Source organism: Acidimicrobiales bacterium, from assembly GCA_035546775.1.
Classification (GTDB): Bacteria; Actinomycetota; Acidimicrobiia; order Acidimicrobiales; family JACCXE01; genus JACCXE01.
Genome location: DASZWD010000040.1, coordinates 1 through 113156, shown reverse-complemented (window position 1 = coordinate 113156; position 113156 = coordinate 1). Strand labels below are relative to the sequence as shown.

Genomic DNA, 113156 nt, shown 5'->3' with positions numbered 1-113156 from the left:
AACTTGTTCTTGGCGTTGCTCCCTAGGAAGCTGATCGCCGCGATGCACACCACGCCGATAAGCGAGACGAGCAGCACGTACTCCACGAGCGAGGCGCCTCGCTCCGTGCGGCCGAAACGGGCACGCACGAAGCTGGCGACCCACGTGTTGAAGTAGCTGATCAGTTCCACGTTCTTTGTGGTCCTGAGTTAGCCGAGGCTCGAGCCAACGCTCGAGAACTTGCTCTTGGCGTTGCTGCCGAGGAACGAGATGGCTGCGATGCAGACAACCGCGATCAGCGAGACAAGCAGGACGTATTCCACCAACGACGCACCGCGCTCGGTCTTACCGAAGCGGGCACGCACGAAGCTGGCAATCCACGTGTTGAAGTAGTTGATGAGTTCCATTTGAAGGGGTCGCTCCTTATTCGATCGGCCGCTCGATTGGGTGCGGCTGTTGACCTATCGGAGTTGCCCCATTGGGATTCCATGGCCCGATCGCGTCATCTGCGGCAGACCGGGACTAGTCAGTTCGGCGGGTGAGCACCACGAAGCCCCCTCGCCGAACGGCCGTATCCCATCGGCCGGTCGACGTAAGCCGCTGCACGAACACCGAGTCACTTCGCCAAAGAACGGTGTCGATGTCCCAACGGTCGATTGCCCGCAGGCCACGATCGGTGCCGTCGACCATGCCGAGTTCGTCGCGCACCAGCGACAGCGGAAAGAGGTCGACGCGGTCGTCGACGAACACGTCTCCCCTCGCACCGTGGCGCAGTTCGATGTAGTTGCCGACGGTGTCCTCCTCCGCCACGCGGTGCGGGGCCGCGAACCGGTGATGCCGCTCGAGCCAGCGGACCTGGGCGACGGGATACGTCGAGGCGTCGACGAGCGGGCGCTGGAGCGACCCGAGGGCAAATATGAGACCCACGAGCACGACGAACACCGTCGCTAGGCGCACGAACGACGGCGATAGTGGCGCGCGCTCGGCGTCGGACTCCCCCACGTCGAGCGCGCGGCCGAGCACCGGGGCCACGACGTAGCCCAGCGGCGCCAGATTGCGCGACGCGGTCAGCGACAGGCCGATGAACGCCGCCACCGGCAACGCGTCGCGCCACGTCAACCGCCCGCGTCCACCGATGATCGCCAGCGACGCGACGATGCCGACGAGCGCCAGCACCCCGGCGCCGGTGTGGAAGTCGGGACTCCGCCACTCGATCACGTGCGAAAACGCCTCGCGCTTGGTGATCGCCGTCAGCGGGAACACCAGCAGACGCGGCCCGAGCGGGTTGACGGCGCTGAGCGCGAGCGCGCCGGCGAACGTCACGGCGTAGCGCAGCGGCGCCGGCCGGCGGTCGATCCAGGCGCCGATTACGACCAGGCCAAGCCAGGCCGCACCCAACGGGAACGAACCGTGGCTGTTGACCCAGATCCACGCGGTCGGCACGAGCCACCACGGCGACCAGCGCCGCTCGACGACGAGAATGGTGAAGCCGAACGCCAGCAGCCCGACCAACAGCGGCCGCCCCGTCCACTGCCCCACCGTGATGAGGACCGCCGGAGCGACGGCCGCCGCAGTGCGCAGTGGGCGAGGCGTGCGCGCCAGCACCGCCAGCAACGCCCCGCACGCAGCCATCGTCACGCCGCTGAGCAGCGTGACGGCGTGCTGGCCGCCGAGCCGGTACGCCCAGCCGACGCCCGCCTCCGCCAGCCAGCTCTGCACCACCCACGCCTTGCCGTGCGCCGTGAACGTGTACGGGTCGACCCGCGGGATGGCCGGCAGCAGGCCGTGCTTGGTCATGGCGATGCCAGTCGCCAGATGCGTGAAACCCGAGTTGTCGCTCAGCTGGTTCAGCCCGACGCGCAGGCCGAGCAGCGCAAAGATCGCGACGACAAGAGCGTCAGCCGAGATCGAGAAGCGGGCGCGCCCCCGCTCGCTCATTTGAAGTTGTGCGCGACGTTCAGGATTGCGGGACCGATAATGACGATGAAGATAGACGGGAAAATGCAGAAGACCATGGGAATCAGCATTTTCACCGGGGCCTTCTGCGCCTGCTCCTGCGCCTTCTGACGACGGGCGGTGCGCACCTCGTCAGCCTGGTTGCGCAGCATGCGACCGATCGACACGCCGAACTTGTCCGCCTGGAGCACCGCGAGAACGAATCGGCGAAGGTCCTCCTCGTCCACGCGCTCGGACAGCTCACGCAGAGCGTCGGCACGCGTGGCACCGGCGCGCACCTCGCCGAGCATGAGCGAGAACTCGTCACTCAGCGGGCCGGGAACGGCGTCGATGGTGCGCTCGAGCGCCTGCTCGAAGCCGAGGCCGGCCTCGATGGAGATGACGAGGAGGTCGAGCACGTCGGGCAGCTGCCGGCCGATCGCCTTCTGGCGCTTGGCCGCAGCCTGACTGACCCGGGTGGCGGGCAGGACGCCGAGCACGACGCCGAGCAAGACGGCGATCGCCAGGCCCTTGGGGTTGAACCCGAGGAACTTGAACGCCAGCAACGTCGTGACCGGGATGGCGCACAGGCCGAGGGTGCGCATGGCGAGGTAGCGGTCGAGGTCGTCGTCGGAGCCGCGTCCAGCGGCGCGCAACTGCTTGGCCGCCTTCTCACGGAATCCGACGGGCGTGATCTTGCGGCCGGCCTCCGTGAGACCGCTGAGAATCGGTACGAGAAGGCGGTTCGTCCGGCTTTCGGCCAGGGTGATCTGGCGCTCGTCGACGATTTCCTCTCCGCCGACGGCTCGCAGCAGCGCATCTTCCCGCGCCTGATGCTCCGACAGGGCCGTGAGCACCTGCCAGGCAAGAACGCCGGCAACGCCGGCGAACATGAGAGAAATGACGAATGCGGTCATCAGACGTCCACCTTGATCATCTTCTGCATCCAGAACCACCCGGCGACCATGAGCGACGCACCGATGCCGAGCATGATCTTGCCGACGGTTTCGCCGAACAACGGGTCGAGGTAGCCGGGCGATAGCACCCTCATGGCGAGCATGAGGGCCGGCGGCATGATGACGAGGATGATCGCCGACATGCGGCCTTCAGCCGTCAGCGCCTTCACCTCGCGGCGCAGCCGGGTGCGGGCCTGCATGGTGTCGGCCACCGTGTCCAGCAGCTCCGCGAGGTTGCCGCCGACGTTGCGCTGGATCGAAATCGCCATGACGACCCACGAGAAGTCCTCGCTGTCCATCCGCACCGCCATCTCGTCGAGGGCGTCGTCGAGCGAGCGGCCGAGACGGGCTTCGGCAAGCACCCGGCGCAACTCGGCGCCCATCGGATCCTCCATCTCCCGGGCGACAGCCTCGCACCCCTGCAACAGGGCGTAACCGGCGCGCAGCGAGCTCGCCAACAGCTGAAGCATTGCCGGCATCTGCTTGAGGAACTTGCGCTTGCGGTTCCACCCCAGAAGGGTCACGACGGCGATCGGGACGCCGATGCCAGCGGCGAAAGCGAGCAGCGCGGAAAAGAACCCACCGAGCACGAATGCGAGCACGCTGAGGAGACAGGCGAAGGCGAGGGTGAAGAAGGACGCTTCCGCGGCGCGGATCGGGAGCCGAGCGGCGTCGAGCTTCTTCTCGACCCACTCGAGGATCCCGCGGCCCTCCATCGCGGCGGTGGCCGCGTCGATGGCGTTGCGGGCGAACGCAGAGGTTGCGAGGTTGACGCCCGACTCCTCGTCCGCGGACTTCTCGGGGCGCGCGTCGGACTCGTAGGCCCGGAGGCGGGAACCAAGCGCACCATTGCTCTTGCCGTAGAGGGCAATGCCGATGACGGCCATGGCCCCAAAGGCCGCGGCGAATAGGATGGCCAGCGGCCGGCCCGTTGTCTGGGCGAAGTGCTTGAACCCGCTCGGTGCCTTCACGATCTGCGGCGCCGTGTTGTCGGCTTGGCTGACCGCACCAGGGTTGCCCCGAGCGGTCGTGGCGGCGTCGCGCACCGACACGTCGAGATTCAGCGGGGCGTTGTCGGTCGCCTTCCAGGACAGTTCGAACTGCTCGTCGAGGCTGCGGCGAACGGCGGCGAACAGGTCGGAGACCCCGGCGCTCGTCGTCGTGACCATTGACTGGCCGCCGGTGGCGTGCGCCAGCGACTCGAGGCCCGCCGTGTCGAGCCCCGCCGTGCCGAAGGCGATGGTGTGGACGACGGCGTGAGCACCGAGGGCCGCGCTGGCGGCGTCGGCTTCGGTGGCAGTGGAGGCCGAGTCGGCGCCGTCGGACAGAACCACGATGTTCGGTTGGACATCTGGCTCCGCACTGAACAGGCCTGACGCGAGGCGCACCGCGTCCCACAGAGCGGTCCCGCCGGACGGCTGGAGGCCGTCGACCGCGGCAGCCGCGCCGTTGTCAGCGGAGAATGGATGTACGACCAGCGGCTGGTCGGAGAAGGCCACGACGGCGATCTTCTCGGTCGGACCGCGTCCGGCAACGAACGTGTCCGCCGCCGCCTTGGCGGCCTCGATGCGGCCCTGCTGGCGCATGGATCCGGACGTGTCGATCACGAGGACGACGCCGATCGGCGTCTGCGTCTCCGACAGCGGGCGTACGCGCACGCCGTTGACGATGGCGCCGTTGTTGCGCACGGTGAAGTCGGTGAGCGCCGGCTTCTCGGTGCCGGCGTATTGGACAGTCATCCGGACGTTGGGCCAGCCCGTTGTGTCGAGCTGACGCACGGCAAGGCTGGAAGTATTGGCGGCCCGCGCGGGCGCGGCACTGAACAGGACCAGGAGCCCGAGGCCCAGTCCAAGTACGGCCCGCGCGGACCGCCGCGCCGCCGTCACCGACGCCTCAGCGTGGTGCGCGTGCGGGCGGCTTCGGAATGTGCTGCCCCGTGCGCACCGTCTCCGAGGAAGACGGACGTCGGGACCTTGATGCCGTAGTGGGCCAACTTCTCCATGAACTTCGGCCGGTTGCCCGTCGACTGGAGCGTGCCGAGGAAGCGGCCGCTCTCGTCGACGCCGGCGTTGTAGTCGAAGAGGAACACGTCTTGGAGCGTGATGAGGTCTCCCTCCATGCCCTGCACTTCCGTGATGTGGGTGACGCGACGTGAACCGTCGCGCAGGCGGGTGGCGTGCACGATGAGGTCGAGGGCCGACGCCATCTGCTCGCGGATCGCCTTGATCGGCAGGTCGAAGCCGGCCATCATCACCATCGTCTCGATGCGGCTGAGGGTGTCTCGGGGCGAGTTGGAGTGGACCGTCGTCAACGATCCGTCGTGACCAGTGTTCATCGCCTGGAGCATGTCGAGGGCTTCGCCCGACCGGCACTCACCGACGACGATGCGGTCGGGGCGCATACGCAGTGAGTTCTTGACGAGATCCCGGATCGTGACCTCACCGCGGCCTTCGATGTTCTGCGGGCGGGCTTCCATCGACAGGACGTGGTCCTGATGCATCTGGAGTTCTTTGGCGTCTTCGATCGTCACCACGCGCTCGTTGCCGGGAATGAAGCCCGACAACACGTTCAACAGCGTCGTCTTACCGGTACCGGTACCGCCGGAAACGACGATGTTGAGCTTGCCCTTCACACACGCTTCGAGGAGCGGAACGACTTCGGGGCACAGTGTGCCGAAGTTGATGAGATCCTCGACCTGGAACGGGTCCTTGGCGAACTTACGAATGGTGAGGAACGGCCCCTCGATCGCCAGCGGGTGGATGACGGCGTTGACGCGGGAGCCGTCGGGGAGACGGGCGTCGACCATGGGGGTCGACTCGTCGACGCGACGGCCAACCTGCACCACGATCTTGTCGATCACGCGCCGAACGTGGCCTTCGTCGCTGAAGCCGGACGCGACTCGCGTGAGTTTGCCGTGCTGTTCGATGTACACCTGGTCGGGGCCGTTGACCATGACTTCAGTCACCGTCTCGTCCTCGAGGAACTTGGTGATGGGGCCGTAGCCGATGATGTCGTCGGCGACCTCGGTGATGAGAGAGGCGCGATCGGCAGCGGAAATGGCCGCCTTCTCGGCGTCGATGGCTGTCGACAGCGAGTCGAGCACCCGCTTGCGCAGATCGGCGGCTTCGACGTCGCGGTCCGACAACACGGGACCGAGCTCTTCGATGAGCTGGCGGTGGATGCGCTGACGCAGATTCTCCAGCGCGGGGTCACGCGCTTTGTCACCCGGGTTGGTGACGACTTGAAGACGTTGGGCGAGGGACATGGTGGGCTCCTATCTGTCCTTAACGCGAGGAAGGCACGGGTGTTGAGAGATCTTCGAACTGCGCCGCCAAGGCGGCGATCGCCTTGGCGGCCTTCGACTTGGGGTCGCGCACAAGCGGACGGCCGGCGTGGGCCGCTTCGGGGACGGCATCGTCCTCGGGGATCACGTGGGCTTTGAGGCCGAGCACGCGCTCGACGTCGGCTACGGGAATCAACGGCTTGGGCTGCACCCGGTTGAGGACGAGGTACGTGTGCGCTTGGCCGACACCGAGCCGGTGCAACGTGTCGAGGGCGACTTTGGCGTTCTTGACGGTGGTGACGTCGGGCGCGGCGACGACGACGACGTCGTCGGCCTGGTCGAGGATCGACAGCGTCACTTCGTCAAACGCCGAGGACGTGTCGACCACGACGAGCGGGGCGATCTGGCGGCACAACTCGAGCGTGCGGATGACGTCGGCCGAAGTGATCACTTCGGCGCGGGCGGGATCCGCGGGCGCCAGCAGCGTCCGCAGTCCGCTCACGCTCTCGGTCGTGAGCAGGCCCTTGAGACGCGGTTGGTCGATGTCAGCGCCGGTGGCGTCGGCCAGGCTGTGGCTCGGGTCGAGCCCGAGGGTGATCGCCACGTCGCCAAAGGGCAGGTCGGCATCGACGAGGATCGGCGTCGACGCCCCGCCGTGGGAGGCCGCAATCGCGAAGTTCACCGCGATGGTGGTCGTACCAGCGCCGCCCTTGGGCGAGAACACGGCCACGACACGGCCGCGGTGGCTCCCCTCGCCCATGGCCACGTGCTCGACGCGCTCCATGCCGGACCGGACGAGGTCGGCGAGTTCCGGGTCCTTGCACGACGCCGGCAGCACGTCGCTGACGCCGGCGCGCATGGCCTGGCGCAGGATCGTCGTCGACATCGACTCGACCACGAGCAGAACCGTGACGAGACCGGACACCTCGGCGGTACGCAGTGTGTCGATGCGCTCGAGCGTTTCAGCACTGGCACTGTCGGGACCGACGACCACAACCGTGGGCTGCTTGGCGGTCTTGATGGCGTCGTCGACATGGCCGACTCGCTTGACATCCAACTGGGGAAACAGCCGGGCAACGCGTTCGACGACGAGGGGCTCCTCCTCGACAACCACAACTTGGGTCGCGTTCGAGTCCAGCGTTCCCGCTGCACCCGAACGTTCACGTCGTCCGAACATGGTTACGGTCCGTACGGCGTCTGCGTTGTGTTGAACAGGTTGCCGGTGTTGACCGCCGGGATGTCGCCGGACTTGTAGTCAGGCGGTACGAGAGTGAGGTAAAGGCCGCCGGCCTGCTCCGCAGCAAAGGCGATGCGCTGGGCGGCTTCTTGAGGCACGGCGAAGGTGATCAGGTTGCCACCGGCCGCTGGGGCGGTGACGGCCGTGGTGTCACCGGCCTGCGGCGCAGCCGTGGTGCCGATGTAGAGGATGGACACGTTCTGGAAGAGCGTGTGCTCGGCGCCGTCGACGTTGACCATGATGTTCACCTTGTCGCCGGGGACGAGCAGTCCTGCGACTTCGTGGACCTGGTCCATGCTCACGGTCACGGCCACCTGGCCGCTCGGGACGCGCTGAGCGGCGGTCACCTGGGCCACGCGCGGGTCGACGAACATGCCGTCGACGAGCACCTGGTTGGCCGACAGGTTGGTCAGGGCGACCTTGCCGCGCAGGGCATTGATGTCCGTCAGTGCGGTGCCGGGACGGTACTCCTGCGGGATGGTGTCGGCCTTCACGCTCTCGGCGTGAATGGCGTCGTCGCCGGAATACCCCTTCGGGATGTCCTTCGCGACCTTGTAGACCTTGACCAGCGTGGCGCCCTTGTACGCCCGGGCGTCAGACCCGGACAAGAAGGCGTTCGCGCCGACCGCGGTGAGGACCGCAGCGACAACAGCAGCAATAACAATGACAGTTCGACTCGGGCGCATTAGTAGGCTCCTTCCAAAGTCACCATCGGCACGAAGCGCACAGCGTTGAGGATTCGGGCAAAAGAACCCTCAACAATGTCCAACACAACGGCGGCGGCGGCGGGGGTATTACGCATTGACGAGGTGCACCGGGTCACCGGTGATGGTCGCGGTCCAGACGGTGCGGTCGTTCGGCGAGCTGCCGCGCGTGACGCCGTTGAACTCGTAGAGAACCTTCCACCAGCAGTCAGTCGTGCAGGTGTAGGTCGTGGGAACGGCGATCGTGATGTCGAGCCACTTGCCGTTGTAGGTGTTGGTGCCGCTCGACGTACGCGTCAGGATGCGGCACGGGCTGGCGGCAACCGGCGTGGCGCCGCGGATTCCGTAACTGCATCCCACGGTGGCGCCACCGGGCTTGAGGATGTTCACGTAGTACGTGCCCGAGGCGCCGTCGCCTGGGTCGTAGAGGCTCACCGACAGCGTCTTGCCGGCGTACTGCGGGTCGATCCGGGCGAGATAGAACGTCGCCGTCAGGTTGCCCGACTGGCCCTGCAGGTTGTTGAACAGCGACAGGTCGCCGTAGCCGTAGAGGGCGGGCTGCGTCGTACCCGTGAGCGTCGCCTTGAGCGAGAACTGGTTCCAGCCGTTTCCGCTGTCGCTGATGCCGGGAATCGACCGGCTCTTCACCTGCAAGTGGTAGATCCCTGCGACCGGCACGTTGACCGTGCACAGCGTGGCGAACTTGTTCTCATAGGTGGATTCGCTCGCCCCGTCGGCGATGATCCAGCGCCCGGCACCCGACGTGCACTTGCCGTTCAGGCTGTAACCCGAGTCCGTGTAGGTCGACGAGTCGAGCGGCGTGCCCGACGGCTTGAACAGTTCGAACTCCGTGTTGACGCTGCCGTTGTCGGCGTCTTCGACGTTGGCGTAGTTGGCGCGGGCGTAGTTGCCGGCGTCCCATACCTGGACCGTGAGGTTCTGTCCGACTCCGGCAGCGGGCACGTCGATCGAATACAGGTAGCCCGTGTCGCGATCTTCGTTGTTCGTCTGCGAGCAGTTCGATCCTGAGGATCCGTTGGTGCACTTGGTGGAGTACGGGTCGCCGTTGCTCTTGTCCGTGTAGGGCCCTGATATCGACGCCCAGAGATTCTTCGAGTCCGAGTTGCTCTGGTTCCCGAGCGTGTTGTCGGGGCTGCCGAGCGGCACCGGGAGCACGTATTCGGCCACCGAAGTGCGGGTGATCGACTCGTTGTTGATCGCCAGCTTCGAGAAGTACTGGTCGACCTTCGAGTCGGTGATGCTGACCCGCAACTGATGGCTGTTGCCCGGCACGGCGCTCACCGTCACTGTGATGTTGCCGCCGGTGGTGAACCCATTGCGGGTGGCGGCGGTCGTGGCGGCCGCGGTCGCCGAGGTGAAGTCGGGCATCCAGACGACGCCGGCCAGCGCAGCCGCATCGGCCGCACGCTGGATCTTCGCCGCGCGCGCGTACCAGCCGCCAACGTCGACGGCGAAGCCGCAGAAGATCAGCAATACCACCATGGACAGCGCCAACAGCGGGATGACGAACCCCCGTTCACTACGACGGGACGCGGCCAATCTCATGTCAAGGGCTCCAGACGCATTACTGCGGAGTCGGTCATCTTGAACGAACTACCGAACAGGCTCGTGAGGTTGTGATGGGTGACACGGATCCACACGCCGAGGTAGTCGGGGCCGACGGCTTGCAGGTTCTGGCGCACGGTCGGGCACCACGACAGGTCGAGGTCTCCGACGCCGCAGCCAAACTGCGAGGACACGATCGAAGTGAGCTGGGCCCCCGTGTACGCGTTGCACGTTGCGACCACGCTGTGGACCGAGGGCGACACGCACGTCGATGGCACCGACCCGTCGGCGGTCGTCGACTTGTAGATGACGACGGCGTCGACGTTGCCAAGACCCACGTCGTTGATCGCCGACTTGACCGCCTGCAAGATGTTGTAGTCGGCCTGGCTGTTCGTGGTCAGGTTGCTCCCGACCCGGACGCCGGCGCGCGTGGCGGTCTGCAGCGTCAGGCGGTCTTGCCACGCCAGACCGAACTCGACGATGCCGAACAGCAGCGTGATCAGGAGAACCAGCGAAAGCGCGAACTCGACGAGCACCGCGCCTCGCTCCGAGCGCCGGGGGGCTGTCATGCGAGCCTCGTCGGTTCCATGCGCACCACCGAGTCGGACTTGAAGTCGTAGCCCGAACCGAACAGTCCGGTGATGTTGTCGTGGCGGATCTGGACGTAGACGCCGAGGTAGTCGGGAGGCCCGTTGGCCCCGCCCAGGGCCGTTTTCCGGGTCGACGGGCACCACGCGATGTCGCGGTCGCCGGTGGTGCAGCCGAAGTTGGTCTCGGCGAGCGAGAAGTCGGCACCGGTATAGCGATTGCAGACGCCTGTCTGGCTGGCGGTAAGACACGCCGCCGGAACCGATGCGCTGTAACTCGACGCCTTATAGATAATGACGTACTTGACGCTGGCGGCCTTCGAGGCCTGCGAGGCCTTCTTTACGGCCTGGAGGATGTCGTAGTCGGCGTCGCCGTTGGTGCCCTCGCTGGCGCCGGCGCGGGCACCGACGAGGCTGGCGTTCTTGGCGGTAAGGCGATCGAGGAAGCCGTAGCCGTACTCGATGACGCCGAACAGCAGCAAGATGAACAACGGCGTGATAATCGCCGCTTCCACGAGCGCGGCGCCGCGGGCCCCGCGAGCGCGTCTCGTCCGATTCATACCGGTATCTATCGGCCCCCCGTACGCCGCACGTGAGTGAATCAGAAAGGAATCGGGACTTTCGGCGCTCCGCCGACTACGCCGGTCGGCGTAGTCGCTAGTTCGCGCGGGAACGTCCAAATAACGCGAACTGGGCGCGTCAGGTCTCGTCGTGCGAGACCTGACGCGCCCAGTTGCGCGTAAGGAGAGTTACTCGGAGGCTTCGGGTGCGGTCGACTCGCCTGCGGGCGGCGTCGTCGCCGCCAGGTCGGCCCACGCCGCCTGCGCCTCGGTCTCCGGCTCGAAGTTCGAATAGTCGGTGCCGATGTAGTTGCCGGCGTCGTCGTAGGCGTGCTCGCCGAAGTGCTCGCGGTACTCAGCCGCCACCTCGCCGCCTTCGGCCGCCTGCTTGATCGACAGGCTGATGCGGCGGCGCTGGAGGTCGATGTCGATGATCTTGACCCACAGCTCGTCGCCGGGCGTGACGACCTGATCGGGCAGGTCGACGTGGTGAATCGCCATCTCGGAGATGTGCACCAGGCCTTCGATGCCCTCGCCCACCTGGACGAAGCCGCCGAACGGGACGAGCTTCGTGACGCGGCCGTAGACGAGCTCGCCGACCTTGTGCGCCGACGCGAACTCCTGCCACGGATCCTGCTGCGTGGCCTTGAGCGAGAGGCTGATGCGCTCGCGGTCGAGGTCGACCTCGAGGACCTGCACGGTGATCTCGTCGCCCACCTGCACGACCGAGCCGGGATGGTCGACGTGCTTCCAGGACAGCTCGGACACGTGCACGAGGCCGTCCATGCCGCCGAGGTCGACGAAGGCGCCGAAGTTCACGACGCTCGACACCACACCGGTGCGGATCTCGCCCGGCTTGAGATTGAACAGGAACTCCTCGCGCTGTTCCTTCTGCGTCTCCTCGAGCCACGCCCGGCGCGACAGCACGACGTTGTTGCGGTTCTTGTCCAGCTCGATGATCTTGGCCTGGAGCGTCTTGCCGACGTAGGGCTGGAGGTCGCGCACGCGGCGCAACTCGACGAGGCTCGCCGGCAGGAAGCCACGCAGGCCGATGTCGAGGATGAGACCACCCTTGACGACCTCGATGACCGGACCTTCGACGACGCCGTCGGCTTCCTTGACCTTCTCGATGTCGCCCCACGCGCGCTCGTACTGGGCGCGCTTCTTGGACAGGACGAGGCGACCTTCCTTGTCTTCCTTTTGCAGCACGAGCGCCTCGACTTGCTGGCCGAGGCTCACGATCTCCGACGGGTTGACGTCGTGACGGATGGACAGCTCGCGGCTGGGGATCACACCCTCAGACTTGAAGCCGATGTCGAGGAGGACTTCGTCCTTGTCGACCTTGACGACGGTGCCGGTGACCAGGTCGCCGTCTTCGAATTCGACGATCGTGGCGTCCATTGCCGCCAGGAGGTCCTGGCCGCCGAGATCGTTCTCGACGATCTGTTTGGGGACGTAATCGTCGGTGAGGGTGGTATCAGACATAGGTAGGTAGCGGTGGCTTTCAGGACAGGCCGCGGGATCTCCAAATGCGGCCCCGAAAGCGTACTAGACGCCCGAAAGCCGGGCTACCTGTGTCCCGGACTAGGCGTAGAAGCGGCCGTCGGGGCGCTTGCCGCGGGCGGCGGTCATGGCAGCACCGGCGAGCACGAGCAGCACGCCGAGGGTGAGCTCGACGGTGGTCGCCAGCGAGTTCGGACCGGTGCGCACGATGCTGCTGCTCACCGCGGGGCCGACCGTCGGCTTGGTCGTCGTGCTCGTCGCCGCGGTGGTCGACGTGGTCGCCAGCGTGGTGCTGGTGGTGGTCGTCGTGGTGATCGTGCCGTCGTCGAAGGCGTACTCGACGTTGGGCTGGGAGTAGTTGTAGAAGGCGAGCCGGCCGGTCTGGAAGGCGCTTCCGGGTACGACGTCGAAGATCGTCGTGTCGGGGTTGCCGCCGGTGCCAAGGAGCACGATCTTGATCTGGCTCGCCGTGTAGGTCACCCGGAACGTGTAGGTGATGCCGAAGGCGTAGCCCTTGCCGGTGCCGTAGTCGGTGCCGAGCACGGCGCACGCACCGGCGACGGTCTGGTGGGTCCAGAAGCAGTTGATGTGGTCGGGCGTGTTGTTGTTGCTCATGTCGTGCTGGCTCTGCACGCGCATGAGGCTGAAGCCCTCGTGGCCGTCGGTCGTAGCGGCGCCGCCCTCCATCTCCTGCGCCTTCTTCCAGTCGAAGAGGTAGAAGTCGGTGGCGCACGACGTGGTGGTCTGGCAGCTCGCGTCGTTGATCGGCGCGGCGTAGCCGAGGGCGAAGCCGACGTAGTCGTCGTCGGCTTCGGTGTTGGGCGTGATGCTGACGTTGAACGTCCCGCCCACGTTCGCCGGGCTGACGAACATCGACGGCGACCCGTTGCTGTGCGGGAAGTCCGACGCCGGCGCGTTGACGTAGACGCTGTTGCCGGCCGGCTTCACCTGCCAGGCCGCCGCGCCACCTTGCAGGGTCCAACCGGCCAGCGGGTTGTTGACCGCCGTGGCCGCCGGTCCGAAGGCGGCGAGCCCCAACAGGGCGATGCCCGCCAGTACACAGATCACCGCTGCTCGCGAGCGCATCTTCCCCGCCATGGGGACAAAGGGTACTGCTAGGTGGGTTTTGTTGCGACGACCAGCCACTCCGGATGCGTGATATCCGGCGGGTTGGCGGCGTAGCCGCCGGGCGTCACCGCCCACAGATCGCGCACGTGCAGGCCGGCGGCGGCGCACAGGAGACGCAGCTCGCGGGGCGTGAACACGCTGGTGTGGAGTTCGGCGGCCAGCGGTTTGCCGGCGGCGTCGCGGACTTCGGTGATCTCGGTGTTGACGCCGCGGGCAGCGTCGAACGTGTCGCTTGTCTCGAGGTGCTGGAGCAGGAAGTACGCCGAAAACGCGCTGAAGGCGACGGCGCCGCCGCCCTTCGCCCCGCGAGCCATGCCGGCGAGCACCGCGCCGTCGTCGTCGCCCACGAGTCCGAAGCCGCCCTGGCACAGCGAGATGACGGCGTCGAACTGGGCGTCGAAGCCCAGGGCACGGGCGTCACCGCGCACGAAGGTGGCGCCGGGGGGCGCGTGCTCGTTGGCGAGGTCGACGAAGCGCTGCGAGATGTCGACGCCGACGACTTCGATCCCGCGGCGCGCCAGCGCGTGCGCGTGGCGCCCCGGCCCACAACCGACGTCGAGCACACGCGCCCCCGGCGCGAGGCCGAGTTGCTCGACGATGAAGTCGACCTCGTTGTCGGTGCCCTTGGTGAACGAGTAGCGCAGGTACGCCTCACTCATGTGCTCGGCCAGCGGCTCGAACCAGTGGTCACTCATGCGTGCAGCCAGTCGAGGGTGATCCCGAGGTGGTCGCGCACGTTGCGCGCCGCCACCGCTTCGAGGGCGCGGGGCCATTCGAGTTCGTACCGCTCGAAGAGGGCGCGGGCGCGCGTGATCGTTGCTTCAGCCAGCGCCAGCTCGTAGCGCAGCATGGCGTCGTAGTTGGCGGCGACGGGTGGGAGCGACGCGAACACGGTGCGCTGCTCGTCGGTCAGGTAGCGCTCGGGATGCCGAGCGTCGGTGGGGACGACCCCGGTCTCGGCCAGCAGCACGGTCATCAACAAGCCGAGCGTGTGGCCGAGTCCGGTCATGCCCCACACGAAGTCGCCGCGCTTGAGCAGGCGAATCCCCGGTCCCGCGAGCCCGCGCAGTCGCTCCTGCACCGCGTACGCGAGGGCGGGGCCGTAGCTGTCGAATCGGCGCCCGGACATGAACCCGACGGTGAAGCCCGGTGGCGGCGTCCAATCCGGCGCCGATTCGGCCCACACCGATAGGTCGAACGTCAGCCCGTCGTCGGTAACCGTGTTGATGATGAAGGGCGCAATCGTCCGGTCGGCCAGCACCGTGGGGGTGATCTTCGCCAGCCACTGCTCCCACTCGTCGAGAACCGCGCCGACATCTTCGTCACGCACGATCACTTTCAGATCAAGGTCGCTCCACGCGTCCGCGGTGCCGTCAGCAATCGACCCGCTCAGCTCGACACGAACAACCCGTGGATCCGCACCAAACACCTGAGTGGCGCGCGCGTAAAGGGACTCGTAACGAGCGTCGACCTTCGACCAGTCGGTCACTTCGCGTCGGCCCACGTCGCACCCCAGCCGACGTTGACCTCGAGCGGCACGTCGAGCTGGGCGGCGCCGCGCATCGCGTCGAGCGTCGCCGCCTCGGCCGCCTGTTCTTCGGCTTTGGGCACCTCGAGGATGATCTCGTCGTGCACCTGCAACACGATGCGCGACGCCAACCCGTCGGCTTCGAGCCGCTGGTCGAGCGCGACGAGCGCGACCTTGAAGATGTCGGCCGCCAACCCCTGGATGCCGGCGTTCATCGCCTGGCGCTCCCCCGCCTGCCGGATGCGGAAGTTGGGCGACGACAACTCGGGTATCGGACGGCGCCGGCCGAACAGCGTCTCGGTGTAGCCGCGGTCGCGCGCTTCCTTCACCGAGTTGTCCATGTACGCCTTCACCGCCGGGAATGCCTTGAAGTAGGCGTTGAGGATGACGGTCGCTTCCTCAACCGGGATGGCGAGGCGTTGCGCCAATCCGTAGGACTCCATGCCGTAGGCGAGGCCGTACGAAACCATCTTGGCCTTCGACCGTTGCGCCACCGTCACGTCTTTGGGGTCGACGCCGTAGATGCGCGCCGCGGTGGTGGCGTGAATGTCGTCACCGTTCTTGAACGCCGTCGTCAGGCCCGGGTCGCCCGACAGGTGGGCGATCACCCGCAACTCGATCTGGTTGTAGTCGGCGACGAGCAGGCGGCAGCCCTTGGGGGCGACGAAGGCGCGGCGGAACTGGCGGCCCTCGTCGCTGCGCACCGGGATGTTGTGCAGGTTCGGCGACTCGCTCGAGAGGCGGCCGGTGCGCGCGACGGTCTGGTTGAACGACGCGTGGATGCGCCCGTCCTCCGCGATCTCGGCCGCGAGGGTTTCGCCGTAGGTGTTGCGCAGCTTCTCGACCTCACGCCAGCGCAGCAGCTTCGGAATGATCGGGTGCTGGTCGACGAGTTTCTCGAGCGACTGGGCGTCGGTGGAGAAACCCGTCTTGGTGCGCTTCGAGGGCACGAGGCCGAGCTTGTCGAAGAGCACTTCGCGCAGCTGCGGCGTGGAGTTGACCTTGAACGGGCCACCGGCGAGTTCGTGGATCTCGGCTTCGAGTTCGCCGACTTCCTTCGTCAACGACACCGACAAGTCGTGCAGCCACTCGCGGTCCACGGCGATGCCGGCGACTTCCATCCGCGCCAGCACCCGCACCAGCGGTCGCTCGATCTCGTCGTACAGCTTGGAGAGGCCACGCGCTTCGAGCGCGACTGACAACGGCTCGATGAGTCGAGCGAGCGCGACGGCGCGCTTGCCCTGCACGTCGCTCTCGGTCGGCGTGGAGTCGTCGAGCAGCAGTTGGCCCTGCTGTGACGCCGCCGCCGCCGCGTCGAGGGTGAGGCCGAGATAGCGCACCGCCAGCTCGTTGAGGTCGTAGGCCGACTGCGCCGGGTCGATCAGGTACGCGGCGATCTCGACGTCGAGAGCGAGGCCGCGCAGGTCGACGCCCAGCGGCATGAGCGAGCGCAGCAGCGTCTTGGCGTCGGCCGCGGTGACGGTGCCCGCAGCGCCGTTCATGAGCTCGTTGAGTGCGGCCACCACCGCGGCGTCGGCGAGCAGTTCGCCGGGTACCCACGTGGCGGCGTCGCTGGCGTCGGGCGCGGCGAGGGCGAGGCCCCGCAGCGGGCTGCGACCGGCGCGGCCCTCCCACGCCCCGACGACGGCGACGCCGTTGGTGAAGGCCCGCACCTCGTCGGCGCCGGTGGCGGTGGTGACGGTGACGGTGAACGAACTCGTGACCGTCGGCGCCGCCGGTGCGCCCGCGGCCGCCGCGCCACCGCGGCCGTCGGCACCAAAGGCTTCGATCAGCCGCTCGATCGGGCCGCGGAACTCGAGGAAGGCGAACAGGTCGCGCACCTCCTGCTCGTCCCAGCCGCCCCACTGCACGGCGTCGGGGTCGAGCGCGGGCAGCTCGACGTCGCGGATGAGCGGGATCACCTCGGCGTTGGCCCGCACCGAGTCCTCGTGCGCCGCCAGGTTCTCGCGCAGCTTCGGTGTGAGCTTGTCGAGGTTGGCGAAGATGCCGTCGAGCCCGCCGTACTCGTTGATGAGCTTGGCCGCGGTCTTCTCGCCGACGCCCGGCACGCCCGGCAGGTTGTCCGACGGGTCACCGCGCAACGCGGCGTACTGCGGGTACAGCTCGGGCGTCACGCCGGTGCGCTCCTTGATGCCCGCCTCGTCGTAGAGCGCGTAGTCCGACACGCCGCGCTTGTTGTAGAGCACGCGGATGTAGGGATCCTCGACGAGCTGGTACGAGTCGCGGTCGCCGGTGACGATGATCACCTCGTCGCCGCGATCGCGCGCTTGGGTGGCCAGGGTGGCGATCACGTCGTCGGCTTCGAACCCCGCGATCTCGACGATCGGCACGCGCAGGCTTTCGAGCACCTGGCGTACCAGACCCATCTGTTGCTTGAGGATGTCGGGGGCCGCCTCGCGGCCGGCCTTGTAGTCCTGCACCATGCCGTGACGGAACGTCGGCTCGGGCCGATCGAAGGCGACGATCACGCCGTCGGGGCGCTGCTCCTTGACCACATAGGTGAGCATCTGGGTGAAGCCGAGCACCGCGTTGGTAACCTGCCCCGCCGCGGTCGCCAGGTCGGTCGGCAGCGCGAAGAACGCCCTGTACGCGAGCGAATTGCCGTCGACCAACATGAGGCGCGCCATCGGTCCCAAATTACGCTGCGAGTGTCATGCTCGTAGACGCCACCGACCATCTCCTCGCCGCTGAGCTCGCCACCGGCGCCGGCCGCATCCTCCTCGACCTGCGGCAACGCCTCGCCGAGGGCGACTCCCCCGCCGAGGTGAAGGACGCGGGCGACGCCGCGTCGCACCTGTGGCTGACGGGTCAACTGGCGCAGCGCCGCCCCAACGACGCCGTGCTGTCCGAGGAGGCGGCCGCCGATCCCGACCGGGTCAACGCCGAGCGGCTGTGGATCATCGACCCGCTCGATGGCACCCGCGAGTTCGGCGAAGCCGGTCGCACCGACTGGGCGGTGCACGTGGCGCTCGTCGTCGGCGGCGAGGCGGTCGCCGGGGCCGTGGCGCTGCCCGGCATGGATTTGACGCTGCACACCGCCGAGCCGCCCGTCGTACCCGACAACGGCGGGCGCGCCCCGATCGTCGTCGTGAGCCGGACACGTCCGCCCGCCGCCGCCCAGGCGGTGGCCGATGCCCTCGGCGGTGAGTTGCTGGCCATGGGTTCCGCCGGTGCCAAGGCGATGGCCGTCGTGCGCGGCGAGGCCGACGTGTACGTGCACACCGGCGGGCAGTACGAGTGGGACTCGGCCGCGCCCGTCGCCGTCGCGCTGGCGGCGGGCCTGCACTGTTCGCGCGTCGACGGCTCGCCCCTGCAATACGGACGCGAGTCGACCTGGCTGCCCGACCTGCTCATCGTGCGCCCCGAGTTGGCGGAAGCCACGCTCAAGGCCGTCGCCGCCTACGGGTAGCCTGGCTGCGTGTCCGACGGCTTTCACCCGCCGATCGAGGAGTACCTCGAAGCGATCTGCGAACTCGAGGAAGAAGGCATTCCGGTCATCCAGGCGCGCCTGGCCGAACGCCTCGAGCACACCGCGGCGTCGGTGTCGGAGATGATCCATCGCCTGCGCGACGAGGGCTTCATCACCATCAGCGGCCGCAGCATCGCGTTGACGGCGTCGGGCCGCGAGCGCGCCGAGAGCGTCGTGCGCAAGCACCGGCTCGCCGAACGACTGCTCACCGACATCATCGGCCTGCCGTGGTCGCGCAGCCACCTCGAAGCGTGCCGCTGGGAACACGTCATCTCCGACGAAGTCGAAGAACGCCTCGTCGTGCTGCTCGGCGATCCCACCACGTGCCCGCACGGCAACCCGATCCCCGGCACCAAGCCGAACGGGGCCGCCCAGCGGCCGCTGTCGACGTGCGACGTCGGCACCACGGCGCGTTTGACGCGAGTGACCGAGCGCATCGAGATCGACAGCGAGGCACTCGCCTACCTCGACGCCGCCAACCTGCGGCCCGGTGCGGATGCCACCATCACGGCGCGGGCGCCCGACGGGACGCTCACCATCGAAGTCGAAGGCGCGCCGGTGTCGTTGGGCGCGGCGCTGACGTCGCAGATCTACGTCTCTGCCGACTGACCCCCGCCTGGCGCCCTACGTGGGCATGTACGCCAGCGACGCGCGCACCGACGGCCTGTGCATCGTCGAGGGGCGGCTGAGCATCGAGGTGTTGCTCGACTCGCCCTACGAGCCCGTGTCGTTGCTCGTGGCGGAACGACTGGCGCAGGACCCGCTCGTGGCCGTCTTCCCCGGAGACGTGATCGTCGCGTCGCAAGCGGTCATCGACGACACCGTCGGCTTCAACATGCATCGCGGCATGGCCGCGTGCGCCCGCCGGGGCGAGCCGCGCACGATCGACGACGTCACCCGCGAGGCGCGCACGCTGCTGGTCGTCGAGTGCGTCAACGATCCGGAGAACCTCGGCGCGCTGTTCCGCAACGCGGCGGCGTTCGGCGTCGACGGCGTCATCCTCGACCCGACGACGTGCGACGCGTTGAGCCGCCGCGTCATCCGCGTCTCGATGGGCCACGCGCTGCGCGTGCCCTTCGCCCGCGGACCGATCCCGCCGCTCGACGGCTTCACCACGGTCGCCCTCACGCCCGACGCCGATGTCGACGTCGCCGACGTGCGCGCCTCCCGCGTCGCGCTGTTCGTCGGCAACGAAGGCAACGGGTTGTCCGACGCGTTGCTGCACGCCGCCGACGTGCGCGCTGCCATACCGATGGCCAAGGGCGTCGACTCGCTCAACGTCGCGACGGCGGCGGCCGTCGCCCTGGCGCTACTCCGCCGGCGGGACTAGCGCGCCGTCGAGGATGTCCTGGGCGACGTCGCGCTTCTTGCGCCGCGTCTGCATGGCCGTCTTCTGGATGAAGTTCCAGGCGTCCATCTCGCGCAGGCCGAAGTCGTCCATCAGCTTGCCCTTGGCGCGGTCGGTGATCTTGCGCGTCTCGAGCTGCTCTTCGAGGCTCGACACTTCGTCTTCGATGGCGCGCATCTCGCGGTGACGACCGAGCGCCACTTCGATGGCCGGAATGAGTTCGCTGCGCTGGAAGGGCTTGACGACGTAGGCCAGCGCGCCGGCGTCGCGCGCCTCCTCGATCAGGTTGCGCTGGCTGTAGGCCGTGAGCACGAGCACCGCCGCGAGACGCTCGCCGGTGATCTCGCGCGCGGCCGATAGACCGTCGAGCCCCGGCATACGCACGTCGAGGATGGCGAGGTCGGGCTTGAGCTCCCGGACAAGCTGAACGGCTTCGTCGCCGCGCCCCGTTTCGCCCACGACTTCGTACCCCTCTTCTTCGAGGGTTTCCTTGAGATCGAGGCGGATGATGGCTTCGTCTTCGGCGACAACCACGCGAATGGGCAACCGGGCTCCTTGATTCGTTAGAGCCGCGAGAGCAGCTCGTCTTGAGATCGTTGCAAATCGGCGATGTGCTTTGCGAGTTCGTTCCGGCTGCGGTCCATCGCGTCGACGTGTTTCTGGGCCTCGCGGTACTCCTTTTCGGCCCCCGGCGTCTCGGCCACGAGGGCGCGAATGCGGAGGTCGTCGGCGGTTTCGGCGAAGTGGGCGCGCTGTTCCTCGATGACGGTGAGCTCCTCGCGCGCCTTGCGCAAGCGCCTGGTGACGTCGGAAAGACGACGCTCGACGAGTGACCGCGACATGGCCGGACAAGTCTACGGTGGCCCGATGCGGTGGTTTCTCCTCGTAACAGTCGCGGCGCTGGGCGTGCTGGCGCTGCCGGCGTGCCACCGCGGCGCGTCCACCTGCGACACCGCCGTGGCCGAACCGATCGACCCGCTGTCGTCGCAGCACCTCCTGCCCGGCGCGCCCGAGCCGGTGTACAACACCAACCCGCCGACCTCGGGCGCGCATCGTCCGAGCCCGCTGCCGGACGCGGTCCTCACCACGCCGCTCGACAAGCCGGTGCAGGTCGCCGCGCTCGAAGGCGGCCAGGTGCTCATCCAGTACGGCGCCATCTCGTCGTCGCAGCGCGCGTCGCTGCGGTCGCTGGCACGCCAGTACGACCACGTGACGGTGGCGCCCGGACGTGACCTGCCGTCGAAGGTGGTCGCCACTGCGTGGCTCTACATGCAACGCTGCGACGGCGTCGACACCCACGCGCTGCAAGACTTCGTCATCCTGCACGGCGCCAAGCACAAGAACGACTGACGGCCCGGCTTTTCCGGCTCAACCGAGAGCGCCTGTCGGAGTAACGTCGCAACGCACTCAGCCCGAGTGACGGAACTAGGCAGACGTCAATGGCTCAAACCCATTGGTCCGTAAGGGCGTGCGGGTTCGATCCCCGCCTCGGGCACCAGATTTTGCCTCTAGGCAGACGAACACACGTTCGATAGGGTCGGAAACATGACCAAGTCGTTCGAAACGGTGCAGGAAGCATTTCGCCTCCATGACGAGGGTCTCAACGTTTCGCAGATCTCTGGCGTATTGGGCGTCAGCCGGATGGCGATCCGCAGCTGGTTTGTGCAACCTCTCGACGCCTTCGCGACGCGCGCAGCGCATGCGCCCCACGACGCCGACCAGTGTCAACTCGTGCGCGGAGCGCCGCCAGCGGAATATGTGTACCTCCTCGGGCAATACCTTGGAGACGGCTACATCCACCCCATCGGACCCCGCGGGGTCTTCAAGCTTCGGATCGCCACCGCGGACGCGTATCCCGGCATTAGGCAGCGGTGCGTCGAATCGATCCAATCGGTGCTGCCAGGCAAGAAGGTTGGTTTCGTTCAATCGATCGGGTGTGGCGAGGTCATCGTTCATTCGAAGCATCTTCCGTGCCTGTTCCCGCAATACGGACCGGGCAGAAAACATGAACGGGTGATCGAACTAACGAGCTGGCAACGAGAATTGGTCGAGGCGCACCCACGTGAATTTGTCGCTGCCCTGATCCACAGCGATGGCTGCCGAGCGATCAACAACGTCGTCGTTCGAGGGAAGCGCTACTCATATCCGCGCTACTTCTTCAACAACGTGTCGACCGACATCCTCATGCTGTGTGCCTGGGGTTTCGACCTGCTCGGGGTCGAGTGGCGGCAGAACAACTGGAACTGCCTGTCGGTGGCCAAGCGTGATTCAGTCGCCATGCTCGACACGTTCATCGGTCCGAAGTCCTAGGCGTCGCCGAGCGGCGTATTGTGCGCGGCGTGGCCAAGGACAAGAACAAGGACGCTGAGCCGAAGCAGAAGTCGAAGCTCCGCACGCTGTTCAAGTGGGTGCGGCGCATCTCGATGGTCGCGGCCATCGCCGGCGCCGTGCGCAAAGTGATGACGGATCAGAACGAGGCGAACAAACCGCCGGCGGTATGAAGCGACTGATTCTGGCGGCGACGCTGTTCGCCGCGGCGGGGCTGTTCACGTTCGCCGCGCCCGCGCGGGCGGCGAACGCCGACGTGCACGCGGCCGGCAAGACGTTCAACGACGGCGGCGGCTGCTCGACGAGTCCGGGTGAGGACACGAGCATCCACGCCGGTGACTCCGTCACGTGGCACAACTGCGACACGGTGAACCACACCGTCACGTCCGACGACGGCACGAGCTTCGACGAGGTGCTCGACGCCAACGGCTCCGACCTCATCATCACCTTCAACACACCGGGCGTGTACCCGTACCACTGCAAGATCCACGGCCCGCAGATGAAGGGCACGATCACCGTGACGGCGGGTCCCGCCACGACCACGACAGCGTCGACCACGACCACGACCGTTCCGGCGACGACGACCACCAAGCAGCCGACGACGACCACCACGACCGTCGCCACCACGACCACCACCGACAACCTCGGCGGCTTTTTCGACGGGTCGACGACGTCTTCGGAACCGACGACAACCGTCTTCACCACGGAGACGACGCGGGCGCTCGGTCAGGGCGGCGACAGCGGCACCAGTGCCGGGCTGGTGGCGGCGCTCATCGTCGGCCTCGGCGCGGTCGGCACCGCAGTCGCGCTCATCATCCGCCGCATCCGTGGCGGCGTCCCGCCGAGCTAGCCGACCAGGGCCGCCGAATACTCAACTCGTTGGGTTTTGCTGCCGATAGGGATGCGTGGAGTCCGCGCCGGTAGACGAACTTCGAACGGTCGCGCCCCTCCGCCGCGCCCGCTGGTGGACAGGAATGGCTGCAGGCACGCTCGTGCTGGCTGGGCTCGTCGCCGTAACGATCGTCGGTGCGGCGAACCCCGCCACCCACGTCGCCAGCCGCCACCCAAAGCACCGGACGCCGGCGGCTCTCGACACGCCCTCGACCGACGCCCCGGACTCGGGCGGTCCCGTCACGACGGACCTACCCACCACGACGACGGGGGTCGAGCACACGACGACCACCGCGCGGGTGACGACGACCGACTCCGTCGACGACCCGTCGCAGACCGACCTACTGGACGACGGGCCACCGATCACGCCCGACCCGAAGATCGTCCAGTACGCGCTGGCCCGCAAGAACAGCTACCCGCAGCACATCGTGGCCGGGCCCGACGGCGCGCTCTGGTTCACCGAATCGAACACGAACGCAATCGGGCGCATCACCACGACGGGTGACATCAAGGAATTCCAACTCACCGCGCCGTTCCAGACTCCCGTCGACATCGTCGTGGGGCCGGACAACGCGCTGTGGTTCACCGACGCCAACGGCACATCGGTCGGCCGCATCACTACCGACGGCCACGTGACGGCGTATCCCACCGGATGGGAGAGCTATTCGCCGATGGTGGTCGGACCCGATGGCGCGCTGTGGTTCAGCACCAGTGCGTCAGTGGCAAATCCGAGTACCGCCTCGCACGTCATCCGGCTCACTCCGGCAGGCAACGTCACCGCGTTCGCGGTCGGTGACTACGCGATCCACGATCTTGTCGTCGGCGCCGACGGCAACATCTGGGGCACCGAAACGACGGGCGGGCTCTGGCGCATTACGCCCGCGGGCGTAGCCACACGCTTCCTCGCCGACCGCGGTTTCACCGTCTCGTCCGGGATCGCCAAGGGCCCTGACGGTCGCCTGTGGTTTGGCTACGGCGTGCCCGGCGGGAGCCAGGAACTCGGCTACCTCACACCTACCGGTGACTTCGGCCACGTCGCCCTGCCGGCGAACGTCGGCGTCTGGCAGATGGTGTTCAGCCCGAACGGTGACCTGTGGTTCACCACCGAGGACACCAAGATCGTCCGCATGACGCCGGCCGGCGACTTCACCACCTACGACGTCGAGCGGCCGTGCGGCATCACCATCGGTCCCGACGGCAACATCTGGTTCACGAACGACCTCGGATACTCGATCGGGCGAATCGGCATCGCCGACGCCTAGGAACCGAGCGCCTTCAGCAGGTTCGCCGGCGTGTCCTTCGGCGAGACCTTGTACCAGGCCTCCGCGATCTTGCCCTTCTCGTCGACCAGGAAGGCCGACCGCAGGATGCCCATGTACTTGCGGCCATACATCGACTTCTCGGTCCACACGTCGTAGGCCTCGGCGACGGCGTGGTCCTCGTCGGCGAGCAGCGGGAACCCGAGGCCGTACTTCTCGTCGAACTTGAGCTGCTTGGCCGGCTTGTCGGGTGAAATGCCGACCACGGCGGTGTCGCCGATCTTCGGCAGGATGTCGCGCATGCCGCACGACTGCTGCGTGCAACCGGGTGTGTCGGCCTTCGGATAGAAGTACACGAGCACCTTGCGGCCCTTGAATTGCGAGAGCTTCACCGTGTTGCCGTGCTGGTCGGTCAACGAAATGGCGGGCGCTTTGTCACCGGGCTTCAGAGGCATGCTCCGAACGTAGTCGCAGTACTTTGTCGCTCGTCCCCGGGCGCGGCGGATACAAGGAGGTCCAGTGTTCAGGAAGTCACACCGTGCACTCGCGGTTGCGATCGGTGCCGGTCTCATGCTGGGCACGCCCGCAGCGATCCTCCTTGGTACGCCGGACGCCGCCGAAGCCGCGTCGATTTTTCCCGGCTTCCCCGACATTCCCGGCGCGCCGATGCTCGTCGGCAACGGCGCCAACGGCACCGCCGACCACCCCAACGGCGGCAACGGCGGCCTCCTGTTCGGCAACGGCGGCAACGGCTATAGCCCCACCGGCGACGGCGAGAACGGTGGCAATGGCGGCAGCGCCGGGCTCTTCGGCAACGGCGGGAACGGCGGAAACGGATCGGATGGGACGACAGGCGTCGGCGGCAACGGCGGCTACGGCGGCAACGGCGGGCTCCTCGTCGGCAACGGCGGAGCGGGCGGCCACGGCGGAAACGGCGCTCCCGGGCACACCGGCGTCAACGCGACGACCGGCAACACCGCCGGCACGGGAGTGGACGGCAACGGCATCAATGGCGTCGGCCTCCAGAACGGCGGTCCTGGCGCCAGCGGGACGGGAATCGGCGGCGACGGCGGCAACGGTGGCCCATCCGGCGGGAACGGCGGTCCGGGCGGCGCCGGCGCCGGCTCGGCCGAGGTGAGCGGAGCCCATGGCGGCAACGGTGGCAACGCGTTGTTCGGCGGCGGCAACGGGGGCAACGGCGGCAACGGCGGGAGCTACTCGGGCGAGCCCGGAGCCGGGAGCGGTGGCAACGGCGGTCAAGGCGGCAACGGCGCGGCGGGGGCGACCGGCGGTGCCGGGTTCGCGGGAGGCAATGGCGGCCGTGGCGGCTCGGCCCGGCTCGGCACAGGCGGTGCGGGCGGGGCCGGCGGCAACGGCGGCAACGCCGGCAACGGCGCAGCGGGTGGCAACGGCGGCGCGGGAGGCCTCGGCGGTATCGACAGCACGCAGGCGGGCAACCACGGCGCCGGCGGCAACGGCGGCAACGCCGGCAACGGCGGCGCGGGAGGCAAGGGCGGCGCCGGAGGCAACGGCGGCGCGCCCGGCGTTGGTCTCCTCGGGTCTGGGCTCGCGGGCGCCGCCGGTCACGGCGGTGCCGGTGGTGCCGGTGGCGCACCGGGCATTGCCGGCCCGGGCGGTGTCGGCCCCATCAGCGGCTCGAGTGGCGCTCCGGGAACCGTTGGCGGCACAGGCGCACCGGGCGCCAACGGCCAGCCGGGCTAGCACCAGACCAAGTCGCGCCGGGCGCCCTCGAAGTCGGGGTGCGCGACCCTGAACCCGCCTCGACCAGACGGTGCGGCACGCCGCGGCGGCCGATCAACGCCAGCGCCGGATCCCCGTGCGCGCCCTCAGCGGGACCCGTGTCGCTTGTCGCTATGAGCGCGGCACTTTTCGCCTGGCCCGCCGGGTAGCACCGCGGTATCCGGAGTGATTGGCCTACGACGGCGGCGCGAAGAACTCCAACGCGATGTTGTCAGGATCGCGGAACGACAGGCCCGACCCGTAGGGCGCGTCGACGATGCCGCCGTTGGCAATGCCGAGTTCACCGAGCTTTGCTTCCCACGCCTCGAGCTCGCCGCGATTGGCACAACCGAAGGCGACGTGGTCGAGGCCGGGGCGCAACTCGTCGAAGGCTTCCGAACTCGACGGCGACTGGTGCTGATGGATGCCGAACAGCGTGCCACCGAGGAGCCACACGACGTGATGGAACGGCCCGGTGTCCTCGTCGAGCACCGGCGGGGCGCCGAAGAGCGCCTGATACCACGGACGACTCTTGCTCAAGTCGTTCACGGTGACCGCAACGTGGGCAACTGCCGGGAACTCAGCCATGGCAACTCCTTGGTTGGTCGTGTGCTGCATGCCTAGCGCAGCCGGACGGCGGTCGCTAGCGAACGGGCACCGAACAGAACTGCGGCGCGTCGATGGCGCTCACGGGCCGGAAGCCCGAACACAGCAGGTCGATGCGGGTAATGCGGCCGCCGGACTCGTCGACGTAGGCCGTCTGCTCGATCTCGTGCACGCCAGGCTCCGCCATGACCGGGTGCGCGCTGAAGCGGAAGCGCCACGTCACCCGGTTGCGCCCGGCGGTGGTGCCGGCGCCGCGGCCGAGCACTTCGAAGCCCGGGCCGGTCGCGAACCACTTCGTGAACCAGCCGAGAATGTCGTCGGGGCCCGCCGCCTCGATGGTGCGCGACGGGAGCAGGCCCCGCATCTCGACGTGGTCGGCGAGCAGGGCGCGCACGGCGTCGAAGTCACGGTCACACAGGGCGTCACGGAAGGCGATGGCCGACGAACTCATAGAACCGAACGTACGGATCGGCGCCGCCGGCGACATGAGGCATTCACCCCAGGGACGGACCGATTTCCCGCAAGTACCTACGACGCGTAGCTTTTCTCCATGCAGGCAACCGACCTGGAGCGGGGGGCGTTCTCGGACTCGGGACCTTGGGTGGTCCCGGACGAGGCCATGGCGTGGCAACACGGCATCGGCGAACTACGGGCGAGAACCGCCGCACAAGTGCCCGACCTCGTGCGCCGGCGCAAGGTGCCGCCCGTGGCCCGGGCGCTCGTCACCGGCTGGCACCTCGGCGGCGCACTGCTCGGCTGGAAGCTGATCGACCAGCGCCGCACGCCCGACACGGCCCGCGCCGGGCTGTCGCGGCGGCTGCGGGTGTCGTTCTCGAAGCTCGGCCCGACCTACATCAAGCTCGGCCAGATCCTCTCGTCGGGCGAGGGGATCTTCCCCGAGGAGTTGGTGAAGGAGTTCATCCTCCTGCGTGACCGCGTGCCCGCTGAGGGTTTCGACACCGTGCGCCGCGTCGTGGAAGCCGAACTCGGCAAGCCGCTCGAAGCGGTGTTCGTCGACTTCTCGCGCGAGCCGCTGGCCGCGGCGTCGATCGCGCAGGTGCACACCGCGCGGTTGAAGACGGGCGAAGACGTCGTGGTCAAAGTCCAGCGCCCCACGGTGAGCGACCTGGTGCGCAAGGACCTCGCCGCGATGTCGTGGATCTCGCCCGTGCTCATCGGCCGCATCCCGATCGCGGCGCTGGCCAATCCCCCGGCGCTGGTCGACCTGTTCGCCGAAACCATCGCCGAGGAACTCGACTTCCGCCTCGAAGCCCAGAACATGCTCGACGTGGCGCGCGTGCTCGCGGCCACCGGGCAGCGCTCGATGGTCGTGCCCCGGCCCCACCCCGTGCTCGTCACCAAGCGCATGCTGGTGATGGAGCGCCTCGACGGCTTCAGCTTCGACGACGTCGAGGGCATGAAGGCGGCGGGCGTCGACACCGAAGCCGTCGTGCGCGCCGGCATGGTCAGCTTCCTCGAAGGCGCCATGCTCTACGGCGTCTTCCACGGCGACCTCCACGGCGGCAACCTGCTCGTGCAGCGCGACGGGCGCGTCGCCCTGCTCGACTACGGCATCACCGGCCGCCTCGACGAGAAGCGGCGCCTGGCGTTCCTGCGCATGATCGTCGGCGCCACCATGAACGACCTCAACGGCCAGCTGAGCGCGCTCATCGATCTCGGCGCGCTGCCCGAAGGCACCGACATCCCCGAGCTGATCAAGGACCTCGGCCTCGACCGCCCGCCGATCGACCCGCTGGCGATGACGCCTGACCAGCTGCTCGAAGAGATGCGCGACGTCGTGAAGAAGCTGCTCGGCTACGGCGCCCGGTTCCCGAAGGAACTGATGCTGTTCATCAAGGACATGCTGTTCCTCGACGGCGCGTTGGCGACGCTCGCACCCGACGTCGACATCTTCGGCGAGATCACCCATGTCGCCGAGCACATGGCGACGCGCCACGGCGAAGAGATCGCCCGCCAGATCGGCATGGAGCCCGGAGCGGCCTTCGAGATCGACCTCGAAGGCGTCAAGGCGAGCTTCGGCGTGGGCGAAGGCGTGCAGTCGATCACCCACCGCGAACTGCAGGAGCGTCGTCAGCTGATGCAGAAGCGCATGCAGGCGCACCAGCAAGAGCAGAAGCGCAAGAAGAAGTGACGCCGCACTGCGACTTATGCGAGGCCGCTCGCATGACGCAGTGGCACTACGAAGACGACGTGTGCTGGATCGCCGACTGCGAAGTCTGCGACGTACCCATGGTCGTGTGGCGCCAGCACGGCACCGAACCACCCGAGGACCACGTCGAGCACATGTTGCGCGAACTCACGCGCGTGGCCAACGGCCTCTACGAGGAATGGTCGATCGACCGCAACATGCGCCAGATCCCCGACCACTTCCACGCGCACGCCCGCGACAAGGACTGGTACTTCAGGCGTTTTCGGTTGCGTTGACCGGGTCCCACGCCGCCAGGTCGGTCAGGCGCGGGTCATTCGAGAACACCTCGGGGATGGGCATCTTCACGCCGATGCGCTTCTGGAGCTTCTCGACTTCGAGCTGCTGATTCCACAGCACGAGCGTGACCACGAGACCGCTCTCGCCGGCGCGGGCGGTGCGGCCCGAGCGGTGGAGGTAGGTCTTGTGGTCTTCGGGCGGGTCGTAGTGGATGACGACGTCGATGCCGTCGACGTGGATGCCGCGCGCGGCGACGTCGGTGGCGACGAGCACCGGCAGCTTGCCTTCGGAGAACTCCGACAGGGCGCGCTCGCGCGCGTTCTGGCGCAGGTCGCCGTGCAGCGGCGACGCCTTGACGCCGACCTGCTTGAGGTCGGCCACGAGGCGGTCGGCGCCGCGCTTGGTGCGGGTGAAGATGAGCGTGCGGTAGGCGTTCTTGCTGATCGTGGCGGCGACGCGGGCCTTGTCCATCTCGTGCACGAACAAGAAGCGGTGCGTCATCTCGTCGACGGTGACGGTCTTGCTCTCCACGGTGTGCACCACCGGGTCCTTCATGTACGCCTTCATGAGGTGGTCGACGTCGTTGTCGAGCGTCGCCGAGAACAGGAACGTCTGGTGGTCGTGCGTCATGCGACGCAGGAACCACTCGACCTGGGGCAGGAAGCCCATGTCGGCCATGCGGTCGGCCTCGTCGAGCACGATCGTCCCCACGTCGGTCACGTGGATCTCGCCGCGGTTGCCGAGGTCGATGAGCCGACCGGGCGTGGCGATGACGACGTCGACGGTCTTGCGGAAGGCGCGGATGTCGGCGTCGAGGTCGGTGCCGCCGTACACCGCGCGCAGCGTGAGGCCGACCGACTCCGCCAGCGGCGTAAGCACGTCGGCCACCTGCACCGCGAGCTCGCGCGTCGGCACGAGCACAAGGGCGCGGGGGTAACCGGGTCGCGATCCGGGGGCGGTGCGCTGCAACAGCGGCAGACCGAAGGCCAGCGTCTTGCCCGAACCGGTCTTGGCCTGACCGCACACGTCGCGGCCGGCGAGGGCATCGGCGATGGTCAACCCCTGGATGGCAAAGGGCTTGATCACGCCCGACTGCGACAGCGCGTCGACCAGTGCCTCGTCCACGCCGAGGCTGGCGAACGTCACGTCACTCATTTGAACTCCTCATCAAGCGCCGCCCGCATGGCGGCAACCGCGTCAGCCACGGCGTCTGGTCCCCGGCCGTCGAGCAACATCCTCATCAGCGCCGAGGCGACCACCGCGCCGTCGGAATGCTTTGACGCTTCGACGGCGTGCTCAGGAGTCGAAACACCGAAACCGATGAGCACCGGGGTGTCGGTCACCGCTTTGAGACGCGCTCCGAGCTGCGCGGCCGACGCCGCCAGCGTACCGCGCTCGCCCGTCGTCCCCATAAGCGACACCGCGTAGACGAAACCCCGCGACCGCGCCGCGATCTGCACGAGGCGATCGTCGGGCGTGATCGGCGCCGCCAGCAGCGTGGTGGCGACGCCGTGTCGCGCGGCGGTGGCCTCCCACTCGACGGACTCTTCGAGCGGCAGGTCCGGCAGGATCGCACCGGTGATGCCGGCCTCGACGAGCGACGACGCGAAGCGTTCGTGGCCGGCGTGGAAGCACAGGTTGTAATAGGTCATGGCGATCAGCGGGACGCCGACGTCGACGCCGCGCAGCGAGTCGAGGATCTTCGGTGGCGTCGCTCCTCCGTCGAGCGCCGCCTGCGACGCCTCCTGGATCGTGGGGCCGTCCATCACCGGGTCGGAGAACGGGATGCCGATCTCGATGGCGTCGGCGCCGGCCGCGGCCATGGCGAGCACGCACTCGACCCAATCCGGACCGCCCAGGCCGCCCGTCATGTAGGGCACGAGCAGTTTCTGCCCGGCGTCGCGCTTGGCCCGCAGGGTCGCTTCCACGTTCACGGCGCCAGAATCCCCATCACGGTTTCGGCGTCCTTGTCGCCGCGGCCCGACAGCGTGATCAACACCGTCGTGTTGGGCGCCAGTTCGCCGCGGCGGGCCGCCCCGATCACCCACGCCACCGCGTGCGCCGACTCGAGCGCCGGAATGATCCCTTCAGTGCGCGCCAGCAGCTGGAGCGCGGCGAGGACCTCGTCGTCGTTGGCGGCGACGTAGGTAGCACGCCCGATCGAGGCCAGGAACGCGTGCTCGGGACCGACGCCGGGATAGTCGAGCCCGGCGCTGATCGAATGCGCTTCGGCGATCTGGCCGTACTCGTCCTGGAGCAGCATCGACTCGCTGCCGTGCACGACGCCCGGCACGCCGCGACCGATCGCCGCGCCACCCGCCGGCTCCACGCCCACGAGGCGCGCCTCGGTGTCGACGAAGCCCGCGAACGTCCCCGCGGCGTTCGAGCCACCACCGACGCAGGCGACGACGACGTCAGGATCGGCGTCGAGGATGGCGTGGGCCTGCGGGCGCGCTTCGTCGCCGACAATGCGCTGGAACTCGCGCACCATCCACGGGTACGGATGCGGGCCCATGACCGAGCCGAGGCAGTAGTGACTCGACTCGACGTTGGCCACCCAGTCGCGCATTGCTTCGTTGATGGCGTCTTTGAGCGTGCGGCTGCCCGAACCAACCGGTCGCACCTCAGCGCCGAGCAGTTGCATGCGGAACACGTTGAGCGCCTGGCGCTCGACGTCGACCTCGCCCATGTACACGACGCACTCGAGGCCGAACAGCGCGGCGGCGGTCGCGCTGGCCACGCCGTGCTGGCCGGCGCCCGTCTCGGCGACCATGCGCGTCTTGCCCATGCGCCGCGTCAGCAGCGCCTGGCCGACGACGTTGTTGATCTTGTGGCTGCCGGTGTGCGCCAGGTCCTCGCGCTTGAGCAGCACGCGCACGCCGAGTTCGGCCGACAGCCGCTTGCATTCGGTGACGGGCGTCGGGCGCCCGCCGTAGTCGCGCAGCAGCGTGCGGTACTCGTCGACGAAGACCGGATCGGCCCACGCCTCGCGGAACGCCGCTTCGAGTTCGAGGCAGGCCGGCATCAGCGACTCGGGGACGTAGCGCCCGCCGAACTGGCCGAAGCGGCCGCCGCTGGTCGGCTCGCGCATCAGGTTGGGGGTGGGCTCACTCATCGGCATCCTCGTGCGCCCAGTCGTAGAGCGAGTCACCATCGCCGGGCGCGAAACGATCGAAGGCGCGGCGGGCGTTGGCCACGAACGAGCGGACCTTGCGCGGGTCCTTGCGGCCGGGCGACGCCTCGACGCCGCCGGAAACGTCGACACCCCACGGCCTCGTGGCTTCGATGGCCGCGGCGACGTTGTCGGCATCGAGGCCACCGGCCACGATCAGCCGGCTCTTGTCGGGCACGCCTTCGGCGAGGCGCCAGTCGAAGACCTGACCCGATCCCGGAGACGGGGCGTCGAGCAGGATCGCCGACGCGCGGTAGCCCGCGGCGTCGGCCACGCCGCGGTTGCCGGCGACGAAGGCCTTGATCACGAACGGGATGCGCTCGCCCACCCACCACGTGTCCTCACGCGATTCGTGACCGTGCAGCTGCGCGCCGCGCAGCCCGGCGCGGTGCACGGTCTCGACGACCTTCTCCGGCGTCTCGTCGCGGAACACGCCGACGCTCAACACGTCGTTGGGCAGCCGCTTCACGATGTCGGCGGCGGTGGTCACCGTCACCTGCCTTTTCGACGGCGCGAACACGAAGCCGATGGCGTCGGCGCCCATGGCGACGGCCAGCAGCGCGTCGTCTTCGTTGGTGATGCCGCAGATCTTCACGAACACCGAAGGCTCCGCACCGTCTCGGCCGGGTCACCGGCGGTCACCACGGTCTGGCCGACGAGCACGGCGTCGTAGCCGGCGTCACGCAGCCGCCGGGCGTCGTTGGCGTCGCGCACACCGGACTCGGCGACGCGCACCACGTCGGACGGGATGGACGCCGCCATGCGCACGGCGCGCTCGTGGTCGACCTCGAAGGTCTTGAGGTCGCGCTGGTTGACGCCCACGATGCGGGCGTCGGCGGCGAGCGCCCGCGCCAATTCGTCGTCGTCGTGCACTTCGACGAGCACGTCGAGCCCGAGGCCGACGGCGTCGGCGTGCAGGCCGCCGAGTTCGGCGTCGTCGAGGGCAGCGACGATCAGCAGCACCGCGTCGGCGCCCATGGCGCGGGCGGCGCGCACGTCGGCGGCACACACGGTGAAGTCCTTGCGCAACACCGGCACGTCGACGGCGGCGCGCGCCACCTGGAGGTCGTCGCTGCTGCCGCCGAAATAGTCGGCGTCGGTGAGCACGGACAGCGCGGCCGCGCCGCCGTCGGCGTACGCCTTGGCCATCAGCGCGGGGTCGAGTGCGGGATTGAGGTCGCCCATCGACGGGGAGCGCCGCTTGATCTCCGCGATCACGGCCAGATCGTCGCGCCGCAACGCCGCCGCGAACCCGCGCGGCGCGGGCGCCGCCGCGAGCGCCGCGTCGCTCACGACCGGCTCGGGGTAGCCCCGGTGCGCGGCCACGATGGAGTCGAGATACGTGGCCATCGGAGAAATCGTAGAGGCCGCTATTGGCTCGAACCGACTTCTGAGGTCGAGGTCGTCGTGTTCTGCTCCGGTTCGGCGCAGTTGTTCACCGTGAGCGGCACCGTCTGGTTGCCGACGGTGACCGCCAGCGTTTGGCGTCCGGCGACGCGGCAGCGCAGCGACCATTGCGCCTCGCCGTTGAAGTCGGTCACCGTTGGGTTGGTCGACAGGATGCGCCAGCCACCGCTGGCCAGCAGTTGCACCTCGACGTTGGTCTGCGGCGTGGCCCGCACGACGCCCTGCGCGTCGACTTCTTTCACCGTGACGAGGGCGACCAGGTTGGCCGGCTGGCCGACCACCGGCGGGTCGGGAGCGATCGACGCGTCGACGTTGAGACCGCCGACGGTACGGACGCGCAGGTCGACGACCTTCGACTCCGTGGCGCCGACGAACATGGCCGTCCACGTCGTCTGCGCCAGGTCGGGCGTGCGCCACGCCCGGGCGCGGTAGTGGCCGCCCAGGATCTGGGGCACGCTCCACGTGCCGTCGTCCGCGGTCAGCACGGTGGTGCTCGCCTGGGCGCCGTTCGCAATGCGGTCGACCTCGACGGTGGCGCCGGCGACGGGGCCCTCGTCGCCCGTGACCGTGCCCGACACCGTCGCCTGCCCGGGCCCGAGCGCGATGGTCGTAGGCGCCGCGTGCCCGGTGACGCCCTTGAGCGGCACGTTGGAGTAGTCGAACTCGGTCGTCGTGGTCGGCGCCGGTGTGAAGTCGGGCACCTTCGGCAGCGCGCCCGGACCGCTCGAGCACGCCGCGGCCAGCAGTCCGAGACCTATGACGGCCAGCGCCTTACGCACCGACCACCTCAAGGCGCACACGCTCGCCGCCGACGACCGCGTCGCCGATGGTCGTGCCGCGTTTGACGTAGCCGAGCGCCGATCCGCCGGCGGAACTGGTGACCGTCCCGGCGTTGACGCCGTCGACTTCGATCGGCGTCCCCGCCGGGACGTCGGCGGGGACACGCACGAGCCGGCGCGGCGGTTCGGCGACGCGACTGTCCATGCGCGCCACCAACTCCTGGCCGGTGTAGCAGCCCTTGGTGAACGACACGGCGCGATCGGTCCAACCCGTCTCGGCCGGCACCGCACGCTCGTCGAACTCGGGCGCCCCGGGCCGACCGTCCGCAATACGCGCCGCGTCGTCGCTGCTGCCGGGCTCGAGCGTGATCGTCGCCTTGGTACGCAGCAGGAACTTGCGCAGCCGCGCCTCGACGGCCGCACCGAGGCCGGCGTCGACTTCAAGCGCGAACGCATCGCCGTCGCGGCGCAGGTGCGCCAAGGCGACGATGTGGCCCGTCGGCTCGAGGACGAAGGTCCACTCGGCCCCGCCGTCGACGTCTTGGCTCAGTTGGCCCTGCAGGAAGGTGGCGGCGTCGGGTCCCTCGACGCGCACGACGTCACCCACGACGCGGTTCCATCTTCCGCTGCGCCGTCATGCGCCGCGCCGCCGGCACGGCCGCCAGCAGCGCCGCAGCTTTGTTGGCGCATTCGAGGTCTTCGGACGCGGCGTCGCTGTCGACCACGATGCCGGCGCCTGCCTGTACGTACGCGGTGCCGTTGGGGTCGACGAACATGGTGCGGATGGCGATAGCGGTGTCGAGCTGTCCCGTGAAGTCGATATACCCGACGACGCCGGCGTAGGGACCGCGCCGCGTCGACTCGAGTTCGTCGATGATCTGCATGGCGCGCACCTTGGGCGCGCCCGACACGGTGCCCGCCGGCAGCGTCGCCCGCAGCACGTCGATTGGACCGAGACCGGCGCGCAGGTCGGCCGACACCTGCGACGTCAGGTGCATCACGTGGCTGTAGCGCTCGAGCGTGAGCAGTTCGTCGACGCGCTCGGTGCCGAACACGCCGACGCGCCCGACGTCGTTGCGCGCCAGGTCGACCAGCATGATGTGCTCGGCGCGCTCCTTCGGGTCCTCCTGCAACTCCGCCGCCATGCGCCGCTCGTCGGCTTCGGTGCGGCCGCGCCGACGGGTGCCGGCGATCGGCCGGCTGATAACGCGCCCGTCGAGGAGCTGCACCATCGGTTCGGGCGAACTGCCGACCACGGTCACCTCGGGATGGCGGATGAAGTACATGTACGGCGACGGGTTGACCTGGCGCAGCGAGCGGTACATGTCGAAGGGGTCGGCGTCGAGTTGCAGGTCGAAGCGCTGCGACAACACCACCTGGAAGATGTCGCCGGCGAGGATGTACTCGCGGGCGACGGCCACCATGTCGGCGAAGCGCTCCTTGCTCACCGTGCGCGTGACCTCGGGCAGCGTCTCGGTTTCGAGCGGCGGGTCGAAGACGGGCTCGTCGAGCGCCTTGGCGCCGTCGGCCAGCATGCGCTCGACCTTGGCCACGGCTTCGTCGTACAGCGCGTCGAGATCGGCCCCGGGCGTGACGAAGGCGTTGGCCAGCAGCACGACGCGCTGGCGCCAGTGGTCGAACGCGGCGACCGAACCGATGATCGACATGACGGCGTCGGGCAGATGACGGTCGTCGGCCGGGGCGTCGGGCAGGCGCTCGACCTCGCGCACGACCTCGTAGCCGAGGTAGCCGACGACGCCGCCGTGCAGCGGCGGCAGGTCGTCGAGCTGCGGCGACTCGTACTTGGCCACGATGGCCTCGATGGCGGCGAGGATGCCGCGGTCGAGCGGGACGCCGTCGGGAAGCTCACCGCTGACCTCGATCGTCCCGTTGCGCGCCACCAGCGTGGCGCGCGCGTCGCGGCCGAGGAAGCTCCAGCGCCCCCAGCGCTCGCGGTCGACCGACTCGAACAGGAACCCGGCGTCGTCGCCCACGAGGCGGGCGAACCCGGCGACCGGCGTGATCTGGTCGGCGAGCACCTCTCGCCAAACGGGGACGACGGAGTGACGCGCCGCCAGCGCGTGGAACTCGTCCCTAGTCGGTTGCACTGTCTTCGTCAGAGCTCGCAAAGTTGCGGAAGAAGCACGAGTAGTTGCCGGTGTGGCACGCGCCGTTACCTTCCTGCTCGACGCTGAACAGCAGCGTGTCGCCGTCGCAGTCGTAGCTCGCGGCGCGGACGTACTGGCGGTCGCCCGACGTCTCGCCCTTGCACCAGTACTCCTGCCGGCTGCGGCTCCAGAACCACGTGCGGCCGGTCTCGAGCGTCTTGCGCAGCGACGCGTCGTTCATCCACGCCAGCATCAGCACCTGGCCCGTCCCGTGCTCCTGCACGATCGCCGGCACGAGGCCGTCGGCGTTGAAGGTGACATTGGCCAGGTCGGCCTCGGTGAAGGGGATCGGCGTCGCCTCGGGCATCGGGGAATCTTTCTATAGGTAAAGGCCGGTCGCACCGTCATAACGGTCGGCGGCGACGGCGTGGATGTCGCGCTCGCGCAGCAGGAGGTAGTCCTCGCCCTGCACTTCGACTTCGTAGCGGTCCTCGGGACTGAACAGCACCTGGTCGCCCGCCTTGATGGTGCGCACGTGCGGGCCCACGGCGACGACCTCGGCCCAGACCAACCGCTTCGACACCTGCGCGGTCGCGGGGATCAGGATGCCGGCGCGGCTGCGCCGCTCCCCCTCGGCCACCGGGATCTGCACGAGCACGCGATCAGCGAGCATCGTGATCGCTTGCTTGTCTGCCACAGCGAAATCTTACGAGGGTCGGACGACAACCCCTGCTTCGGCCATCGCCCGCTTGGCCTCGCGCACGGTGATTTCGCCGAAGTGGAAGATGCTGGCGGCCAACACGGCGTCGGCGCCGCCCTCGAGGGCGCCCTCGACGAGGTGGCCGACGTTGCCCACGCCGCCGCTGGCCACGACGGGGATGTCGACGGCGTCGACCACGGCGCGGGTGAGGGAGAGGTCAAAGCCGTCGCGGGTGCCGTCGCGATCCATGCTCGTGAGCAGGATCTCACCGGCGCCGTTCTTGGCGACCTGCTCGGCCCAGGCGATGGCGTCGATATCGGTGGGCGTGCGCCCGCCGTGGGTGAAAACTTCGAAGCCGCCGGCGCGCGCCCGGGCGTCGATGGCCACGACGACGCACTGCGCCCCGAACTCCTCGGCGATTTCGGTGACGAGTTCGGGACGGTTGACCGCCGCGGTGTTGACGCCGACCTTGTCGGCGCCGGCGCGCAGCAGCTTGCGGGCGTCGTCGACCGAACGCACACCGCCGCCGACGGTGAGGGGGATGAACACCTGCTCGGCGGTGCGGGCCACGACGTCGACCATCGTGGCGCGGTCATCCGACGATGCCGTGATGTCGAGAAACGTGACCTCATCGGCGCCTTCGGCGTCGTAGCGCGCCGCCAACTCGACCGGGTCACCGGCGTCGCGCAGACCCACGAAGTTCACGCCCTTGACGACGCGGCCGGCGTCGACGTCGAGGCACGGGATGACGCGCACTACCCGCACGCCGCCACCGCCTCGGCCACGCTGAAGTTGTTCTCGTACACGGCGCGCCCGGTGATGACGCCGGCGACGCCGCGCCCGTTGACGTCGAGGGTGCGCAGGGCGCGGATGTCGTCGAGCGTCGCCACACCTCCCGACGCGATCACCGGGACGCGGGTGAGCAGCAGCACCCGCTCGAGGCCGGCGAGGTCAGGGCCGGTGAGCTTGCCGTCGGTCGCGATGTTGGTGACGACGAACGCGGCCACGTCGACATCGGCGTAGTCGGCGATCACGTCGTCAACGGTGCGGTCGCTCTCCTCCTGCCAGCCGCGCACGGCGATGCGCCCCTCGCGGTGGTCGAGGCCGATGGCGACGCGCCCGGGATAGGCGCGCACCAGTGCCTTGGCGGCGTCGGGGTCGCTGATGGCGAGCGAGCCGAGGACGATGCGCTTCACGCCCGCCTTGAGTGACGTGTCGTCGGTCTGGCCGCCGCCAGCCTGCACCGGGACGTCGACGGCCGCCGCGATGGCCTTGATCGTGTCCGCGTTGACCGGCCCGTCGCCCTTGGCGGCGTCGAGGTCGACGACGTGGATCCACGGCGCGCCCTGCGACGCGAAGTGCTTGGCCAGCGCGACCGGCTCGCCGGGATAGTGCGTCTCCTGGTCGAAGTCGCCTTCGGTCAGGCGCACCACGCGACCGCCGCGCAAGTCGATAGCGGGATACAGGTCCACTACAGCGACTCCGCGAACGCCCGCAGCAGCGCCAAGCCGGCGGTGCTCGACTTCTCGGGGTGGAACTGGGCGGCCCACACGGCTCCGTGCTCGACGGCGGCGACCACCTCACCCCCGTAGTCGCACACACCCACGACGGCGTCGCTCATGGGCGCGGCGAACGAGTGCACGAAGTACACCCACGGATCCGGACCGAGCGCGTCCATGAGCGCCGAGCTGGTGTTGCGGCCCGCGGGAGCCACGACCTTGTTCCACTGCATCTGCGGATGCTTCACGCCGGCGGGCAAGCGCGACAGCGTGCCGGGAAGCACGCCGAGGCCGCCGACTTCGGGCGACTCCTCCGACGCGTCGTAGAGCAACTGCAGGCCCACGCAGACGGCGAACAGCGGCGTGCCGTTGTCGACCGCGTCGAGGGCGACACGATCGAGCCCGCTGGCCCGCAGCGCGTGCATGCACGCGCCGAACGCGCCGACGCCTGGCAGCACGACTCCCGCCGCTCCGGCGGCCGCATCGGGCGTCGTCACCAACTCGGCGTTGGCGCCCACGTGACGCAGCGCGTTGTTGACCGAGCCGAGGTTGCCGATGCCGTAGTCGAGCACCGCGATGCGCGGCGTCACAGCGTGCCCTTGGTCGACGGCACCCCCGTGCCCTCGACGCGCCACGCGTCGCGCAGGGCGCGGGCGACGGCCTTGAAGCTGGCCTCGATGATGTGGTGGGTGTTCTTGCCGCTGCGGGTGCGGATGTGCAGCGTCACCATCGCGGCCATGGCGAAGGCGCGCCAGAACTCTTCGGCGAGTTGCGGGTCGAAGCCGGGGTTGCCGATGAGGTTGCGGTCCTCGAAGGCGAAGTCGACTTCGTAGACGAGGAACGGCCGGCCCGACAGGTCGAGGGCGACTTCGATCAGCGCTTCGTCGAGGGGCACGAGATTCGACGCGAACCGGCGCACACCCGCCTTGTCACCCAGCGCTTCCTTCACCGCTTCGCCGAGCGCGATGCCGACGTCTTCGACGGTGTGGTGGGCGTCGATCTCGAGGTCGCCGACGCACTCGATGGCCAGGTTCATGCCGCTGTGCTTGCCGAGCTGGCTCAGCATGTGGTCGAAGAACGGCAGGCCGGTGGTGACGTTCGTCTCGCCGGTGCCGTCGATGTCGACGGACAGCGCGATCTTGGTCTCTTTGGTTTCGCGTGTGCGCGTAGCGACACGACTCATGGGATCAACGCCTTTCCGAGCGCATCGAGGAAGCGACCGTTTTCCTGCGGGGTGCCGACTGTGACGCGCAGGCAGCCGGCGAGACCGGGCCACGTCGAGCAGTCGCGCACGAGCACGGATTCGTCGACGAGGCGCTCCCACACGTCGCCGCCGTCGACGGCGCGCGGACGGAAGAGGATGAAGTTCGCCTCCGACGGCCACACGTCAACCTCCAGCTGCGCCAACCCGTCGAGGATGCGGCCGCGCTCTTCGACGATCGAGGCCACGCGCGCCTGCATCTCGCCGTGGAACCGGAACGCCAGCACGCCGGCGGCCTGCTTGATCATGTCGAGGTGGTACGGCAGCACGACGGCGTCGAGGGCGGCAACGACGTTCGCCGGCGCGATGGCGTAGCCGAGGCGCAGCCCGGCCATCGCCCACGTCTTGGAGAAGGTGCGGACGACGACGACCTGGCCGTCGTCGTGCACGCGGTCGACGGCGGACCAGGACGAGAACTGACCGTAGGCCTCGTCGACCACCACGAGCCCGTGCGAGGCCTTGACCGCCGCGTCGAGCACCTCGGGTGACTCGACCAGGCCCGTCGGGTTGTTGGGCGAGCACAGGAACGTGATCGTGGGATCGGCGTCGCGCACGGCGGCGCCGACGGCGTCGGGGCTCAGGGTGTAGTCGTCATTGCGCGCCGCTTCGGTAACAGGCGTGCCGGTGATGTGGGCGATGTGGCTGTGCAGCGCGTACGTCGGCTCGAACACGAGCACGCTGCGGTCGCGACCGCCGAAGGCGAGCAGCAGGCACTGCAACACCTCGTTGGAACCGTTGGCGGCGAACACGTTCTCGCGCGGCACGCCGTGGAACTCGGCGATGGCGGCGCGCAGCTCCGCCGCGGCGCGGTCGGGATAGCGATGGAACGGCGCGTCGAGCACGAACTGCGCCAGCGCTTCGGCGAAGGCGCGGGGCGGCGCCTCGGGCGACTCGTTGGTGTTGAGCCGCACCTCCACGTCGACCTGCTTCGAGTGGTAGCCCTGCATCCGGCTCAGCTCCGCGCGGACCTGCGCCGTCTTCTTGGGCAACGTCATCGGTTGCTCCGCATGCGTACAGACAGCGCGTGGGCGGCGAGGCCCTCGGCTTCGGCCAGCGCGGCCACGTGCGGTGCCACCCGGTTCAGGGCCGCCTCGTCGAGCGCCACGACGTGGATGGCGCGGATGAAGTCGTCGACGCGCAGCGCCGAGGCAAAGCGCGCCGATCCGTACGTGGGCAGCACGTGGCTCGGCCCGGCGATGTAGTCGCCGACCGACGCCGGCGCGAAGGCCCCACAGAACACCGCGCCGGCGTGCTTGACCATCGGCAGCAGCGACTCGGGGTCGGCCGACATCAGCTGCAAGTGCTCGGGCGCCACCGCGTTGGCCACTTCGATCGCCGCCTCCGGTCCGTCGACCAGCGCCAGGTAGCAGTTGGTGGCGAGGTTGGCCTCGATCACCTCGCGGCGCGGGGCGTCGGCCACCAGCCCCGCCATGGCCGACTGAATGGCGGCGGCGGCGTCCTCCGACCACGTGATGAGCCACGCCAACCCGTCGGGGCCGTGCTCGATCTGCACGATCAAGTCGATGGCGGCGAGATCGGGCGGCGTCGTCTCGTCGGCCACCACGACGACCTCGGACGGACCGGGGAACGACGACGGCACCCCGACGAGGCCACTGGAGGCCACCTGCCGCTTGGCTTCGCTGACGTAGATGTTGCCCGGGCCGACGATCACGTCGACGGGCCGGATCGACTCGGTGCCGTAGGCCAGCGCCCCGATCGCCTGCGCGCCGCCGACGGCGTAGACCTCGTCGACGTTCGCCAGCGCGGCCGCGGCGAGGATGCCTTCGGCCACCTTGCCGTCGGGGCCCGGTGCGGTGCACAGCACGACCTCGCCCACGCCGGCGACGCGCGCCGGCAGCGCCGTCATCAACACCGTCGAGATGAGCGGGGCGAGCGCGCTCGGCACGTACACGCCGACGCGCTCGACGGGACGGAACAGCTCGCGCAGCACGATGCCGTCGGACTCGTGGCGCGTGTCTTCGCGCAACTGGCTGCGGTGGTAGCTCACGATGTTCGCCCGCGCCGCCTCGAGCGCCTCGCGCAGCAGCGGCACGATCGACGCCAGCGCCGCTTGAAGCTCGCTGTCGGGGACACGCAGCTCCTCGAGCTCGACGTGGTCGAACTCCTTGGTGAAGCGGCGTACGGCGGCGTCGCCTTCGTCGCGCACGGCTGCGAGGATCGACGCCACCGTCTCCGACGGCGGCTCGGTGGCCGCCCGGGGTCGAGGCAGTCGGGTGCGCAACCCGTCGAGGGACGCGCCGCGCAGGTCGATACGAGACAACATGAGAGCCAACAGTCTACGGGCGGACCGGGCCGATCCACGAAGGCAATAGATTCGCCCGGTGGCCGACGCCGAACTCTCCTCGATCACCTCCACGCTCGCCGACTTGGCCCGACGCATCGAGTCGCTCGCCGCGGCCCACGAGAAGGACGGGCGCTCCGACGTGGCCGTCGACCTCTACGAAGTCGAACGCTCGCTCAACGCCGGCGTGCGCCGCCTGACGAAGTTGGTAAACAGCCGTCAGTGATCGGAGGACGCAACGGGCGGCGGCGGGGATGGGGTCCCCGCCGCACCGTGAGCGGAGCCCTCGGGCGGAGCGAACCGAAGGGACAGCCGTCAGGGTTTCGAGCGGAACGCTCGAAAGGCTGACGGGCAAAAATCGTTCAGCGGGCAGATCTCGCACCGCGGGCGGTTGGCGATGCAGATGGCGCGGCCGTGCAGGATCATCCGCAGCGAGAAGTCACCCCAGTCCCCCGGCGGCAGCATGGCGCCGAGCGCGTGCTCGACCTTGACCGGGTCGGTCTCCTCCGTCAGCCCGAGCAGGCGCGAGATGCGCCCGACGTGGGTGTCGACGGGGAGTCCCGGCAACCGGAACGCCACCGAGCGCACGACGTTGGCCGTCTTGCGGCCCACGCCCGGCAGCGCTGTCAGCTCTTCGTGGGTCGTCGGCACCTCGCCGTTGTGGCGCTCGACGAGTGCCGCCGCCATACCGGCGAGGCTCTTCGCCTTGTTGCGGAAGAGCCCCAGGTTCTGCACCAGCGGTTCGATGTCGGCGGGCGACGCCGCCGCCATCGACTCGGCGTCGGGGTAGACGGCGAACAACCCGGGCGTGACCTTGTTCACCATCTCGTCGGTGGACTGCGCGGAAAGGATCGTGGCCACGAGCAACTGAAACGGGTTGTCGTGCACGAGTGCGCACAGGGCGTCGGGATACGCCTCCTTGAGGCGCTCGTTGGTGAGGCGGGCGCGCCCCTTGGGCGTGCGCGGCTTGGCCACTAGACGGTGGCGCCGACGGCGTGACCGATGCCAAAGGCGATCGCCGCGCTGATCGACGCCAGGATGAGTTGGCGCGCCGCGACCTTCGCGGGCGAGCGCCCGGTGAAGCGCCCGAGCACCCAGCCGACGGCCACCGCCGCACCGGCGGCCAGCACCATCGAGGCGACCACGCGCGCCGTGGTGGCGCCGGTGCCGAAGAGCCACGGCAGCAGCGGCACGATCGCACCGAGCGTGAAGGACACGAACGAGGCGACGGCGGCGCGCACCGGCGAGCCGAGCTTGTCAGGGTCGACGCCCAGTTCCTCGCGGGCGTGCACGGCGAGGGCCTGGTCGGTGTCGGCCATCAGCGCCGTTGCGACTTCTTCGGCGGTCTCGGCCTTGACGCCTCGCGACTCGTAGAGCCGCACCAGCTCCGCCTTCTCCTTGCCGGTGTTGTGCACGATCTCGTGGCGCTCGAGGCGCAGCTCGCGCTGGGCGAGTTCGACCTGGGCGCTCACCGACAGGTACTCCCCCACCGCCATCGAGCACGCCCCGGCGATGAGGCCGGCGAGGCCGGCGAGGCGCACCACCGAAACATGCCCGGCACCCCCGGCGACGCCGAGGATCAGCGAGGCGTTCGAGACGAGTCCGTCGCTCACGCCGAAGACCGCGGCCCGCGCCGAGCCGCCGGTGATGTCGCGGTGGTGGTGTTCGGGCGTCATCGCCATGCCCTGAACTCTGCCAGAGTCGTAGCTGTCCAAATGACACGACACGACCTTTCCCTCGACGACCTGGCCTCCTTGCCCGCGCTGGCGAGCGAGCCGGCCTACCGCGCCCGCCAGGTGTGGGACGGCCTCTACAGCCAGCTGGCCGACGTCGGCGAACTCACGACGCTGCCCAAGTCGCTGCGCGCCGCGCTGGTCGACGAACCGGCGCTGCGACCCGCGCTGCGCGAGACGATGCGCCAGGAGGCCGACAAGGCCACGACGGTCAAGTGGCTGTTCGGCCTCGACGACGGCAACGCCGTCGAAACCGTCCTCATGCACTATCCGGGACGCTCGACGGTGTGCGTGTCGTCACAGGCCGGCTGCGCCATGGCGTGCGGCTTCTGCGCGACGGGCCAGGGCGGCTTTCGCCGCCATCTCACCACGGGCGAGATCGTCGAGCAGGTGGTGCGCGCCGCTCGCGAGGCGAAGGCGACGCAGCGGCGCCTGTCCAATGTCGTGTTCATGGGGATGGGCGAGCCGCTGGCCAACTACGACGCCACGTGGCGGGCCGTCGACCGCATCCACGGCGACCTCGGTCTCTCGGCGCGCCACATCACGATCTCGACCGTCGGCGTCGTGCCCGGCATCCACCGCCTGGCGCGCGAGGAGCTACCGGTCGGCCTGGCGGTGTCGCTGCACGCGGCCAACGACACGCTGCGCAACGAACTCGTGCCGATCAACCGTCGCTACCCGCTGGCGTCGTTGCTCGCCGCCTGCCGCGCCTACATCGGCAACCGCAACCGCCGCCTCAGTTTCGAGTGGGCGTGCATCGCCGGGGTGAACGACCGGCCGTCCGACGTCGACGAGCTCGCCGAGATCGCGGTGCCCCTCGGCGCCCACGTCAACCTCATCCCGCTCAACCCGACACCGGGCTACCTGGTCATGGGCTCGACGCGCGCCGCGGTGCGCGGGTTCGCCGATGCGTTGGTCGAACGCGGCGTGAATGCGACGGTGCGCCACACGCGTGGACAGTCGATCGACGCCGCATGCGGCCAGCTGGCCAGCCGCGCCTGAGATACTGACGCCCGTGCAAACACGCCGGTGGGTCAACCAGAGCCAGCCCCAGACGCTCGTCATCGCCACGTTCCTGCTCTACGCCGGGGCGGTGTTCATCCTGCTCGGCCAGAACACCGGCGTCGGCGCCGCCTTGCAGTCACAGCAAGCCGAGAACCTCGGCCGCTTGTTCGTCGCGGTGGGCGGCGCCGTCGGCGCCTACTTCATCGCGCAGGAGAAGAAACTCGGGTGGTTTCTCGGCATCGCCGTCGCCGCGCTGCCAATCGTGGCGAAGCTCGCCTTTTGCGTGCGCTACCACCAAAGCCCGCTCAGCCTCGACCTCGTGGAGTGGATCTTCGAGATCGCCCTCCTCGCGCTGATCGTGCATCCCCAGTCGCGCAACTACGTGCGCCTCTGGTTCAAGTAAGGCGCAGGCCTCCCTCAGTAGGCGCGGGCTCGCATGGTGGCGAGGGCGTCGCCCAAGGCCGGCCCGAGGGTGTCGCGGTAGGTCCCGGAGTGGCACTCGTCGCCGGCATCCGATGCGCCCGTCAGGCGCGTCGCCAGCCACGTCGGCCGACCGGCGCGTTTAGCGACGGAGCGCAGCGGCTGGGTCCGCACGGCATCAAGGCGCACCTGGGTCCCGTTGCCGCGCAGCTTCACCACTCGCCAGCCCGCCGAGCCCCGCTGTCCGGACTCCAACAGATGACCGGTACCCGTCGGGACCAGCGAACGGGCTGCGTCGGTCGCCGTCGCCACGTCGAGCGAGACCACGTCGAGGCGTGCGTCCACCGTGTACGTGCAACCGCGCGTGCCCTCACGGAAGCGCAGATGGGTCGCCGTGGCCGCGGTGACGTCCCAGCGCGCCGGGAACTCCAGGGTGACCGACGCCGTAACCGGCCGGGCGAGGCCGTCGACGTGGACCGACGCGTGGAGGTGGTGCGGGCGCGTCCCGGCGACCGACGGCGAGGCCGACCCGCCGCAGCCGGCGAGCAGACCGGCAGCGACGACGAGTGCCGTCGCCCACGTCCGACGCCGCGCCGTCGACACGACCTAGCGGAACTGCTTGGCGATCCCGGCGAACAACTCGATCGTCTCGGTTGACGGATAGTCGCTCGTCCACGGGAAGAAGCCGGTGCAGCCGAGGTCGACGTACTGCTTGACCTTCTCGGCCACTTCGTCGGGCGTGCCGACGAGTGCACCGGCGCGCCACTCGTCGAAGGGCTGACCCCACAGGGACTTGGAACCGAGGGCGCGCAGCTCGTCTTCGGACTCGCGGATCATCACTTCACCCGAGATCGTCTTTTCGATCTCGTCGTAATCGCGCCCGACGTCCTTGCAGTGGTTCTTGAGGATCTCGCACTTGGCGGCGAACTGTTCGGGCGTGCCGCCGAAGTTCGACCGGTCGGCGAGACGGGCCACGACGCGCAATGTCAGCTGCTCGCCGCCGCCACCGATCAGGATGCGCGGCCGCGGCGACTGCAGCGGCTTCGGGTCACAGTGCGCCCGTTCCAGCTTGTAGTACTTGCCGTCGTAGGACGTTTCTTGCTCCGTCCACATCGACCGCACGATCTCGACGCACTCCTTGAGCATCCCGATGCGGTCCTTCGGCGCTTTGAACTCGAAGCCGTAGCCCTTGTACTCGTTCTCGTACCAGCCGGCCCCGATGCCCCAGTCAAGGCGGCCCCCGCTGATCACGTCGACGGTGCTCGTGATCTTCGCCAGCACCGACGGCTCGCGGTAGCTATTGCACCCGACCATCTGGCCGAGCCGAATCTTCGACGTGCGCTGACTGATCGCCGCCATCGTCGTCCAGCACTCGAACACGGCCTCGTGCGCCGGCCGCGGCACGTTGTGGAAGTGGTCGTAGACCCAGAGCGAGTCGAAGCCGAGTTCTTCGGCCTTGACCGCGATCTCGACGGCCTTGTTCCACTTGGCCTCGGCGCCCTCGAGCTCGGCGAGTTCCATCTTCCAGCCCTGCGGCATGAACACGCCAAACGTGATGGGAAAGGTCATGCGGCTGATCCTGCCATGGCAGAACGTGAGCGGGCGACGGGTTACGCCGGCGGGTAGCGGCGGATCTCGTGGGCGACGGACGTCACGATCGAGCCGTCGCTGAGGGCGACAATGGCGCTGCGGCATTTCACGTCGGGCAGGGCGGCGCGCCGCTTGAGACTTCCGCCGGCGTCGACGTGGACGCGGAACACGTCGCCCTGACCGCCGCGGCATACGAGGAGGTCGTCGCCGAGGACCACCAGACCGCTGGGCTTCGAGCCGCGGAACAACTCGGCACCGCGCCGCCGGCGCGCCGCGGCGCCGTCGCGTCCGTGGGCCACGAGGGCGCGGCCGTGGAGCGGCGGTTGGTCGGCCACGAAGAGTCGGTTGTGCGCGTCGATGTCGAAGGCGAACGGGCTCACCCACCCGTCGCTCACGACCGTCGATCCCCCGCCGCCGCCGACCTCGATCAGCTGGCTATGGAACGAGATGACGAGGTGGCCACCGTCGTCGAAGGCGATGTGACCGTCGTGATGCAGTGAGTTCGTGAGCGGCCCGGTCCAGACGACGCCGCGCTCGAGCGTGGCGACCACGAGGTGCCGGTCGGGTTGCACGTAGGCCACGAACAGCGCGTGGCCCCGCACCGCCAAACCGACCAAACCGTTCGTTCCGGCTGAGCGCACGACGACGTGGCCGATGCGCTCGGGCTCGCCGGGATGCACGGCGTCGACGCGGTAGATGTCGCCGGTGTCGACGACGCCGTAGTACAGCGTGGTGCCGTCGACGGCCATCGCCTCGACGCCGGACGCCACCGCGACCCGCTGTGGCGCCGCGAACGCGAGTGGGTGGTCATTGGTGCCGCGGCTGCACCCGGTGGCGACCAGGAGGAACACGACGGCGAGGCACCGAGTCCGCAAACCACCGAACTTACTCGCCGGTAATTGACACGAAGTTGGGACTTTCGACCCTATTGCCAACGGCTTGCCAAAACCGATTGAGAACTCGCATGCCCTTCTCGGACCTTGCTCCGGTTCGTGCGCCGCAGGCGGCGTCGGCGCTGCGCCGTTACGCCTGGCGCTGGTACCTCCTGTTCGCCGCGGTCGTAAGCGTCTGCTATTTCGCCGTCCCGCGTGATCCTGCCAAGCTCATTTTCTGGCCGCTCATCGGCTGGTCGGCGGTGGCGGCGATCGCGCTGGGGATACGGCTGCACAAGCCGGCGTCGCGGGCCGCGTGGTATTTCCTTCTCGCCGGTACAGCGTTGTTCATCCTCGGCGACAACATGTACACGTTCCGGGCACAGATCCAGCAGAAGTCGATGGACATGTTCCCGTCCTACGTCGACGTCGTGTATCTCCTCATGTACCCGACGATGATCGTCGGCCTCGCGCTGATGATCCGGTCGCGCACCAAGCGCGAGCGTACGGCGGTCATCGACGCCGCCATCATCACCAGTGCCATCGGGCTGCTGGCGTGGGTGATCTTGATCTCGCCCTATCTGTCCGGCGACATGACCGTACTGGCCCGCCTCACCTCGATCGCCTACCCGTCGGCGGACGTCGCGCTGCTCGCCGTCGGTGTGCGCCTCGCAGTCGGTGGCGGCACGCGCTCCAAGGCGTTCTGGCTGCTCACGGGGTCGACCGTGTTCCTCCTCGCCGCCGACTCGCTGTACGGCTACATGAACCTGATCGGCGCGTGGCACGAGCACAACCCGGTCGACGCGTTGTGGATCGCGTTCTACGTCGGATGGGGCGCCGCCGCGCTGCATCCGTCGATGACCGAACTCACCCAGCCGGCCAAGGCGCGCTCCTCGCTGAGCGTTCGCCGACTCGTCATCGTCGCCGGCGCCGCGCTGATCCCTCCGATCGTGCTGCTCGTGGAGCAGACCATGGGCCACGTCGACGACGCCGTCGCCATCGGCGTCGTCGGCATCGTGCTCTACACCCTCGTGTTCTGGCGTATCGCGGCGCTCGCCCGCACGATGGCCGAAACCGAAGGCGAGTCCCGGTTCCGCTCGCTGGTTCAGAACTCCTCGGACGCCATCGTTCTGCTCGACGACGCCGGCCGCGTCGTCTACGAGACGCCGTCGACCGAGCGCGTCCTCGGCACCAGCCTGATGGCGGCCGAGAACTGCTCCTTCGGCGACTATCTTCACCCCGCCGACCGCCAGAAGCTGCGCTCGTTGCTGGCGAGTCCCGATCAGTCGACCGCCGTCGAGTGGCGCATGCGCAACTCCGTCGGCTGGCGCTACATCGACGTCGTGGCCGCCGACCTGCGCGACGAGACCAGCGTCAACGGCGTGTCGCTCACGATTCGTGACAGCACCGAGCGCAAGCGTCTGGCGGCGGAGCGCGAAGCGGCCGTGCGCCGCGCCAACGAGGCGTCGCACCAGAAGTCGGTGTTCTTGGCCAACATGAGCCACGAGATCCGCACGCCACTCAACGGCCTTATGGGCATGCTCGGTCTCGTCCGCGCTACCGAGTTGTCCTGTGAGCAGCGCGACTACGTCGACACGATGGCTGACTCGGCCGAGGCGCTGGCCGCCCTGGTCAACGACGTGCTCGACTTCTCCCGCATCGAAGCGGGCCGCCTCGAACTCGAAGCGCAGCCTTTCTCGTTGCGGGCCGCGGTCGACGCCGGCCTCAGCGGCAGCCTGTCGGCCGCCCGGCAAAAGGGCGTGGCGCTGCGCACCGTGATCGAAAACGACGTCACCGACACCGTGGTGGGTGACCGGCTCCGCTTGCGGCAAGTGCTGTCGAACCTGGCGTCCAACGCGGTGAAGTTCACCGACGAGGGCGAGATCGTCGTTACCGTCCGCAACATCGGCACGCTGGTGCAGTTCAACGTCGTGGACACGGGCATCGGCCTAACCGAGGCCAACCGCGAGAAGCTGTTCGAGCAATACGTGCAGGCCGATACCAGCACCACACGGCGCCACGGCGGCAGTGGCCTGGGCCTGTCGATCTGCCGGCAACTCGTGCAACTCATGGGCGGCGAGATCGGCGTCGAGAGCGAGTTGGGCCAGGGCAGCCGTTTCTGGTTCACCGTCGCCTTCGACGCGCCGATCGCACCGATCGAGACGCTCCCCCAGGAGATCGCCGACGCGACGCGTCACGTGCTCGTGGTCAGCGCACTAGCCGCCGCCCGCACGCAGTGCGTTGACGCCCTGGTGGCCCACGGGATCGAAACGGCGACGGCGGCCGACGCTCACACCGCTTTGGCCGAACTCGAAGCCGCAGCTGAAGGGGCCCGGTACGACTCCGTCGTCGTCGGCGTGCTCCTGGGCGGCATGTCGCGGCGCGACTTCGTGCGCGCCGTCCGACTGCACCCCGTGCTCGGTTCGACCCGGATCATCGGTCTCTTCGACGGCGAGCACGACGAGGACAACCTCGTCGACGCTTGGGTCAGCAAGCCGGTGAACGCGAACGAGTTGCTGCGTGCCTTCGCTCCGTCGCTACCGGCGGATCCGACGACGATCGAACCGGAACCGGAGACGACTCCGAGCGGCGGGCACTTGCTCGTCGTCGAGGACAACCGCGTGAACCAGAAGGTTGCCGTCGCGATCCTGACGAAGCTGGGTTACACCGTCGACGTCGCGTCCGACGGCATCGAAGCCCTGGAGATGCTCGACCGGCAACGATTCGACGTTGTGCTCATGGATTGCCAGATGCCGCGTATGGACGGCTACGAGGCTACGACGGAGTTCCGTCTCCACGAGCGCGAGCCGCGCACGCCGATCGTCGCCATGACGGCGTCGGCGACGTCGTCTGACCGCGAGCGGTGCCTCGAAGTCGGCATGGACGACTACCTCACGAAGCCGATCGACCCCGCCGCCCTCGGCGCGCTGTTGTCGTCGCTGATGGCGCGAACCGAGCGGCGCGTCGAAGCTGTGAGCTAAATGAGCACCGGCGTCAATCCGCGGCTCGACGACGTCGCCGTGGCGCGGGACTGCGCCGATTACCTCGAGCGCCACCGCCACGCGATCGTGCAAGTACTCACGGAATGTGAGAGCTACGAGACCGCGGTCAACGAGGTGTGCAACTCGATCGACACGCTGCGCAATCTGCACCGCGAGTTGGCGCACTTGCGCAAGGCGGATCTCGACTCCGTCGCCGTATTCCTGCCCATCAACCTGCCCCTGTACTCGCTCATCCTCTTTGCCGCCGTGCCGTCGCTGATGGCGGGGCGCGTCGATGTTCGTCTGCCGGCGTCGACTCCGGGTTGGCTGCGGCAGGTTGCGGTCGCCGCCCACCTCGAGGATTTCTTCCCGCGCGTGCACCTCCATGAGGCAACGCGCCGGCAATTCATCGACGTCGTCGCTAGCCGCGCCCAAGCCGTGATCTTCACCGGCCGCTACGAGTCGGCTGAGCAGGTCCGGAACCAGTGCTCCAGCAGCGTGTTCCTCTTCGAAGGCAGTGGCGTCAATCCCGTCGTCATCGGCGCGCAGGCCCGCCTAACACCCGAGGTCATCGACAACGTGGTGACCGCCCGCGTGTTCAACAGTGGGCAGGATTGCGCGGCCCCCGACGTGTTCCTGGTCCACATGAGCAAGCTCGACGAGTTCGTCGCGTCGGTGGCCGACCGCATCGGGTCGCTGCGGGCGGGGTCCTACGACGACCCGCGGGTCCGCATCGGCTCGATCCTGAATCGCCGACCGCTCAAAGACCTGGCGGCGCGGCTCGCTTCGCTGGCCGCCGACACGATCGTTGGCGGCACGGTGGACGTCAAGTCGGGTTTCGTGGACCCGACGGTCATCGTGCGTCCCCTCTCCGAGCACGACTTCGTCACCGAGTTCTTCGCCCCGATCTTCTACGTGCTGGTCTACGAGAGCGACGAGGAACTGGCGGCGTTCTTCTCCGGGCGCGACTACCGCGACAACGCGATGTACGTCTCGCTCTACGGCCAGGCTCCCGTGGCCGGGCTATTCGAATCCTCGACGGTGCTGTTCGAGCAGACCGTGCTCCAGGTCGAGCAAGGCAACACGCCCTTTGGCGGCAACGGAGCGAAGGCGAACTACGTCGCCTGCGGCAACGACGTCGAGGTCGGGCCGATGCTGATCTCCGAGGCGCTGAGCCGCGTTCCGTACCTTCAACGGCACCGGGTGGTGCCGATCGGCGAGCGCAGTCACCACCGCGCGGCCCACGCCGTGCGCGAGCACCCGCTGGGTCCTCGCTCCGTCATCGCGCCGTGATGCGCGATTCACTGCTGGTCGCGACGTTTGCAGGTCTCGGCGGCATGTTGGGCTGGGGCGTGGCCGACTTCTTTGCCAAGAAGACCGTCGACGCCGTTGGTGAGATCGCGACGCTGTTCTGGGCCCAGATCGTGGGCCTCGTACCACTGCTCGGCCTGCTGGCAGTTGTGCGTGAGGTTCCGACAGTCCATTGCGTCGACGCGCTGTGGCTGGTGCTGTTCGGCATCGTGAACTCCGTGTCGTACCTGTGGCTTTACGCCGGGTTTCGCCAAGGAACGCTCAGCGTGTTGAGTCCGATCTTCTCGTCGCATGCGGTGCTGGTGGTGCTGCTTAGCGCTGTCGTGTTCGGCGAGCACGTGTCCAAGGGACAGTGCGTGGCCATCGCCGTCGTCATCTGTGGCGTCGTCGCCATCAGCACCACTTTCGGCGACGTATCGACGATGTTGGTCGGCCGGCGCGTCGGTGCGATGCCGGGTTTGCGGCTCGTCGCCGCGTCAGCAGTGGCGGACGCGTTCTGGTTCGTTCTCTTCGACCGGTTCCTCGGTCCGCGCGACTGGTTGTTCTTCCTCGTTCTTATCCGTGTCACCGCCGCGTTCACCGTCGGCGTCTACGCCATCGTCACGGGAGAGGCTCTGACCGTTCCGAGCCTCCGTGTCGCCCCCTACATCGGGCTGATCGGCGTGTGCGACGCGGCAGCATTCGCCGCCGTCAGCTACGGGTTCAGCGCCACCACCCATACCGCCATCATCGTGGTTCTCAGCAGCGCGTTCTCCGTGCCGACGCTGGTTCTCGCGCGCGTTTTCCTGCGCGAGCGCATGGCGACGCACCAGAAGATCGCGGCCAGCATGATCATCTGCGGCATCGCACTGGTCTCGATTCGCTAAGGCGCGGTGGTCGTCGTATCGCCGCCGCCACCGTGGCTTATCAGCGGCGGTTGCGTCGTCGTGGTGGTGTCCGTCGTGTCGGTCGTCGGTTCCTCGACCGTCGTCGCCGTCGTGTCTTCGGTGTTGTCGCTGCCCGTCGGTGCGTTGGTGAGGCGAGCGTCGTCGCGCAGGTCGCCCCACACCGCCGCCGCCGCCTCCGTCGGGTACACGACCGACTGGCCACCCGACGCCGTGCCTGTCTTGCCCGGCATCACGACGTTCTGGAGCCACGACGGGTCGATGCGGCGCACGAGCGCGGCGAGGCTCTCCATCTCCGACATCGACGCGTCGAACTCGGCGTGCTCGGCCAGCACCGACAGCCACCTTCGCAGGCCGGCGTCGTCGGTTGTCTCCGCCCTTAGCTTCGCCAGCGTCGCCAGCATGAGGAGGCCTTGGTTCTCGGAGCGGGTGAAGTCGCCGTACGCGACGTCGTGACGGTCGCGGCAGAACGCCAGCGCCTGTTCGCCGTTGAAGTGGTGGTAGCCCGCGGCAAAGTGCGCGCCGGAGTAGTTGTCGTTCATGTTGCGGGGCACGTTCACGTCCACGCCGCCCAACTCGTCGACCATCTGCGAGAAGCCCTCGAACCCGGTGAGCACGTAGTACTCCACGGGGAGGCCGGTGAAGTTGCGGATCGTCTCCATCATCAGCGACGGACCACCGAGCTCCATCGCTTCGTTGATCTTGTGCTGCCCGTGACCGGGAATGTCGACGTAGGTGTCGCGCGGGATCCCCACGATCGTTCCCGAGTGCGTCGCCGGGTCGACGGCGACCACGTGCAGCGAGTCGGTGCGCGTGTGGCGCAAGTCCTGGCCCGGCCGGGCATCGGAGCCGACGATCAGCATGAACCGCAGCCCGTCTTTGATCGGGATGGTGCTGTGGAACGCCAGCGCCCGGCCATAGGCCGATCCGTTGGCGCCGAGCAGGTCACTGCCGCCCTTGGGCGCGGGGATCGGAGCGCGGCCGATGTCGGGCGCAGGCACGGTGACCGTCGGCGACGTCGTCGTCGACCCCTCGTACTTGCCCACGACCAGCGCCCGGTGATGCGGCGTCGCCTTCACGATCCCGAAGCCGACGAGCACGACGGCGATCGCGGCGACGACTGCCACGCGCAGCCGCTGCGGCCCCACCCCCCGCCGAAAGTGACTGCTCATCTGAGGTCAATCTAGTTTGGGGGCATGGGTCGAAGCGCGCCTCCTCTGCCCGAGGGCGAGGAAAAGGTTCACGCCGTCGGCGCCATGTTCGACGCCATCGCCCCGCGCTACGACCTCGTGAACCGTGTCATGACGTTCCGCATGGACGTCCGGTGGCGCCGGCGCACGCTCGACTCGTTGCAACTCGGCGGCGGCGCCCGCGTGCTCGACATCGCGGCAGGGACCGGTGACCTTTGCCGCGAAATGGAACATCGGGGCATGGCCCCGATCGCGCTCGACCTGTCGGCGGGCATGCTGGCCAACGCCCGTACTGCTGCGCCGCTCGTGCAATCCGACGCGCGTTTCCTGCCCATCGCCACCGCGGCGATGGACGGTGTCACCTGCGGCTTGGCGTTGCGCAACCTCGTCGACCTCGACGCCTGCTTCGCCGAGATGGCGCGGGTACTGCGCCCCGGTGGTTCACTGGCGCTGCTCGAAGTGTCCACACCGACCAACCCGGTCTTGGCGTTCGGCCACCGCGTGTACTTCGGCCGAGTCGTGCCAATGATCGGCGGCTTGTTTTCCGACCCCGCCGCGTATCGCTACCTGCCGCGCTCGGTCGCCTACCTTCCGCCGACGCCCGAACTGCTGGCGATGATCGAGCGCGCCGGCTTCACGTCCGTCGAACGTCAGCAGCTGAGCACCGGCATCGCGCAGCTCATCACCGCGAGGCGCGCCTAGTGGACCTGACCAAACTGCTGGCCGGCATCCGCGACGACGACATCGTCATGCTCGGCGGGCGCGACGGCGGCTTCGTGGCCCGCGGCGTGCGCGCCCGCATCGATCTGCCCGCCGGCGCTTCCGACGGTGAACTCGGCGAGCGCGTCGGCAACGAGCTCGCCGCTCTGGGCGACGGCGCGATCGCGGTGGGTGCGCTGCCGTTCAACCGGGTGTTGGCGGCGTCGCTGGTGGTGCCCGAAGAAGTGTGGTTCGTCCGCGACGGCGTCGGCCCGTCACCCGACACCGCCGACCAACCGCTGGCCCCCGACGCCTTCAGCCTCACCCCGTCGCTGTCGCACGCCGACTGGTGCGATCTCGTCGACGATGCGCTCGCCGCCATCGACGCCGGCGACTTCGAGAAGGTCGTCGTCGCACGCGCCGTGGAGGTGGCGGCCAATCGCCCGATCGTCGTGGCCGACGTCGTGCGCCGCCTGCACGATCTCTACCCATCGTGCACGACGTACTCGGTCGACGGATTCGTCGGTGCCAGCCCGGAGTTGTTGATCAGCCGCGTCGGCGACCAGATCGTCTCGCATCCCCTCGCCGGCACCACGGCCCGCGTCGGCGATCCCGATGCCGACAACGAGGCGGCGGCCGCCCTCCTCGCGTCGGACAAGGACCGCGCCGAGCACCGGCTTACCGTCGACGGCGTCGCCGACGCCCTGCGGCCTTACTGTGCGTCGCTCGACGTGCCCGCGGGCCCCTCGGTCGTCGCGCTGCGCAACGTCACGCACCTCGGCACGAAGATCACCGGCACGCTGGGCGCCACCGCGCCGGCGTCCGTGCTCGACCTCGTCGCCTCCTTGCACCCCACCGCCGCCGTCGGTGGCCAGCCCAGCGCCGCCGCCCTCGCCTGGCTCGCCCGCCACGAGCGGCTCGACCGCGGCCGCTACGCCGGGCCGGTCGGCTGGGTCGACGCCCGCGGCAACGGCGAGTGGTGGGTCGGCATCCGTTGCGCCGAGATCGATGACACGCGCGCCGTGCTGCGCGCCGGCTGCGGCGTCGTCGCCGGGTCGGACAGCCAGTCCGAGTTGGTGGAGAGCCAACTCAAGCTGCAAGCACTGCTGGCCGCACTCGTGCGTCCTTAGGACGCGATCGCTTCGGCCACCGCCGCGTGCACGGCGCGGTGCGTCGCCATGGCCGTGCCCGCGAGCACGCGGTGCACGGCGACGCGGGTGCCGGGCACCGACGCCGCCACCGCATCGAGGTCGAGGCCGTGCGGGGTGGTGAACAGCGCCCGGAACGTGTCGGCGTCGAGTTCCTGCGCTTGCGGCAGAAAGTCGAAGATGGCGCCGCCGCTGTTGTCGATCACGACGTAGTCGAGGTTGGTCAACCCGACGGCGGCGCGTAACCCACCGACGTCGTGCAAGAACGCGAGGTCGCCCAGCACGGCGGTCACGGGATGCGGGGCGGAAGCCCACGCCACGCCCGCCGCCGTCGACACCAGCCCGTCGATGCCGTTGGCGCCGCGGTTGGACAGCACGCGGGCGCCGTCGCGCGCCGCGCCGAACCACTCGAGGTCGCGAATCGGCATCGACGACGCGACGAACAGCGTCTCGTCGTCGGCGGCCGACTTCAGCAGGCCGCGCAGCACCGACGACGCGCTCGGCAGGTGCGCCGGCAGCGCAAGGGTGGCGTCGATGGCGCGCTGCGCCGCGGCCTCGGCCGTCGTCCAATCCGCCACCCAACCAGCGTCGGGGGCGTCTTCGGCAACGAGCGCCACCGGGCCGCGCACGAACGTCGACGCCAGTCGCGATGGATCGGGCCACGTGCCGTACGGGTCGACCACGATGTGGTCGGCGCCGGTTCCGGCCAGCCACTCGTTGACGATCCGACTGGCCCAGGGTTCACCCACGTGCACGACGACGTCGGGCTTGTGCGCCTCGGCGAACGGGGCGCGCAGGAGGGCGTCGGCCGCCGCGATCGTCAACGGGTGCGGCACCCGCGCCCCCGAGCGTGGGTCGGCGAGGATCGGCCAGCCGAGTTGCTGCAGCGCACCGGGCGCTGGCGCGCCGGCGCCGGCGACGACGAGGCCGCGCCGTCCGGCGATGCCCAGGGGCGTCAACCCGGTTGGGCTGGTGTCGACGCGGTGCCACGGCGCGCCGCCGTCACGCCCCGCCGGCGACGCGTCCGGCCGGTCGGGCAACAACGGTTCGCGGAAGGGCAGGTTCAGGTGTACGGGTCCGGGGCCCGACGGGTGATGGCGGGTGTCGAGCAGCGCCCGCGACGCCAGCGACCGCCACACCTTGGCCGATGCGAGGTCGGGAACGCCCGGCGACGCGCTGAAGCGCGTCAAGCCTTCGAACAGGCGCGTCTGGTCGATGGTCTGCGGCGCCCGCACCTCCAGCGCTTCCCACGGCCGGTCGGCGGTGACCAGCAGCAGCGGCACGCGAGCGTGGTGCGCTTCGACAGCCGCGGGAACGAGTTCGGCGGCGGCGGTACCGCTCGTGGTGAGCACGACGGCGGCGCGCCCGCTCGCCAAGCCGACCCCCAACGCCACGAACGCCGCCGATCGCTCGTCGAGCACGACGCGCACGTCGAGTTGCGGGCGCGCCGCCAGCGTGAGGGCCAGCGGCGTCGAGCGACTTCCCGGAGCGATGATCGCGTGCGTCAGCCCGCCGCGGATCCATTCGTCGACGATCGTGGAGCAGAACTCGGCCTGTACCGTCATACGCGATGGCCCGACTCATTCTCGTCCACGGCTTCACCCAGACCGCCGAGTCGTGGGACGCGATCGAATACCGCCTCACCGCTCTGGGCCACGACGTCGTCGCGCTCGACGCGCCGGGCCACGGCGCCCATCACGACACGCACCTCAACCTGTGGAAGGGGGCGGACCTGCTGGCGGCCGAAGGGGGTCGCGGCACCTGGGTCGGTTACTCGATGGGCGGGCGTCTGGCGCTGCACGTAGCACTCGCCCATCCCGACAACGTCGAGCGTCTCGTGCTCATCGGCGCCACGCCCGGCCTCGAATCTGCCAGCGAGCGCATCGAGCGCCAGGCGTCGGACGAACTGCTCGCCGAGGAGCTCGAGCGTGACGGGATCGACGCGTTCTTGTCGCGCTGGCTGAGCCAGCCGCTGTTCGCCACCTTGCCGGAAGACAGCGCCGGTCTCGACGCCCGGCGCCACAACACCGTCAGCGGCCTCGCCGCCGCGCTGCGCCTGATGGGCACCGGCGCGCAGGACCCGCTGTGGGACCGCCTGCCCGACATCACGTGCCCGGTGATGCTGGTGACTGGCGCCCTGGACGAGAAGTTCACCGCCATCGCGCAGCGCATGGAGACGCTGCTGCCCGACGCGCACATCGCGTCGCTCAACGGTTGTGGTCACGCCGCGCATCTCGAAGCACCGGATGCGTTCGTCGGTGCGCTCGACGCGTTCGTCAACGAACCAATAGCCCGAGACTGAGCGCCGCACCGCCCACCATCTGCAAGAGCGACGTCTGCTGGAGCACGGCGATCAACTCACGGCCGACGGCGCCGCCCTGGACCTTCGAGATCGGCCGCGGCATGAACACCAGCAGGACGAACACCCAGAGGGACAGGGTGCAGGCACACACGAATCCCACACCCAAGCACGCGACGTAGAGGGCGCGCGCGTTCCGATCGCCGAGGCGGACTGCAAGCGTCTTCTTGCCTGACGCCTCGTCGCCGACGCGGTCGCGGATGTTGTTGACCAGCAGCAGCGCGACGGCCCACATCCCCACGGCAACGCCGGCGACCGCGCTCGTCCCCGTCACCCGCTCCAGCTGCACGTAGGTGGTGCCCGCGGTAGCGACGAGCCCGAAGAATACGAACACGAAGACTTCACCCAACCCGGCGTAGCCGTACGGACGCGGCCCGCCGGTGTAGAACCAGCCGGCGAGGATGGCAGCGGCACCGACAAGGGCGAGCCACCACCCGGCGGCGGCGCACAACGCCAGCCCGACGACGCCGGCGACGGCGAACGACGCGATCGCGGCGCGCTTGACGGCTGCGGGCGACGCCAGCTTTTGGCCGACCAGGCGCACGGGGCCGACACGCACGTCGTCGGTGCCGCGAATTCCGTCGGCGTAGTCGTTGACGTAGTTGGTCCCGACCTGCACGGCGACGGCGACCACCAGCGCGGCGGCGGCGCGCCACCAGATGATCGGACTGTCGGCGGCGTGCGCCGCGGCGGTACCCACGACGACGGGCACCACGGCGGCGGGCAACGTGCGAGGTCGCGCCCCGGCGATCCACTTCTTCATGCCGGCGTTTACGGTAATCGTCGTGCCGCAGTTGCTTGGGATTGATGCCGTGGGCGCAGAGTTCGTCGACGCCATGCGACGCGCCTGGGACGCGGGCCACGTCGTGCTCCCGATCGATCCCCGCTTGCCGGCAGCGGCGCGCGCCGCGCTGCCACGCGCCGGCGACCTCACGGACGGCGACGCGCTCGTCGTGGCGACCTCGGGCACGTCGGGCGAACCGAAGGGCGTCGTCCTCACCCACGACGCGATCGCCGCCTCGGCGCGTGCGTCGAACGCCGCCCTGGCCGTCGACGAGCGCGACAAGTGGTTCGCTTGCTTGCCGCTCGCCCACATTGGCGGGTTGTCGGTCGTGCTGCGTGCCCTGCACGCCGGCACGCCCTTCAGCTTCACCGACGACGGCACGGCGACGCTCGTGTCGGTGGTGCCGACGATGCTGCGGCGCATGGACACGGCGCGGTACCGCCGCGTCCTGCTCGGCGGCGCTGCCGCACCCGACGGCCTGGCGCCCAATGTCGTGCGCACCTACGGCATGACCGAAACGGGCAGCGGGGTCGCCTACGACGGGCGCCCCCTCGACACCGTCGAACTACGCGTCGACGGCACCGGGCAGATCTACGTGCGCGGGCCGATGCTGCTGCGTTGCTACCTCGACGGCACCGACCCCAAGGACGCCGACGGCTGGTTGCCCACCGGCGACGCCGGTTCGCTCACCGACGGCGTGTTGCGCGTCGAGGGCCGCATCGGCGACGTCATCAACACCGGCGGCGAGAAGGTGTGGCCGATCGCCGTCGAGCGTGCGCTCGCAGGGATGGGCGACATCGCCGTCGCCGGCCGGCCCGACCCCGAATGGGGCCAGCGCGTCGTCGCCTACGTCGTGCGGAGCGCGCAGGTGCCGACGCTCGACCAACTGCGCGACAAGGTCAAGGAAACCTTGCCCGCCTACTGCGCGCCCAAGGAGATCGTGCTGGTCGACGCCCTGCCGCGCACAGCGTCAGGCAAGGTGCAACGCGACCGGCTCTAGCCCCCGCCCATCATCATCGAACCGCCGTCGACGATGAGCGACTGACCCGTGATCCAGCCGGCGGCGTCGGACGCCAAGAACACCGCGGCACCGGCGATGTCGGCTGGCTGGCCGATGCGCTTGAGCGGCAACCGCCGCGCCATCTGCTCGCCGGCGGCGTCGACGAGCGCTTTGGCCATGTCGGTGTTCACCAGGCCGGGGCAGATCGCGTTGACGCGCGTGTTCGGTCCCAGCTCGAGGGCCAGGTTGCGGGTGAGGTGGATGACGGCGGCCTTGGTCACGTTGTACCAACCGATCACGGCGTTGGCGCCGAAGCCGCCGACCGACGCGATGTTGATGACCGACGAGCCCGGGTCCTTGCCGAGGCCGGCCTCGACGGCCAGCTGCGTCCAGCGCAACACGCCCCACTGGTTGACCTGCACCGTCTTGTCGGCGCGGGCGCGGTCGATGCCGAGAATCGATCCCATGTAGGGATTGGTGGCCGCGTTGTTGACGAGGATGTCGATGCCACCGAGACGCTCGACGGTCGCGGCGATGCACGCCGCCGCTTCCTCTTCGTTACCGGCGTTGGCGGCGAACCATTCGCAACCGTTGCCGATTTCCTTCGCCGCGACCTCGAGGTCGTCGGCCTTGCGCGACGAGATCATCACCCGTGCCCCAGAGTCAGCCATCGCCTGCGCGATCGCGCGGCCGATGCCGCGCGATCCGCCGGTGACGACCGCCACTTTCCCGTCCAGTCGTAGATCCATGCGCCGCAACCTAACGTCTGGGTCGCGATGGAGCCGATCTTCCACATCACCGACCAGGCGCAGTGGTACGCCGCTGCCGCGATGGGTGTCTACACCGGTTCGACGCGGGGCAAGTCGCTCGACGAGGTCGGCTTCATCCACTGCTCGTTCGCCCATCAGGTCCAGCCGACGGGCGTCCTGGTGTATAGCGACGTCAGCGAGCCGCTCGTCGTCGTCACCATCGACCCGGCGCTGGTCAGCGCCGAGATCAAGGTCGAGAACGACTTCCCGCACATCTACGGTCCGTTGCATCTCGACGCCGTGATCGAGGTACAGCCCTTCCATGCCTAATCGCCTCGCCACCCAGGCCAGCCCGTATCTGCGCCAGCACGCCGACAATCCCGTCGACTGGTGGCCGTGGGGTGAAGAGGCCTTCGCCGAGGCGCGGGCGACGGGCAAGCCGGTGCTGCTGTCGATCGGCTACGCCGCCTGCCACTGGTGCCACGTGATGGCGCACGAAAGCTTCGAGGACGCCGCCACCGCCGCGGTGATGAACGAGCGGTTCGTCAACATCAAGGTCGACCGCGAGGAGCGGCCCGACGTCGACGCCATCTACATGGACGCCACCCAGGCGATGACCGGCCGCGGCGGCTGGCCGATGACGGTGTTCGTCGAGCCCGACGCGCAACGGCCGTTCTTCGCTGGTACGTACTTCCCGCCCGAGCGCCGCCATGGCATGCCGAGCTTCAGCGACGTCATGGACGCGGTGCACGACGCCTGGGTCAACCGCAAGGACGAGGTGCTCGAACAGGCCGACCAGGTAACCGACGCCGTACGCGAGCGCTCGAGCGGCGGCTTCAGCCTCCTGCCGCCAGCGCAGCGCCGCGCGTTCGACCCGCTCGAAGGCACCGTGCAACTGCTGCTCGCCAACCACGACGACCGCCTCGGCGGCTTCGGCGGCGCGCCGAAGTTCCCACAACCCTCGATGGTCGACGCGCTGTTCCTCACCGCCCGCGCCGGCAACGACGCGGCGCGCCGCGCCGCCACCCGCACGCTCGACGCCATGGCGGCCGGCGGCATCCACGATCACCTCGGCGGTGGGTTCGCCCGCTACTCCGTCGACCCGCAGTGGCTCGTCCCCCACTTCGAGAAGATGCTCTACGACCAGGCCGGTTTCGTGCGGGTGTACACGCACGGCGCGCAGCTCACCGGTAACCGCTGGTATCACCAGGTCGTCACGCGCACGATCGAGTACGTGCTGCGCGACCTGCGCCTGCCCGGAGGCGGTCTGGCGTCGGCCGAAGACGCCGACAGCGAAGGCCACGAAGGCCTCTTCTACACGTGGTCGCCCGAGGAGATCCGCGGCGCGCTGCACGACTCCGCGCTCGCGGACGAGTTCATGGCGTTCTACGGCGTCGTACCCGCCGGCAACTTCGAAGGCCGCAGCATCTTGTTCCGCCCAGTCGACGCCGACCCCACGGTGCCGCCGAACGTGGCGCGCGCCGCGCGGATCCTGCTCGACGGGCGCGCCACGCGCGTGCGTCCCTTGCGCGACGACAAGGTCATCACCGAGACCAACGCCATGTTCGTCGCCGCGCTGGCCGAAGCGGGCAGCGCGTTCGGCCGCGACGACTGGCTGGCGGCGGCCGTCGAGACCGCCGAATTCCTGCTGGCACACCTGCGCGCCGGCGACCGCTGGATGCGGGCCTGGCAGCAGGAAAGCGGCGCCCAGCACCTCGCGGTGGCCGGTGACTACGCCTGGCTGGTCGACGCGTTCACGCGTCTCGGCGAGGCAACCGGGACCGCCCGCTGGACGAACGAAGCGCGCACCGCCGCCGACGCCCTCCTCGATTTGTTCTGGGACGACGGCGGCGGCGGGATCTTCACCGTCGGGCGCGACGCACCGGCGCTCGTGGCGAATCCGAAGGAGACCTTCGACGGCGCCACGCCGTCGACCAACGCCGTCGGCGCGCTGGGTCTCGCCCGTCTCGGCGCCCTCACCGGCGTCGACCGCTACACCGACCGCGCCCGCGAGATCGTCGCCGGTCTCCCCATCGGCGACCACCCCGCGGCGTTCAGTCACGCGGTGTACGTCGCCCATCTCCTGGCGCGCGGCATCACCGAAGTCGTGATCCCCGGCCGCAACAACGCCCTCGTCGCCGCCTACCGCGGCGAGTGGCGGCCGCTGTCGGTGCTGGCATGGGGCGAGCCCTACGACTCGCCCCTGTGGGAAGGCCGCACCGAAGGCAACGCCTACGTCTGCCGCGACTACGTCTGCGAGTTGCCGGTCCAGGACGTGGAAGCGCTCCTGAAGTCGCTCGCCTGACACCGAACGTCTGTACGATTTTTCTCTGTTCGGCGTCACACCCTTCGGGTAGAATTACGTCGATGTCATTGGTCGCCGAGCTTGCCGAGGCTGTCGCGGAACACGACCGGTTCACGGCGCGGCTGACGATGGCGGTCGGCGCGTTCGACGCGTCGCGGGAGTGGGACGCTCCCGGATATGTGTCGGCGGCGGAGTGGCTCCGCGAGCAGGGATACACCCGAGCCGACGCTGCCTGGATGGTGAGCGCGGCCAAGAAGCTGCGGTGCTGGCCGTTGGTCGCGGCAGCGTGGCTCGACGGTCGCCTGAGCGGCGGGCAGATCAAGATCATCTGCGCGCAGGCGATCGACCGCCACGTCGGCTTGTTCGCCGAGCACGAGGCTGATCTGTTGGCGCACCTGACCTCGCTCGACACGCTCGGCACGCTCACCGCCATGCGCGTATGGCGCCAACGCGCCGACGCGCTCAACCCGGGGCCAAAGCCTGACGACCGCGAAAACATCGCCCATATGTCGGCGACGCTCGAAGATCGCGGCCACCTCACCGCCACGCTCGATGCCGAGGGCTACGGCCTCGCCGTTGCCGCGCTAGAAGTCGCCGACTCACACGACTTCGACATCCCCGCGGCCGAACGCCGCGGCGCCGCCCTCGTCGCCATCTTCCGCTGGTTCTGTGACCACCAGAACATCACCAACCCCGCGAACCGCCACCGCCCTCATCTCAACGTGATGATCGACGCTGCCAGTCTCGGCACCGACCACCTCGAAGGCTTCGACATCACCACCGGTCTGCGGTTCGATACCGAAACGCTCCAACGGTTGCTGTGCGACTGCGACCTGCACCGCCTGATGGCGGCCGGCTCCGAGATTCTCGACTACGGCCGCGCCGTACGCACACCACCCCCGGGCCTGTGGAACGCCCTCGTCGCCCGCGACCAGCACTGCCGACACCCCGGCTGTGATCGGCCGCCGTCATGGTGCGACGCCCACCACGTCGAGTGGTGGGAACGCGACCACGGGCCAACGTCGATCGGCAACCTCGTGTTGAAGTGCAGCCTTCATCACCCTGTTGCCCATCGCGTCGGCTGGTCCGAACGATTACACCCCGACGGCACCTACGAGCTCACCGACCCGAACGGCCGAACCCGCGTCACTCGGCCACCGGGCACTGCCGCGCCTCCACAAGATGCCACCGCCGAACGCGAGAACGAATTCGTCCGACACCTCCAAGCCGTGCGCGCCCGCGCCATCGGCGCGCTGCTTGACGCCGCCTGACGTCGCCTGACGCGCCGGGTATCCACCCTCGACGTTGTCCACAGGGCGAACATTGAGGCGTGGCGCTTGCCCAGAATTCGCAGCATCCGGCGTTTCGCAAGCCGGTCGCGCCGCTTGGCGCGCACGTGCGTCTGCTGTTGCTCGCGCCCGGTGACGGCGAAGCCGCGTGCGTCGACCTCGACACGGGCGGGTTGGTGTGGGCCACGTGGGATCCCGAGTCGAGCAACGTGGTGCCGATACGCCTGCGCCAGATGGACGTGCTCTCTGCGCGTACCGTCGCCAACCCGGCCGAGCCGGACCCGTCGCGCCCCGAGACCATCGAGCTCGATCACCCGCCGGTCGCCATCGGTCGCCTGCGCGGCCGCCGCGCCCAGAAGCTGCTGACGCCGCTGCATCATCCGGAGAAGAACGAACTCCTCGGATTCGCCGGCGAGGCCGTCCCCTACTGGACCCTCCAAGGCGACCGCCCCTCGATGACGATCGTCAACCCGCACGGCGACATCGTGCTTTCGGCCACCGCCGAAGGCTTGATCGTCAAATTCCGCTTCCGCGGCCACGTCCACGAACTGCCCTGCACCGACCCCGTCGCCATCGAGGCGATCAACAAGCGCAACGGCCATCCGCTGCGAGCGCGCCGGCGCCTCCTCATCGCGCTCAGCGCACCCTTCTTCGGGCACTGCTACAAGACAGTGCCGGCCCTCCTGCCGGGTTAGGCGCCTTCAGGCCGCGAACGCTTCGGCGAACCGGTCCGTCGCCAGCGCTTCGACCGTGGCTTCGTAGGCCAGCTCGGCGATGCGCTCGAGCCCGTCGGGACGCATGAGGTTGAGGCCGTGGTGACGCACCTCCGACGCGGACGGGCGGAACAGCAGCACCTCGATGTTGCGTCGACGGGCCAGCGCCATCTCGGCGTGCAGCTGGCGCGCCGGGATGTTGCGCACGAGTTGGCCGAGCGGCCCCGGCGGCAACGCGGTGTCAAAGGCGAGGGGCACGACGCCGATGATGCGGTCGACGTCGGCCTGCACTGCGAGGTCGAGATTGCTGGTGGAGTGCGCGCCGCCGTCGATGAGGCTGCGCCGACCGACCTGCACCGGCCGGTACACCCCGGGAATCGCGGCGCTGGCGAGCACGGCGCGGGGCAACTCGACCTTGGGGGCGCCGGGCCGGCCGAGTACGACGCGCCGGCCCGTCACGATGTCGACGGTGGTGAGCCACAAAGCCTGGTCGGGCCACGCGCTCGGCAGTTCCTCGGCGAAGCGCCGCTCGCCCTCCTCGAGGGTGAACATGCCGCCGGGGAAGACGGAGCGCAGCACCGCCGGCGGCCGGAGGGGAAAAGGCGACACGGCCCGCGCCAGCACGTAGGCCGAGCCGATCAGGTTCCGGACGACGTCGATCGGGTTGCCCCACGTCGGCGCGAACAAGTCGGGCCGGCGATCACCGGTGCCGCCGAAGGACTCGTGCGTCGGGTGCTCGCCGCGGGCGAGCAGCCACATGTCCTTGGTCGACATGCCGCTGCGCAGATACGCGGCCACCACCGACCCAGCCGACGTACCGACGATGACCTCGGCGTCGTCGGGCGAAAACCCCGTCTCGACTTCGAGGGCGCGCAGCACCCCGGCGTGATAGGCGAGGCCGACGGTACCCCCGCCCCCGAGGACTAGTGCAGTTTTCAGCGGGACGCGCTTACTTGGGCAGCTTGGCGCCGGCGAGGTCTTCTGCCATCGCCCAGCCGAAGGCGATCAGGTAATCGCCGTTGTCACGCTTGAGCGGCGTGAAGTACGCCGCCACGTCCGCCTTGATCGCCTCGGGCTTGAGCGACTCGTGATCGAGCACGCCCGGTGTGTCGCCGTCGCCGGTGACGATGAACGAGCGGTCGTCGATCCGGCCCTCGGCGCCGAAGCGCTTGGCCAGACGGCGGCTCCACGCCCGCTCCTCACCGGTGGTGCGGTGCTCGGGCTGCGGGCACACGTCGGCCAGACCCTTGAAGGCGTTGAAGGCGCCGGCGTCGATCATCTTGGTGCCGACCACGACGTCTTCGTCGGGGAAGGCCATGACGGCGCGCTGGTACATGTTGGCCATCAGCGCCTTGAGCACCGATTCACGCTTCGAGGTGCGCTTGACCGACCCGAGGCCGATCAGCAGGCACGGCGTGCCGCCGATGCGCTCGAGCGTGCAGAAGGCGAAGCCGTGCAGCTTGCCGTTCTCACGGGCCTGTGACACCAGGACCCAGTCCTCCCGGTACTTGGAAAGGACGCCAATCTCGTATCCCGCAGGCCCCCCAGCGCACATATCGGCCAGTTCGGCCAACTCCGCATCGCTCAGGGCGGTGCAGTCCTTGGTTACGACATCGATCGCCATGGACCTCGATCTCTCCTCGGCGGCAGTTTCCGGCGGCCCGTACTTGACCGCCCGGTCAGTTTAGATGCTGGGAGACCGAAGGTTCACACGCAACGGTCAGATAACTGCGTTCGATCCGAGCAAAACGCGCAGTTCCGCCACCAGTCGGGTGCTCGGATCGCACCGGAATTCCGACGGCAGGCGCAGCTTTTTGGTCCCAAAGTGCAGGTAGACGTCGGCGTCGCCCGGATACTCGAGCAGGATGCGCTTCAACTCGGCCAGGGTGGTGTCGCTCACGCCCTCCGATACGCGCAGTTCGAGGCGGGACGCGGCATCGAAGACGATCTCGGGCCGGCGGATCTCGAGGCAGGTGAGTTTCGGCTCGTCTTCCCGCTTGTCGACGCGGGCCTTCACGCACACGATGGCGTCGTCGGTGAGCAGGCTCCCCCACTCCTGCATCACCTTGGGGAAGACCATCACCTCCATGGCGCCGTCGAGGTCTTCGAGGACGAAGGTGGCCATCAGGTCCCCCTTCTTGGTCCACTTGCGGGCCAGCGTGGTGACGACGCCGCCCACAACGCGCACCGCCCCGTCGTCGAGCTCGCGCGCTTCGGACACCGACGCGTCCGTGAGGCGCCGCAGCGCCGCCTCGGCACCCTTGAGCGGATGGTCCGAAACGTAGAGGCCGAGCATTTCCTTCTCGAAGCCCAGCCGCGTCATCTTGTCGAACTCGACCTCGGGGATCGGCACGCGCGTGTCGTCCCACGACGGCTCGCCGGTGTCGTCGAGCTGATCGAACAGGCTCATCACGCCCACGTCGCGCTCGCGTCGGCGTGACAGCACGAGGTCGACGATCGACTCTGCCGCCAGGCACAGCCCCTGGCGCGGGTAGCCCAGCGAGTCGAACGCCCCGGCCTTGATGAGCGAGTCGACCGACCGCTTGTTCAACACGATCGGGTCGACGCGCTGGCAGAAGTCGTAAAAGTCGAGGAACGGTCCGTTGGCCTCGCGCTCGGCCACGATCATCGACACCAGGTTGGTACCGACGTTGCGGATCGCCGCGAGACCGAACGGGATCGTGCGACCTTTGGCCCCGAAGCCGGCGACCGACTGGTTGACGTCGGGCACCAGCACTTCGATGCCGAGGTTGCGGCACTCCGAGAGGTACTTGGCGGTGGCGTCCTTGTCGTCGCGCACGCTGGTCAGCAACGCGGCGAAGTACTCGACGGGATGGTGCGCCTTGAGCCACGCCGTCTGCCACGACACGAGTCCATACGCGTACGTGTGCGACTTGTTGAACGCGTAGTCGGCGAAGGGCTCGATGATGTCGAACAACTGCGTGCCGAGCGCCGCGCCGTAGCCCGTCTTCTCGCACCCTTCGACGAACTTCTCGCGCTCGGCCGCCATGATCGAGCGCACCTTCTTGCCCGCGGCCTTGCGCAGGTTGTCCGCTTCGGCGAGCGAATAGCCGGCGAAGCGCTGCGCCACGCGCATCATCGACTCTTGGTAGATCATGAGCCCGTAGGTGTCGCCGAGCACTTCTTCGAGTTCAGGATGGATGTGTTCGATCGGCTTGCGACCGTTCTTGCGGTCGGCGTAGTCGTAGTGCATGTTGGCCGCCATCGGCCCGGGCCGGTACAACGCCAGCAACGCGGAGACGTCGTCGAAGCTCGTCGGCGCCAAGGCTCGCACGAGCGAGCGCATCGGCCCGCCTTCCAACTGGAACACGCCGATCGTCTCTCCGGTGCGCAGGAGTGCGAGCGTGTCGGGATCGTCGAGGGGGATGGCGTCGACGTCCGGGCGGTCTCCGGTGTTGGCCTCGATGAGGTCGAGCGCCTGCTCGATCACCGTGAGGTTGCGCAGGCCGAGAAAGTCCATCTTCAGCAGACCGAGCTTCTCGATCGCGGGACCTTCGAACTGGGTGACGATGGGTGCGTCCTCGAGCTCGACGCCCGCTTCCGGCTTGCGCTGCACCGGGCAGTACTCCATCAGCGGCTCGCGTGAGATCACGACCGCCGACGCGTGGATGCCCGACTGGCGACGGAGGCCTTCGAGCCCCTTGGCGACGTCGATCACCTTGCGGGCGTCGGGGTCGGTCTCGTACATGACGCGCAGGTCGCCCGCCATCTGGAAGCCGCCCTCGTGGCCTTCGGTGAGTTCGAGGCAGGCGCCGAGGGGCGTGTCGCGCCCCATGATGAGCGGCGGCATCGCCTTGGCGATCTTGTCGCCGACCACGTAGGGATAGCCGAGCACGCGCGCCGCGTCGCGCACCGCGGCGCGCGCTTTGATCGTCGAGAACGTCACGATCTGCGCCAGGTGATCACGGCCGTACTTGTCGGCGACGTAGCGGATCATCTCGCCTCGATACCGTTCGTCGAAGTCCATGTCGATGTCCGGCATCTGCTTGCGGCCGGGGTTCAAGAAGCGCTCGAACAGCAGGTCGAAGCGGATCGGGTCGAGGTTGGTGATCCCGAGGCAGTAGGCGACGCAGCAACCGGCGGCGCTGCCGCGGCCGGGACCGACGCGGATGCGGCGTTCCTTGGCGTGGCGGATGAGGTCGCCGACGATGAGGAAGTACGTCGAGAACCCCATGTTGCCGATGACCTGCAGCTCGTAGTCGAGCCGCTCGGTCACTTCTTGCGACAGCACCTCGCCGTAGCGCTGACGCGCCCCCTCGTAGGCGACGTGGCGCAGGTACTCGGCGTCGTCGGCGAAGCCATCGGGCAGCGGGAACTTGGGCAGCTCGGCGCGGTCGAAGTCGATGGTGACGTTGGCGCGCTCGGCGATCCACAGCGAGTTGTCGCACGCCTCGGGTAGCTCGCGGAACAGGTAGCGCATCTCGGCCGCCGTCTTGAAGTAATGCTGGTCGGAGCCGAAGCGGAACCGGCTTGGATCGTCGACGGTCGAGTTGGTCTGCACGCACAGCAGGGCGTCGTGCGCCGCCGCGTCGCTGTGGTCGGTGTAGTGGCTGTCGTTGGTCGCCAGCAGCGGCGCCTGGATCTCCTTGGCGATCTCGAGCAGCAGCGGGTTGGTACGGCGCTGCTCCTCCATGCCGTGGTCCTGCAACTCGATGAAGAAGTTGTCGCGGCCGAAGATGTCCTGGAGGCGCCCGGCGAGCTTCGTGGCCTTGCGCTGGTCGCCTTGCAACAACGCCTGGAGGACGACGCCGCCGAGGCAGCCGCTGGTCGCGATCACGCCGTCGTGGTGCTTCTCGAGCAGTTCCCAGTCGAGGCGGGGTTGGTAGTAGTAGCCCTCGAGGAACGCGAGGGAGCTGAGTTTGAGCAGGTTGGCGTAGCCCGCGTTGTTCTCGGCCAGCAGGGTCAGGTGGTAGTAGAGCTTCTGGCCGCCCTCGGCGTCGCCGCCGGTGTCGTCCACGCGACCACGCCGCGGCGGGCGCTCGAACCGGCTCTCGCCCGCCATGTACGCCTCGAACCCGATGATCGGGTTGACGCCGTGCTTCCGGCACGTCTCGTAGAAGTCGATGGTGCCGTACATGTTGCCGTGGTCGGTCATCCCGATCGCCGGCATGCCGTCAGCGACCGCGGCGCGCACGACGTCGGCCACCCGCGCCGCGCCGTCGAGCATCGAGTACTCGGTGTGCAGATGCAGGTGGGTGAACGAAGAACCCACGAACCAACTCCTCGTCCACAGGGGCCTGTGGACAAATTACGCGCTTGTAGTTACGCGACCGTATCGCACGTGCCCGACCCGATGAGACCGGTCGCGCCGTCCCTGTCGACGGAGCAGTACATCCACCCCGACGCGGCGCGGATGGCCGCGGTGCAGCGGATCTTCGACCACTACCTCGTCGTGGAGGACATCTACCCCTCGCTCGCCCGCCGGTTTGCCGCCCACGGGGTGACACGCTTCGCGGAGATCGGCGGCGGTCGGGGGCCGATCGCGGCGCTGCTGGCCGGCGCCTCCACCGTCGTGGTGGACGCGGACGAGACGATGACGACGGAGTGCACGACCCCAGCGGTCCGCGGTGACCTCCGGGCGCGGCCGCTCGCCGACACCTCGGTCGACGGCGTCGCCGCGGTCAACTGCTTCTACTTCCTCGACGACCCGGGCGCCGGCATCCAGGAGGCGCACCGGATCCTCGAGCCCGGCGGGCTGTTCGTGGCGTCGTCACCGAGCCGCTGGAACGACGCCGAACTCGCAGGCATCGACCCGAACTGGGGCACGCCGACTACCTGCACGCGTTCAACGTTGCGGACTGGGCGGCAACGGCCGAAGGCATCGAGGCGCCGATGACGATCACCAAGCGCGGCGCCCAAGTGTGGGCCTACAAGTAGTCAGCCGTCGGTGAGCAGGCTTCGGCGGTTCGACCAGGCCCAGCGCAACAAACCGACGGAGAACACGAGGGTGATCACGTTGATGCCGAACTCGATTGCGCCACCCCCGTTCTTCCACCAGATGCCGTGCTCGACGTCGTAGAGCACGTCCATGCAGAACAAGTACACGCCGGCGCCGCCACCGGTCAGCAGCCAGAACAAGCTGCGCGACGACCGCCGCTGCAGCGACCGGATGGCGCCGAGCAACGCCACCGTGAGCCACGCGTCGGCGAGCGGGAACGCGTTCTCGAACGCGTTGTACGCCTTGGTGGTGTCGCTGGCCACAACCGAGCGCGCGCCAAACCACAGCGCCCAGTACGCGACCATGATGACGACCGCGGCGGTCATGGTGGCGATCACCCGGCGGCGCCCCCGCTCGTCGATCATGCGACGGCTACAGGTACGTGCCGGGGCGCTCGGCGCCGTCGGGGCCGCGTGCCAGCTGCGGCCGGCGCATGTTCTCGAGCTCGTTGCGCGCCGCCATCTGCTGGGCGAACAGCGTCGCCTGGATGCCGTGGAACAAGCCCTCGAGCCAGCCGACGAGCTGTGCCTGGGCGACGCGCAACTCGGCGTCGGACGGCGCTTCGCTGTCGAAGGGCAGCGCCAGGCTGGCCAGTTCGCCTTGGAGGTCCGACGACATGCCCTGAGCCAGTTCGTGTACGGAGGTCTCGTAGATCTCGCGCAACCGGACGCGCGCCTTCTCGTCGAGCGGCGCGGCGCGCGCTTCGTCGAGCAGCTGCTTGAGCATCGAGCCGATGCGCATGAGCTTGGCGGGTTGGCTGACCGTTTCGGTCTCGGCCACCTCCTCCGAAGGCGGCTCGACGACCTCGAGGCGGGGTGGGCCCGCAGTGGGGTCTTCGGGGTTCGACATGGGCAAGCCAACGTAGTACCCGGGCCGGGGCCGTACGATGAGTGCGTGAAGGTTTCGACGCGGGGCGACTACGCCAGCCGAGCTTTGTTGAGCCTCGCGTTGCACGACGACGCCGGCCCTACCTCGGTGCGCGACATCGCGGAGCGCACCGGCTTGCCCCAGCCCTATCTCGAGCAAATCCTCCTCGCGCTCAAGGGCGCCGGACTCGTGCGCTCGAAGCGGGGGGTCGGCGGGGGCTACGTGTTGGCCCGGCCGGCGGCGGAGATCACGCTCGGCCAGATCGTGTCGGCGGTCGACGGGCCGATCACCGCCGGCGACTTCGGCGAGCCGCACCAGAACGGCGCCTGCGATCACGAGGGCCAGTGCGTGCTGCTCGGGGTGTGGGCCGACGTCGGCCGCACGATGCGCACCTACCTCGACAGCTACACCCTCGAGCAAATGGTCGACGCCGCCCGCGGCAAAGCCGTCGCGCCCGCTCCTAGCTGAGCCGTGCCAGCACGGCGGCGAGATCCGCCGGCAGCGCGGAGTCGAAGGCGAGTTCCTCGCCCGTGATCGGATGGGCGAACGCCAACCGCTCGGCGTGGAGGAACGGTCGCGCACACGGGATCGCCGGACGCGCCCGGCCGTAGCGGGTGTCACCGACCACCGGATGCTTGATCGAGGCGAGGTGCACCCGAATCTGGTGCGTGCGTCCCGTCTCGAGATGACACTCGAGCAGCGTCACCGGCGCTGGCGACGTGAATCGGGCCCGAACGTAGAAACGGGTGCGTGCCTCACGGCCGTCGGCCACGATCGCCATCTTCGTGCGCTCACGTTCGGAGCGGCCGATCGGCGCGTCGATCAGGCCCTCGTCGCCCTCGATCACACCCCACGCCAACGCGCAGTACTGCCGCGCCACCTCGCGCGCCCCGAGCATCTCGACGAGTTCCTGGCGCGCCCGCTCGGTGCGGGCCACGACCATGAGTCCCGACGTGCCGGCGTCGAGGCGGTGCACGATGCCGGGCCGCTCAGGCTCGCCCACCAACGCGATTTCCGGGTAGCGGGCCACGAGGCCGTGCACCAGCGTGCCGCGGTCGCGACCGGCGCCGGGGTGCACGACGAGGCCCGCCGGCTTGTCGATGACGACGATGTCGTCGTCTTCGTAGACGACGCTGAACGCGACGTCAGGTTCGGGAACGATGCCGACGTCGGCCAGCGCCGCCACCTCCGCGGTGATCACATCACCCCCGGCCACACGCGTGCTGCCTTTGGTGACGACGCGCCCGTTGAGGGTCACAGCGCCCGACGTGACCATGTCGGTGGCGACGGTGCGGGTGACGTCGGCTTCGAGGGCGACGATGCGGTCGAGGCGCTCGCCGGCGAGGGCGTCAGGAACGGTGACGTTCATTGCCGCCCTCGAAGAAGCTCAACAGCAACAGCAACGCCACGCCGCAGAACAGCGACGCGTCAGCCCAGTTGAACACGGGCCACCACCGAGCGATCTCGACGAAGTCGATCACCCGACCGCCGTTGGCGCGGAACAACCGGTCGACGAGGTTCCCGGCGGCACCGCCGATAACGAGCCCGAACGCGATCGCCTGCGCCACCCGATGGCGCGTCCAGATCGCATACGCGGTCAGTACCGAAATGGTGAGCGACGCCAGCACGGTGAACACCACGCTGCGCCCCGCACCGACGCTGAACGCCGCGCCCGAGTTGTACGTCAGCACGAGCCGCGCACCGAGCACCAGGCGCACCGGCCCGTCGGCCAGCGAATGCTCGGCGATCGACTTGGTGATCTGATCGACGACCACCGAGCCGACGGCCACCCCGAGAACAATCGCCGCCGAGACACGCCGCCGCAGCGGCACGCCAGCCCGCGGCACCGACGACGTATCCGCCGGCGGCGTCAGCGACGTGACAGTCCGCCGGTCTTGCACGCAACGCACTGGCGCGCGTACGGCAACGCTTCGAGGCGGGCCTTCACGATGTTCTGGCCGCACGACTCGCACGTGCCGTACGTGCCCCGTTCGAGCTTGCGCAGCGCGTCGTCGATTTCCTCGGTGATGCTGATCGCCTGCGACGCCAGCGCCAAGTCACGCTCACGGTCGATGGCGAGCGTGCCGCCTTCGCCCGACTCGTCGTCGAACTGCACGTCGCCCGGCTCGGCCTCGCGCATCAGCTCGTCGGCCTCGTCACGCAGCAGGCGCGCCTGCTCGAGGTATTCGGCCTTTTCGGCGAGCAGCAGTTCCTTCTGCTTTTCCTGCCACTTGTCGAGCACGACCTTCTTGGGCCGCTTGGCGGGCGCCGGAGCGGCCGCCTTGGCCGGCGCCGGAGCGGCCGCTTTCGCCGGAGAGGGCGCCTTTGCCGGCGCGGCCTTCTTCGCGGGCGCAGCCTTCTTGGCGACGGGCGCCGGGGCCTTCTTGGCCGGCGCCTTCGCCGGCGCCTTGGTTGCGGTGGCCTTGGCCGGCGCCTTTTTGGTGGCGGTGGTGCTCTTGGCCGCCGCCGACTTCGCCGGCGCCTTCGCCGCCGCCTTCTTTGCTACAGCCATTGCCTGAATCCTTCCCAACCCCTGCCCTAGGGGGCGGCGGAGAATAACAGACTCGGCCCGCCGTCCTATTCCCCGGGGCCGCCTACGTCCCCAAGAGCGGTTTCGCCAGTTCGGGGGCAAGCGTGCGCGAATACGCCGCCGTGATGTGGATGCCGTCCCAGTAGACGGGTGTGCTTCCGATGACCGCCGGGCACGTCGCGTGGTAGCAGAACCAGTCCTCAGGGTCGACGTATGTGACACCGGGTCCGACGGCAGCGGTTTGCTCGGCGCGCCGTACGGCCAGCCAGTCGTCGGACAGCACACCGTTGCAGTCCTGCGGTTTGCTCACCCGCGTGACGCACTCCTGGAGGTTTCCGGAGCGGGGCGGCGCACCGATCACCACGACGCGACGACCGGGAGCGGTCACTTCCTGGAGCGTGTGCACCAGCGCGTCGTGCCACCGGCTGAAGTTCTGTGCGCTGCCCTGCGGGCCCGCGCCGAGGATCTGGTTCGCCTCTTCGTGGTTGCTTGCCATGATCACGAGTTCAGGGTTGATGCGCTGCACCTCGTGCAGGGCCCAGGCGTGGTGCGCAGTGCAGTCCTTGTTCTCCCACTTATGGGTGTCGGAGACCTGCATCGGCGTGTCGACCATGGCGCACGACTTCAACGTCAGCATCTGAATGCGCCAGTCGGTCTCCTTGAGCGCGCCGCGAATGCCCGGCATGTAACTGGCGGCGATGCTGTCGCCGAGCAACACTGCGACGTGCGGCGCCGCCGGGCTGCCGTACGAGCACCGCGCCTCGTTCGCCGCGTTGGTACTGAGGCAGTTGTCGTGGATCATCTCGGGCGCGCCCGCCTTCGGCAACGCGTCGAGCGACGGCGTCAGCGGCCCCCACGACGTCGCCAGCAGCGACGACTTGATCAACGCCTGCAACGGATCGGCCTCGGTCGCAAGCGTGGTCGACGGCGCGGCCGCGTCGAGCGCGGGATCGACGGCGGCGGCCGGAGTCGTCGCCGCAACGTTCGTGGACCCACCGGTGTTCACGAGCGCCCAGGCGAACCAGATTGCGAGCGCGACGGCAGCTGCGGCGAAGCGCAACGCGACCCGCTCGTTGTCTGCGATGAGTTCGCCGAGTCCCCGCCGGCGGGGCCGGACCCATCCCTGCGGCTTCTTCGACAGCCACAGCGAGTGGCGGATCGGCTCTTCGAGCAGCGTGTTGCTCGCGGCCGACAACGCCAACGCGCCCACGAGCGCGATCAACTCGGCTTTGTGCGTGGAGTGCGGGTAGTACGCCGTCGCGAAGATGATCGCCGGCCAGTGCCACAGATATAGCGAGTACGAAATCTTGCCGAGGTAAAGCGACGGCGCGCTGCCCAACGCGAAGCGCTCACCCACTCCGCCGCGCGGATCGGCGGCGAGCAGCACAACGGCCGTGGCGACGACCGGCGCGGCGGCGGCCCATCCGGGGAACGGCGTCGCATCGCTGATGGCCAGCGCCGCGATCGCGATGCCGGCGAGTCCGACCCATGCGCCCGCGGCGCGCACGCGCGGCGTAATGCGCAGCGCGGCGGGCTGGATGATCGACGCAAGCGCACCGATGCCCAACTCCCACGCGCGGGTGAACGCAGAGAAGTAGCTGCCGGCGGGGTCGAGCTTGGTCAGGTGCACGCTGGCGGCGAACGACAGCGCGACGAGTACGAAGCTGACGCCGGCGATGACAGCGGTCGAACGTCGAAGACGTGCGCGTCGGGCGACGGCGAAGGTGACGAAGAGCACCCACGGCCACACGAGATAGAACTGCTCCTCGACCGCCAGCGACCAGTACTGCTGTACGGCCGACTGGGCGCGGTGCGCCGCGAAGTAGTTCGTACCGATCGACGCGAAGTGCACGTTGGCGAGAAAGCCGAATGCCCACCAAGCGTCGACAGTGGTCTGGTGCGCCCGCAGCGACGTGAAGATGACGTGGGCACCGACGACGGTGGCGACCAGCACCAAGACCGCCATCGGCAGGATGCGCCGGGCGCGGCGGGCGTAGAAGTCCCGGATGGAGACGCGGCCAGAACGGTCGAGTTCTCGACTCAGCAGCCCGGTGATCAGATAACCGGAAATGACGAAGAAAACGTCGACGCCGATGAAGCCGCCGCGCGGAAAGCCGAACACGTGGGCACCAAGCACGAGCAGCACCGCCACGGCCCGCAGGCCTTGCACGTCAGCGCGCAGCGGCGCGCGCTCGGAGCGCTGGACGCGCGCGTCCGACAGCAAAACCGGCTGCTCAGATCGTTCGTAACCCCGCACTGCCCCGATGGGAGACAGGGTAGCGGCCTAGCGGCGTTTTCCGCCGCGCCCGGCGTCCTCCATGGCGAGTTCGAGCAGCCGCTCGACGTCGGCTTCGGCGACGCCGTCGATCTGCACCCGCTTGGCCCGGCTGGACTGTCCACTGAGCAGCGTGACCTGCGCCAGCTTCACGTCGAAGGTCGACGCGATGAGCGCGACCACCGCGTCGTTGGCGCGCCCGCCTTCGGGCGGCGCCGCCACGCGCACCTTCACCGCGTCGCCGTGGCGGCCCACGATCGCCGTGCGTCCGGCGCCCGGCTGCACGTGCAGCCGCAGGACGGCGACGCCCGATTCGTCGTTCTCTCCGGCGGTGTAGTCGAACAGGTCGCGAAACATAAGGACGCAACCCTAGGTCCCCATAACATGACGAACTCATGTTTTCGCCGCTGCCCAACGTGCCCGACCACAACGGGCTCGAGCTCGACGTGCTCGAGCTGTGGGCGCGCGCCGACACGTTCAACCGCTTGCGCCGCCAGAACCAGGACGGCCCCAAGTTCCGGTTCATCGACGGTCCCGTCACGGCGAACAAGACGCTGGCGGTGCACACCGCCTGGGGCCGCACGCTCAAGGACGTGTTCCAGAGGTACAAGGCGCTGCGCGGTTTTCACCAGCGATACCAGAACGGCTTCGACTGCCAGGGCCTGTGGATCGAGGTCGGCGTCGAGAAGGAACTCGGCCTCAACTCCAAGCGTGAAATCGAGGAGTACGGCCTCGAGGACTTCGCCCGGAAGTGCCGCGACGTCGTCGTGTGGTCGAGTAACGAGCTGACCAAGGGCTCGATCCGGCTCGGCCAGTGGATGGACTGGGGCAACGACTACTTCACGTTCTCCGACACCAACATCGAATACATCTGGCGCTTTCTCAAGATCGTGCACGAGCGCGACTGGCTCTACCGCGGTCACCGGGCGACGGAGTGGTGCCCGCGCTGCGGCACGTCGATCAGCGCACACGAACTCGCCGGCAGCTACGTCGACCGCACCGACCCGGCGCTGAGCGTGCGCTTCCCGCTCATCGAACGGCCGGGCGAGGCCGTCGTCATCTGGACGACCACGCCCTGGACGCTGCCGGCCAACGTGGCCGCGGCGGTCAACCCGAACGCCGACTACGGGCGCCTGCCCAACGGCGACTGGATCGCGGTGGCCCGCAGGGGCAGCAACGACGAGTTCGTCGAAGTGTTGAAGGGCGAGAACCTCGTCGGGCTCACGTATCACGGTCCCTTCGACGACATGGAGGGCAGCGCGGCGGGCAAGCACCGCGTGGTGGCGTGGGACGAAGTGGCGCTCGACGAGGGCACCGGCATCGTGCACATCGCGCCGGGCTGCGGTAGCGAGGACTTCGAGCTGGCCAAGGACGAAGACCTGCCGGTGATCACGCCCGTCGACGAAGCCGGCCGCTTCTATGCGCAGTTCGGTTGGCTCGCCGGTCGGCAGGCGCACGACGCCGCCGAGGACATCATCGCCGACCTGCGCGCCCGCGACATCCTCGTTGCCGCCGGCACCATCGAGCACCGTTACCCCGAGTGCTGGCGCTGCCACACACCTCTGATCTTCCGCATCTCCGACGACTGGTTCATCGCCCTCGACGAGCTGCGCCAGCCGCTGCGCGACGCCAACGCCAAGGTCGAGTGGACGCCCGACTACATGGGCCGCCGCATGGACGACTGGCTCGTCAACATGGCCGACTGGAACATCTCGCGGCGGCGCTACTACGGGCTGCCGCTGCCGTTCTATCCGTGCAGTTGCGGCGAACTCACCGTCGTCGGTTCGAAGGCAGAGTTGGCCCAACTCGCCACTACATCCCTCGACGGGCTCGAAGAACTCCGTCGCCCGTGGATCGACCGCGTGCCGATCGCGTGCCCGGCCTGCGGCCAGGAAGTGCAGCGCATTACCGAAGTCGGCGACGTGTGGCTCGACGCCGGCATCGTGCCGTTCTCGACGCTCGGCTGGATGAACGACGAGTACATCGAAGGCGGTTACGCCACGGGAGCCGCCGCCGGACTCACGCACGCCGACCTGCCGGACCACGAGTACTGGCAGGAATGGTTCCCGGCCGACTGGGTGTCGGAGATGCGCGAGCAGATCCGGCTGTGGTTCTACAGCCAGCTGTGCATGTCGGTGGTACTGACGGGCGAGGCGCCGTACCGCAAGGTGCTCGGCTACGAGAAAATGCTCGACGAGACCGGGCGCGAGATGCACGGCTCGTGGGGCAACATGATCGAAGCGCCCGACGCCTTCGAACGCATGGGCGCCGACGTCATGCGGTGGCAGTTCTCGATGCAGCCACCGAACCAGAACCTGCTGTTCGGGTTCGGCCCGGCGCACGAGATCCAGCGCAAGCTGCTGACGCTGTGGAACAGCGTCACGTTCTTCGTGCAGTACGCCAACATCGCCGGCTTCACGCCCACCGGATCGTTTGACGCGCCCACGACCAACCTCGAAGCGCTCGACGACTGGCTGATCGCCCGCACGCAGCAGCTCGTCGCCGAAGCCACCGACGGCTACGAAACGTACCTGTCGCCCAACGTGCTGCGCGCCTTCGAGGAGTTCGTCGAGGACCTGTCGAACTGGTACGTGCGCCGGTCGCGTAAGCGCTTCTGGAACGGCGACGACGCCGCGCTGTCGACGCTGTGGTTCGCGCTCGTCACCGCCCTGCGCGTGATCTCGCCGATCATGCCGTTCCTGGCCGAGCATCTGTGGCAGAACCTCGTCACCGGCGCCGTGCCTGACGCCGCTGATTCGGTATTCCTGGCCGGCTGGCCCGAGGTGGCGGTGCCCGACCAGGAGTTGCTCGACGAGGTGGCGGAGATGCGCGCCGTGGTCGAACTCGGCCGCGTGGCGCGATCGCAATCGGGCATCCGCAACCGCCAGCCGCTGCCGCGGTTGATCGTCGAGGGTGCGCGGCGCGCACAGCGCCACGCCGAGGAGATCGCGGCGGAGCTGCGCGTGAAGGAAGTGGTGTTCGGCCCGATCGAAGCGACCGAGTTGCGCGTTCGTCCGAACCTGCCGGTGCTCGGGCCGCGCCTGGGCAAGCAGCTGGGCGCGATCCGTGCCGCGTTGCAGAACGGCGAGTTCGAGGCGCTCGACGACGGCGCCTTCCGCGTCGCCGGCCACGACCTGTCAGCCGACGAGGTCCTCGTGGAGAAGACGCAGGCCGAGGGTTGGGTCATCGCCTCGAACGAAGGCGTGTCCGTCGGCCTCGACACCGCGATCGACGACCAACTCGCGCGCGAGGGCCGCGTCAACGACCTGGTGCACCACGTCAACGTGCAGCGCAAGGACGTGCTCAAGCTCGAGATCACGGACCGCATCACGCTCGAACTCGCGGCGAGCGACGCCGACTTGCTGGACTACGCCGAGCGGATCGCGGCCGAGACCCTGGCCGTGTCGGTATCCGTGGGCAGCGGCGACCTCGCGATCGCCAAGGTCACCGAGTAACTATTCGGCGGCCTTCTTGGTGGCCGCGGCCTTTTTGGCCGGAGCCTTCTTGGCCGGAGCCTTCTTGACGGCCGCGGCGGCCTTCTTGGCGGGCGCCGCCTTCTTCGCCGGAGCGGCCTTCTTGGCCGCCGGCGCCTTGGCCGGCGCCGCCTTCTTGGCGGGGGCCTTCTTGGCCGCCGGGGCCTTCTTGGCCGCCGGGGCCTTCTTCGCAGCCGGAGCCTTCTTGACCGGTGTCTTGGCGGCGGCCGGGGCGGGCGTGGGCGCCAGCAGTTCGTTGATCTTGTCGAGGATGGCGCCGCGATTGGCGCCGGCCTGCTCGTGGTCGCGCACGCGCTCGAGTTCGTCAGCGTAGAGCTGGGGCAGCAACGGCAGGATCTCGTTCGCCCGCAGGTCGTCGTAGTCCTCGATCGGGAACGGCTCCTCCTCTTCGACGGGCGGAAGACCGACGGCGATCTCCTCGACGACCGGCGACGCGATCGTCGGCTCCTCCTCGACCGGAAGCTGCTCGGCGAGCGCCGGGTTCTCACGCGCCGCGATCTCGCTGTCGATGCGGCGCAGCACGCTGGCGCGGGCCTTGCCCGCCTCTTCGCGCGCCCGCACCTGCCGCAGCTCGGTGGCCGAGAGGGCGCCGAGCATCGGGACGACTTCGGTGACGAGCAGCTCGTCGTAGTTGGCGATCGGGAAGCCCTCGTCGGCCGTCGCCAGCGGTTCGTCGAGCGGCGACGGACCCGCCGCCGCGGTGACCCGGGAAGCCCCCGCACTCCGGCCCGCGATGATCAGGATGACGGCAGCGGCGACGCTGCAACCAATCGACACGTAGATCAGCCCGACTGCGTCCTTGGCGAAGCCAAGCAGCAGTGTCACCGCGCTGACGATGACGAGTCCGATTGTTACCAAGAGCACCACGTGAGCATCCTCCGGGGGGTAGGCGCGGTCGGCGATGACTCTAGCCGTCCCTCACCGAAAGGCCAGGGTTAGGCGGATGCGTCAGCCAGCGAATTCGTCGTCGTCGCGGGGTCCCAGCGGCGACTGGTCGAGCATGGCGGCGCGCAGCTCGGCGAAGAACGGATCGTCATCCGCGTCGGCCGCCTCGAAGCTCGGCGGGGCGTTCACCCCCTGCTGGGCCCGGCTGAGAACGGCGGCATCACCGCTGGTCGTCGGCTCGGGCGCCGCCGCCGGGCCCGGGGCCGGGGCCGGGCGGGACGCACCTACAACCGGCTGGCCCTTGGGGGGCGTGTGCTTCGGATTGGGCAGCGGCGCCGCGACCGGCGCCGGCGTTGCCGCCTTCGGACGGGCCACGGCAGGCATCGGCGGCTCGGGTGCCGGCTCCGCCTTGGCCTGGGGCTGCGGTGCGGGGACCGGCCTCTCGCGCGGCGGCGTGTTCGTGCCCGCGGCACGCGCGGCGGCGAGCTTCTCCTGCGGCGGCGTGGGCAAGCTCACCGGTTTCGGCGTCGGCGCGTCGCCCGAGTCGCGCACGTTGTCGATGCGGTCAGCCACGTCGACCAGCGCGCGCTTGATGCGCGAACGCTCGCCGTCGAGCCATGAGGTCAACTGCTGAACCTCGCCGAAGAGTTGATCCCGCGCTGCCTGGAGCCGCTCGAGATCGGCGCGCAGTTCCTGCTGCGCCTGCTCGGCGAGCTGCGCCGAAGAGTCCTCGGCGCCCGCGATCATGCGCCGCGCCTTCTGCTCGGCGGCGCGCACGAGGCGTTCGGCTTCGGCCTTCGCTTCGTGGATGGCGAGATCGGCCGTGCGCTGCGCCAGCGCCAGCGTCCTGACCGCCTCGTCGGCTTTGGGCGCGACCTCCACGGGCGCGGCGGCGCGGGCGCGCTCGGTGGCGTCGCGCAAACGCGCCAGGAGCACTTCGAGGCCGCGTGCCACCGACTCGAGGAACTCATCGACGTCGTCTGGGTGGTAGCCGCGGAGCTTGTCCCGGAAGGTTGCGGATCGGAGGGTTTCCGGAGTCAAGTCCATGTGTTCGTTACCTAACTGCGTTGGCCAATAGTTCCAACCCGATGATGACGATCATCGGCGACAAGTCGAAGCCGCCCATCGGGGGAAGCGCCCGCCGCACCGGGCCGAGTACCGGCTCGGTCACGTTGTACAGCACGCTGTACACCGTCTCCATCGGGCTACCCCGGGAGATCGGAAACCAGCTGAGGATGATGCGAATGAAAACGACAATCGCGTAGAGATCGATGAGCCTCGCGAGCTGGGCCACCTACGCGTAGAGCCCGCGCTCGGCGAGACGAGCCTTTTCGTCCTCGGGCATCTCGATGTCCGCTGGCCGGAGCAAGTACACCTTGTTCGCCGTCTTCTCCATCTTGCCGAGCAATCCGGCTTGGAGCCCCGAAGCGAAGTCGACCATACGCCGCGTGAGGTCGTCGGGGACCGCCTGCAGGTTGACTAGCACGAAGTCGCCCTCGCGGGCGTGCGTCGCGATCTCTTCGGCGTCCTTGAACTCCTGCACCACCACGACGTGCACCTTGGGCGCCGCCTTGGGTGGAGCGACGGGGCGTACGACGGGACGCGGCATCACACCTTGCGGCAGCGGCGTCACCGTTTCGTCGCGTTGCAGCGTTCGCACCGCGCCCGCGCTGGGATCAGGGTCGGCCGTGCGGCCCACGCGCACCGGTCCGCTGGGGATCGGTTCGTCGTATGGCTCGAAGTCGTCGTAGTCGTCATCGGCAAGGCCAAGAAACGACATCGCCTTTTGAAAACGGCCCATTGTTCCTCCTCGAACGCTTCAGTCTACGTCGTCGCGCCTGTTGATTCGGGGCATTGGACGCGCGCCAAACAGCGCGGTTCCGACCCGAACCATCGTCGATCCGCAGGCAACGGCGACGTCGATGTCATCGGACATGCCGAGCGAGCGGACGGGCAAGCCCAACTCGTCTGCACAATGCACGACCGCGGTGAACCCGGGTCGTGCGGCGTCCGGTCCGCCGTGCGGACCGACCGCCATGAGCCCGCGCACGACCAAGCCGTCGGCTTGGAGGTCGCGCACGAGCGCGGGAACCGCGGCGAGGGAAGTGCCGCCGCGGTTGGGATCGTCGGTCAGGTTCACCTCGACCAGCACCGCCGCCCCGGGCGCATGGCGGGCGATCGCGGGGCCCAGTTGGGGTCGGTCGACCGACTGCCACAACGCGACGTAGCGCGCCACCTTGCCGATCTTGTTGCGTTGGATCTGGCCGAGGAAGTGCCAGCGCACGCGCGGGTCGTCGGCGCGCTGCGCCTTTTCCGCGAGGGCGTCGGCGCGATTCTCGCCGATGTCGAACAACCCGGCGGCGAGTGCCTCGACCACGGCGTCGTCGCGTTGTTGCTTCGTGACGGCCACGACGGTGACAGCGCCGGGATCACCGCCGGCGCGAGCAATCCGGTCGCGCAACGCTGCGAGGTTCTCGGCGACGCTCATGCCAGCCACGCGACGGTCGCCTGGCGCTGCTTGTCGGCGCGGGCGCGATATGACCAGTAGCCCGGTGTATGCGCGGTGCAGGCGTCTTCGGCGTGGACCAACCTCACGTCATTGCGCTCGAGACTCGCCCGCACCGCGGCGGGCAGGTCGAGCGCCGGTGTCCCCTGCGACGTGGCGCCGCGCACGCCCGCGCCGAGCGCATCGGCGATCGCTGCGAGGTCGTCTGCGCCGAACTCGTAGCACTCGGGATGGATGCAAGGCCCGAGCACGGCAGAGATGCCTTCGGCGTCGCGGGCGCGCATGATCGCCACCGTGGCGTCGACGACGCCGGCGACGAGTCCCTTCCACCCCGCGTGCACCACCGCGACGCACGGCAAGTTGTCGGCGACCAGCACGATCGGGGCGCAGTCGGCGGTCACGACGGCGACCGCAGCGCCGGGCACGAACGCGACCGCGGCGTCGGCTGCGGCGCCCGCGTACGCGCCGGGTTCGTCGACGGACACGACTTCGCGTCCGTGTTGCTGGCGCAGCCACGTCCAGGGACCGGCGAACACAGAACGACGCCGCGCGGTGAGCGCGGCGTCGTCTGTTGCGTCCGGCGGGGAGAAGTCGCCGTCAGACGTCTGAGTAAATCGAATCTCGGCCGCGCCCAACTTCACGTAACTGGGCGCACCGTTATTTCAGGAAGCTGGGAACGTCGAACTCGTCGTCGCCCTCGTCGTCGAAGTCATCGCGTGCGGAAAGACCGAGACCGCGACCGCTCTCGCCGAGGCCACCGCGCTTGTCGTCCCACCGCTCGAAGCCCGCGGCGATGACGGTGACCTGCACTTCGTCGCCCATGGCGTCGTCGACCACGGTGCCGAAGATGATGTTGGCGTCGGGGTGCGCGTGCTCGTGCACGATGCCCGCCGCCGACTGCACCTCGAACAGACCCAGATCGCTGCCGCCCTTGATGTTGAGCAGGATGCCGCGAGCGCCTTCGATCGAGGCTTCGAGCAGCGGGCTGGTGATGGCGCTGCGGGCGGCGACGGTGGCGCGGTCGTCGCCGGACGCGGTGCCGATACCCATGATGGCGGTACCGGCGTTGCTCATGACCGCCTTCACGTCGGCGAAGTCGGTGTTGATGAGGCCCGGCGTCGTGATGAGGTCGGTGATGCCCTGCACGCCTTGCAGCAGGACTTCGTCGGCCACCTTGAATGCGTTGACCATCGAGGTCTTGTCGTTCGACACCGTGAGCAGCCGGTCGTTGGGGATGGTGATGAGCGTGTCGACCTTCTCGCGCAGCTTCTGGATCCCCGACTCTGCTCGCACGGCGCGCTGACGGCCTTCGAAGCCGAACGGACGGGTTACGACTCCGATCGTCAGCGCGCCGAGCGACTTGGCAATCTCCGCCACGACGGGCGCGCCACCGGTACCGGTGCCGCCACCCTTGCCGGCGGTGATGAAGACCATGTCCGCGCCCTTGAGCATCTCCTCGATCTCGTCGCGGTGCTCTTCGGCGGCCTGGCGGCCGATCTCGGGATCGGAGCCGGCGCCGAGGCCGCGGGTGAGCTGGCGGCCGATGTCGAGCTTGACGTCGGCGTCGCTCATCAGGAGTGCCTGGGCATCGGTGTTGATGGCGATGAACTCCACGCCCTTCAGCCCGGCGTCGATCATGCGGTTGACCGCATTGACGCCACCGCCGCCGATGCCGACCACTTTGATGACGGCGATGTAGTTCTGCGTTGCACCGGGCATAGGTCCCGATTCCTCCTGGATTCTTAGGGAAGTACGCCCGAGTTCCCCAGCAAAACCCTCAACCTCAACCTCAAGGTCAGTGTTATGTCAAGCTCTCGTGGCGGTCGAGACATTAGCGTTGACCGCCGGAAGTTTCAAGGTTTGGTGTGGGTTACGGCCGGAGATTGCGGCACGCGCACGTCGATCACCGTGCCGGGAGCGTGCTGTGCAGCCAGGACGGCCTCGGCGGCGGCGAGCTTGTCCTGCACGCCCGTGGCTTCGCCCAGCCGCACGGTGACCGGCCCGTGCAGGGTGAGCTCGTAGGTGGGCGGCGACCCGGCGAGGCGGTGCACCGACTCCACCTGGGCCGCCAGGCCCTTGGACAACGCCGCCAGGATGCGGACGGCGCCGAGCACCGCCGGCTTCACCGTCTGTCCCGGGCCCGGCACCTTGTCCCCCGGCGCCAGGGTGATGGCGTAGGTGTGGTCGGGCGGGGTCTTGACCGTGGCGAGCACGCGGCCGGTGCCGTCGACGACGGCGACGCCGTTGGGCACTCCGATCACCCCGAGGGCGGTGCGCTCGGTCACGCGGATGCGCACGGTGTTAGGCCACTTGCGGGTTACCTCGGCGTGCTCGATCCACGGCAGGCGCTCGGCGCGCTGCGCCAGGGCGAACCGGTCGAGCGAGATCATCGGAGCGCCGCGGTGCTCGAGGCCGGTGGCGACCAGCAGGCTGGCGACGCTGGTGTGCTCAGCGCCGGAGACCTGCACACGCTTGACGGCCATCACCGGCGACACCAGCAGGCCGACAAGGGCTCCGACCACGACCACGATCCCGGCGACGGTCGTGAGCCGTCGCCGGCGCCGGCGCGTGGCGTCGGCGCGCACCTGCGCCCGGCGCTTGGCGACGCGCGGGTCGACCTTTGGCGGGCTCACGGTTCGCTGAACCCGATCATCCGCACCTCGGTGCGCAACGCGACGCCGGTCGCCGCCAGCACGCGGCGCTGCACCTCGCGAATCAGTGCGTGCACATCGTCGGCCGAACCGTCTCGGTCGGCCTGGATGAAGTTGGCGTGCTTGGGCGACACTTCGGCGCTGCCGATGCGCAGACCTTTCAGCCCGCAGGCGTCGATGATGCGCCCGGCGCTGTCGCCTTCGGGATTGGTGAAGATCGACCCGGCGTTCTGGCCACCGGGTTGGTTCTCGCGCCGCCAGCGCACGATCTCGGCGATCTTCGCCTCGGCCGCGCCCGGCGCGACGGGATGGACGTTGAAGACCGCCTCGGTGACGACGTGGGCCGTACCAACCGCCGTGTGCCGGTACGTCGCCGAGAGCTGGTCGACCGACCGCTCGCCGTCGGGGCCACCGCGCAGGTCGACAAAGCTCCACGACCGCAGACACGAGGCAACGTCGGAGCCGTGACCACCGGCGTTCATCCGCACCGCGCCGCCGACGGTTCCGGGAATGCCGACGGCCCACTCGAGTCCCCCGACGTCGAGTGCCGCGGCCCGGCGCGCCACCTCGGGGAAGGAACGCCCACCCCCGGCGCGCACGTAGTTGTCGTCGGTACCGGTGACGACCTGCACGTCGGCGAGGGCGTCCTCGAGCGTGACGGCGATGCCGCCGAAGCCGGCGTCGGCCACGAGCATGTTCGAGCCCTTACCGACAACCAGCACGTCGATGTTCGTCTCCATCACCGCCGTGCGTACGCGTCGTAGATCGCTCAACTCACGCGCCACGACGAACAACGCAGCGTTCCCGCCGACGCGGTAGGTCGTGCGCGCCCCGAGCGGTGCGTCGCGTGTCGTGAGCGGGCCGAGAACCTTGGCCGCCGCGTCGACGGCGGAGATCGTCACGGGATCGCGGCGACTTCGTCGGGCACCGAAGTCAGGTCACCCGCCGACAGCAGCAGACACAGCTCACCCGGCTGCATGACTCCCACCAGGTGCTCGGCGAGGTCGGCGCGGCCCGGTAGCCACGTGACGCCGAGGTCGGGATTCGCCGCCCGCACCGCCTCGACGATCAAGTGCCCGGTGACCCCCGGCACCGGCGCCTCGCGCGACCCGTAGATGTCGGTGACGATGACGTGATCGGCACCGTCGAACGCGTGGGCGAACTGCGGCGCCAGCAGCTGCGTGCGCGAGTACAGGTGCGGTTGGAACACGGCGACGATGCGCTCCCACTTGCCGTCGCGCGCCGCCGCGATAGCAACGGCAACCTCGTCGGGTAGGTGGGCGTAGTCGTCGACGTAGTCGACACCGCGGTACGTGCCCCGGAACTGGAAGCGCCGCGCCACGCCGGTGAAGCGCGACAGCGCCCGCTGGGTGGCGTCGACCGGGACGCCCAGTTCGAGCGCCATGGCGGTGGCGACCGCCGCGTTGCGCACGTTGTGCAGCCCCGGCGTCGGCATGGTGTAGTTCCCGAGCGCGTGGCCGCCGCGCCGGAGGCGGAACCGAACGGTGGAACGCTCGCGTTCGATTTGGTCGACGGTGTAGCGGCTGTGCTCGTCGAGACCGACCGAGATCACGTTGCGCGCCCCCTCCACCAACTCGAGCAGGTCGGGTGCGTCTCCGACGACGACCGGACCATCGGTCTCGCGGGCAAAGCGGGCGAAGGCGTCGCGCACGGCGTCGTAGTCGCCGTAGAAGTCGAGGTGGTCGGCGGCGACGTTGGTGATGATCGCCGCCTGGCGCGGCAGTTGGAGGAACGTGCCGTCACTCTCGTCGGCTTCGACGACGAACCACTTTCCGGTGCCCCACACGCCGCCGCCGCCGATCTCGTTGACCTCGCCGCCGATGATGAACGACGGGTTCCATCCGGCTTCGACGAGCATGAGCGCCAGCATCGAGGTGGTCGTCGTCTTGCCGTGGGTGCCGGCGACGGCGATCGTGGCCCGCTGGGCACAAATGGCAGCGAGCATCTCGGCGCGTGTGTAAACGGGTATCGAAGCGGCGCGCGCCGCGACGACTGCGGGATTCGTGTCGCGAATGGCGGTGCTCACCGTCACCGCGTCGGCGCCGGCGATCTCGTCGCTCGTGTGGCCGACGCGCGTGGCCACGCCGGCCGCGCCGATACGCGCCAGCACCGCGCTGTCGCGGGCGTCGGAACCGCTGACGGTGTGGCCCATCGCCGTGAGCACGGTGGCAATGGCCGACATGCCGGCGCCGCCGATACCGACGACGTGGATGTGCTGGGGACGTTCGAGGTCGATCACCGGCTCGGCTTCGCCGAGGCGGGGCGTCGCTGCCGCGCCACGTTCACGAGGATGCCCGCCGCCGCCATGCCGAAGATCGTCGAGGTGCCGCCGAGCGACACGAACGGCAGCGGCACACCCGTCACGGGCAGCACGCCAACGACCGCGGCCATGTTCAGCGCCGCCTGTCCGACGAGCCACGCGGTGATGCCACCGGCGACGAGCGCGCCGAACGCGTCGGGCGCGCGCGTGGCGGCCCGGATGCCGAACACCGCGAGCGCCACGAACAACGCCACGACGCCGATCGAGCCGAACAGCCCGAGCTCCTCGCCGATGATCGCGAAGATGAAGTCCGTGTGGGCGTTGGGCAAGAAGCCCCACTTCGACTTGCTGGCGCCGAGACCGACGCCGCGGACGCCGCCCGAGCCGAGGCCGACGAGCGCCTGTACCTGCTGGTAACCGCTACCGCTCGCCGACTTGAACGGGTCGGCGAAGGACAACAAGCGCTCACGGCGGTACGGCTCGAAGATGGCAACGAACGTGCCGACGACGCCGATACCACCGAGGCCGGCGAGCAACGGCTTGAGCGGGATGCCGCCGAGGATGAGGACCGCCAGCACGGTGCCGAGGATGATCATGCCGGTGCCCATGTCGGGCTCGCCCATTACGAGCACGAGCGCCACGAGCGTGACGCCACCGATCACGTACAGCGGCGCCGGGCCCTCCCGCTGCGGTGGATGCCGGGCGAGGATGTCGGCAGAGAAGAGGATCAGCGCCAGCTTCGCCAGCTCGGAGGGCTGGAACTGGAGCGGTCCCACGCCGAGCCAGCGGCGGGCGCCGTAGGCCGTCTGTCCGAGTCCGGGCACCAGCACGCACGCCATGAGGAACAACACGACGGCTACGGCTGGGGCGGCGAACTTGCGCCACACGTGGTAGTCGACGCGGGCCGTGAGCCAAAGCGCCACGCCGCCGAGGCCGACGTAGATCGCCTGGCGGACGAAGAAGTACCACGACGATCCGTAAGTACGCAGGGCGTCGACCGACGAGGCGGACAGCACCATGACGAGTCCGACGACACACAACGCGGCGATGACGACGAGCAGCGGACGTCCGGGGTCGACGCCCGCGTCGGGACGCGGCGCCTTGGCGCGCAGGTCGCGCGCGGTCTTCACGCCGTTGCCCCCGCGTGCTCGCGCACGGCACGGGCGAAGTCGTCGCCACGCTGCGCGTAGTCGCGGTACGCGTCCCACGACGTGCACGCCGGCGACAGCAACACCGCGTCGCCGACCCGCGCTTCCTCCGCGGCGGCGGCCACCGCTTCGTCCATCGACGCGGCCATGCGCACCGGCCGCACACCGTCGAAGGCGTGCACGACTTCGCCTGCGGCGGCGCCGATGGCGATGACGGAGCGCACGTGCGCGGCGCCTTCAGCCAGCACCGAAAGGTCGAGTCCCTTGTTCTTGCCGCCGGCGATCAACACGGCGGAGGAAAAGGCGCGCAGCGCGGTGAGCACGGACGCGGGCGTCGTGGCCTTCGAATCGTCGAAATACGGCACCCCACCAATGTGGCCTACCAGCTCGATCCGGTGAGGGAGCCCCCGGAACTCCCGCAGCACGCGGGCGCAGACGTCGGCGTCGACGCCGACGGCCAAGGCGGCGCACGCCGCGCTCAGTCCGTTGGTGATCTCGTGAGGGAACGGCCGCGCCATGTCCGCGACCGCACCGAGGTCTTCGCCCTGAGGGCCGCGCAACCGGCCCTCGACGACGTGCGCGTCACCCGCCTCGACGCCGAAGGTGACGGCACGCGACTTGACGACGTGGGCGGCCGCCATCACGACCGGATCCTCGGCGTTGAGCACCGCGACGTCGGCTTCGGTCTGGTTGGCGAAGATCTGCGCCTTCGAGCCGACGTAATGCTCGAGGTTCGGGTGCCAGTCGAGATGGTCGGGCGTGAGGTTCGTCCACACCGCCACGAGTGGATGAAACGCCGAGCCGACGTCGGCGAGCTGAAAGCTCGACATCTCCACCACGTAGAACTCCGCCGGTTCCTCGACGGCGTCGAGGATCGGGAAGCCGACGTTGCCCGTTTCGATCGCGGTGCGACCGGAGGCGTTCAGCATCTCGGTGATCAGACGCACGACGGTGCTCTTCCCGTTGGTACCGGTGACGGCGATCATCGGCGTGCTCGTTCGCCGCGCCGCCAACTCGACGTCGCCCACCATCGGCTTGCCGGCGGCGTCGGCCGCGGCGCGCAACGGATGCGCGAGGGGAAAGCCAGGGCTCACGACGACGGCGTCGACGTCGGGCAACACAGCCGCGGCGAACGCCGCGGTCGAACCGACGCGCGCGACGCCGAACTCCTCGGCGACGCGCCGCGCAGTGGCTTCGTCGTCGTCGTAGCCGTAGACCTCGTCGCCGTCGCGACGCGCCATGCGGATGACGGACTGGCCCGTACGCGCCAACCCGGCCACGAGCAGCTTCATCAGTCGATCCCGCCGTGGGTGATGAACGTGGCGTAGAAGAGACCCAGCGCCAGCGCGGTGGTCATGGCCACGAAGATCCAGAAGCGAATGGTGATGGCCGTCTCCGCCCAGCCGCCGAGGTCGAAGTGATGATGGATCGGCGCCATGCGGAAGATGCGCTTCTTGGTCAGCTTGTAGCCCGTCACCTGCAGCATCACCGAGAGGCTTTCGATCACGTACAGCGCGCCGATGAGGGGCAGCAGCAACTGCGTGCTCGTCATCAAGGCTAGAGAGCCCAGGCCCGCGCCGATGCCGAGGGCGCCGACGTCGCCCATGAAAATTTTCGCCGGGGCCGCGTTCCACCACAGGAACCCGGTGCACGCCCCCATCATCGAAGCGGCGACGAGCGCCAGGTCGAGCGCTTGGGGCACGTGGTAGTACCCGACGTGACGGAACTCCCAGAAGCCGATCACCACGAACGCGGCGAAGCAGACAGCGGCCGAACCCGCAGCGAGGCCATCGAACCCGTCGGCGAGGTTCACCCCGTTGGTGGTCCCGGCGATCATGAACACCGCCAGCGCCACCCACCCGATGCGGCCGAGGTGCCACCCAGGTCGGTTGTAGCTGACAAACGAGAGCGTGGTGTGCACATCGGCGACGCGGATGGCCAGTACGGCGAATGTGACGGCGACGATGAGGAGCCCGACCATCTTGGTGCGGGCGCGCAGCCCGAGGTTGCGGTCGTTGCGGACCTTGATGAAGTCGTCGAGGAAGCCGACGAACGCCGCGCCGATCACGACCGCCATGGTGAGCAGACCACCCCAGGTGAAGATCGTCCCCTCGCGCACGTGGGCGACCGCGTAGCCCGCCGCTGCGCCGGCCACGATCATCACGCCGCCCATCGTCGGCGTGCCCTGCTTGTGCGCGTGCATCTCGAGGAGTTCTTCTTGGATCGGCTGGCCGATGCCGCGCGCCGCGAGCGCGCGAATGAACAGGGGCATGCCGAGCAGGGGCACGGCGAGCGACACCGCCCCAGCAATGAGGAGTGCGACCACTTAGCGGGCGAGCTCCCTCAGCACGTCACGCGCCACCGCACGGTCGTCGAAGGGCAACACCTCGTTGCCGATCGTCTGCGTGGTCTCGTGGCCCTTGCCGGCGATGAGCACAACGCCACCCGGCGCGGCATGCGTGATCGCTTCGCGGATCGCCGCGGCACGATCGACTTCGACGATGACCCGAGATGGGTCGCGCAGCCCCGATTGCATCTCGTCAAGAATCGCACGCGGATCCTCGGATCTTGGGTTATCCGAGGTCAGGACGACGCGATCGGCCATCTGCTCCGCCACCGCCGCCATCAGCGGACGCTTGGCGCGATCACGATCGCCACCGCAGCCGATGACGATGGTGACCTCGCCGTCCTGCCTGACGGTGCCTCGCGCCGCCCGCAGCGCAACCTCGACGCCGTCGGGCGTGTGTGCGTAGTCCACGACCACCGCAAACGGTTGCCCCATGTCGACGTATTCGAAACGGCCGGGCACCGAACGCAACGACGACAGCCCGTCGAGCACGGCCTGGGCGGTGAGGCCGAGCACTTCGCCTACGTTCGCGGCAACCACGGCGTTCGCGACGTTGTGTTCCCCGGCGAGGTGCAGCACTCCGGTCGCACCGTTCCAGCGAATCGCCTCGCCTTCGATGCTGAAGTCGCGGCGCGTGCACCGCACGACGTCGAGGTCGTTTTGCTCGGCCATACCGGCCAGACGCGTGCCCCACTCGTCGTCGACGCAGATCACTGCGGCGCGGGCGCGCTCACGGGTGAACAACATGGCCTTGGCCGCGAAGTAGTCCTCCATCGTGCCGTGGAGGTCGAGGTGGTCCTGGCTGAGGTTGGTGAAGGCAGCGACGTCGTAGACGATCTCGTCGACGCGCCGCGCCACCAGGGCTTGCGAAGAGACCTCCATCGCGACCGCGGCGAAGTCGTCGTCGCGGAAGCCGGCGAGTATTGCTTGCAGATCCGATGACTCGGGAGTGTTCGGCGGAGCGCCCGGCACGTGGGCCGACAGCGTGCCGACAGTGGCGGTGCGGACGTCGTTGGCGTCGAGGATCGCTTGGATCATCGCCACCGTCGTCGTCTTGCCGTTGGTACCGGTGACGCCGACCATGGTCATCGCGTCAGCGGGGTGATCCCAGAAGTTGGCGGCGGACCGCGCCATGGCGCGGCGCGTGTTGCGCACGACGATCTGGGCGACGTCGAGCGGCAGCGCGCGTTCGCACAACAGCGCGGCCGCGCCGGCGCGCACCGCACCGGCGGCGAAGTCGTGACCGTCGACCGACGCGCCGGTCAGACACACGAAGAGCGAACCGGCCTGCACGCGCCGCGAGTCGTGCGTGACGCCGACGACGTCGGGATCGTCGCCGATCACCTCGAGGGCGTCGAGTCCGCGGACTACCTCTGAGAGCAGCACGGGACCGAAGTCGTAGTCGCGCCGATCGGCACGTCCCCGTCGCCCTGTGTCACTTGTGCCGTGGCAACCGTGGGCGCCGGCGCCGCGGCCGCCGCTGTCGACGACGGGGCGACGCGCAAGTCGCGCAGCGCGGCGCGGGCCAGTTCCGAGAACACCGGCGCGGCGACGAGACCACCGAAGATCGGCTGCGGCTCGTCGAGCATCACGATGGTGCTGATCGCCGGGTGATCGGCCGGCGCGAAGCCGGCGAAGCTCGACATGTAGGCGCCGTCGATGTAGCCCTTGCCCCCGGGCGCAGGCTTGCGTGCCGTGCCGGTCTTTCCGGCGACGCGGTAGCCCGGGATCTGCGCCAGCGTTCCGGTCCCGGACTTCACCACCTCTTCAAGCATGGCGGTTACCGCGGTCGCCGTAGAGACCGACACGGCACGGCGAGCGCGCGCCGCCGGCACGGCGTGGCGTACGCCGTTGCCGTCGACGGTGGCGCGCACGAGACGCGGCGGCACGTACATGCCGCCGTTGGCGACGGCGTTGTACGCCGCCAGCATCTGGAGGGCGGAGACCGACACGCCCTGACCGATCGGGATCGAGCCCATGTCCGTGCTGTACCAACTCGAAACGGGCCGCAGCAGGCCCGCGGATTCACCCGGGAAGCCAATGCCCGTCTTGACTCCGAAGCCGAAGTCCGACAAGTAGTCGCCGAGCCGCTGAGCGCCCAGGCGCTGGGCAATCATGATCGTTCCGATGTTCGACGACTCGCGCATGATGTCGGTCGGGCCCCAGTTGACGACGGCGTGTGGATCGTGGTCGGTGAATACGTGGTTACCGACCTTGTAGTGATCCGGCACGTTGAAGCGGTCCGTCACCTTGATGGCGTTGTCCTCGAGCGCGCCGGCGATCGTGATGAGTTTGTTGACCGAGCCGGGCTCGTACACGTCGGTCACCGCCGAGTTGCGCGCCGCCTGCACGACCTTGCCGGTCTTCTCGTCCGTGTGAAGGTTGGCCATCGCCATGATGTCGCCCGTCTGGGTGTTCATGACGACGGCGACGCCGCCCTTGGCGTGCGACGACACGATCTCGTCGGACAGCAACCGCTCGGCGTCGTACTGGAGGCCGCGGTCGATGGTGAGCTCTAGGTCGTTGCCCGGCACGCTCGGTGTGACCTTCTTCTCGCCCGACGCGATGCGCCGCATGTGACGGTCGGCGTCGACGGTGATCGTGCCCGGTTTGCCGGCAAGCGTCGATTCGTACTGGCGCTCGATGCCGCCGAGGCCGTCGTTGTCGAGGCCGACAGCGCCGAGCAGCGGCGCGGCCAGGTCTCCGGCAGGACGCATGCGCGCCGACTCGTCGGTCTCGGCGACGCCCGCCAGGTGCAGATCCTTCACTTTGCGCGCCGTAGCGTCGTCGACCTTGCGCGCCAGGTACACGAAACGCCCCGGTTTGGTGAGCGACGTCTGCAGTTGCTTGATCGGCATGTTCAGGATCGGCGACAGCGCCTTGGCGGCGGCGAGTGGGTCCTCGATCAGGGTCGGGTCGGCGTAGATCGTCGTGCGGTCGATCGACAGCGCCAGGTCGCGCCCGTTGCGGTCGAGGATGCTCCCCCGCGTTGCCGCCAAGTTGATCGTGTGGCGCGTCTGGTTGACCGAGAGCGCTTCGAAGCGGTCGTGCTGCACGCCCTGCACGTACACCAGCTTCACCACCACCACCGACAGCACGAGGAACAACGCCAGCGCCAAGGCCATGACGCGTCCGGCCGACGGCATGGGCTCGCCCACCTGATAGCGACGGATGGCGCGATCGCGCACGACTGGGCGCGTCCGCGTCTGCGGGCGCGGCCGTACCGCCCGACGGTCGTCGAGGGCGATCGTCACTTCTGGGCGAGCTCGGCTTTGACGAGGCGCCAGTCGGGAGCGTCGGTGACGTGGTCGTCGGTGTCGACGGGATCGTCGGCCACCGGCGGGACGTAGTTGACCTTGGCCGGCTCGATCATGCCGAGGCGGTTGTGGGCGGCGGCGACGATGCGCTCGGGCGATTCGAGCTCGGCCACCTGATAGCGCAGCTTCTCGTAGCGCTGCTGCGCGGCGTCGACGCGACGGTTGAGCTTGTCGAGCCGGTCCTGGTTCTGGGCCACGATCACCTGCGAGATGGCGACGCCGAAGGCGAGCGCGATCGTGATCGTGGTGCACATCGTCACGAGCAGGCGCCGCCGCTGACGCGCCGACGTGCGGCGGGCCCGGGCCTGCTTGGGAAGGACGCGCAACTGCGCATCCCGCGATGGACGCGGGGAGCGCGTGGACGGACGCGCTCCCCCGCGTGGGGTCGGGCGGGGGGAAGGCCGCCCGAGATGTTCGGCGCGTGTTGCCATTACGCCACCGCCTGACAGGCGCGCAGGCGCGCGCTCTCGGCGCGGTGGTTGCGCGCGACTTCTTCCGCCGACGGCTTGCGCGCGCCGCGGAACACCAGCGTGACCTTGGGCTGCGCACCGCACACACACGGCAGGCCCGGCGGGCACGTGCAGCCGCCGGTCACGGCTTCGTTGAAGCGTTGTTTCACGATGCGGTCCTCGCCCGAGTGGTAAGCCAGCACCACGCAGCGGCCCTCGGGGGCCAGCGCGGCGATGGCGTCGTCGATGGCGCCCGGCAGGATCGCCAGCTCGTCGTTGACGGCGATGCGCAGCGCCTGGAACGTGCGGGTGGCGGGATGGCCACCGGTGCGGCGCGCCGCGGCCGGGATGGCGCTGCGCACCAGCTCGGCGAGCTGCGCCGTCGTCTCGATCGGACGGGCGGCGACGAGCGCGCGTGCGATGCGCATCGCCCACCGCGTCTCGCCACCATCGCGCAGGATCTGCGCCAGCTCCTCGACGGACGATTCGTTGACGATGGTGGCGGCGCTGCGTCCCGTCGTCGGATCCATGCGCATGTCGAGGGGACCTTCGTTGCGGAACGCGAATCCTCGCTCACCGCGATCCAACTGCGGCGAGCTCACACCCAAGTCGAACAGCACGCCGCTGACTGGCCCGTCGACGACGTCGGCGAGCGCGTCGAAGCGCGCGTGGTGCACCTCGGCGCGCGCGCCGTAGGGCGCCAGCCGCTCGGTGGCGGCGGCAACGGCGTCGGGATCACGATCGAGGCCGATCACCGAGAGGTGTGGGTGGGCGTCGAGGATCGCGGTGGCGTGGCCCGCCCCGCCCACGGTCGCGTCGACCACCGCGCCGGCGGGCACAGGGGCGAACAGCTCCACGACCTCGTTCACCATTACGGGCTCGTGCGCGAAGTCGTCGGTCGCGCGGCGCATCAGCAACCCCCCGGCCGGGGGGAAGGTTCGGGTTTTGTCTCCCGGTGACCACCGACGGAGCGGGCGGAGTTGAAAACTCCATCGGCTCCGGCCGGAGGGCTGCTGATGTTCCGCGCGCGCATCACGCGTCGTCCTTGTTGAACTTCGACGCCTTGACCCCGATGCGCTCGGCGTAGCGCTGCGGGTTCCAGATGGCGATGTGGCTGAGGGCGCCGACCAGTCGCACCGGCTGGCCGGGCTCGAGGTCGGCCTCGGCGCGCATGTAGGGCGGCACGAGCAGGCGGCCGGTCGAGGCGTCGACGGTGACGTCTTCGATGTTGCCCGCCCAGTACTGCGCTTCCTCCTCGGCGCCGGGCTCGCCCGACTCCATGAGTTCGAGCATCTGCTTGGCCTTGCGCTCGAACGCCTCGTGCGTCCAGAGGGCGAGCGAGTGGTTGCTGCCGATTCCGAGGTGCGCGCCATCGGCAAAGAACGAGCGGTACTTCGCCGGCACGATCACGCGCCCCTTGGCGTCGAGCGTGTGCTCGCTATGCCCGCTGAAGAGTTCTGCCACATCGGTCTCCGCCGTGGCACCGGCCCTCTCCGGTCCGCCACTTCGCGACACTTTAAGGGTTCATCGCGCCACTTGCAACCACATCCAGGGCAAAATCCGCTCCAAATCGAAGATTTCTGCGAAATCGCGGCGCCTAGAGCAGCGCGGCGAGAGCGGCGACAGCCGATGCGGCGGTTGCCGCGTCAAGCGTGGCCACGGCGGCGTCGGCGGCCGGAGCCGCAGCCGCGCCGAGAACGTCGATCAGGGCCGCGGGCTCCCATCGCAGCGGGATGGCGCACTGGAACAGGGCCCAGCCGCGGGTGCGGCGCTGGGAGACGCCCACGATCTTGGCGCCGTCGGCCCGCAGCACCTCGCCCGAACCCACGCCGGCAAAGCACACCGCGTCGGACCCCGGCCGGCGTTCCATGGCCGTGCGGTGCACCCGCAGGTCGCCGACGCCGACCGCCGCCAGGGCGGCCACCCACTGGTCGCCCATCCAGCAGCCGGCCTTGCCGATGTCGTCGTTCCAGCCGGGCGCGTCGCGGGCGACAACGACGTCGACCCACACGCACTCCCCCGGCCCCACGACGACGGCCGAGCCGCCCGAGACCCGCCGGGCCACGTCGAGGCCGGCGCCGCGGGCACGGGCGTCGAACGCGTCGTCGACTCGCTGGGCGCGGCCGAGGACGATCGCCCGGCGGATCGCCCGCAGTTCGGTGACGCGCGTCGCAGGATCGATTGGTCGGCCGTGGAGCGCCGCCGCGCTCCCGGCCCAGGTGGTGAGGCGGGTGGTCAGGCCGAGGCCATCGCCGCTGCCGCGCGTGTCGCGTGCATGGGCGTGCCGAGCCACTGTTCCCAGTCAGGCCGCCGGCTCCCCGTCGCCGCCAGGACCCACGCGCGGGCGTGGGGCGTGGTCGGTGGGCGGCGCAACCGCATGTTGATCTCGTGCAGCATGCGGTCTTCCTTGCGGGCGTTGCACGCCTTGCACGCCGCCACCACGTTGTCCCACGTGTGCGTTCCGCCGCGGCTGCGCGGGATCACGTGGTCGATGTTCTCGGCCGCCGCGTGGCAGTACTGGCAGCGGTAGTTGTCGCGGGCGAACACGGCGCGGCGGTTGAGCGCCACGCGGGTCGTGTACGGCACCTTGACGTAAGAGATCAAGCGCACGACCGACGGCGCCGCAAACGACACGGTGGCGGCGCGGAATTGCTGGTCGGTGGCGGACACAAGCTCGGCTTTCGCCTGCAGGATGAGGTTGAGCGCCCGGCGCTGCGTGACGATGCACAGTGGCTCGTACGTTGCGTTCAGCACCAGCGCTCCGGACATCGCGTTACCTGCGGCGTCCTCGGGTTGTTGTTGGCGCTGGCCCCACGTCCATTGCGGCAGAACTTACCGGACGCGCACGGCGCGTCGGGGGCACTTATCCCTGCAGCCGCCGCAGGATCTCTTCGAGCCGCTCGCTCGTCACCGCGCCGTCACCCACGAGCTTCTTGACCGCCTCGGCGATGCGCGGGTCGTTGATCGTGACGGCGCCGCTGCGGGCGTCGACCTTGACGGCTTCGTCGGTGCCATCGGGCGCCTTGGTCTCGAGCAATCGATCCAGCGACGCCTTCAGCGTTGCGCGGTCGGGCAACGCCACGCCCTGCAGCATGGAGGCGAAGTACGAACCCGGCGTGTCGACGAGCGCCAGCAGGAGATCGCCCGTGGTTGCGTTGCGTTCCTCGCCGGTGAGTTCGTGGGCGCGTTGCAGCACCGCTTGCAGGCCGACGGTCGACTGACGGCCAAGCGTGCGCATCACGCCGCGACGCACGTCGCGGCGTCCCCCACGCCCGCGGCCCGACGGCGGCGACTGCTCGGCAACGATCTCGCGTGCCCGCTCGTAGCCGAGGCCGGTGTCGGCGATGACGCTCTGCAGCGGCCCGTCGGCGCTGCGGAGGATGCCGAGGAGAAGATGCTCACGGCCGATGTAGTTGTGGCCGAGCGACAGCGCCTCGCGCAGCGACAGCTCAAGCGTCTTCTTGGCTTCGCGCGTGAACGGGCGCGTGCCACCGCCGGGCGTCTCGGTCGCCCGGAGGGAATCGAGCAATTTGGTTCGCAGGGCAACGCTGTCGACGTCGGCGTCGGCGAGGACGACGGCCACGGTCTGCGAGCCTTCGGTGGCGCCGTCGAGCAGGCCGATGAGCAGGTGGTGGCGGCGGATGGCGGGACTGTGCAGTTCGTTGGCGAGCCGCTCCGCCCGCACCAGCACGTCCCGAGCTCGTTCCGTAAAGCGTTCGAACATGGTAACTCCTTGACAGTGTTTAAACAGTGTTATCGTTCTAGGATGACCGTACCAGAGAATTTCCGCCGCTACGTCACGTTGCGCGAGGCCGCCGACGAGACCGGCGCGAGCGTCCCGGCGTTGCGGCGCTGGTACCGGGAGGGCTTGATCGCCTCGACCGTCGTCCCGGGCACGCACGGCGATCAACGCCTCGTCGACCTCGACGACGTCATCGCCCGCGCGGCGGCGTCACCCAACCTCGGCCGGCGCCGCGGTGCGGCGCGCACGGATCAGCAGGCCGTCATCGACGCCCTGGTCGAACAGGTCGCCGCGCTGTCGATGGAGGTCAGCGACCTGCGCGAGCGCCTCGATGCCCTCGAAACCTGACGGCCGGCGTTACGCGCGGCGACGTTCGTCGCGGCACCACTGGAGGTACTGGACGAGGTCGGTGCCGCTGGCGTGCTGGCCCTCGCCGCCGTACTGCGTGACGAGGCGGAAGTGCATGTAGTCCTCGTCGGGCAGCGGCAGGTGACTGCCGCGCTTCCACCAACCCGGCGCCGCGAGGCGCAACGCCTGGCGGGCGCCCGTCCACCACAGGTCGGGCCGGCGCAACAGTGCGAAGGCGGCGCGGCGGTTCACGCCAGGCCCCGGTAGGCGACGGCGGCCGCACCGATAAGCGGTCCGTCCGGACCCAGGCCAACAGGCGCGACACGCGCACCGCGGGCGAACTCGATCCGACACCGGTCGTCGACCTCGCGTTGGGCGGCGGCGAAGAACGCCTCCCCCATGCCGAGCGCCACCGATCCGCCGACGAGGGCCAGGCGTAGGTCGAGCAGGTTCACCACCGACGCGATGCCGCGGCCGACGAGCCGGCCCGTGCGCTCGATGGTGGCGGGGTCCGCCTCTTGCGCCGGCTTGCCGGTCGCCTTGGCGATCGCCGTGCCGGACGCTTCGGCTTCGAGACAGCCGCGGGCGCCGCAGGCGCACGCGACGCCGTCGGGCTCCACGATCACGTGGCCGATGTGGCCGCCGTTGCCCGTCTCGCCCTCGAGAAGGCGGCCGTCGACGACGATGCCACCGCCGACGCCGGTGGACACGACCATCGCGATGAAGTTCGTAGCCCCGCGGCCGGCGCCCACCCAGCCTTCCCCGAGCGCGAGCGCCTTGGCGTCGTTGTCGACGAACGCGGGGCGATCGGTGAGCCGGCTGAGTTCGGCGCGCAGCGGAAAGGCGCGCCAGCCGGCGATGTTGAGCGGCGACACCGTCTCACCACCCGGCGCCATCGGCCCGCCGCAGCCGACGCCGACGGCGACGACATCGTCACCGCGCATGTCCTCGACCAGCGCGGCCAGCGCCGGCCACGGATCTTCGGTGTCGGTGGGCGCCTGCGCACGCCGCGCGATGCGGCCGTCCTCGTCGACGACGCCGACGGCGAGTTTGGTGCCTCCGATGTCGACGGCCAGGATCGAGTTCACAGATTCAAACGTTAGGGTTGTGACCGCCCACCCGCCCCGCACCCTCTGGTCGGCTCGCTACGCTCGCCTCCGTATGGCACGACGACGTTTGGCACGACCGGAAGCCTTCGCCGCCGTGTTCGACGCCGTCGCCGAGAACATCGGCCACGCGCTCGTCGGTAAGGCCGATGCCATCAAGCTCGCCCTCGTGTGCCTCGCCGCCGAAGGTCACCTGCTGATCGAGGACGTCCCCGGCGTCGGAAAGACGACGCTCGCCAAGGCGCTCGCCGCTTCGTTCGCGTCGGAGTGGAACCGCATCCAGTTCACGCCCGACCTTCTGCCCTCCGACGTCACCGGGGTGACGGTGTTCTCGCGCACCGGCAACCGCTTCGAGTTCCGGCCCGGCGGCGTGTTCGCCAACATCGTGCTGGCCGACGAGATCAACCGCGCGTCGCCGAAAACGCAGGCGGCGCTGCTCGAGGCGATGGAAGAGCGCCAGGTCACCGTCGACGCCACGACGTACTCGCTGCCCGATCCGTTCATGGTGATCGCCACCCAGAACCCGGTCGAGCATGAGGGCACCTATCCCCTGCCCGACAGCCAACTCGACCGCTTCCTTATGCGCATCGCCATGGGGTATCCGGCCAAGCGCGCCGAGATCGCCATGCTCGACGAGCACGGGACCGACAATCCCGTCAACCATCTGAAGGCGGTGGCGTCGGTCGACGACGTGCACACGCTCATCGCCGGCGCGCAGGCGGTTCACGTGGCCGCCGGGTTGCGCGCCTACATCGTCGAGCTCGCCGACGCCACCCGTCGCCATCCCAACCTCGCGCTGGGTGCGTCGCCGCGTGCCGCCCTGGCGCTCCAGCGCACGGCGCGGGCGTGGGCCGCGGCCAGTGGGCGCGACTTCGCCAACGCCGACGACGTCAAGGCCGTCGCCGTGCCTGTGCTCGGCCATCGCCTCGTACCGACGCCCGAAGCGGAGTTCGAAGGCATCGACGCCGAAGCCGTGCTCGACGACATGCTGGCGCGGCTGCCGGTCCCGTCGTCGAGCGCGCTGAAGGCCTGACAGCGCGCGGTGCTAACCCGGCGCGGCCTCGGCGTTATCGCGGCCAGCCTCGCTCTCGCCGTCGTCGGCAAAGTGCTCGGACTGCGCGAGATGTACGGGTTGTGCGGCGCCGGCCTCGGCCTCGTTCTCGCCGGCTTCGTCACGACGCGCGGCAGTAGCGGCGTGCGCGTCACCCGCACGATCACGCCCAGCCGGGTGCACGTCGACGGCGCGTGGCGCGTCGAGATGCACGCGGTGAACACGTCGAAGACGCGGCGGTCGCCGGTGCTGGCGATATCGACCACGTTCTCCGCCGGGCAGCGCTACGCCCGGTTCGCGCTGGCGCCGCTCGTGCCGGGCGCATCGGCGACGGCCGCCTTTCGTCTGCCGACGGATCGCCGCGGCGTGTTCACCCTCGGGCCGCTCGTCGTCGAGCGCTCCGACATCTTCAGCCTCGTCACCAAGCGCGAGGAGGCGGCGCCCGCCACCAAGCTCACCGTGTATCCCCGCGTCGACGACGTCTCGGCGCCAAGCGGCGTCGGCGTCACCGATCCGCTGGCGGAAGTGCACGGCCCGCGCCGTGTTACCGCCAGCGGCGGCGACTTCTACGCCCTCACCGAATACGAGCAGGGCGACGACCTGCGCCGCGTGCACTGGCCGTCGGTGGCGCGCACCGGCCGCCTGATGATCCGCCAGGAGGAGACACCGTGGCGCGGCCGCACGACCGTCGTGCTCGACCTGCGCGCCCGCGCCCACACCGCCGCATCGTTCGAGGACGCGCTGTCGGCCGCCGCCAGCGTGCTGCTCGGCGGCGGCGCCGGCAACGGACTGGTCCGCCTCGTCACGACCGGGCCTTTCGACTCCGGCTTCGGCGCCGGCCGGGTGTTCCTCGACCACCTGCTCGAAATCCTGGCGCTCGCCCAACCGCAACCGGACGCGGCCACGAGCGCGTTCGCCGCGCTCAGCGTCGTGTCGCGCCGCGGCCGGCACTCGGCCGACGCCGCGCGCGAGGGCCCCTGCATCATCACGACGTCGCGGGGCGCGCGCGAACTCGGTGCGTTCATGTCGCGCGACTCGCACGCCGTCGGTGTGGTGTTCACCATCGACGGCGAGCGGGCCACCACGGGGGTGCGTCGCGGGGCGAGCGTCGTCGCGGTGCCGGTGGGCGGCCGCGGTTTCGCCAGCGCGTGGCAGATGCTCAATGCGCCACGGCGGCGCGCGAAGGCGGCGCGATGAGCGACGAGTTCCGCGACGATCTCCCGGCGCTCGGCGCGCTGGTGCTGCTCGACCTCGTCGCCGCGGTGTGCCTCGGCCGCCTCTTCACGACGGGCGGCGCGCTCGGCCCGATCCTGGCGGGGGTCGTCGTCGGCCACGTCGTCGCCGTCGGCGGGCGCCTGCGCCATCTCAGCGCGGGGGCGACCACGGCGGCCGCGGCACTGGCCGCCCTCGTCACCGCCACCGTGACGGTGGTACCCCAACACACGTTTTTCGGCCTGCCGACGCCAGGCGCGCTGCACGCCCTGCTCATGGCGCTGTCGTCGGCGCGGCGCGATTTCGGCGTCGCGATCGCCCCCACCGCGCCCACCGAAGGGTTCGTCGCCGCCTGCGTCATGGCCGTCATCGTGCTGGCGACGCTGGCGGACTGGGCCGCCTTCCGCATGCGGACCACGGTCGAAGCGGCGGTGCCGGCCTTCACGCTGTTCACCTTCGCGGCCGTGCTCGGCACGACGCGTGAACGTACGAGCGCGACCCTCGCGTTCGTCGGCGCGCTACTCGTGTGGTTCGTGGTCGACCACGTCGTGGTCGTGGCGCGCACGCGCCCGTGGTTCCAGGGTTCGGCCGACGCCGGCCGACGCGCGCTGTCGCGCGCCGGCGTGAGTATTGGCGTCATCGGTCTGGTCGGCGCGCTACTCGGCCTCGCCATCCCGTTCTCGCAGCAGCCACCCGCGGTGGCGTGGCGCAACCGGAACCGCAACCACGCCCGCACGACGATCAGCCCGCTCGTCGACATCCGCACGCGGCTCGTCGAGCGCAGCGACGTCGTGGCCTTCACGGTGAAGTCGGCGCAGCGGTCGTACTGGCGGCTTACCTCCCTCAACGTGTTCGACGGCGAGATCTGGTCGTCGAAGGGCAGTTACAAGGACGTCGACAAAGACAAGGCACTGAAGAACCGCGCCGGCAATCAGGCGACGCAGACGTACTCGATCGCCAGCCTCAACTCGATCTGGCTTCCGGTCGCCTACCGGCCGGCGAGCACGCCGAGCATCGACGGCATCAGCTACGACTCCGACGCCGACGCCTTCATCACCGAGAAACCGACCAGTAACGGGCTCGCCTACAGCGTGCGGTCAACCGTGCCGTCGTTCACCCCCGACGAGCTGCGCCACTCCAAGCCGGCGCCCGTGAGCGCCGGCGAGCTCGAGGTCCCGCCGACCATCGACTCACGGGTGGTGGCGCTGGCGGGCCAGATCACCCACGGTCTCACCACCCCCTACGACAAGGCGCTCGCCATCCAGCAATACCTCCGTTCGAGCCCGTTCCGCTACGACCTCGACGTGCCGCCCGGTCACGGCGACGACGCCATCGTGCGCTTCCTCTTCATCACCCACCGCGGCTACTGCGAGCAGTTCGCCGGCAGCTACGCGGTGCTCGCCCGCCTCGCCGGCCTCCCGACGCGGGTGGCGGTCGGTTTCACCGCCGGCGACTACGACGCCGCGTCGGGCACCTGGACGGTGCGCGAGCTGCACGCCCACGCCTGGCCCGAGGTGTTCCTGGGCTCGGCCGGTTGGGTGGCGTTCGAACCTACGCCCGGTCGCGGCATCCCCGGGGCGCAGTCCTACACCGGGGCGCCGGAGTCACAGGCCAACACCCTGCGGCCCAGAACCGCCAGCACGGTCGTGCCGACGACGCTCGCCCCGAGCGCCACCGGCACCAACGGCGCGACGCCAACCACCACGCCGCCGACAACCGCGACCACGACGCCGGCGTTGTCGGGGCGCCACCACGGCTCGGTGTGGCGCATCGTCGCCCCGATGCTGCTGTTGCTCGTTGTGCTCGCGGCGTTGGCCTGCGTCGTGCCCGTCACCATCGCACTGCGCCGGCACCGCCGCTGGAGCAGCGCCGTCACGCCGACCGACAAGGTCCTCGTCGCCTGGAGCGACACCGACGAAGCCCTGGCGTTCGCCGGCGCGGCGGTGCGGCGCGCCCACACACCGACCGAGCGCGTCGAGAGCGTCGGCGCAACCATCGGCGAGGGCGGCGTCGCCACGCTTACCCGCCTGGCGGATCTCGTCGACGTGGCGGCCTACGGGCCCGACGGCGTGTCGGAGGACGACGCGCTGGTGGCGTGGCGCGAAGCGTCAGAGGTGAGGCGGGAGGCGTTTGCCACGCGGTCGCGCTGGCAGCTCGTGCTGTTCGCGATCAACCCGCGGCGATTGCGCCGGCGCGGCTAGTTCTCGTCGTCGTCGGAACGGAGGCGACGACCGCGCAGGCGGCGGCTCGGGTCGGTGACCATCGAGCCCAAGCGTCCGGCTGACGTGCGCAGGCGATCGCCGCCGACTTTGCGCACCCCGTCGACGAGCACCGCGCCCGTTGCCACCATCCCGAGGAAGGCGACGGCGCCGATGACGAAGTTCGACGCGAACCCGATCAGCAGCAGGATCAGCGACACGACGAAGCCGACGGCAGCGAGGCGCACGCGGCGCACCATGGTGAGGCGCGTCTGGGCGGAACTGCCCGGCGCCTGGTCGCCCGCGTAGAAGCTGCGCTCGATCTCGTGAAGGATCCGTTGTTCTTCTTCGGAAAGCGGCACTGGCTTCAGTTTGACACTCTCGGGAAGACCCTTCAACGCGCTCTGCTCAGGAAGGGCCGTTTGGCCTATGGGACGGGTCGGGAGCATCGGGCCCCCACTGTTGTTGCCCGAAACGGCGACGCCGTATGCCGTTCCGATCGACCAGCGTGGCCGGAGCAACAGCGTTGTCGCCGAATTTGTCGCGAATGGCGGCCACCGCGGCCCCCGTGGCCGCGCGCCGGCGCGCCGCAGCGTCGTCTTCGGGGTCTTCCGGCTCCACCGCGAGGAGGTCGAGTTGCTGGGGTGGCGGGTCGACGAGGTTGCTCACCCCGACTCCCAGCAAACGCACACCGTCGCGCAGATCGACGGCGTCGAGCAGGCCGTTCGCGACCCCGGCGAGGGTGACGCCGTCTTCGATCGGCCCGCCGGGCGTCTTGGAACGGGTGATCGAAGTGAAGTCGCTGTAGCGCACCTTCAGCACCACGGTGCGCGCCGCGTGCCCGGCTTTGTGCATCCGAGCCGCCACCGCGTCGGACTGGCGCACGATCTCCTTGTGCAGCCGCGCCCGGTCGTCGATGTCGTGGGCGAAGGTCTCCTCGTGACTGATCGACTTCACGCCCGCGTCGGCCACCACCTCACGCGAGTCGACGTTGTTGGCGAGGTCGAGCAGGTGCTGGCCCGCCGCCGGGCCGACGGCGTGCGTAAGGGTGTCGAGGGGCAACGCCGCCAAGTCGCCGACCGTCTTCACGCCGAGCGAGGCCAACTTCTCGGCGGTCTTGGCGCCCACGCCCCACAGCGCCCGGATGGGCAGCGGGTGGAGAAACGCCAACTCGGTCCCAGGGGCGATCACCTTGACCCCGACGCCCGGCTCGATAACGCCCGTCGGCAGCGGCTTGGGCTTGGCCGCCACCGACGCCAGCTTGGCGACGTGCTTCGACGTCGCCACGCCGACCGAGCAGTTCAGGTGCAGTTCAGCTTTCACCCGGCGGCGCAACCGGTTGGCAATTTCCTCGGGTGTCACGGCACGGCGGGTGGCGCCGGTCACGTCGAGGAACGCCTCGTCGAGCGAGATCGGTTCCACCAACGGCGTGAGGTCGAGCATGATCGCCCGGTACTGCCGGCTGAGCTCCTCGTAGCGGTCGAAGCGGCCCGGCAGGGCGATCGCCCGCGGGCACAGGCGGCGCGCCGTCGCCATCGGCATCGCCGACCGCACGCCGTACACGCGGGCTTCGTAGCTGGCCGCCGCCACGACGCCGCGCCGGCCGGTGCCGCCGACGACTACCGGCTTGCCGCGCAGCGACGGGTCGTCGAGGACTTCGACCGCCGCGTAGAAGCAGTCCATGTCGACGTGGAGGATGGCGCGGGGCCACGGCGCGTCCGCGTTCGGGTTGGCCGGGGCGGTCACGTCGTCGTCGACAGCAACTCCACAATCAGGCCGCTGGCCCGATCGCCCTCAACCGAATAGTCGAACGTGCGCGGGCTGCTCCACCTCTCCTGGAGCCATCCCACGAACGGTTGGCGCGTCGGCACCCACGACGACTCGAGCGCGGCGATCGCCGCGTCGAGGTCGAACCAGCGCGCCTCGTTCACGATGCCGTCAGGGTCGGCGCATGCGAGCTCGCCGTCGTGTCCGTGGGCGATGAACGTCTCGGCGACGAGCGAGAACCCCATCGAGTTGCTGCGGGCGAACGTCGTCCACAGCAGGGGCCCCCACTGCGCCACCGTGAGTCCGGTTTCCTCGGTCACCTCCCGGTGCAGGCCGAGCAGCGGATGCTCACCGTCCTCGACGACGCCGCCCGGCATCGACCAGTCGACGCGCCCGTCGGCGCGGCGGTTCTCGACGAGCAGGACCTGCCCGTCGTGCTCAATGACCGCGCTTGCTACCCGCCAGGCTCGCACCGCTCCAGTTTGCCCGCGATACGCCGGCAAAAGGAAGGAGGGCGAAGCGCGTCCGCGCCCGCGCGACGCGCTCGCCCAAGCCCCACCGCGTCACCAGTCGGAGCGCCTCGACCACGATGGCCTTGGACATCTTCGATTCGCCGGCGAGGCGGTCTTCGAACGTGATCGGGATCTCGGTGACGGTCGCACCACTGCGCACCGCTTTCCACACGCCTTCGATCTGGAAGCCGTAGCCGCCGGCACGCAGCGAGGCGAAGTCGATGTGCTGGAGCAGGCTGGCGCGGTACGCGCGGAAGCCGGCGGTGGCGTCGCGCACGTGCATGCCGAGCATGGCCGCGGCGTAGACGTTGCCCCCGCGCGAGAGCAGGCGGCGCGACAACTTCCAGTTCGGGATGACGCCGCCGGCGACGTAGCGCGAGCCGATGGCGAGGTCGGCGCCGTTGTCGACGGCGCGCAGCAGGCGTGGGAGATCTTCGGGACGGTGGCTGCCGTCGGCGTCCATCTCGACGAGGACGTCGTAGCAGCGCAGGATGCCCCAGGCGAACCCGGCGCGATAGGCGGCGCCGAGGCCGTCCTTCGACGTGCGCTCCAGCAAATGGAGTCCGGGCATGCGTTGGGCGACCCAACGGACCCGCTCGGCGGTGCCGTCGGGGCTGCCGTCGTCGACGACCAGCATGTCCGCTTGGGGCACGGCGTCGCGGATGCGGTCGAGGATGGCGGTGATGTTGTCGATCTCGTTGTACGTCGGCAACACGATGAGCACGCGGGGCGCGCCGATAGCCTCGGGGTGTGTCCATGCGTCGGCCATCTGCGCTCCCTTCAACCCGGGCCCGCGCCGTGGCCTTCGCCGCGATCGTTTTCGCCGGTATCTCTGGAGCTCTTATCGGTTGGGCGCTAGTTGATCTTCAGTGTCACGGGAATTGTTCTTTGCCCGAATCGATCGGATTGTTCGTGGGCGGCGTGAGCTTTGCGTTGGGTGTCGCCGTGGTGGCCGTGCTGGCGCTGCGAGCCATGGCGGAATGGCGCGGCCAGCTCGAACTCGATGACTAGTCCGGAACCGGTCTCGCGCGCCATCCTCGAAGAGCTCTACCGCACCATCGCGACTCGGACCGTGCTCGCTATCGGTGGGCTCAACGTCGTGGGCGCGGTGATCGTCTACGTCTACGTCGCCTACGTCGTTCCTCTGGGCAACGGCGCGCGTGGCCTGGCGACCGCCGGTGGGCTGCTCCTGCTGCTCGCCTACGTCGTCGTGGCGGTTCCCTTCGTGACGTGGTCCGCGGTGCGTTCCGCTCGCCCCGTGCTCGAGTGGATCGAGGCCGACCGGGCCCCGACGCCGGCGGAGAAGCTGGCAGTGCTCGACCAGCCCTACACGCAGACACGCTTCACCTTCCGGGCGTGGGTCGGCGCCGCCGTCGTCTTCGGCGTGTTCAACGTGCTGCACCACGTGTCGGTCGCCGACTGCATCCGCGTCGCCATCAGCACCATCCTCGGCGGGCTGACCACGAGCGCCTTCTGCTTCCTCGCCGTCGAGCGGCTGCACCGCGCCGGATTCGCCGCCGCGCTCAGCGACGGCCAGCTTCCCGAACGCCACGGCCTCCAGATCCGCTCGCGGCTGTTGCTCATGTGGGTACTCGGCTCCGGCGTCCCCTTCGTCGGCATCATCCTCGGCCCCACGGCGCGGGGCGACGGCTTCGACAACCCGCTCATCGTGCCGATCGTGGTCCTGGCCGTCATCGGTCTCGTCACCGGCCTGGTGCTCACCATCGCCAGCGCCCGCTCGGTGACCGACCCGCTCGACGAGCTGCGCCAGGGCCTCGAACGCGTGGAGGCGGGCGACCTCGACGCCCACATCCCCGTCGACGACGGTGGCGAGCTCGGCGAACTCGAGGCGGGCTACAACCGAATGCTCGAGGGCCTCCGGGAGCGCAACCGGCTCGAAGATCTCTTCGGCCGCCACGTCGGAGTCGACGTCGCCCGGCGCGCGATCGACAAGGGTGTCGCGCTCGGCGGTCAGCTGCGCGAGATGAGTGTGCTGTTCGTGGACATGATCGGCTCGACCAACCTCGCTGTACGTCGCGAACCGAGCGAGGTCGTCGAGCTGCTCAACGCCTTCTTCGGAGTGATCGTCACCGTCATCGAGGACAACCACGGGTCCATCAACCGCTTTGACGGCGACGGCGCGCTGTGCACGTTCGGCGCGCTGGAAGACGACGAACTGCACGCCACCAATGCGCTGAAGGCCGCGCGCGAACTGAACACCGCGCTGCGGGTGCTCGCCAGCACGTATCCCGAGGTGCAGGCGGGTATCGGCGTGTCGAGCGGCCTCGCCGTCGCCGGCAACATCGGCGCGCGCCGCCGGGTGGAGTACACGGTGATCGGCGACCCGGTCAACGAGGCGTCGCGCCTCACCGACCTCGCCAAGGGCTACACGAGCCGGGTGCTGGCGTCATCGCGTGCCGTGTTCCACGCGATCGGACCCGAGCAGGACCGGTGGGACTACGTCGGTGCCATCGCGCTGCGCGGCCGCGACGAACTCACCGAGACCTATGAGCCCGTGCCTACGGGGCGGACAGAATCGCGGTGATCGCTCGCTTGACGTCGTCCTGATCGACGTCGCAGTGCGTGACGAAGCGGGCGACGCCCGGAGCGATGGTGCCGGCGCGCACGCCGTGGCTCTGCAGGTGGGCCAACAGTTCGGCGGTGTTGGGGTGGGTGAAGTTGACGATGTTGGTCTGCACGGACGCGGGGTCGCAGGCGCCCGGCCAGCGCTGCGCGACGGCCGCGGCCAGCGTGCGGGCGCGGTCGTGGTCGTCGGCCAAGCGCTCCACCATGTCGGTGAGGGCGACGAGCCCGGCGGCCGCCAGCACGCCAGCCTGGCGCATGCCGCCACCGAGGCGTTGACGCTCGACGCGGGCGCGGGCGATCACGTCAACCGGACCCGCGAGCAGCGACCCGACCGGCGCGGCGAGACCTTTCGACAGACACGACATCACGGTCGTCACCTGGGCGGCGTAGTCGGCGGCCTTCACGCCCGTCGCCACTTCGGCGTTGAACAGGCGGGCGCCGTCCATGTGTACGGGCAGCGGTCCCGCGGCGTGGCTCACCGCCTTCAGCTCGTCGAGGGTGTAAGGCCGCCCGCCCGCGGGCAGGTGCGTGTTCTCGACGCACACCAACCCCGGCTCGATGTAGTGGTGCGCCGCCGCGGCCCGAAGGTGCGAGATGGCGGTGGGGTCGAGGGCGCCTTGGCTGTCGTCGATGGTGACGAACTGCGTCGCCGAGTTGATGCCGGCGGCGCCGCCTTCGTAGATGACCATGTGCTGGCGCGCCCCGGCGATCACGCCCGTACCGGCGGGGGCCAGCAGGCGCAGCGCCAGCTGGTTCGCCATCGTGCCGCTCGGCACGAACAAGGCGGCGGGCTTGCCGACACGCGCCGCGTACGCGTCCTGGAGGGCGTTGACGGTCGGATCCTCGCCGTAGACGTCGTCGCCCACCACCGCATCGGCCATTGCCTGGCGCATCTTCGGCGTCGGCTGGGTCACGGTGTCGGAACGCAGGTCGACCGGGCCGTCGGACATTGGAGGGGAGCGTAGTGACCCGACCCGAAGGGTCCCGAAAGGACCGGATGGGCGGGATGGCCGCGTACGGTAGTTCCGCCATGGAGACCCCCTCGCCCGACGACTTGCGCGGCATCGCCATCGACGTCGCCCTCGACGCCGCCGCCTTCGTCGCCGCCGAACGCGCCAGCAGCCGCTGGTTCGGCACCACCGACACCAAGTCGACGCCGACCGACATGGTCACCGCCGTCGACAAGGCGAGCGAGGCACAGATCGTCGCCGCCCTTCGCGCCCGGCGGCCCGACGACGGCATCGTCGCCGAGGAGGGGTCGGCGTCGACGAGCACCACCGGCGTGACCTGGGTGATCGACCCGATCGACGGCACCACCAACTTCGTCTACGGCTACCCGGCGACCGCCGTGTCCGTGGCCGCGGTCGACGCCGACCACGCGTCGATCGCCGGCGCCGTCGTCGACATCGGCCGGCGCGAGGTCTTCAGCGCGGCGCGCGGGGTCGGCGCCTTCCGCGACGACGAGCCCATGAGCCTGCCCGGCGGACCGGCGGCGCTGAGCTTCGCGCTCGTCGGCACCGGGTTCTCGTATCACCCGGAGATGCGCGTCGAGCAGGCGGCGGTCGTCAGCCGGATCCTGCCGATCGTGCGCGACATTCGCCGCGGCGGGTCTGCGGCACTCGATCTGTGCTGGGCCGCCGCTGGGCGCACCGACGCCTATTACGAGCGCGGCACCGCGCCGTGGGACCGCGCTGCCGGGCTACTGATCGCCCACGAGGCCGGGCTACGCGGCGACGTTGTCGGCGACCTCGTCTGGGTCGCCCATCCCCGCATCGCGGACGATCTCTACGCCCTGATTACGCGCTGAAGAGGTCGGCGATCTCGAGGAGGGACGGGTCGACGGTCTTGAGTTCGCGCACGGCGTCGGCGAGCGGGACGCGCTCGATGTTGCCGTTGCGCAGGGCGACCATCGTGCCGAAGGCGCCGTCGTGGACCGCTTCGACGGCCGCGACACCGAACCGCGTCGCCAGGACGCGGTCGAAGGCGTTGGGCGTGCCGCCGCGCTGGATGTGGCCGAGCACGGTGGCGCGCGTCTCGTATCCCGTGCGCTTCTCGATTTCCTTGGCCAGCACGTCGCCGATGCCACCGAGGCGCACGTGGCCGAAGGCGTCGAGCTGGCCGTCCTGCAGGGCGAGGGTCCCTTCGGCGGGCGTGGCCCCCTCGGCGACGACGACCACTGAGGCGTAGTTGCCGAGTTGGTGACGGGCGACGAGCGACGCCGAGAGCTGGTCGAGGTCGAACGGCCGCTCGGGCACCAGCACGGCGGCGGCGCCACCCGCGATACCGGCGTAGGCGGCGATCCAACCGGCGTGGCGGCCCATCACTTCGCACACGAGGACGCGGTGATGGCTCTCGGCGGTGGTGTGGAGGCGGTCGATGGCGTCGGTGGCGATCTGCACCGCGGTCTGGAACCCGAACGTGAAGTCGGTGGCGGCGAGGTCGTTGTCGATGGTCTTGGGCACGCCCACCACCGCGACGCCCGATTCGTCGGCGAGCCGGCCGGCCACGCCGAGGGTGTCCTCGCCACCGATGGCCACGAGCGCGTCGATGCGCTCGCGGGCGAGGGTGTCGAGGATCCGCGCCGGGCCGTC

At 69.3% G+C, this 113156-nt stretch carries 120 protein-coding genes and 1 tRNA gene (1 of these 121 running past the window's edge); 36 read left to right on the top strand and 85 right to left on the bottom strand.

Annotation, left to right across the window (positions count from 1 at the left end):
- The 16 genes from VHC63_10040 to polA all read right to left on the bottom strand — a co-directional run.
- Positions 1–170 carry the 5' portion of a Flp family type IVb pilin gene (locus VHC63_10040; GenBank protein HVV36930.1) on the bottom strand. The gene continues 28 nt to the left of window position 1, outside the view, so the window shows 170 of its 198 coding nt (coding positions 1–170); it begins with the start codon at positions 168–170; its stop codon lies off the left edge, out of view.
- A gap of 18 nt (positions 171–188) precedes the next feature.
- Entirely contained in the window at positions 189–386 is a 198-nt protein-coding gene (locus VHC63_10035) for a Flp family type IVb pilin (GenBank protein ID HVV36929.1), read from the bottom strand.
- 115 nt (positions 387–501) lie between these two features.
- The gene (locus VHC63_10030; protein ID HVV36928.1) at positions 502–1917 is read right to left on the bottom strand and encodes a hypothetical protein; all 1416 of its coding nucleotides are present in this window, start codon (positions 1915–1917) and stop codon (positions 502–504) included.
- Positions 1914–2831 carry a type II secretion system F family protein gene (locus VHC63_10025; protein ID HVV36927.1) on the bottom strand — a complete coding sequence of 306 codons (918 nt, stop codon included), beginning with the start codon at positions 2829–2831 and terminating at the stop codon, positions 1914–1916. Before VHC63_10025 ends, VHC63_10030 begins: the two co-directional genes overlap by 4 nt.
- On the bottom strand, positions 2831–4609 hold the full coding sequence (locus VHC63_10020) for a type II secretion system F family protein (protein HVV36926.1): 1779 nt from the start codon (positions 4607–4609) through the stop codon (positions 2831–2833). Before VHC63_10020 ends, VHC63_10025 begins: the two co-directional genes overlap by 1 nt.
- Before the next feature lie 143 nt (positions 4610–4752).
- Positions 4753–6135: a CpaF family protein gene (locus tag VHC63_10015; protein HVV36925.1), complete on the bottom strand. Its 1383-nt coding sequence runs from the start codon at positions 6133–6135 to the stop codon at positions 4753–4755.
- Between the two features lie 19 nt (positions 6136–6154).
- Positions 6155–7267: a hypothetical protein gene (locus tag VHC63_10010; GenBank protein ID HVV36924.1), complete on the bottom strand. Its 1113-nt coding sequence runs from the start codon at positions 7265–7267 to the stop codon at positions 6155–6157.
- Positions 7268–7332: 65 nt separating this feature from the next.
- Positions 7333–8076, bottom strand: coding sequence for a Flp pilus assembly protein CpaB (gene cpaB, locus VHC63_10005; protein HVV36923.1), 744 nt, complete (start codon positions 8074–8076; stop codon positions 7333–7335).
- A gap of 108 nt (positions 8077–8184) precedes the next feature.
- Positions 8185–9660 (bottom strand): pilus assembly protein TadG-related protein, encoded by a 1476-nt coding sequence (locus VHC63_10000; protein HVV36922.1) that lies wholly within the window; start codon positions 9658–9660, stop codon positions 8185–8187.
- Entirely contained in the window at positions 9657–10229 is a 573-nt protein-coding gene (locus VHC63_09995) for a TadE/TadG family type IV pilus assembly protein (GenBank protein HVV36921.1), read from the bottom strand. Before VHC63_09995 ends, VHC63_10000 begins: the two co-directional genes overlap by 4 nt.
- Positions 10226–10807, bottom strand: coding sequence for a TadE/TadG family type IV pilus assembly protein (locus tag VHC63_09990; GenBank protein HVV36920.1), 582 nt, complete (start codon positions 10805–10807; stop codon positions 10226–10228). Before VHC63_09990 ends, VHC63_09995 begins: the two co-directional genes overlap by 4 nt.
- 189 nt (positions 10808–10996) lie before the next feature.
- The gene (gene rpsA / locus VHC63_09985) at positions 10997–12292 is read right to left on the bottom strand and encodes a 30S ribosomal protein S1 (protein ID HVV36919.1); all 1296 of its coding nucleotides are present in this window, start codon (positions 12290–12292) and stop codon (positions 10997–10999) included.
- 99 nt (positions 12293–12391) lie between these two features.
- A complete protein-coding gene (locus VHC63_09980) occupies positions 12392–13408 on the bottom strand; it encodes a hypothetical protein (GenBank protein HVV36918.1) in 1017 nt (338 codons plus the stop codon).
- 17 nt (positions 13409–13425) lie between these two features.
- Positions 13426–14133, bottom strand: a complete 708-nt coding sequence (locus tag VHC63_09975; protein HVV36917.1) for a methyltransferase domain-containing protein — start codon at positions 14131–14133, stop codon at positions 13426–13428.
- Positions 14130–14942 carry a nucleotidyltransferase domain-containing protein gene (locus VHC63_09970; GenBank protein ID HVV36916.1) on the bottom strand — a complete coding sequence of 271 codons (813 nt, stop codon included), beginning with the start codon at positions 14940–14942 and terminating at the stop codon, positions 14130–14132. Before VHC63_09970 ends, VHC63_09975 begins: the two co-directional genes overlap by 4 nt.
- A complete protein-coding gene (gene polA, locus VHC63_09965) occupies positions 14924–17614 on the bottom strand; it encodes a DNA polymerase I (protein ID HVV36915.1) in 2691 nt (896 codons plus the stop codon). The genes VHC63_09970 and polA overlap by 19 nt, the downstream gene beginning before the upstream one ends.
- A 26-nt stretch (positions 17615–17640) precedes the next feature.
- Here polA and VHC63_09960 point away from each other — a divergent pair, with 26 nt between their 5' ends.
- Genes VHC63_09960 through VHC63_09950 form a run of 3 tightly spaced genes read left to right on the top strand, consistent with a single transcriptional unit; the run spans position 17641 to position 19786 of the window.
- Positions 17641–18396 carry a 3'(2'),5'-bisphosphate nucleotidase CysQ gene (locus VHC63_09960; GenBank protein HVV36914.1) on the top strand — a complete coding sequence of 252 codons (756 nt, stop codon included), beginning with the start codon at positions 17641–17643 and terminating at the stop codon, positions 18394–18396.
- 9 nt (positions 18397–18405) lie between these two features.
- On the top strand, positions 18406–19065 hold the full coding sequence (locus tag VHC63_09955) for a metal-dependent transcriptional regulator (protein ID HVV36913.1): 660 nt from the start codon (positions 18406–18408) through the stop codon (positions 19063–19065).
- A 25-nt stretch (positions 19066–19090) separates the two neighbouring features.
- Complete coding sequence (locus VHC63_09950; protein ID HVV36912.1) at positions 19091–19786, top strand: RNA methyltransferase; 696 nt, start codon at positions 19091–19093, stop codon at positions 19784–19786.
- Here the strand turns inward: VHC63_09950 and VHC63_09945 are convergent.
- Positions 19766–20350 (bottom strand): response regulator, encoded by a 585-nt coding sequence (locus VHC63_09945; GenBank protein HVV36911.1) that lies wholly within the window; start codon positions 20348–20350, stop codon positions 19766–19768. The two genes, VHC63_09950 and VHC63_09945, sit on opposite strands and share 21 nt — an antisense overlap.
- A gap of 17 nt (positions 20351–20367) precedes the next feature.
- Entirely contained in the window at positions 20368–20646 is a 279-nt protein-coding gene (locus VHC63_09940; protein HVV36910.1) for a hypothetical protein, read from the bottom strand.
- 25 nt (positions 20647–20671) lie between these two features.
- Between VHC63_09940 and VHC63_09935 the strand changes: the two genes are divergently transcribed.
- The 6 genes from VHC63_09935 (at position 20672) to VHC63_09910 (ending at position 24285) form a co-directional block, all read left to right on the top strand.
- Positions 20672–21154: a DUF3105 domain-containing protein gene (locus tag VHC63_09935; protein HVV36909.1), complete on the top strand. Its 483-nt coding sequence runs from the start codon at positions 20672–20674 to the stop codon at positions 21152–21154.
- A gap of 60 nt (positions 21155–21214) precedes the next feature.
- A tRNA-Leu gene (locus VHC63_09930) sits at positions 21215–21302 on the top strand.
- A gap of 47 nt (positions 21303–21349) precedes the next feature.
- Positions 21350–22114: a helix-turn-helix domain-containing protein gene (locus tag VHC63_09925; GenBank protein ID HVV36908.1), complete on the top strand. Its 765-nt coding sequence runs from the start codon at positions 21350–21352 to the stop codon at positions 22112–22114.
- Positions 22115–22143: 29 nt separating this feature from the next.
- On the top strand, positions 22144–22305 hold the full coding sequence (locus VHC63_09920; protein HVV36907.1) for a hypothetical protein: 162 nt from the start codon (positions 22144–22146) through the stop codon (positions 22303–22305).
- Complete coding sequence (locus VHC63_09915) at positions 22302–22982, top strand: cupredoxin domain-containing protein (protein ID HVV36906.1); 681 nt, start codon at positions 22302–22304, stop codon at positions 22980–22982. The genes VHC63_09920 and VHC63_09915 overlap by 4 nt, the downstream gene beginning before the upstream one ends.
- Positions 22983–23106: 124 nt before the next feature.
- On the top strand, positions 23107–24285 hold the full coding sequence (locus VHC63_09910; protein HVV36905.1) for a hypothetical protein: 1179 nt from the start codon (positions 23107–23109) through the stop codon (positions 24283–24285).
- Here the strand turns inward: VHC63_09910 and bcp are convergent.
- Positions 24282–24737 carry a thioredoxin-dependent thiol peroxidase gene (gene bcp / locus VHC63_09905; GenBank protein HVV36904.1) on the bottom strand — a complete coding sequence of 152 codons (456 nt, stop codon included), beginning with the start codon at positions 24735–24737 and terminating at the stop codon, positions 24282–24284. The genes VHC63_09910 and bcp overlap by 4 nt on opposite strands.
- A gap of 64 nt (positions 24738–24801) precedes the next feature.
- Between bcp and VHC63_09900 the strand changes: the two genes are divergently transcribed.
- Positions 24802–26004, top strand: coding sequence for a hypothetical protein (locus tag VHC63_09900; GenBank protein HVV36903.1), 1203 nt, complete (start codon positions 24802–24804; stop codon positions 26002–26004).
- A 213-nt stretch (positions 26005–26217) separates the two neighbouring features.
- Here VHC63_09900 and VHC63_09895 read toward each other — a convergent pair whose 3' ends face one another.
- Both VHC63_09895 and VHC63_09890 read right to left on the bottom strand, forming a co-directional pair.
- On the bottom strand, positions 26218–26610 hold the full coding sequence (locus tag VHC63_09895) for a VOC family protein (protein ID HVV36902.1): 393 nt from the start codon (positions 26608–26610) through the stop codon (positions 26218–26220).
- A gap of 55 nt (positions 26611–26665) precedes the next feature.
- Positions 26666–27079: a nuclear transport factor 2 family protein gene (locus VHC63_09890; GenBank protein HVV36901.1), complete on the bottom strand. Its 414-nt coding sequence runs from the start codon at positions 27077–27079 to the stop codon at positions 26666–26668.
- Between the two features lie 99 nt (positions 27080–27178).
- Here VHC63_09890 and VHC63_09885 point away from each other — a divergent pair, with 99 nt between their 5' ends.
- Together VHC63_09885 and VHC63_09880 are read left to right on the top strand one after the other, a co-directional pair.
- On the top strand, positions 27179–28780 hold the full coding sequence (locus VHC63_09885; GenBank protein HVV36900.1) for an AarF/UbiB family protein: 1602 nt from the start codon (positions 27179–27181) through the stop codon (positions 28778–28780).
- Positions 28781–28812: 32 nt separating this feature from the next.
- Positions 28813–29073 (top strand): hypothetical protein, encoded by a 261-nt coding sequence (locus VHC63_09880; protein ID HVV36899.1) that lies wholly within the window; start codon positions 28813–28815, stop codon positions 29071–29073.
- Here VHC63_09880 and VHC63_09875 read toward each other — a convergent pair.
- The 16 genes from VHC63_09875 to hisD are packed head-to-tail and all read right to left on the bottom strand — an operon-like array spanning position 29051 to position 42284.
- Positions 29051–30229: a DEAD/DEAH box helicase gene (locus VHC63_09875; protein HVV36898.1), complete on the bottom strand. Its 1179-nt coding sequence runs from the start codon at positions 30227–30229 to the stop codon at positions 29051–29053. The genes VHC63_09880 and VHC63_09875 overlap by 23 nt on opposite strands.
- Positions 30226–31008 (bottom strand): tryptophan synthase subunit alpha, encoded by a 783-nt coding sequence (gene trpA / locus VHC63_09870; protein HVV36897.1) that lies wholly within the window; start codon positions 31006–31008, stop codon positions 30226–30228. The genes VHC63_09875 and trpA overlap by 4 nt, the downstream gene beginning before the upstream one ends.
- Positions 31005–32189, bottom strand: coding sequence for a tryptophan synthase subunit beta (gene trpB / locus VHC63_09865; protein ID HVV36896.1), 1185 nt, complete (start codon positions 32187–32189; stop codon positions 31005–31007). Before trpB ends, trpA begins: the two co-directional genes overlap by 4 nt.
- Positions 32182–32847: a phosphoribosylanthranilate isomerase gene (locus VHC63_09860; protein HVV36895.1), complete on the bottom strand. Its 666-nt coding sequence runs from the start codon at positions 32845–32847 to the stop codon at positions 32182–32184. Before VHC63_09860 ends, trpB begins: the two co-directional genes overlap by 8 nt.
- A complete protein-coding gene (locus VHC63_09855; GenBank protein HVV36894.1) occupies positions 32838–33596 on the bottom strand; it encodes an indole-3-glycerol phosphate synthase TrpC in 759 nt (252 codons plus the stop codon). Before VHC63_09855 ends, VHC63_09860 begins: the two co-directional genes overlap by 10 nt.
- A 20-nt stretch (positions 33597–33616) precedes the next feature.
- Positions 33617–34432, bottom strand: a complete 816-nt coding sequence (locus VHC63_09850) for a carboxypeptidase-like regulatory domain-containing protein (GenBank protein ID HVV36893.1) — start codon at positions 34430–34432, stop codon at positions 33617–33619.
- A complete protein-coding gene (locus tag VHC63_09845; protein ID HVV36892.1) occupies positions 34425–35039 on the bottom strand; it encodes a hypothetical protein in 615 nt (204 codons plus the stop codon). Before VHC63_09845 ends, VHC63_09850 begins: the two co-directional genes overlap by 8 nt.
- The gene (locus VHC63_09840; protein ID HVV36891.1) at positions 35032–36540 is read right to left on the bottom strand and encodes a chorismate-binding protein; all 1509 of its coding nucleotides are present in this window, start codon (positions 36538–36540) and stop codon (positions 35032–35034) included. Before VHC63_09840 ends, VHC63_09845 begins: the two co-directional genes overlap by 8 nt.
- Positions 36527–36907 carry a phosphoribosyl-AMP cyclohydrolase gene (hisI, locus tag VHC63_09835; GenBank protein ID HVV36890.1) on the bottom strand — a complete coding sequence of 127 codons (381 nt, stop codon included), beginning with the start codon at positions 36905–36907 and terminating at the stop codon, positions 36527–36529. The genes VHC63_09840 and hisI overlap by 14 nt, the downstream gene beginning before the upstream one ends.
- A gap of 12 nt (positions 36908–36919) precedes the next feature.
- A complete protein-coding gene (locus tag VHC63_09830) occupies positions 36920–37237 on the bottom strand; it encodes a co-chaperone GroES (GenBank protein ID HVV36889.1) in 318 nt (105 codons plus the stop codon).
- A gap of 9 nt (positions 37238–37246) precedes the next feature.
- On the bottom strand, positions 37247–38005 hold the full coding sequence (gene hisF, locus VHC63_09825) for an imidazole glycerol phosphate synthase subunit HisF (protein ID HVV36888.1): 759 nt from the start codon (positions 38003–38005) through the stop codon (positions 37247–37249).
- Positions 37996–38712, bottom strand: coding sequence for a 1-(5-phosphoribosyl)-5-[(5-phosphoribosylamino)methylideneamino] imidazole-4-carboxamide isomerase (locus VHC63_09820; protein HVV36887.1), 717 nt, complete (start codon positions 38710–38712; stop codon positions 37996–37998). The genes hisF and VHC63_09820 overlap by 10 nt, the downstream gene beginning before the upstream one ends.
- Positions 38712–39329 (bottom strand): imidazole glycerol phosphate synthase subunit HisH, encoded by a 618-nt coding sequence (gene hisH, locus VHC63_09815; GenBank protein ID HVV36886.1) that lies wholly within the window; start codon positions 39327–39329, stop codon positions 38712–38714. The genes VHC63_09820 and hisH overlap by 1 nt, the downstream gene beginning before the upstream one ends.
- Positions 39326–39922, bottom strand: coding sequence for an imidazoleglycerol-phosphate dehydratase HisB (hisB, locus tag VHC63_09810; GenBank protein ID HVV36885.1), 597 nt, complete (start codon positions 39920–39922; stop codon positions 39326–39328). The genes hisH and hisB overlap by 4 nt, the downstream gene beginning before the upstream one ends.
- Positions 39919–40995 (bottom strand): histidinol-phosphate transaminase, encoded by a 1077-nt coding sequence (hisC, locus tag VHC63_09805; protein HVV36884.1) that lies wholly within the window; start codon positions 40993–40995, stop codon positions 39919–39921. Before hisC ends, hisB begins: the two co-directional genes overlap by 4 nt.
- Positions 40992–42284 (bottom strand): histidinol dehydrogenase, encoded by a 1293-nt coding sequence (gene hisD / locus VHC63_09800; GenBank protein HVV36883.1) that lies wholly within the window; start codon positions 42282–42284, stop codon positions 40992–40994. The genes hisC and hisD overlap by 4 nt, the downstream gene beginning before the upstream one ends.
- 58 nt (positions 42285–42342) lie before the next feature.
- Here hisD and VHC63_09795 point away from each other — a divergent pair, with 58 nt between their 5' ends.
- Positions 42343–42528, top strand: coding sequence for a hypothetical protein (locus tag VHC63_09795; GenBank protein HVV36882.1), 186 nt, complete (start codon positions 42343–42345; stop codon positions 42526–42528).
- 89 nt (positions 42529–42617) lie between these two features.
- Here VHC63_09795 and nth read toward each other — a convergent pair whose 3' ends face one another.
- Entirely contained in the window at positions 42618–43277 is a 660-nt protein-coding gene (nth, locus tag VHC63_09790; protein ID HVV36881.1) for an endonuclease III, read from the bottom strand.
- A complete protein-coding gene (locus VHC63_09785) occupies positions 43277–43984 on the bottom strand; it encodes a VIT1/CCC1 transporter family protein (GenBank protein ID HVV36880.1) in 708 nt (235 codons plus the stop codon). The genes nth and VHC63_09785 overlap by 1 nt, the downstream gene beginning before the upstream one ends.
- Positions 43985–44017: 33 nt before the next feature.
- Here VHC63_09785 and rlmN point away from each other — a divergent pair, with 33 nt between their 5' ends.
- Positions 44018–45037: a 23S rRNA (adenine(2503)-C(2))-methyltransferase RlmN gene (rlmN, locus tag VHC63_09780; protein HVV36879.1), complete on the top strand. Its 1020-nt coding sequence runs from the start codon at positions 44018–44020 to the stop codon at positions 45035–45037.
- Positions 45038–45050: 13 nt separating this feature from the next.
- Positions 45051–45443 (top strand): hypothetical protein, encoded by a 393-nt coding sequence (locus VHC63_09775; protein HVV36878.1) that lies wholly within the window; start codon positions 45051–45053, stop codon positions 45441–45443.
- 14 nt (positions 45444–45457) lie between these two features.
- Here VHC63_09775 and VHC63_09770 read toward each other — a convergent pair whose 3' ends face one another.
- The 3 genes from VHC63_09770 to VHC63_09760 are packed head-to-tail and all read right to left on the bottom strand — an operon-like array spanning position 45458 to position 47925.
- Entirely contained in the window at positions 45458–46063 is a 606-nt protein-coding gene (locus VHC63_09770; GenBank protein ID HVV36877.1) for a hypothetical protein, read from the bottom strand.
- Between the two features lie 3 nt (positions 46064–46066).
- Positions 46067–47029, bottom strand: a complete 963-nt coding sequence (locus VHC63_09765) for an LLM class F420-dependent oxidoreductase (GenBank protein ID HVV36876.1) — start codon at positions 47027–47029, stop codon at positions 46067–46069.
- 41 nt (positions 47030–47070) lie between these two features.
- A complete protein-coding gene (locus tag VHC63_09760; GenBank protein HVV36875.1) occupies positions 47071–47925 on the bottom strand; it encodes a hypothetical protein in 855 nt (284 codons plus the stop codon).
- A gap of 89 nt (positions 47926–48014) precedes the next feature.
- Between VHC63_09760 and VHC63_09755 the strand changes: the two genes are divergently transcribed.
- The 3 genes from VHC63_09755 to VHC63_09745 are packed head-to-tail and all read left to right on the top strand — an operon-like array spanning position 48015 to position 53080.
- Complete coding sequence (locus VHC63_09755; GenBank protein HVV36874.1) at positions 48015–50903, top strand: response regulator; 2889 nt, start codon at positions 48015–48017, stop codon at positions 50901–50903.
- On the top strand, positions 50904–52196 hold the full coding sequence (locus VHC63_09750) for an aldehyde dehydrogenase family protein (protein HVV36873.1): 1293 nt from the start codon (positions 50904–50906) through the stop codon (positions 52194–52196).
- Positions 52196–53080 carry an EamA family transporter gene (locus tag VHC63_09745; GenBank protein ID HVV36872.1) on the top strand — a complete coding sequence of 295 codons (885 nt, stop codon included), beginning with the start codon at positions 52196–52198 and terminating at the stop codon, positions 53078–53080. Before VHC63_09750 ends, VHC63_09745 begins: the two co-directional genes overlap by 1 nt.
- On the opposite strand, the gene VHC63_09740 is transcribed toward VHC63_09745, so the two are convergent.
- The gene (locus VHC63_09740) at positions 53077–54270 is read right to left on the bottom strand and encodes an LCP family protein (protein HVV36871.1); all 1194 of its coding nucleotides are present in this window, start codon (positions 54268–54270) and stop codon (positions 53077–53079) included. The two genes, VHC63_09745 and VHC63_09740, sit on opposite strands and share 4 nt — an antisense overlap.
- A 24-nt stretch (positions 54271–54294) precedes the next feature.
- Between VHC63_09740 and VHC63_09735 the strand changes: the two genes are divergently transcribed.
- Together VHC63_09735 and VHC63_09730 are read left to right on the top strand one after the other, a co-directional pair.
- Positions 54295–54990, top strand: coding sequence for a ubiquinone/menaquinone biosynthesis methyltransferase (locus VHC63_09735; GenBank protein ID HVV36870.1), 696 nt, complete (start codon positions 54295–54297; stop codon positions 54988–54990).
- A complete protein-coding gene (locus VHC63_09730) occupies positions 54990–56117 on the top strand; it encodes an isochorismate synthase (protein ID HVV36869.1) in 1128 nt (375 codons plus the stop codon). The genes VHC63_09735 and VHC63_09730 overlap by 1 nt, the downstream gene beginning before the upstream one ends.
- Here the strand turns inward: VHC63_09730 and menD are convergent.
- Positions 56114–57700: a 2-succinyl-5-enolpyruvyl-6-hydroxy-3-cyclohexene-1-carboxylic-acid synthase gene (menD, locus tag VHC63_09725; protein HVV36868.1), complete on the bottom strand. Its 1587-nt coding sequence runs from the start codon at positions 57698–57700 to the stop codon at positions 56114–56116. The genes VHC63_09730 and menD overlap by 4 nt on opposite strands.
- Positions 57701–57705: 5 nt before the next feature.
- Here menD and VHC63_09720 point away from each other — a divergent pair, with 5 nt between their 5' ends.
- Positions 57706–58437, top strand: a complete 732-nt coding sequence (locus VHC63_09720; protein HVV36867.1) for an alpha/beta fold hydrolase — start codon at positions 57706–57708, stop codon at positions 58435–58437.
- Here the strand turns inward: VHC63_09720 and VHC63_09715 are convergent.
- Positions 58412–59257, bottom strand: coding sequence for a 1,4-dihydroxy-2-naphthoate polyprenyltransferase (locus tag VHC63_09715; GenBank protein ID HVV36866.1), 846 nt, complete (start codon positions 59255–59257; stop codon positions 58412–58414). The genes VHC63_09720 and VHC63_09715 overlap by 26 nt on opposite strands.
- Positions 59258–59279: 22 nt before the next feature.
- On the opposite strand from VHC63_09715, the gene VHC63_09710 reads away from it, so the two are divergent.
- The gene (locus VHC63_09710) at positions 59280–60278 is read left to right on the top strand and encodes a fatty acid--CoA ligase family protein (protein ID HVV36865.1); all 999 of its coding nucleotides are present in this window, start codon (positions 59280–59282) and stop codon (positions 60276–60278) included.
- Here the strand turns inward: VHC63_09710 and VHC63_09705 are convergent.
- Positions 60275–61027 carry an SDR family oxidoreductase gene (locus VHC63_09705; protein HVV36864.1) on the bottom strand — a complete coding sequence of 251 codons (753 nt, stop codon included), beginning with the start codon at positions 61025–61027 and terminating at the stop codon, positions 60275–60277. The genes VHC63_09710 and VHC63_09705 overlap by 4 nt on opposite strands.
- Before the next feature lie 27 nt (positions 61028–61054).
- On the opposite strand from VHC63_09705, the gene VHC63_09700 reads away from it, so the two are divergent.
- The 4 genes from VHC63_09700 to VHC63_09685 all read left to right on the top strand — a co-directional run bounded on the left by VHC63_09700 (position 61055) and on the right by VHC63_09685 (position 65316).
- A complete protein-coding gene (locus tag VHC63_09700; GenBank protein ID HVV36863.1) occupies positions 61055–61357 on the top strand; it encodes a DUF952 domain-containing protein in 303 nt (100 codons plus the stop codon).
- Positions 61350–63332 carry a thioredoxin domain-containing protein gene (locus tag VHC63_09695; protein HVV36862.1) on the top strand — a complete coding sequence of 661 codons (1983 nt, stop codon included), beginning with the start codon at positions 61350–61352 and terminating at the stop codon, positions 63330–63332. The genes VHC63_09700 and VHC63_09695 overlap by 8 nt, the downstream gene beginning before the upstream one ends.
- 62 nt (positions 63333–63394) lie before the next feature.
- Positions 63395–64603 carry a DUF222 domain-containing protein gene (locus tag VHC63_09690; protein ID HVV36861.1) on the top strand — a complete coding sequence of 403 codons (1209 nt, stop codon included), beginning with the start codon at positions 63395–63397 and terminating at the stop codon, positions 64601–64603.
- Positions 64604–64662: 59 nt separating this feature from the next.
- The gene (locus VHC63_09685) at positions 64663–65316 is read left to right on the top strand and encodes a hypothetical protein (GenBank protein HVV36860.1); all 654 of its coding nucleotides are present in this window, start codon (positions 64663–64665) and stop codon (positions 65314–65316) included.
- Positions 65317–65322: 6 nt separating this feature from the next.
- Here VHC63_09685 and VHC63_09680 read toward each other — a convergent pair whose 3' ends face one another.
- The 3 genes from VHC63_09680 to dnaE all read right to left on the bottom strand — a co-directional run bounded on the left by VHC63_09680 (position 65323) and on the right by dnaE (position 70567).
- The gene (locus VHC63_09680; protein HVV36859.1) at positions 65323–66273 is read right to left on the bottom strand and encodes a patatin-like phospholipase family protein; all 951 of its coding nucleotides are present in this window, start codon (positions 66271–66273) and stop codon (positions 65323–65325) included.
- Between the two features lie 10 nt (positions 66274–66283).
- On the bottom strand, positions 66284–66958 hold the full coding sequence (locus VHC63_09675) for a hypothetical protein (GenBank protein ID HVV36858.1): 675 nt from the start codon (positions 66956–66958) through the stop codon (positions 66284–66286).
- Between the two features lie 96 nt (positions 66959–67054).
- Complete coding sequence (gene dnaE / locus VHC63_09670; GenBank protein HVV36857.1) at positions 67055–70567, bottom strand: DNA polymerase III subunit alpha; 3513 nt, start codon at positions 70565–70567, stop codon at positions 67055–67057.
- Positions 70568–70648: 81 nt separating this feature from the next.
- On the opposite strand from dnaE, the gene VHC63_09665 reads away from it, so the two are divergent.
- Positions 70649–71191, top strand: coding sequence for a class I SAM-dependent methyltransferase (locus VHC63_09665; protein HVV36856.1), 543 nt, complete (start codon positions 70649–70651; stop codon positions 71189–71191).
- 41 nt (positions 71192–71232) lie between these two features.
- Here VHC63_09665 and VHC63_09660 read toward each other — a convergent pair whose 3' ends face one another.
- Together VHC63_09660 and VHC63_09655 are read right to left on the bottom strand one after the other, a co-directional pair.
- A complete protein-coding gene (locus VHC63_09660) occupies positions 71233–71658 on the bottom strand; it encodes a hypothetical protein (GenBank protein ID HVV36855.1) in 426 nt (141 codons plus the stop codon).
- Between the two features lie 7 nt (positions 71659–71665).
- Positions 71666–72142, bottom strand: a complete 477-nt coding sequence (locus VHC63_09655; GenBank protein HVV36854.1) for a proteasome activator — start codon at positions 72140–72142, stop codon at positions 71666–71668.
- A 45-nt stretch (positions 72143–72187) separates the two neighbouring features.
- Here VHC63_09655 and VHC63_09650 point away from each other — a divergent pair, with 45 nt between their 5' ends.
- Positions 72188–72628: an Rrf2 family transcriptional regulator gene (locus VHC63_09650; protein ID HVV36853.1), complete on the top strand. Its 441-nt coding sequence runs from the start codon at positions 72188–72190 to the stop codon at positions 72626–72628.
- Here VHC63_09650 and VHC63_09645 read toward each other — a convergent pair.
- The 5 genes from VHC63_09645 to VHC63_09625 form a co-directional block, all read right to left on the bottom strand.
- The gene (locus VHC63_09645) at positions 72621–73529 is read right to left on the bottom strand and encodes an RluA family pseudouridine synthase (GenBank protein ID HVV36852.1); all 909 of its coding nucleotides are present in this window, start codon (positions 73527–73529) and stop codon (positions 72621–72623) included. The genes VHC63_09650 and VHC63_09645 overlap by 8 nt on opposite strands.
- On the bottom strand, positions 73510–74061 hold the full coding sequence (gene lspA, locus VHC63_09640) for a signal peptidase II (GenBank protein ID HVV36851.1): 552 nt from the start codon (positions 74059–74061) through the stop codon (positions 73510–73512). The genes VHC63_09645 and lspA overlap by 20 nt, the downstream gene beginning before the upstream one ends.
- Complete coding sequence (locus tag VHC63_09635; GenBank protein HVV36850.1) at positions 74031–74672, bottom strand: TraR/DksA C4-type zinc finger protein; 642 nt, start codon at positions 74670–74672, stop codon at positions 74031–74033. The genes lspA and VHC63_09635 overlap by 31 nt, the downstream gene beginning before the upstream one ends.
- An 82-nt stretch (positions 74673–74754) precedes the next feature.
- The gene (locus VHC63_09630; GenBank protein HVV36849.1) at positions 74755–76914 is read right to left on the bottom strand and encodes an acyltransferase family protein; all 2160 of its coding nucleotides are present in this window, start codon (positions 76912–76914) and stop codon (positions 74755–74757) included.
- 60 nt (positions 76915–76974) lie between these two features.
- On the bottom strand, positions 76975–77322 hold the full coding sequence (locus tag VHC63_09625; protein HVV36848.1) for a DUF167 domain-containing protein: 348 nt from the start codon (positions 77320–77322) through the stop codon (positions 76975–76977).
- Between the two features lie 38 nt (positions 77323–77360).
- On the opposite strand from VHC63_09625, the gene ileS reads away from it, so the two are divergent.
- Complete coding sequence (ileS, locus tag VHC63_09620; protein ID HVV36847.1) at positions 77361–80420, top strand: isoleucine--tRNA ligase; 3060 nt, start codon at positions 77361–77363, stop codon at positions 80418–80420.
- On the opposite strand, the gene VHC63_09615 is transcribed toward ileS, so the two are convergent.
- From VHC63_09615 to VHC63_09515, 21 genes are all read right to left on the bottom strand, one after another.
- Positions 80421–81323 carry a hypothetical protein gene (locus tag VHC63_09615; protein HVV36846.1) on the bottom strand — a complete coding sequence of 301 codons (903 nt, stop codon included), beginning with the start codon at positions 81321–81323 and terminating at the stop codon, positions 80421–80423. It lies immediately after the preceding gene.
- Between the two features lie 84 nt (positions 81324–81407).
- Positions 81408–82391 (bottom strand): DivIVA domain-containing protein, encoded by a 984-nt coding sequence (locus VHC63_09610; protein ID HVV36845.1) that lies wholly within the window; start codon positions 82389–82391, stop codon positions 81408–81410.
- Between the two features lie 7 nt (positions 82392–82398).
- Positions 82399–82638 carry a YggT family protein gene (locus VHC63_09605; GenBank protein HVV36844.1) on the bottom strand — a complete coding sequence of 80 codons (240 nt, stop codon included), beginning with the start codon at positions 82636–82638 and terminating at the stop codon, positions 82399–82401.
- Positions 82639–83145, bottom strand: coding sequence for a cell division protein SepF (sepF, locus tag VHC63_09600; protein HVV36843.1), 507 nt, complete (start codon positions 83143–83145; stop codon positions 82639–82641).
- 18 nt (positions 83146–83163) lie between these two features.
- Positions 83164–83832, bottom strand: a complete 669-nt coding sequence (locus VHC63_09595) for a YggS family pyridoxal phosphate enzyme (GenBank protein HVV36842.1) — start codon at positions 83830–83832, stop codon at positions 83164–83166.
- The gene (locus VHC63_09590) at positions 83829–84386 is read right to left on the bottom strand and encodes a polyphenol oxidase family protein (protein ID HVV36841.1); all 558 of its coding nucleotides are present in this window, start codon (positions 84384–84386) and stop codon (positions 83829–83831) included. Before VHC63_09590 ends, VHC63_09595 begins: the two co-directional genes overlap by 4 nt.
- 121 nt (positions 84387–84507) lie before the next feature.
- Positions 84508–85569, bottom strand: a complete 1062-nt coding sequence (gene ftsZ / locus VHC63_09585; GenBank protein ID HVV36840.1) for a cell division protein FtsZ — start codon at positions 85567–85569, stop codon at positions 84508–84510.
- A 134-nt stretch (positions 85570–85703) separates the two neighbouring features.
- Positions 85704–86483, bottom strand: coding sequence for an FtsQ-type POTRA domain-containing protein (locus VHC63_09580; GenBank protein HVV36839.1), 780 nt, complete (start codon positions 86481–86483; stop codon positions 85704–85706).
- The gene (gene murB, locus VHC63_09575; protein HVV36838.1) at positions 86480–87403 is read right to left on the bottom strand and encodes a UDP-N-acetylmuramate dehydrogenase; all 924 of its coding nucleotides are present in this window, start codon (positions 87401–87403) and stop codon (positions 86480–86482) included. Before murB ends, VHC63_09580 begins: the two co-directional genes overlap by 4 nt.
- Positions 87400–88761, bottom strand: a complete 1362-nt coding sequence (gene murC, locus VHC63_09570) for a UDP-N-acetylmuramate--L-alanine ligase (protein HVV36837.1) — start codon at positions 88759–88761, stop codon at positions 87400–87402. The genes murB and murC overlap by 4 nt, the downstream gene beginning before the upstream one ends.
- Positions 88758–89912: a putative lipid II flippase FtsW gene (gene ftsW, locus VHC63_09565; protein ID HVV36836.1), complete on the bottom strand. Its 1155-nt coding sequence runs from the start codon at positions 89910–89912 to the stop codon at positions 88758–88760. The genes murC and ftsW overlap by 4 nt, the downstream gene beginning before the upstream one ends.
- Positions 89909–91222: a UDP-N-acetylmuramoyl-L-alanine--D-glutamate ligase gene (murD, locus tag VHC63_09560; protein ID HVV36835.1), complete on the bottom strand. Its 1314-nt coding sequence runs from the start codon at positions 91220–91222 to the stop codon at positions 89909–89911. The genes ftsW and murD overlap by 4 nt, the downstream gene beginning before the upstream one ends.
- Positions 91222–92256, bottom strand: coding sequence for a phospho-N-acetylmuramoyl-pentapeptide-transferase (gene mraY / locus VHC63_09555; protein HVV36834.1), 1035 nt, complete (start codon positions 92254–92256; stop codon positions 91222–91224). Before mraY ends, murD begins: the two co-directional genes overlap by 1 nt.
- Positions 92257–93663, bottom strand: coding sequence for a UDP-N-acetylmuramoyl-L-alanyl-D-glutamate--2,6-diaminopimelate ligase (locus VHC63_09550; protein HVV36833.1), 1407 nt, complete (start codon positions 93661–93663; stop codon positions 92257–92259).
- The gene (locus tag VHC63_09545; protein HVV36832.1) at positions 93645–95531 is read right to left on the bottom strand and encodes a penicillin-binding protein 2; all 1887 of its coding nucleotides are present in this window, start codon (positions 95529–95531) and stop codon (positions 93645–93647) included. Before VHC63_09545 ends, VHC63_09550 begins: the two co-directional genes overlap by 19 nt.
- On the bottom strand, positions 95528–95920 hold the full coding sequence (locus tag VHC63_09540) for a septum formation initiator family protein (protein ID HVV36831.1): 393 nt from the start codon (positions 95918–95920) through the stop codon (positions 95528–95530). The genes VHC63_09545 and VHC63_09540 overlap by 4 nt, the downstream gene beginning before the upstream one ends.
- 104 nt (positions 95921–96024) lie before the next feature.
- Entirely contained in the window at positions 96025–96954 is a 930-nt protein-coding gene (gene rsmH, locus VHC63_09535; protein ID HVV36830.1) for a 16S rRNA (cytosine(1402)-N(4))-methyltransferase RsmH, read from the bottom strand.
- Between the two features lie 121 nt (positions 96955–97075).
- Positions 97076–97507: a hypothetical protein gene (locus VHC63_09530; protein HVV36829.1), complete on the bottom strand. Its 432-nt coding sequence runs from the start codon at positions 97505–97507 to the stop codon at positions 97076–97078.
- 133 nt (positions 97508–97640) lie between these two features.
- Entirely contained in the window at positions 97641–98336 is a 696-nt protein-coding gene (locus VHC63_09525) for a hypothetical protein (protein HVV36828.1), read from the bottom strand.
- On the bottom strand, positions 98279–98797 hold the full coding sequence (locus tag VHC63_09520; GenBank protein HVV36827.1) for an HNH endonuclease: 519 nt from the start codon (positions 98795–98797) through the stop codon (positions 98279–98281). The genes VHC63_09525 and VHC63_09520 overlap by 58 nt, the downstream gene beginning before the upstream one ends.
- A 109-nt stretch (positions 98798–98906) precedes the next feature.
- Positions 98907–99734 carry a Clp protease N-terminal domain-containing protein gene (locus VHC63_09515; GenBank protein ID HVV36826.1) on the bottom strand — a complete coding sequence of 276 codons (828 nt, stop codon included), beginning with the start codon at positions 99732–99734 and terminating at the stop codon, positions 98907–98909.
- A 75-nt stretch (positions 99735–99809) separates the two neighbouring features.
- On the opposite strand from VHC63_09515, the gene VHC63_09510 reads away from it, so the two are divergent.
- Positions 99810–100133, top strand: a complete 324-nt coding sequence (locus VHC63_09510) for a hypothetical protein (protein HVV36825.1) — start codon at positions 99810–99812, stop codon at positions 100131–100133.
- A gap of 9 nt (positions 100134–100142) precedes the next feature.
- Here the strand turns inward: VHC63_09510 and VHC63_09505 are convergent, their stop codons facing one another.
- Positions 100143–100385 (bottom strand): hypothetical protein, encoded by a 243-nt coding sequence (locus VHC63_09505; GenBank protein ID HVV36824.1) that lies wholly within the window; start codon positions 100383–100385, stop codon positions 100143–100145.
- Entirely contained in the window at positions 100382–101221 is an 840-nt protein-coding gene (locus VHC63_09500; protein ID HVV36823.1) for an ROK family protein, read from the bottom strand. The genes VHC63_09505 and VHC63_09500 overlap by 4 nt, the downstream gene beginning before the upstream one ends.
- 73 nt (positions 101222–101294) lie before the next feature.
- Between VHC63_09500 and VHC63_09495 the strand changes: the two genes are divergently transcribed.
- The 3 genes from VHC63_09495 to VHC63_09485 are packed head-to-tail and all read left to right on the top strand — an operon-like array spanning position 101295 to position 105703.
- Positions 101295–102272, top strand: coding sequence for a MoxR family ATPase (locus VHC63_09495; protein HVV36822.1), 978 nt, complete (start codon positions 101295–101297; stop codon positions 102270–102272).
- A 9-nt stretch (positions 102273–102281) separates the two neighbouring features.
- Entirely contained in the window at positions 102282–103487 is a 1206-nt protein-coding gene (locus tag VHC63_09490) for a DUF58 domain-containing protein (GenBank protein HVV36821.1), read from the top strand.
- Complete coding sequence (locus tag VHC63_09485; GenBank protein ID HVV36820.1) at positions 103484–105703, top strand: DUF3488 and transglutaminase-like domain-containing protein; 2220 nt, start codon at positions 103484–103486, stop codon at positions 105701–105703. Before VHC63_09490 ends, VHC63_09485 begins: the two co-directional genes overlap by 4 nt.
- Here the strand turns inward: VHC63_09485 and VHC63_09480 are convergent.
- Genes VHC63_09480 through VHC63_09465 form a run of 4 tightly spaced genes read right to left on the bottom strand, consistent with a single transcriptional unit; the run spans position 105700 to position 108748 of the window.
- Positions 105700–106062, bottom strand: coding sequence for a DUF3040 domain-containing protein (locus VHC63_09480; GenBank protein ID HVV36819.1), 363 nt, complete (start codon positions 106060–106062; stop codon positions 105700–105702). The two genes, VHC63_09485 and VHC63_09480, sit on opposite strands and share 4 nt — an antisense overlap.
- A gap of 46 nt (positions 106063–106108) precedes the next feature.
- A complete protein-coding gene (locus VHC63_09475) occupies positions 106109–107446 on the bottom strand; it encodes a DNA polymerase IV (GenBank protein HVV36818.1) in 1338 nt (445 codons plus the stop codon).
- Positions 107443–107940, bottom strand: coding sequence for an NUDIX hydrolase (locus VHC63_09470; protein HVV36817.1), 498 nt, complete (start codon positions 107938–107940; stop codon positions 107443–107445). The genes VHC63_09475 and VHC63_09470 overlap by 4 nt, the downstream gene beginning before the upstream one ends.
- Complete coding sequence (locus VHC63_09465; protein ID HVV36816.1) at positions 107906–108748, bottom strand: polyprenol monophosphomannose synthase; 843 nt, start codon at positions 108746–108748, stop codon at positions 107906–107908. Before VHC63_09465 ends, VHC63_09470 begins: the two co-directional genes overlap by 35 nt.
- Positions 108749–108867: 119 nt before the next feature.
- Between VHC63_09465 and VHC63_09460 the strand changes: the two genes are divergently transcribed.
- The gene (locus VHC63_09460) at positions 108868–108990 is read left to right on the top strand and encodes a hypothetical protein (protein HVV36815.1); all 123 of its coding nucleotides are present in this window, start codon (positions 108868–108870) and stop codon (positions 108988–108990) included.
- Positions 108983–110524, top strand: a complete 1542-nt coding sequence (locus VHC63_09455; protein HVV36814.1) for an adenylate/guanylate cyclase domain-containing protein — start codon at positions 108983–108985, stop codon at positions 110522–110524. The genes VHC63_09460 and VHC63_09455 overlap by 8 nt, the downstream gene beginning before the upstream one ends.
- On the opposite strand, the gene VHC63_09450 is transcribed toward VHC63_09455, so the two are convergent.
- Positions 110499–111515: a GntG family PLP-dependent aldolase gene (locus tag VHC63_09450; protein ID HVV36813.1), complete on the bottom strand. Its 1017-nt coding sequence runs from the start codon at positions 111513–111515 to the stop codon at positions 110499–110501. The two genes, VHC63_09455 and VHC63_09450, sit on opposite strands and share 26 nt — an antisense overlap.
- A gap of 80 nt (positions 111516–111595) precedes the next feature.
- Between VHC63_09450 and VHC63_09445 the strand changes: the two genes are divergently transcribed.
- Positions 111596–112372, top strand: coding sequence for an inositol monophosphatase family protein (locus VHC63_09445; protein HVV36812.1), 777 nt, complete (start codon positions 111596–111598; stop codon positions 112370–112372).
- Here VHC63_09445 and VHC63_09440 read toward each other — a convergent pair.
- The coding region (locus VHC63_09440; protein HVV36811.1) for an ATP-dependent 6-phosphofructokinase at positions 112362–113156 on the bottom strand (795 nt) is incomplete at its 5' end. The two genes, VHC63_09445 and VHC63_09440, sit on opposite strands and share 11 nt — an antisense overlap.

Excerpts from the sequence above, each read along its gene's own strand:
- VHC63_09880 (HVV36899.1), top strand. The coding sequence starts at position 28,813 with ATGACGCAGTGGCACTACGAAGACGACGTGTGCTGGATCGCCGACTGC.
- VHC63_09705 (HVV36864.1), bottom strand. The coding sequence starts at position 61,027 with ATGGATCTACGACTGGACGGGAAAGTGGCGGTCGTCACCGGCGGATCG.
- VHC63_09740 (HVV36871.1), bottom strand. The coding sequence starts at position 54,270 with ATGAGCAGTCACTTTCGGCGGGGGGTGGGGCCGCAGCGGCTGCGCGTG.
- rlmN (HVV36879.1), top strand. The coding sequence starts at position 44,018 with ATGACACGACACGACCTTTCCCTCGACGACCTGGCCTCCTTGCCCGCG.
- bcp (HVV36904.1), bottom strand. The coding sequence starts at position 24,737 with ATGCCTCTGAAGCCCGGTGACAAAGCGCCCGCCATTTCGTTGACCGAC.
- VHC63_09750 (HVV36873.1), top strand. The coding sequence starts at position 50,904 with ATGAGCACCGGCGTCAATCCGCGGCTCGACGACGTCGCCGTGGCGCGG.
- VHC63_09625 (HVV36848.1), bottom strand. The coding sequence starts at position 77,322 with ATGTTTCGCGACCTGTTCGACTACACCGCCGGAGAGAACGACGAATCG.
- VHC63_10020 (HVV36926.1), bottom strand. The coding sequence starts at position 4,609 with ATGACTGTCCAATACGCCGGCACCGAGAAGCCGGCGCTCACCGACTTC.
- hisD (HVV36883.1), bottom strand. The coding sequence starts at position 42,284 with ATGTTGTCTCGTATCGACCTGCGCGGCGCGTCCCTCGACGGGTTGCGC.
- VHC63_09755 (HVV36874.1), top strand. The coding sequence starts at position 48,015 with ATGCCCTTCTCGGACCTTGCTCCGGTTCGTGCGCCGCAGGCGGCGTCG.
- VHC63_09720 (HVV36867.1), top strand. The coding sequence starts at position 57,706 with ATGGCCCGACTCATTCTCGTCCACGGCTTCACCCAGACCGCCGAGTCG.
- cpaB (HVV36923.1), bottom strand. The coding sequence starts at position 8,076 with ATGCGCCCGAGTCGAACTGTCATTGTTATTGCTGCTGTTGTCGCTGCG.
- VHC63_09855 (HVV36894.1), bottom strand. The coding sequence starts at position 33,596 with ATGGCCACGTATCTCGACTCCATCGTGGCCGCGCACCGGGGCTACCCC.
- VHC63_09610 (HVV36845.1), bottom strand. The coding sequence starts at position 82,391 with ATGGACTTGACTCCGGAAACCCTCCGATCCGCAACCTTCCGGGACAAG.
- rsmH (HVV36830.1), bottom strand. The coding sequence starts at position 96,954 with ATGCGCCGCGCGACCGACGACTTCGCGCACGAGCCCGTAATGGTGAAC.
- rpsA (HVV36919.1), bottom strand. The coding sequence starts at position 12,292 with ATGTCTGATACCACCCTCACCGACGATTACGTCCCCAAACAGATCGTC.
- VHC63_09785 (HVV36880.1), bottom strand. The coding sequence starts at position 43,984 with ATGGCGATGACGCCCGAACACCACCACCGCGACATCACCGGCGGCTCG.
- VHC63_09455 (HVV36814.1), top strand. The coding sequence starts at position 108,983 with ATGACTAGTCCGGAACCGGTCTCGCGCGCCATCCTCGAAGAGCTCTAC.
- VHC63_09925 (HVV36908.1), top strand. The coding sequence starts at position 21,350 with ATGACCAAGTCGTTCGAAACGGTGCAGGAAGCATTTCGCCTCCATGAC.
- VHC63_09960 (HVV36914.1), top strand. The coding sequence starts at position 17,641 with ATGCTCGTAGACGCCACCGACCATCTCCTCGCCGCTGAGCTCGCCACC.
- VHC63_09745 (HVV36872.1), top strand. The coding sequence starts at position 52,196 with ATGCGCGATTCACTGCTGGTCGCGACGTTTGCAGGTCTCGGCGGCATG.
- VHC63_09875 (HVV36898.1), bottom strand. The coding sequence starts at position 30,229 with ATGAGTGACGTGACGTTCGCCAGCCTCGGCGTGGACGAGGCACTGGTC.
- VHC63_09595 (HVV36842.1), bottom strand. The coding sequence starts at position 83,832 with ATGAGCGTCGCCGAGAACCTCGCAGCGTTGCGCGACCGGATTGCTCGC.
- VHC63_09660 (HVV36855.1), bottom strand. The coding sequence starts at position 71,658 with ATGATCGACGAGCGGGGGCGCCGCCGGGTGATCGCCACCATGACCGCC.
- VHC63_09665 (HVV36856.1), top strand. The coding sequence starts at position 70,649 with ATGAGACCGGTCGCGCCGTCCCTGTCGACGGAGCAGTACATCCACCCC.
- menD (HVV36868.1), bottom strand. The coding sequence starts at position 57,700 with ATGACGGTACAGGCCGAGTTCTGCTCCACGATCGTCGACGAATGGATC.
- VHC63_09885 (HVV36900.1), top strand. The coding sequence starts at position 27,179 with ATGCAGGCAACCGACCTGGAGCGGGGGGCGTTCTCGGACTCGGGACCT.
- trpB (HVV36896.1), bottom strand. The coding sequence starts at position 32,189 with ATGAGTGAGCCCACCCCCAACCTGATGCGCGAGCCGACCAGCGGCGGC.
- hisB (HVV36885.1), bottom strand. The coding sequence starts at position 39,922 with ATGAGTCGTGTCGCTACGCGCACACGCGAAACCAAAGAGACCAAGATC.
- VHC63_09485 (HVV36820.1), top strand. The coding sequence starts at position 103,484 with ATGAGCGACGAGTTCCGCGACGATCTCCCGGCGCTCGGCGCGCTGGTG.
- VHC63_09935 (HVV36909.1), top strand. The coding sequence starts at position 20,672 with ATGCGGTGGTTTCTCCTCGTAACAGTCGCGGCGCTGGGCGTGCTGGCG.
- VHC63_09675 (HVV36858.1), bottom strand. The coding sequence starts at position 66,958 with ATGGCGATCGATGTCGTAACCAAGGACTGCACCGCCCTGAGCGATGCG.
- polA (HVV36915.1), bottom strand. The coding sequence starts at position 17,614 with ATGGCGCGCCTCATGTTGGTCGACGGCAATTCGCTCGCGTACAGGGCG.
- ftsZ (HVV36840.1), bottom strand. The coding sequence starts at position 85,569 with ATGCCCGGTGCAACGCAGAACTACATCGCCGTCATCAAAGTGGTCGGC.
- VHC63_09895 (HVV36902.1), bottom strand. The coding sequence starts at position 26,610 with ATGGCTGAGTTCCCGGCAGTTGCCCACGTTGCGGTCACCGTGAACGAC.
- VHC63_09765 (HVV36876.1), bottom strand. The coding sequence starts at position 47,029 with ATGACCTTTCCCATCACGTTTGGCGTGTTCATGCCGCAGGGCTGGAAG.
- VHC63_10000 (HVV36922.1), bottom strand. The coding sequence starts at position 9,660 with ATGAGATTGGCCGCGTCCCGTCGTAGTGAACGGGGGTTCGTCATCCCG.
- VHC63_09950 (HVV36912.1), top strand. The coding sequence starts at position 19,091 with ATGTACGCCAGCGACGCGCGCACCGACGGCCTGTGCATCGTCGAGGGG.
- VHC63_09975 (HVV36917.1), bottom strand. The coding sequence starts at position 14,133 with ATGAGTGACCACTGGTTCGAGCCGCTGGCCGAGCACATGAGTGAGGCG.
- VHC63_10030 (HVV36928.1), bottom strand. The coding sequence starts at position 1,917 with ATGAGCGAGCGGGGGCGCGCCCGCTTCTCGATCTCGGCTGACGCTCTT.
- VHC63_09940 (HVV36910.1), bottom strand. The coding sequence starts at position 20,646 with ATGTCGCGGTCACTCGTCGAGCGTCGTCTTTCCGACGTCACCAGGCGC.
- VHC63_10015 (HVV36925.1), bottom strand. The coding sequence starts at position 6,135 with ATGTCCCTCGCCCAACGTCTTCAAGTCGTCACCAACCCGGGTGACAAA.
- VHC63_09910 (HVV36905.1), top strand. The coding sequence starts at position 23,107 with ATGGCTGCAGGCACGCTCGTGCTGGCTGGGCTCGTCGCCGTAACGATC.
- hisC (HVV36884.1), bottom strand. The coding sequence starts at position 40,995 with ATGACGTTGCCCAAGAAGACGGCGCAGGTCCGCGCGGAGCTGAGCCGG.
- VHC63_09495 (HVV36822.1), top strand. The coding sequence starts at position 101,295 with ATGGCACGACGACGTTTGGCACGACCGGAAGCCTTCGCCGCCGTGTTC.
- VHC63_09990 (HVV36920.1), bottom strand. The coding sequence starts at position 10,807 with ATGAATCGGACGAGACGCGCTCGCGGGGCCCGCGGCGCCGCGCTCGTG.
- VHC63_09465 (HVV36816.1), bottom strand. The coding sequence starts at position 108,748 with ATGGCCGACGCATGGACACACCCCGAGGCTATCGGCGCGCCCCGCGTG.
- VHC63_10025 (HVV36927.1), bottom strand. The coding sequence starts at position 2,831 with ATGACCGCATTCGTCATTTCTCTCATGTTCGCCGGCGTTGCCGGCGTT.
- VHC63_09890 (HVV36901.1), bottom strand. The coding sequence starts at position 27,079 with ATGAGTTCGTCGGCCATCGCCTTCCGTGACGCCCTGTGTGACCGTGAC.
- VHC63_09995 (HVV36921.1), bottom strand. The coding sequence starts at position 10,229 with ATGACAGCCCCCCGGCGCTCGGAGCGAGGCGCGGTGCTCGTCGAGTTC.
- VHC63_09510 (HVV36825.1), top strand. The coding sequence starts at position 99,810 with ATGACCGTACCAGAGAATTTCCGCCGCTACGTCACGTTGCGCGAGGCC.
- VHC63_10035 (HVV36929.1), bottom strand. The coding sequence starts at position 386 with ATGGAACTCATCAACTACTTCAACACGTGGATTGCCAGCTTCGTGCGT.
- VHC63_09690 (HVV36861.1), top strand. The coding sequence starts at position 63,395 with ATGTCATTGGTCGCCGAGCTTGCCGAGGCTGTCGCGGAACACGACCGG.
- murD (HVV36835.1), bottom strand. The coding sequence starts at position 91,222 with ATGAAGCTGCTCGTGGCCGGGTTGGCGCGTACGGGCCAGTCCGTCATC.
- VHC63_09980 (HVV36918.1), bottom strand. The coding sequence starts at position 13,408 with ATGGCGGGGAAGATGCGCTCGCGAGCAGCGGTGATCTGTGTACTGGCG.
- VHC63_09915 (HVV36906.1), top strand. The coding sequence starts at position 22,302 with ATGAAGCGACTGATTCTGGCGGCGACGCTGTTCGCCGCGGCGGGGCTG.
- VHC63_09735 (HVV36870.1), top strand. The coding sequence starts at position 54,295 with ATGGGTCGAAGCGCGCCTCCTCTGCCCGAGGGCGAGGAAAAGGTTCAC.
- VHC63_09695 (HVV36862.1), top strand. The coding sequence starts at position 61,350 with ATGCCTAATCGCCTCGCCACCCAGGCCAGCCCGTATCTGCGCCAGCAC.
- VHC63_09450 (HVV36813.1), bottom strand. The coding sequence starts at position 111,515 with ATGTCCGACGGCCCGGTCGACCTGCGTTCCGACACCGTGACCCAGCCG.
- VHC63_09445 (HVV36812.1), top strand. The coding sequence starts at position 111,596 with ATGGAGACCCCCTCGCCCGACGACTTGCGCGGCATCGCCATCGACGTC.
- VHC63_09715 (HVV36866.1), bottom strand. The coding sequence starts at position 59,257 with ATGAAGAAGTGGATCGCCGGGGCGCGACCTCGCACGTTGCCCGCCGCC.
- VHC63_09645 (HVV36852.1), bottom strand. The coding sequence starts at position 73,529 with ATGAACGTCACCGTTCCTGACGCCCTCGCCGGCGAGCGCCTCGACCGC.
- ileS (HVV36847.1), top strand. The coding sequence starts at position 77,361 with ATGTTTTCGCCGCTGCCCAACGTGCCCGACCACAACGGGCTCGAGCTC.
- hisI (HVV36890.1), bottom strand. The coding sequence starts at position 36,907 with ATGCCCGAGGCGACGCCGATCCCCTTCACCGAGGCCGACCTGGCCAAT.
- VHC63_09655 (HVV36854.1), bottom strand. The coding sequence starts at position 72,142 with ATGTCGAACCCCGAAGACCCCACTGCGGGCCCACCCCGCCTCGAGGTC.
- VHC63_09635 (HVV36850.1), bottom strand. The coding sequence starts at position 74,672 with ATGGCTGTAGCAAAGAAGGCGGCGGCGAAGGCGCCGGCGAAGTCGGCG.
- VHC63_09700 (HVV36863.1), top strand. The coding sequence starts at position 61,055 with ATGGAGCCGATCTTCCACATCACCGACCAGGCGCAGTGGTACGCCGCT.
- sepF (HVV36843.1), bottom strand. The coding sequence starts at position 83,145 with ATGGGCCGTTTTCAAAAGGCGATGTCGTTTCTTGGCCTTGCCGATGAC.